Source organism: Sphingomonas palmae (assembly GCF_900109565.1).
GTDB classification, from domain to species: Bacteria; Pseudomonadota; Alphaproteobacteria; order Sphingomonadales; family Sphingomonadaceae; genus Sphingomonas; species Sphingomonas palmae.
Genome location: NZ_FNZZ01000003.1, coordinates 54,476 through 162,923 on the forward strand (window position 1 = coordinate 54,476; position 108,448 = coordinate 162,923).

Genomic DNA, 108,448 nt, shown 5'->3' on the forward strand with positions numbered 1-108,448 from the left:
ACTATGCCGACGTGGTGCTCGACGGTCGCATCGGTGCGCAGACGCTCGCCGCGCTCGATCGCTTTCTCGCCACGCGGCGCGCGAGCGGGGAGGTGGTGCTCGACGGTCGCATCGGTGCGCAGACGCTCGCCGCGCTCGATCGCTTTCTCGCCACGCGGCGCGCGAGCGGGGAGGTGGTGCTCGTCAAGGCGATCGAGGCATTACAGGGCGAACGCTACATGGCCCTCGCCGAGCAGCGTCCCGCGAACGAGGCGTTCCTTTACGGCTGGCTCGCCAATCGCCTCAACTGACCGCGCCGAAGGTCACGCCCTTCGCGCGCACATGCGTAGGGGTGTGACTTTCGTGACCTTCCAGCCTCACCGATCCTGCTCAGGAGCCGCACTATGGCCTTGCCCGTTACCGACCTCGTCGCGCCGATCGCGGGCGTGCTCGACCGCATCATCCCCGATCCCGCCGCGCGCGACGCCGCCAAGCTCGAACTGCTGCGGCTCGATCGCGCCCACGAACTCGGCACGCTCCGTACGCAGATGGCGGGGGTGCTGGCGGAGGCGAACAGCCCCGACCGCTGGACCGCGCGCGCGCGTCCGTCGTTCCTCTACGTCATGTACGCGCTGCTGCTGTGGAGCATCCCGATGGGGCTCATCGCCGCGATCCGGCCCGCGGCGGCGCAGGCGATCGCACGCGGCATGACCGCCTATCTGAACGGATTGCCCGAACCGCTCTATGCGCTCTTCGGCACCGGTTATCTCGGCTACACCGTCGCGCGCGAATGGGGAAAGCGGCCGCGCTGACGCACTACGAGGCGGCGGCGTTCTCGCCGGCCGTTTCGTCGCTCTCGTCCGAATAGGCGCGTTCCAGATACAGTTCGGCCATCTGGTAATGCGCGCGGCACGCCGCCGGGTTCTCGGTCGCGCTCGCGGCCTCGATCTCGGCCTCTGCGCGGCGGTTATAATATTCGCGATCGTCGTCGTCGGTACGCACGCACCATCTCCTTGGAGGAGGATGTCGCATGCGCGTGTTTCCCCCGCTTTGCTACAACATAGGAAATCGTACGCGCGGTTTTTATGCACCATCCGCATGGTAGCTTTGCGAGACGCAGCGCGCTTGTCCGGCGGGGTTGGCACAATCCCGCGCCGCTACCTACATGGCGGCGCATGAGCGGGAACGATCCACATTCCATGCCGGTCTGGCATGGCACCACCATTCTTTCGGTCCGGCGCGGCGGCAAGGTCGTCGTGGCGGGCGACGGCCAGGTCTCGATGGGGCCGACCGTGATGAAGCCCAACGCGCGCAAGGTCCGCACGCTCGGCAAGGACGGTAAGGTCATCGGCGGTTTCGCCGGTGCGACCGCTGACGCCTTCACGTTGTTCGAGCGGCTCGAGGCGAAGCTCGAGCGCCACAACGGGCAGCTGATGCGCGCCGCGGTCGAACTTGCCAAGGACTGGCGCACCGACAAGTATCTGCGCAACCTCGAGGCGATGATGATCGTCGCCGACCGCGACGTGACGCTGATCCTGACCGGCAACGGTGACGTGCTGGAACCGGAAGCGGGCGTCGCCGCGATCGGATCGGGCGGCAATTTCGCGCTCGCCGGCGCGCGCGCGCTGGTCGACTACGAACAGGATGCGGAAACGATCGCCAGGCGGGCGATGAAGATCGCCGCCGACCTCTGCGTCTACACCAACGATCGCCTCGTCGTCGAAACGCTCGACTCGGCCAACTGAGTTTCCCATGCAAGACAATCTGACGCCCAAGGCGATCGTCGCCGCGCTCGACGCGCACATCATCGGTCAGCGCGACGCCAAGCGCGCGGTCGCGGTCGCGCTCCGCAACCGCTGGCGGCGACAGCGGCTCGGCGCCGATCTGCGTGACGAGGTGACGCCCAAGAACATCCTGATGATCGGGCCGACCGGGTGCGGCAAGACCGAGATCAGCCGCCGTCTGGCGAAACTCGCCGACGCGCCGTTCGTGAAGGTGGAGGCGACCAAGTTCACCGAGGTGGGCTATGTCGGCCGCGACGTCGAGCAGATTGCGCGCGACCTGGTCGAGGAGGCGGTGCGGCTGGAGAAGGAACGCCGGCGTCTGGCGGTCAAGGACAAGGCCGAGGAAGCGGCGATGAACCGCCTGCTCGACGCGCTGGTCGGCAAGGACTCGAGTCAGGCGACGCGCGAGAGCTTCCGCCAGCGTTTCCGCGACGGTCACCTAGACCAGACCGAGATCGAGCTCGAACTCAGCCAGACGCCGCAGATGCCGTTCGACATTCCCGGCGGCGGGTCGGTCGGCATGATCAACTTGAGCGAGATGATGGGCAAGGCGTTCGGCAACAACGCGCCCAAGCAGCGCCGCAAGCTGCTCGTCCCCGCCGCGTGGGAGAAATTGGTCGAGGAGGAAGCCGACAAGCGGCTCGATCAGGACGAGGTCAGCCGCACCGCGCTCGCGGACGCGGAGGCGAACGGCATCGTCTTCCTCGACGAGATCGACAAGATCGCAGTCAGCGATGTGCGCGGTGGCTCGGTCAGCCGCGAGGGCGTCCAGCGCGACCTGCTGCCGCTGATCGAGGGGACCACCGTCTCGACCAAATACGGTCCGATGAAGACCGACCACATCCTCTTCATTGCCTCTGGCGCCTTCCACGTCGCCAAGCCGAGCGACCTGCTGCCCGAGCTACAGGGCCGCCTGCCGATCCGCGTCGAGTTGAAGGGCCTGACCGAGGACGATTTCGTCTCGATCCTGTCCGACACCAAGGCATCGCTGCCTGCGCAGTACAAGGCGCTGATCGCGACCGAGGGCGTCGAGGTCAGCTTCACCGACGACGGCATCCGCGCGGTCGCGCGCATCGCGGCGGAAGTGAACGGCGAGATCGAGAACATCGGTGCGCGCCGCTTGCAAACCGTGATGGAGAAGCTGCTGGAGGAAGTCAGCTTCGATGCCGAGGACCGAAAGGGCGAGAGCCTCGTCGTCGACGCCGCTTACGTCGAGCAGCAGCTCGCCAGCGTTGCACGGAACGCCGACCTCAGCCGTTTCGTCCTGTAAGGCTGCTCGCCGGGCTGGCTGATCGTCAGCCCGGCAGGCCGATGATCGCGATCTGCCGCCCGTAATCGGGCTCGCCGCGATGCGTCGCGCGGCGATAGCTGAAGAAGCGGTCCTCGTTGGCATAGGTGTCGAGCCCCATCGCCTCGATCCGCCGTACGCCGGCCTTGGCTAGCCGATGCGCAACATAGCCCTCGAGGTCGAACTGCGCGTGCTCGGCGCGACCGTCGGCGAAGAAGCGCTCGTTCGCTGGATCAGCCTCCTCGAACCGGAGCCGAAACGCGGCGTCGACCTCGTAGCTGGCGCGCGCGATGCACGGCCCGATCGCGGCGGCGATCCGATCCCGAACGGCGCCGAGCGCTTCCATCGCGTCGACCGTCGCGTCGGTGACTCCGCCCAGCGCACCCTTCCATCCGGCATGCGCCGCGCCGACCACGCCTGCCTCAACGTCGGCCAGCAGCACCGGCGCGCAATCGGCAGTGACGATGCCGAGTGCGAGCGCGGGATTGTCGGTCACCAGCGCGTCGGCGTGTGGCCGCACGCCGTTCGCGAACGGCACCCGTACCGTGACGCAATCGGGCGAGTGGATCTGGTACGGCGTCAGCAGCGTCGCCCCCGGCCTGACCGCTGCGAGCGCCGCCATGCGGTTTTCCGCGACTGCCGCCTGATCGTCGCTCGATCCCGCGCCGACATTCAGCCCCGCGAACACGCCGCCCGACGCACCGCCGCGTCGGCCGAGAAACCCGTGCGGCACACCGGCCAGCACATCGGCGCGGATGACCTCGACCGCGCTCACAGCGCCAGCCGCATGATCAGGTCGCGATCGACCTGCGTCCCGGTCTGAAACGCGTAGTCGCCGACGTGAACGAAGCCGTGCTTCTGGTAGAAGCGCCGCGCCCGCGCATTCTCCTCCCAGACGGTCAGCAGCAGGCTCGACGCACCACGCGACTGCGCGATCCGGCGCGACCAGTCGAGCAGCGCGGGCGCCACACCCTGTCCGTGATGAGCCCCATCGACGTAGAGTTGCCGCAGCTGGTGCGCGCCGGTCGCGTCGACCTCGTCGGTGAAGATCGGCGCGCTCATCTTCGCGTAGCCGATCACCTGTTGGTCGCTCATCGCTACGCGGTAGTCGAAGGCTGGATCGGGCAGGTCGCGGATCAGCGCTCCCGCAGGGCCGAACGCCTCCGCCAGATACGCCTCGATGTCGGCAGCCGGCGCGGAATGGCCGAACGTGTCGAGCCACACTCGCCGCGCCATCGCGTCGATCGCAGGGCCATCGTCGGGCATCGCGTCGCGGTAGACGATCACGCGAACCCCGCCGGCTCTGGCCAGTCGCGGTGCCTGACCGCCATCGCCCGAAACAACTCGCCCATTTCCTCGACCAGCCGGCGACGATCCTCCGCGACGCGCGGACCCAGCGCCGCGGCGCGCGCGTCGATGCCGAGCGCGGTCAGGAACGCGCCTTGACCGACCGGACCCGAACGCCGGCATCCCGATGCCTCCGCCGCGAGCGCCAGCGTCGCGAAGTCGACGTGCGCGGTCAGATCCTGCTCACCGGGCGCCTCGAACGGATTGGCGTAAGCGTGGCCCCGGATCGCCTGCAACGTGTCGCCGACTGCCGGCCCCTCGTAGCCGTAATCGATCACCAGCATCGCGCCGCCCTGCGCCTCGATCAGTGCCGAAAGTCCCGCCATGATCGCCACGCTCGCGGGCGATGTCTCGACCACTGATCCGGGTGCGGCCGTGTCGAGCGCCTCGGGCATGATCCCGGCCGGCATCGCGCCGCCCGCGATCGGCAGGAACAACGTGTCCTGACACGCGACCAGCCGCTCGCGCCAGCCATCGGCGCCGCGCACCAATTGCCGGATCGGCAGCGCGTCGAAAAACTCGTTGGCGACGACGATCAGCGGCACGTTGGCGGGCAGCGTGGACACGTCGTCGTGCCACGTCGCCTCGGGCACCGCACGTGCCTGCATCTCGCGCAGCGCCGGGCTGTTCTCGACGAAGTGAACGGGCGGTGTCAGCCCCGCCGCTCGCATCGCGCGCAGCGCGTCGGCGGTCAGCGTGCCGCGGCCCGGCCCCGGCTCGACCCACGCGATCTCGGGACGCCCCGCGCGATCCCACAGGTCTGCCGCCCACAGCCCGATCAGCTCGCCGAACATCTGGCTGATCTCAGGCGCGGTGGTAAAGTCGCCGGCGGCACCCAGCGGATCGCGCGTCGCGTAATAATGCGCGTTGGCCGCCGCCATGAACTGGCTGACCGGGATCGGCCCGCCGAGCGTGATCGCGCGCGCCAGCCGCTCGGCGAGCAGCGGCTCGCCGGTTGGGGCGCCCGGCGGCGGCACCAGCGGATGCGCGCCGCTCAGGCGACGCTCTCCAGCCCGGCGGTCGGCTCGATCCGCTGGCGACGACCCGGCGCGGTCGCGATCAGGAACGCGCCCGCCAGCACCATCGGGATGCACAAAACCTGGCCCATGTGGATCGTGTTGGCGAAGAACGTGCCAGCGAATTGCGCGTCGGGTTCACGGAAGAACTCGACGATGAACCGTGCCACGCCGTAGCCGAGCAGGAACAATCCGACGAGCTTGCCCGGCTGGTACCGCGCCTTGGTCCGCCAGAAGAAGAACCACAGCAGCAGGAACAGGCAGATGCCCTCCAGCCCCGCCTCGTAAAGCTGGCTCGGATGGCGCGCGGGCTCGACGAAGCCGGTTGGCACGGTGCGCTCGAACACGATCGCCCAGGGAACGTCGCTCGGCTTGCCCCACAATTCGCCGTTCACGAAGTTGGCGAGCCGCCCGAAGAACAGCCCGAACGGCACCACGCAGGCGACGTAGTCGTGGATGCGCAGCCAGTTGAGCTTGTGCTTGCGCGCGAACCAAATGATCCCGAGCGACGTGCCGATCACCCCGCCGTGGAACGACATGCCGCCGTCCCACAATCTGAGGATCCGCAAGGGACTCGACAGCATCTCGGGCGCGTAGAACAGCACGTAGCCGATCCGCCCGCCCAGAATGATGCCGAGCGTCGCGTAGAAAACGAGGTCGTCGGCGTGGCGCCTGGCCATCGGGGCGCCGGGCTGCGCGAGCAGCTTCAGCAGGTACCACCAGCCGACGACGATTCCCGCGATATAGGCGAGGCTGTACCAGCGCAGCGTGAAGAAGCCGAGCGTGAACACGTCGGGGTGGAGGCCGAGATCGGCGAAACGGATGTGGCCGGTGCCCGCGTAGGCGGCATCGGCGAGTATCGGCAGGATCAAGGCTTTCCCCTCAACATCGTCGTCTCCATAAGGAGCCAAGGGCACAAGACCAAGCCGTCAACGGCGGCCAAGCGGAGAGAATGATGCGAACCGAGCTCGACCAGCGGATGGATGCGGTGATGGGCGCGATGACGGGCGCGGGCGGGCAGTTGCCGCTCGGGCAAATCGAACGCTTCGGTCGCTCGCTGCCCTACATCACCGCCGCGCCGCCGACGCTGCCGGCCTATTTCGCGCATTTCTGCACCCAGCACGCCGAGGCCGAGTTCCTGATTGCCGGCGACGAGCGGCTGACCTTCGGACAGGTGCACGCCGCGGCGGCGAAGGTCGCCGACGCGCTCGTCGGGCATTACGGCATCGCCAAGGGCGACCGCGTCGGCATCGCCGCGCGCAATTCGCCATCGTGGATCGTGCTCTACATGGGCATCCTGATGGCGGGCGGCACCGCGACGCTGCTCAACGGCTGGTGGCAGGCCGAGGAGTTCGAGGCCGCGATCCGCGACGTCGGTGTCGGCCTGATCTTCGCCGACCTGCCCCGCGCCAAGCGGCTGGCGGCGATCGAGGGTATGTCGGTGCGGGTCGAGGCGATCGACGATCTGCGCCCGCTGGACGAGGCGATCGGCGCCGTCATCCATCACGCGTCCGGCGCGGCGCTGCCGACGCTGACCGATGATGATCGCGCCACGATCCTGTTCACGTCGGGGTCGACCGGGAAGTCGAAGGGCGCGCTGTCGACGCACTTCCAGGTGGTGCAGGGCATCTTCAACTATCTCGCCTCCGCGCTGATGATGCTGGGCATCGCGACGCAGGACGGCACCGCCAGCACGCTCCAACCCGCGACCCTGCTCAACGTGCCCTTGTTCCACGTCACCGCCGAAGTGCCGGTGTTCCTGCAAAGCATGGCGATCGGTCGCAAGCTGGTGCTGATGCCCAAGTGGGACGCTGAGGAAGCGATGCGGCTGATCGAGCGGGAGCAGGTCACCTATTTCGTCGGCGTGCCGCTGATGAGCTTCGAAATGCTGACGCATCCCAACCGCGGAAAGTACGACCTGTCGACGCTCGCCGACATCGCCGCGGGCGGCGCACCGCGCCCGGTCGAGCACGTCCGCCGCATCGATGCCGAGATGGAGGGCGCGCCGCTGATCGGCTACGGCCTGACCGAGACCAACGGCATCGGCACGGGCAACTGGCGCGGCAATTACGTCGCCAAGCCCAACTCGGCCGGTCGCGCCTCGCCGCCGCTGGTCGACCTCGCGATCCTCGACGATGCGGGTAAGCCGGTGCACCAGGGCGAGCGCGGCGAGGTCTGCATCCGATCGGCCGCGTGTTTCGAGGAATATTGGAACAACCCGCAGGCGACCGCCGACGCGTTCACCGCCGACGGTTATTTCCGCACCGGCGACATCGGCTACCTAGACGAGGACGATTACCTGTTCATCGTCGATCGCAAGAAGGACATCATCATTCGCGGCGGCGAGAACATCAGCTGCCAGGAGGTGGAAGCCGCGCTCTACGAGCATCCCGAGGTTGCCGAGGCCGCGGTGTTCGGGCTCGCCGACGAACGCTACGGCGAAGTGCCGGGCGCGGTCGTCCACCTCGCGCACCCCGGCGTGATCGAATCGGAGGATCTGATCGCGTTCCTCACGCCGCACATCGCCGCGTTCAAGGTGCCGCAGAAAATCTGGATCGCCGACGAGCCGTTGCCGCGGCTAGGGACGGAGAAGATCGACAAGGTGTCGCTGCGCGCCAAATACCGCGCGCTCGCGCTGAGCGAGAGCGTCTAGCCGCCGTCGCGGCTGCTTGTTCGTTTCGGCGGGGCAGCTAAGGAGCGAGTGATGCCAACGCTCTCGCGCCGCACTGTCCTCGTCGCCGGCGGCGCAGGCGTCGGGCTGGTGGTCGCCTGGGCCGCGTGGCCGAGACGCTACGCGCCCAACCTGCCGGTCGCCGCGGATGAAACACTGTTCGGCGGGTTCCTGAAGATCGCGCGCGACGGTCGCGTGATCGTCGCAGTGCCGCAGGTCGAGCACGGGCAGGGCGTCTACACCACGCTGCCGCAGATCGTTGCCGACGAACTCGGCGCCGATTGGCGCGCCGTCGCGGTCGAGCCCGCGCCGATCAACCCGCTCTACGCCAACCCGGTCGCCGCCAACGTACTGTTCGCGGGCGGGTTCGACCACGTGCCCACTGGCTTGCGCGACGAACATCTGACGCGCGGTGCGCTGATGCTGACGGCCGGGTCGACCTCGGTTCGCCGGTTCGAGCAGAGCCTGCGCGAAGCGGGCGCGGCCGCGCGCGTGCTGCTCTGCAAGGCTGCGGCGGCGCGCTTGGATGCCGACTGGCAGGCGTGCGACACCGCCGACGGCTTCGTCGTGCTCGACGGGCGCAAGTTGCGCTTCGGTGAATTGGCCGAGGCCGCGGCAAGCTATTCGGTCCCCGACGAGCTGCCCTTGCGCTTCGGCGACGAAGGGCGGCTGACCGGTCGATCGCTGCCGCGCCTCGACGCACCGGCCAAGATCGACGGATCGGCCAACTTCGCCGCCGACATCCGATTGCCCGACATGGTGTTCGCCAGCGTCCGCCAGGGTCCGATCGGCGACACGCGCCTGCGCTCGTTCGACCGTGCCGCAGCCGAAGGGGTGCGGGGCGTCGCGGGCGTGGTCGCGCGTGACACATGGGTCGCGGTGGCGGCGAACAACTGGTGGGCCGCGAACCGCGCGCTCGACGCGCTCGCGCCAAGGTTCGAGACGCGCGGTGGTGTGATCGATACGGCGTCGATTGACCGCTCGCTGGACAAGGCGCTGGAAGGGGAAGGCTACCGCGTCGCCGCCGCGGGCGATCTGTCGGCGGCGTTCGCCGGCGCGCGCCTCTTCACCGCCGATTACCACGCCGCGCTCGCGCTCCACCCGTCGCTCGAGACACCCACCGCGACCGCGCACTGGCGCGACGGCGCACTCGAACTCTGGATCGCGACACAGGCGCCGACCAGCGCGCGCGATGCCGCCGCCGCGGCGCTGGGCGTGGCCGCGACACAGGTTACCGTGCACGCGATGCTCGTCGGCGGATCGTTCGGCCAGGCACTCGAAACCGGCGTAGCCGCACAGGCCGCAATTCTCGCGCGCGAGTTGAAGCGACCGGTCCAGCTCACCTGGTCGCGCGGCGAGACGGCGCTGCGCGACCGCTTTCGCGCACCCGCGCGCGCACGAATGAGCGCGCGGCTGGGTGCCGGCGGCGCGATCCTTGGCTGGCAGGCGAAGATTGCTGCGCCGGCGACGGGTGCCGAACTGGCCGCACGCCTGCTGCCGGACAATCCCTTGCGACGTGCCGCAGCGGCGCTGCCGGGCGGTGCCGACGGCTACGCCATGTCAGGCGCGGTGCCGCCCTACGCGATGCCCGCGCTCGCGATCGATCATCACCCTGCCGCCATCGGCGTTCCGGTCGGGCATCTGCGCGGGCTCGCCGACGGCTATAACGCCTTCTTCACCGAATGCTTCATCGACGAACTCGCGCAAGGGGGCGGCAACGAGCCGATGAGCTACCGAATCGCGATGCTCGGCGGCAACGCGCGGCTGGCACGTTGTCTCACCACCGCCGCTGCGCTCGGCGGATGGCAGGGCGGCGTGGCGGGCAGCGCACAGGGGATCGCGTGCCACGCGCTCGCGGGCAGCTTCATCGCGGTGATGGCGGAGGCGCGCGTTGACGAGGCCGGGCGCGTCCGGGTCGACCGGCTGGTCGCCGCGGTCGATTGCGGCCGCGCGATTAACCCCGACGTGGTGCGCCAGCAGATCGAGGGTGGCCTGATCCTCGGCGTCGCGCTCGCGACCGGTTGCGCGACGCGGATCGAGCGCAACCTCGCCACCACGCGTTTGTTCGGTGACTTCGCGCTGCCGACGCTCGCCACCGCGCCCGAGGTTTCGGTCGAGCTGATCCCCAGCAACGCGGAGCCTGGCGGCGTATCGGACCTCGGGATACCCGCGGTCGCCCCGGCCGTTGCCAATGCGCTGCGTGCCGCAACGGGTACTCGGCTCCGCTCGCTTCCCCTGCAACCCCGCGCCTGAGACATTCGCCCATGATCCCCGCCGGCCATCCCGTCATCCCGCGCCCGCGCATCGGCGTGCTGCTGATCAACCTCGGCACCCCCGACGCGCCCGAGCCGAAGGCGGTCAAGCGCTACCTCGCGGAGTTCCTGTCCGACCGCCGCGTCGTCGAGCTTCCACGGATCGCGTGGCAGCCGATCCTGCGCGGGGTGGTGCTGACCACGCGGCCGAAGAAATCCGCGCATGCCTATAGCCAGGTCTGGCGCGAGGATGGCTCGCCGCTCGCGGCGATCACGCGCGCCCAAGCGCTGGCGCTCGAGCACGCGTTCGGCGACGACGTGCTGGTCGACTGGGCGATGCGCTACGGCCGGCCCGCAATCGCCGATCGCTTGCAGGCGATGAAGGACGCCGGGTGCGAGCGCATCCTGCTCGCCCCCCTCTACCCGCAATATTGTGCCGCGACGACTGCGACCGCCAACGACAAGGCGTTCGCGCACTTGGCGAAGATGCGCTGGCAGCCCGCGATCCGCACGCTGCCGCCTTACTACGACGATCCCGCCTATATCGATGCGCTGGCCGAGAGCGTGCGCACCGGTCTCGCCGCGCTCGATTTTACGCCCGACGCGGTGATGGCGAGCTTCCACGGCATGCCGCAGCGCACGCTGGAGCTGGGCGATCCGTATCATTGCCACTGCCGCAAGACCGGCCGGCTGCTCGGAGAGGCAATGGGCATGGACCTCACCATCACCTTCCAGTCGCGCTTCGGACGCGCCAAGTGGCTCGAACCCGCGACCGACACCGTCCTCGCTGCAATGCCGGGCCGGGGCGTCAAGAAGGTCGCGATCGTCGCGCCCGGCTTCTCCGCCGATTGCGTCGAGACGCTGGAGGAACTGACCATCCGCGGACGCGAAACCTTCGAGGAAGCGGGCGGCACGCATTTCGGTTATCTGCCGTGCCTCAACGACACGCCCGCCGGCATCGAGATGTTACGGAAGCTCATCGCACGCGAGCTTGAAGGCTGGAAGCCGCGCCCTTAGCCTTCGCGAAGGACAAGGAGAGGACTCATCGATGGCACGCGTAGCAATCGTGACGGGTGGAACACGCGGCATCGGCGAGGCGATCAGCGTCGCGCTGCGTGACATGGGGCTGACCGTCGCCGCCAATTACGCCGGCAACGACGAGCGCGCACGCGACTTCACCGACCGCACCGGGATCGCGGCGTTCAAGTGGGACGTGGCCGACTATGAGGCTTGTCAGGCGGGCGTCGCGCGCGTTGCCGACGAACTCGGTCCCGTCGACGTGCTGGTCAACAACGCCGGCATCACGCGCGACGGCACGATCATGAAGCTGAGCTACGAGATGTGGCGCGAGGTGATCGACACCAATCTGGGCGGCTGCTTCAACATGGCCAAGGCAGTGTTCCCCGGCATGCGCGATCGCAAATGGGGCCGCATCGTCAACATCGGCTCGATCAACGGACAGGCCGGGCAATATGGCCAGGTCAACTACGCCGCGGCGAAGAGCGGCATTCACGGCTTCACCAAGGCATTGTCGCAGGAAGGTGCGCGCGCCGGCATCACCGTCAACGCGATCGCACCCGGCTACATCGACACCGACATGGTCGCTGCGGTGCCGGGTGAGGTGCTGGAGAAGATCGTCGCGAAGATCCCGGTCGGGCGGCTGGGCCAGGCACAGGAGATCGCACGCGGCGTCGCCTTCCTGTGTTCGGACGATGCGGGGTTCGTGACGGGATCGACGCTGAGCATCAATGGCGGGCAGCATATGTACTGACGGGCCGAGCGCCGGCCTGCGGCGCGGTGCGCCACCGGCGCACGGCCCGGCACGGCCGGCGGGTCGCGCCAGCGATCCCGTCCGACGTCATGGCGGCGGCTTCGCCGTCGCCCGGGGCTAAGTGCGGCAACGCCACGGCAAAGCCGCGGCGATCACGTCGACCGGGTTCGGCTTGGCGCCGACCCGCCGGCCGGTTCGCGCGCCGTGCTGCGCACGACGGTTCGCAGGCGAACCTGCGCTGCGAACAACAACGGGCCGGCCGCCTTTCGGCAACCGGCCCGCGCCCCCGAATACGCTACGCGGGGGAACTCGATACGCTACGCGAGTAAGGGAGGGCGGCGCGGGGATGATCCGCCGCGCCGGCCAAGAGGGTTAGCGGCAGTAGCGCGGGTTGTTCGACTTCTCGATCGCGTTGCCCGCGACCGCGCCGCCGACGCCGCCCAGCACGGTGCCGAGCGTCCGGTCGCCGCGGGTGTCGATCGTGCGGCCGAGCAGGCCTCCCGCGATCGCACCGACGATGGTGCCGGTCGTCCCGCCCGAGCAGCGGCGATTGTAGTTGTAGCGACGGTTGTCGTAGCGACGGTCGTAGTCGCGGTACCCGTCACGATAGCTGCGCTCGTACCGGTGACCGTAGCGCTGTGCGTCGGCGGCGACCGGCGCCATCGCGGCGGTGCCCATCGCGAGGGCGGAGACGGCGAGGGTCAGATTCTTGAACATGGTACGAACTCCCGTTCTTCTTCGATTCTTCGCGGCGGGATAATCCCGTCGTTGAGATGCTTATGGGTGATTCGCATTGAGCCGAGCCTGAATGCGCTCGTTATCGTTCGTTCATGCTTGTCGTGGCGGCGGGTAGGCGGATGAACGACACGCCCCTAAGAGCGGGCGGGTGAAATGGCCGTTCTCGATCGCGCTGGTCCTCGCCCTCGTCCCCGGCTGGAGCGGAACCGACCGGTTGCCGATCATCGCCTCCGACGCGGTCGTCCACGCCGCCGCTTACGTGCCGGACGGTGGCTGGCCCCGCCGTGTCGGCGCGTTGACGCCGATCGGGGCGATGCGTTTGTGGTCGCGCGATCCAGCGTTCGGTGGCTTCTCCGCGGTGGCGGTAAGGAACGGCGCGGCTACGCTGCTGAGCGACGGCGGCAATTACGTCCGCTTCGAGATCAGCGGCAATCGCCTCCTCACGCGGGCAGCGGGTGCGTTGCCGGATGGACCCGGCACGGGTTGGGCAAAGGAGAGCCGCGACACCGAGTCGCTGGCGATCGATCCGGCGAGCGGGCGTGCGTGGATCGGCTACGAACGCGCTAACGCGATCTGGCGCTATTCCGCCGACCTGCGGCGTGCCGAGTCGCACACAGTCCCGCCACCGATGCGCAAATGGCCGATGAACGGCGGTGCCGAAGCGATGGTGCGACTGCGCGACGGGCGCTTCGTCGTCATCAGCGAACAGGCGCGCGCGAAGGGAAAGGGCCGTTTGCGGCAGGCGCTGATCTTCAGCGGCGATCCGACGGTGCAGGGTACGCGAGTCGAACGCTTCCGCTACCGCCCGCCCGCCGGCTACAATCCGAGCGACGCCGCGGTGCTGCCGAACGGTGACCTGCTGGTGCTCAATCGCCGGTTCAGCCGGCTACGCTTCGACGCGGTGCTGGTGCGTATCCCGCAAGCGGCGTTGCGCGCGGGTGCCACGGTTGAGGGCAAAGAGATTGCGCGCTGGGGGCCGCCGCTGCTCGGTGAGAACCCGGAAGGGCTGGCGGTGACACGCGAGCATGGCCGCACGATGCTGTGGGTGGTCACCGACAACGATCTTGCATGGTATCGCCCGACGTTGCTGATGAAGTTTCGTTTGGACTAGGGTCAGGACGCATAACCGGCAACGGTCGTGACGTAGCCGATTTTGGTGTCAGGTGAGGAGCGAGGAGGGAGCGATGCAGCGCATCGTGATCGACGAGCGACGACGTCCTAGCGCCAAAATCGGCCCGCCGCGGAGCGGTCGCCCGGAGGAGGTCGCCGAGCGTCGTCGCTTGCTTGCGCGTAGCTTCAGCTACGCGTCTGCGCTGCGCTTCTCGTCGGCGGCCTCCTCCGGGCGATCACGACCATTATCGGTTATAGGTCCTGACCCTAGACCAGCCCAACGCGAAGCGGCCCGCTACCTTGCGGTAGCAGGCCGTTCGACACCGTCACGCGGGTGCAATTAAGCGGCGACGGGCTCCGCGGCGCGCTTCTTGACGATCTCGCGCTTGAGGCGACGTGCCTTCAGCGACAGCTTCTCGTCGTTGGTCTTGACCAGCCAGTTGTCGAGCCCGCCGTTGTGTTCGACCGAGCGCAGGCCGTTGGTCGACACGCGCAGGCGCACCGAGCGGTCGAGCGCGTCGGAGATCAGCGTGACGTTCTGCAGGTTCGGCAGGAACGTGCGCTTGGTCTTGTTGTTGGCGTGGGAAACGTTGTTACCCACCTGCCGGCCCTTGCCGGTCAGCTCGCAGATGCGCGACATGGTTGAAATCCTGAAATACGGTTGCCCGGAAAGCCGGTGCCGATAGTGGCGATCCGCCCTGCGGTCAAGTCAGCAGCGTGTCAGGCGTTCCTCATACCGCTGCAACCCGCGCCGACAAAGCGCGTTGTTGCGGTAGCGAATCGATGGGGAGAACAAATCATGCGCGCATTTCTGGTCATGCTGGGTATCGTCGCACTGCTGGTTCTCGCCGCGCTGCTGACGGGCTTCCTGCGCTTCGATCAGACCCAGTCCGCGCAGCTGCCGCGGATCGAGGGCGGGCAGGCGCCGAGGTTCAACGCCGATGTCGGTCGCATCTCGGTCGGCACCGAGAACAAGACCGTCGCCGTACCCGACGTGAAGGTGCAGAAGCCCGGCGAGCCGGCACCGCAGCAGTAAGCCGCTTCCATCGCGCCGCCGACTGCGGCACGGGGCTGCGCATGTTCCCTCTGCCTTCCGCGATGCGGGCCGCGCTCGACGCTGCTGCGGCTGCGGCACATGCGGGCGAGGTGCCGGTCGGCGCGGTAGTGGTCCATGCCGGAACGATCATCGCCGTCGCCGCCAATGCGCCGCGCGCGCTGCTCGATCCGACCGCGCACGCCGAGATGCTGGCGATCAGGCGCGCGGCGCAAGTACTCGGACGCGACCGACTGGGCGACTGCGACCTGTGGGTGACGCTGGAGCCGTGCACGATGTGTGCGGGCGCGATCTCTCACGCCCGGATCGCGCGGCTCTACTATGGCGCAGACGACGAGAAGGGCGGCGCGGTCGCGCACGGCGCACGCTTCTTCGCGCAGCCGACCTGTCACCATCGCCCCGAGGTATTCGCAGGCATCGGCGAACGCGAAGCGAGCGCGCTGCTGCGCGACTTCTTCGCCGCGCGGCGGTGAGCAACAACCCACGAGCTTTAGATCGCACTGACGACGCGGCGACGATGGCGTCAGTCCGCAGTTAGGCTGACGTGCGCCACAGCTATTATTGCTGCTGGCGGGCCATCCAGCCACGCTTAAACGAAAGGAGCGGCGTGATCGTGACCACGCCGCTCCCATATTCTCGTCGTCAGCCCGCGGTCAGCGCGGCGGCAGATCGCTCTGCGAGATCGGCACGACCTTGATCTCGACGCGGCGGTTGGCGGCGCGGCCCTGCTCGGTCTCGTTCGACTCGATCGGCTGCGTCTCGCCGAAGCCCTTGGTCGCGATACGCGCCGACTGGACGCCGTGGCTCGACAGGTAATCGGCGACGGACACCGCGCGCCGCTCCGACAGATCCTGATTGTACGTGTCGCTACCGGTCGAATCGGTATGGCCGTAGACGTCGATATACGTCTGCGGGTAATCGGCGAGGACCGACGCGACCTTGTCGAGCGTCGAGCGGAACTGCGGCTGCACGTTCGCCGAATTGTAGGCAAAGTTGATGCCCGACGGGATGTTGAGCAGCAGGTCGTCACCCTGGCGCACCACTTCCACGTCGGTGCCCGCGGTGCGCGCGCGCATCTCGCGCTCCTGCTTGTCCATGTACGCGCCGATGCCCGCACCCGCGATGCCGCCAAGCCCTGCGCCGATGATCTTCTCGGTCCGATCGCGGCGTCCGCCGACCAGATCGCCCAGCAGATAACCGCCCAGCGCGCCGCCGATGCCGCCGATCGCGGTCTTGCTGATGCGGCGCTCGCCCGTCTCCGGGTCGGTGGTGCAGGCAGCGGTGGTGACCAGCGACAGTGTCGCCGCGGCAGCCAGGAACTTGGACGGCAGCTTCATTCTTCTCCCTTTCACGAAACCCATGCGACCGAAACGGGACGATGGCGGCGATTGTTCCGCTTATGAACCGAAGGGCCTTGCACTGAACCCAGGGTGCTGAACGCGGGCTGACACCTGCTCCGCTCGGTGTCGCACCTAAGTTGGCGATAAAGCGATTGTTCGTCGCCGCGTTTGCCGCCAAGGGTGTCGGCAGCCATGTTACCGCCGTTCCCCTGGTTCGACGTCCTGATCATTCTCGCGCTGGTCGCGCTGAATGGCATCTTCGCGATGAGCGAGCTCGCAATCGTGTCCGTGCGCAAGGCGCGGCTGGAGGCGATGGCGCGTGCGGGCCGGCGCGGCGCTGCCGCCGCGATCAAACTCGCGGCCGACCCCGGCAAGTTCCTGTCGACGGTGCAGATCGGCATCACGCTGATCGGCATCCTGGCGGGCGCCTATTCGGGTGCGAGCCTCGGCACGCCGACCGCGGCGCGGCTCGAGGCGCTCGGGCTGTCGCACCAGACCGCGGAAACGGTCGGCTTCGCGCTCGTCATCGGGCTGACTACCTACGCGTCGCTGATCATCGGCGAACTGGTGCCCAAGCAGTTCGCGCTGCGTGCGCCCGAGGCGATCGCCAGCGTCGTCGCGCTGCCGATGACCTATATCGCGACCGTGACCAAGCCGCTCGGTTGGCTGCTCGACCAGAGCAGCGCGCTGATCTTCAAATTGCTGCGCCTCAACCGCGAGAACGAGGATCAGGTCACCGCCGAGGAACTGCACCTGATCGTCGCGGAGGCGAGCAAGTCGGGGGTGATCGAGGAGCACGAGCGCTCGATCATCTCGGGCGTGGTGCGGCTCGCCGACCGACCGGTGCGCGAGGTGATGACGCCGCGCACCGATGTCGACTGGATCGACATGACGCTGGGAGAGGCGGAGCTGCGCGCGAAGCTGCTCGCATCGCCGCACAGCCGCCTGCCGGTGGGTGACGGGTCGATCGACGCGGTCGTCGGCGTGGTGCAGGCGCGCGACGTGGCGGCGGCGCTGTTCCGCGGCGACGCGCTCGATCTCGCCACGTTGGTGCGCAAGGCGCCGGTGGTGGTCGACCAGATCGACGCGATGGACGCGCTCGATGCTTTGCGCCGCGCCGACGTGCCGATGGCGCTGATCCACGACGAATACGGACATTTCGAGGGCGTGGTAACGCCCGCCAACCTGCTCGCTGCGATCGCGGGCGAGTTCGCCTCCGACGCCGACCCGGACGAGGCACCCAATGTGGTCGAGCGCGAGGACGGCTCGCTGCTGGTCGCGGGCACGATGGCGGCGGATGCGCTGGCCGAGCGGCTCGGGATCGATCTGCCCGACGACCGCGACTATGCGACGGTTGCCGGCCTCGCGCTCGCCGCCTTCCGCAAGCTGCCGGGTGAGGGTGAGCATTTCGAGGAACAGGGCTGGCGCTTCGAGGTGGTCGACCTCGACGGCCGCCGCATCGACAAATTGCTGGTCAGCGCGGCCTGAGGCCTTCGACCAAGAGTAGAGGAAGACACATGAAAACTCGCGCAGCTGTCGCGTTCGAGGCGAAGAAGCCGCTGGAGATCGTCGAGCTCGACCTCGAAGGACCGAAAGCCGGCGAGGTGCTGGTCGAGATCATGGCGACCGGCATCTGCCACACCGACGCCTATACGCTCGATGGCCTCGATTCGGAGGGGTTGTTCCCCAGCGTGCTCGGCCACGAGGGCGCCGGGATCGTGCGCGAGGTCGGCGCGGGCGTGACGAGCGTCGCGGTCGGCGACCACGTCATCCCGCTCTACACGCCCGAATGCCGCCAGTGTAAGTCGTGCCTGAGCCAGAAGACCAACCTGTGCACCGCAATCCGCGCCACGCAGGGCAAGGGGCTGATGCCCGACGGCACGACGCGCTTCAGCTACAAGGGGCAGCCGATCTTCCACTATATGGGCTGCTCGACCTTCTCGAACTTCACCGTGCTGCCCGATATCGCGGTCGCCAAGATCCGCACCGACGCGCCGTTCGACACCAGCTGCTACGTCGGTTGCGGCGTGACAACGGGCGTCGGCGCCGTGGTCAATACCGCCAAGGTCGAGCCGGGCTCGACCGTGATCGTGTTCGGGCTGGGCGGCATCGGGCTGAACGTGATCCAGGGCGCGAAGCTCGCCGGCGCGCTCCACATCATCGGGGTCGACATCAATCCCGACCGCGAGGAATGGGGCCGCCGCTTCGGCATGACCGCCTTCGTCAATCCCAGGCAAGTCGGCGACGTCGTCCAGCATCTGATCGCGATGACTGACGGTGGCGGCGATTATACGTTCGATTGCACCGGCAACACGGTGGTGATGCGTCAGGCGCTCGAATCGGCCCACCGCGGCTGGGGCGAATCGATCGTCATCGGCGTGGCGGAAGCGGGCAAGGAGATCGCGACGCGCCCGTTCCAGCTCGTCACCGGGCGCGTCTGGCGCGGCACCGCGTTCGGCGGCGCGCGCGGGCGCACCGACACGCCGAAAATTGTCGACTGGTACATGAACGGCTTGATCGAGATCGACCCGATGATCACGCACCGGTTGAGCCTCGACGAGATCAACAAGGGCTTCGACCTGATGCACGCGGGCGAGTCGATCCGCAGCGTGGTGATCTACTGACGCCGCCAAGGTAGAGCGGCCACATAAGGAGAGTGACGATGTTCAGCCACATGATGGTCGGGTCGAACGACCTCGATCGATCAAAGACATTCTACGACGCGCTGTTCGGGTCGCTCGGCGGCAAGCCGGGGTTCAAGGATCCGAAGGGCCGGCTGATCTACAGCCACAACGGCAGCCTGTTCCTGGTGACTAAGCCGATCGACGGCGAGGCGGCGACGCACGGCAACGGCAGCACGATCGGTTTTCAGGTGACCGGTCCCGAGCAGGCGCATGCCTGGCACGAGGCAGGCGTCGCGGCCGGCGGCACTGCGATCGAGGACGCGCCGGGCGTGCGCAGCGGCGGCGGGATGAGCCTGTACCTCGCCTATTTGCGCGATCCCGACGGCAACAAGCTGTGCGCGCTGCACCGCATGCCGGCAGAGGCTTCGACCCGGGCGTGAGTCAGGCGCAGGCAGCCGCAGCCGACGTCGGGGCAGGACTGGAAACGGTTTCCACCGCCCGGTCGCACGGCGGGGTGCAGGGCGTGTACCGCCACGCCTCCGCCGCTACGGGCACGACGATGACCTTCTCGGTCTTCGTGCCCGAGCATGCGCCGGGCGAGCGGCTGCCGGTCATCTGGTACTTGTCGGGGCTGACCTGCACCCACGCCAATGTGACCGATAAGGGCGAGTTTCGCGCCGCTTGTGCCCGTCGCCGCGTCATCTTCGTCGCGCCCGACACCAGCCCGCGCGGGCAAGACGTACCCGACGATGACGCGTGGGATTTCGGGCAGGGCGCGGGCTTCTACGTCGATGCGACGCAGGCGCCGTGGTCGGCAAACTACCGGATGTGGCGCTACGTGACCGAGGAACTGCCGGCACTCGTCGCGGCGTCGTTCCCAATCGACATGGCGCGGCAGGGCATCACCGGCCACTCGATGGGCGGGCACGGCGCGCTGACGATCGCGCTGACCTATCCCGACCGGTTCCGCTCGGTCTCCGCCTTCGCCCCGATCGTCGCACCGACACAGGTGCCGTGGGGCCGCGCGCTCCACCGCTATCTGGGCGATGACCCCGCGGCCAAGCGCCGCCACGACGCGGTGGCGCTGATCGAAGACGGCGCGCGTGTCGCGGAGCTGCTGGTCGATCAGGGCGACGCGGACATTTTCTTGTCCGAGCAGCTTCGCCCCGAACTGCTCCAGCGCGCCTGCGCCGATGCGGGCATCGCGCTCGATCTCAGGATGCAGCCCGGCTACGATCACAGCTACCTGTTCGTGTCGACCTTCATGGCTGATCACATCGCCTGGCACGCCGCGCGGCTGGGGTAGGCGATGGCGTGTCCGCGGGGCCACGACCCCGCGGAACCGTACCGGCATCCGCTCCCGCGACTTGACGCGGCGGCAGCGCAGGGGCCACAGGCACGCATGGACGGCGCTCCCCACCCCGACACCCACAATTTCAAGCGGCGCGGCGTGCTGTTCGTGCTGTCCTCGCCGTCGGGCGCGGGCAAGTCGACGATCGCGCGCAAACTGCTGGCGAGCGAACCCGAGCTGTCGCTGTCGGTGTCGGCGACGACGCGCGCGATCCGGCCGGGCGAACAGGACGGGCGCGACTATCACTTCGTCTCGCTCGATCGCTTTCGCGAGATGGTGTCGGCGCACGAGTTTCTCGAATGGGCGCACGTGTTCGATCAGCGCTACGGCACGCCGCGTGGGCCGGTCGAGGACATGCTGGCCGCGGGCAAGGACGTGCTGTTCGACATCGACTGGCAGGGCGCGCAGCAGTTGCACCAGATCGCAGGCGGCGACGTGGTCCGCGTCTTCATCCTGCCGCCGTCGATGGAGGAACTGCACAAGCGGCTGCTCAACCGCAATACCGATGCGATCGAGGTGATCGACCGTCGCATGGCGCGCGCCTCGAACGAGATCAGCCACTGGGACGGCTACGACTACGTGCTGGTCAACGACGACGTCGAGCAATGCTATGCCAAGGTGCGCACGATCCTGGCGGCGGAGCGGCTGAAGCGGTCGCGTCAGACCGGATTGATCGGCTTCATCCGCAAGCTGCGCACCCCCGCCTGACCGCTGGGCGCGATCGGCGCGTTAGAGCAGCGACAGGAACTGCACCGCGGCGTCGAACTCGCGCCGACGATGATCGCGCGCTTGCGTAGCCAGGCTGTCCTCACCCCATAACTCCGCCTGCCAATCCTCATCGACGTGCGCGGCGTTCCACAATGCGTCGGCGTCGATCGCGCCTTCCGCGAGCGCGAGTGTGCCGACCAAGGTACCGGTGATCGTCACCAGCGGCGACATCGGGGCGAGCGCGAAGGCATCGCGCACCGATATCGCGTCGCTCAATCGCTGCACCGTCGCGGCGGGCTGCGCGTGGTGGATGACGCCAGCAACCGGCTCGAAATGCACGTCGAAGCGATCCCGCGCCCAATCGAGCAGCGGGTTCCACGTCGCCGCCTGCCGCGCCACCAGCTCGGCGGGCTGGTCGGCCCGGTAGTAGAGCAGGTCGCTGTCGGCATAAGCGGCGAGCCCGCGCGTGAACGCGGCGGCGTCGGGCGCGACTCGGTCGATCGCGGCGTTGGCGAGCCCGGTCAACGGCATCGTTCGTGGGTCGACCGTGTCGCCCACCGCGCGCCATTCCTCCGCCACGGCGTGCGACAGTGCGGTGGTAGGCAACGCCAGCGGCGCGCGCCCGGGCGTGCGGACCGGGCGATCGTCGAGCCGGATGGCCTGGTCGTCGTCGACCGTGACCTCGCGCCAGAACCGCTTCATTTCGGACTCCGCCAGCGCGCAGCGAGCGCACGCGGGACCGTTGCCAGCATCCACATCGCGGCGAGCACGATCGCGACACCCAGCACCTTCGGCCCCGTCGTCTCCGCGCGACCGACCAAAATCACGCCCAGCACCGCACCGAAACTGCCGATGATGCGCACCGCCGACAGGGCCGCCCAGCGCGGCAGTGCGGGATCGCTCACGCGGCCACCTCACCTGTCATGGCGCGGTGAAGGTCGGCGTAGCGGCGGACGATCACGTCGGCGCCGCCCGCGCGCAGCAGAGCCTCGTCATGGTACCCCCAGGTGACGCCGATCGCGCGCACGTTCGCCGCGCGCGCCATCTCCATGTCGTAGCTCGTATCGCCGATCATGACGGTCAGATGGGGATCGGTGCCCGCCTGTTCCATCGCGGCATGGATCATCGACGGATGCGGTTTCGACGGATGGCGGTCGGCCGTCTGCAACGTGACGAAGCGGTCGGCGAGTCCGTGATGCGCCAGCACGTGCGCCAGCCCGCGATCGGACTTGCCCGTCGCCACGCCGAAGGCCCAGCCTTCATCGGCGAGCACGTCGAGCGCCTCTACCAGCCCGTCGTACAGCGGCTCGGCGTCCAGCAGCCCGTCGGCGCGCATCCGCTGGAATGCCGTCTTGTAATCCTCCGCCACTCTGGAGTGGAAATCCGCCTCCGCGTCTGGGGCCAGCGCGGCGACGGCCTCGACCAGGCTCAACCCGACGATGCCGCGGATCGCCTCACGCGACGGCGCCTCGACACGCACGCCCGCGAATGCCGCCTCCATCGCGCGGCAGATGTTGGCGTGGCTGTCGACGAGTGTGCCGTCACAGTCGAAGATGGCGAGGCGGACGGGGGCACGGAGCATGGCTCGCCCCCCTAGCAGCATCGCGTCACGCCTGTCATCGACCACGTCATCAGCGCAAAGGGCCGCTACAATGTTCGTGTTCGTCGAACGATCCTGCGCTAGCGACAAGCCGTTGTTCTGCCACGACGAACGTCCACCGCACGGCTAGGTTCGTTAATTCCGATATGATTAACGCTGTTTCGGCCGCGGGGAAGGGTGGCCGAAGCGGGTGAGATCTGATGTTCGGTGCGGTTGCCTTTACCTACGGCCTGTTGTTGACCTTTGTCATGTCGGGGGCGTCGCGCAACGCGAAGCTCAGCCGACCCAATCCCGCAATGCTGTCCGCGATCGGCTACGTACTGGTCGGGATCACCAGCGCGGCGTCGCTGCTGCTGTTCGGTTACGCCGGCTGGAGCTACCTGAGCGCCGCCGCCGTCTGATTGGTCAGTTCCGGCGATCCGCCATCGCCTTCGCCAAGTCACTGCGCCCGGCAGCCCGCAACGCCGCTTCGACGCCGTTGCGGTCGCTGGCCGGCTTGTTCTGCGACAATTTGGCGGTACCCCGCCACATCTCGACGCGGATCAGATAGCCCTGGATCGCGTCGAGCATCCGCTCGATCGATGCGGCAGGCACCTTGTCGGTCGTCCAAGCCGGTTTGGGCGCCAGCCGCGCCTCGTGCTCGGCGGCGGCCAGCGCCTCGATCTGCGCGTTCAGCGCGTCGCGCGATAGCGGTTCGATCACGCCCTCTGCCTCGACCGCGACGTAGTTCCACGTCGGCACCTGCGCGGCCGTCTCGTACCAATCTGGGCTGACATAACCGTCGACGGGGCTGAACGATGCGATTACGCGCGCGCCGGCCAGCATCGGCTCGACGCGGTTGCGGCGCGAACAGTGGAAGCGCAGGTCGCCCGCCTCGTCGAGCGTGCACGGCGCGTGGATGACGCCCGCGCCGCTAGCCCCGAGAACGAAGACGTGCGCGAACGCGGTCGCTCGCGCGATGCGGCGGCACGCGGCCGCGTCGATCCGAAACGCGGGGTCCGGATGCACGCCGGCGCTCAGTCGTCGCGGCTGCCGCGCCCGCGCCGCTCGCCGCGCCGCGCCTTGCGCACGCCCTTGGCATGCGCGCGCGCCTTCGCCTTCTTCTCCTCGCGCGTCGGGGGTACAAAGTCGTTGATCGGCATCGAATTGCCCGCCATCTCCTCGAACCCCAGGCTCGCCAGGCTCTCGGCGAAATGCTGCGGCAGCTCCGCGGTCACGTCGATCTCGCCGCCGTCGGGGTGATCGACGCGGATGCGGCGCGCGTGCAGGTGCATCTTGCGGCTGATCCCGCCGGTCAGAAACGCCGCCGGACCGCCGTACTTGCCGTCGCCGACGATCGGGTGGCCGATCGCCGCCATGTGGACGCGCAGCTGGTGCGTCCGCCCGGTCAGCGGCTGCAGCTCGACCCAGCAGGTGCGGTTGCCCGCACGCTCAATCACGCGGTAGCGGCTGCGCGCCGCCTGACCCTCGGCCTCATCGACGTGCATCTTCTCGCCGCCGGTGCCGGGCTGCTTGGCGATCGGCAGCTCGATCATGCCGTCGTCGATCGACGGCACGCCGACGACCAGCGCCCAATACACCTTCTTGGCGGTGCGGCCCGAAAATGCCTTGGCGAAGAACGCCGCCGCACGCGACGTGCGCGCGACCAGCAGCGCGCCCGACGTATCCTTATCCAAGCGATGGACCAGCTTGGGCCGACCGTCCAGATCGTCCTGCAACGCGTCGAGCAGCCCGTCGACGTGCGCGGTCGTCTTGGTACCGCCCTGCGTCGCCAGCCCCGGCGGTTTGTTGAGCACCAGCGCCTGGGGATCGCGGTGGATCACCATCTCGCGCGCGAATGCCTCTTCGTCGGCGGTCAGCGGCGTGCGCTCGCGCTGCGGCCGTGCGGTGGTGCGCACCGCCTCGACCGGCGGGATGCGCAGCATCTGCCCCGCCTGAACGCGGTCGCCGGGGCCGACCCGCGCGCCGTCGAGCCGCAACTGCCCGGTCCGTGCCCATTTCGCGACCGTGGTGAAGCTGGTCGCATCGAGGTGCCGCTTGAACCAGCGATCGACGCGAATGCCGTCGTCGTCGGGGGCGATGACGAACTGGCGGACATTCTCGACGAGCTTGTTCACGCAACACCTCGCACGATCGACAGGCCCGCGAACAGCGCTACGATCGCGCCGATTACCGACGCGGCGACATAGCCGAACGCGGGCAGGATCGCGCCGCGCTCGATCATGTTGACGGTGTCGAGCGAGAAGGACGAGAAGGTCGTGAACCCGCCCAGCACGCCGATCCCGAGGAACAGCCGCCAGCCCTCGGGCGCGGACACGCGCGCCAGCACGCCGGTCAGCACGCCCATCAGCAATCCGCCGACGAGATTGACGGTCATCGTGCCCCACGGCCAATCGGGGCCGAGCAGCGAGAGCGTGAAGCGTCCGGTCAGGTAGCGCCCGGCCGAGCCGAGCGCGCCGCCTGCCATGACGGGAAGAAGCGCATTCATCCATGCGCCCTATCCCGAAATCGTCGTGAAAGGAATGCGGGGTGGCGATCGGCGGAACGCGCCTTGATCGGCGCGCTCGCTGCCGTGTCAGTCGCCGTCCGCCATCAGGTCGATGTCGGTGCCGCCGTCCTGCCGCGCGCGCATCGTCGCCATGAAGGTGCCGCCACCGCGACGATTGCCCGCCAGCACGTGCTCGGCCCCGTCGGCGTGATGCTCGGCCGTGTAGCCTGCGTCTGAGGCTTTAGTGTAATACCAGTCGAGCAGCCGCTGCATCGGTGCCGCGGTGGAGAAGCTGACGACGCGCAGCGCGCAGCCTTGCCCATCGGCCCCGGCCGCTTCGGTCACGCGCGCGTCGGGGTAGAGCGGCAGCCCGCGCGGCAGGCGGTTGGCCCAGCCGGCGGAATAATCGACGTTCGCGGCGCACTGGCCGGCGCGCCCTCCTTGCGCCTCGGCGAGCGCGCCGAGTGTCAGCGAGCGCCGCGCGATCGCGCACTGGCGACAGGTGCCGACCGCGGCAGGCGCCGTGCGCAGCGTCTCGCCCGGTGGCGTCGTGAGCGCGGCAGGTTGGGCATGCGCGGCGGCGGCGATGTCGACCGGCGGGACGGCACCGCTCTGCGGCTGCGTCGGCGGGCGCACGGTGTCGGCATTGGCCTGCTGCACCAGCGCGGGGTCGACCATGATCTGGTCGCGCAACGCCGCGGTCAGTGCCGGGTCGGCGGCGGGTGCCGAGGCGGCAGTGCTCGTCGCAACTGCCGCGGGAACGGGCGTACTGGCTTGGTCGGGGTTCTTGCCACAACCGGCAAGGGCGAGCGCGAGAAAGCAGGGCAGGAGAAAGCGCGTCATTGGGTCCAGCGCAGTTGAAGCGATCCGTCCGCCTATGCGCGTGCGGCCGTTAAGGAACGGTGTGACAAAGTGTGTGTCACTCTTGCAAGACACCAAGAAGGCGACCACATCAGGCTCATGTTCAACATTCTATCGATCCTGATCGGCCTTGTCGCGCTGGTGCTCGGCATCGTGCCGTTCCTGCCGTTCTTCGCCTGGGGTTACTGGTTCGTGATTCCGATCGCGATCGTCGGCGCCGCGATCGGCGCGCTGTCGTCATCGAACAGCGGGCGCAACCTGAACCTCGTGCTGATCGTCATCTTTGCCGCGCGGCTGATGCTCGGCGGCGGCATCATCTGATGTGAAAAAGGGCCCGGCGCAGTGCCGAGCCCTTTTCGTTGACTGGACGCTGATCAGCGGCAGCGTACGTTGCCGCGATCGACCGACTGACCCAGCAGCGCGCCGCCGCCTGCACCGATCAACGTGCCGAGCAGGCGCGAACCACCACCGGCGATCACGTTGCCGAGTGCGCCGCCCGCCAGACCGCCGACGACCAGCCCGGTCGTGCCGTCGTTGCGGCGGCAGTAATAGCGGTTGTCGCTGCCACGATAGATGCGGTCGTTACGCCCGAGCGTGCGGGTCTGGTAATAGCGCCCGTCACGGTAATAGCGATCGGCATAATAGCCGCGCTGGCCCGGCTCGAACCGGTTGTAGTCGTAGCGGTTCGACTGGCGCCAGTCGCGCACGTCGCGGCGATAATCCTTGCGCGCGTCGCGGATGTCGTCGCGGTACTCGCGCCGCGCGTCGCGGACGTCGCGACGATTGTCGGCATCGCGAATGTTGTCGCGATACTCGCGCCGCGCATCTCGCACGTCGCGGTTGTACTCACGGTTCGCCTGATACGGGTTCTGTGCCAGCGCCGGTACGGCGGTCAGCGTGGTGGCGGCCAGCGCCGCGGCAAGAGCAATACGCATTGAACAACTCCATCCTGTTGGATAGCGAAAGAACCCGTTGGGGCCGAAACGGTTGCGTGAACGCGAAACTACGCGGCGTTCACGAAGGCTTCAGCGTCTTGTCCAGCGAGATGTCTGCGTTCAACAACTTGGAAACAGGGCAATTCGCCTTTGCTTCATCGGCAATACGATCGAACTCTTGTTCGTCGATGCCCGGCACGGTGGCGACCAGCGTCAGGGCCGACTTGCTGATCTTGAAGCCCGGGCCGTCCTTATCGAGCGTGACCTTCGCGCTCGTCTCCAGCGTTCCGTCGGCGTGACCTGCCTGAGCCAGCGCGAAGCTCAGCGCCATCGTGAAGCAGCTGGCATGCGCGGCGGCGATCAGCTCCTCGGGATTGGTGCCGGGCTCGTCCTCGAACCGCGTGTTGAAGCCGTAGGGCTGGTCGGACAGCACGCCCGACTGCGTCGAGACATGGCCCTTTCCATCCTTGCCCAGACCTTCGTAGCGAGCCGATGCGCTTCTGACCGTCATGAATGCTCCTTGGCTGATGTGAGAACGGGTGCGGTTCCGCGAAGAGAACCACACCCGTCCGTTTCGGTTGCATTGGGCAAGCGCTCAGCCGCGCGTCAGCGGCAGCGGCGATCCCCGCTGCGCTCGATCTCACGACCCGCCAACGCGCCGCCGACACCGCCCAGCACGGTGCCGAGCGTCCGGTCGCCGCGCGTGTCGATCGTCCGCCCGACCAGCGCACCGGCGACACCGCCGACGACCAGCCCGGTCGTACCGTTCGGCTTGCGGCAACGCAGCCGCCCGTCGTTGCCGCGCCACTCGCGGTACGAATAACGCTTGCGCGCATCGGCGTCGTGCGTCGTGGCGATCAGCGTCGGCAGGACCATCGTGGTCGCACCCAGGGCAAGCATCAAATTACGCATGAACATTCTCCCGGTTTGTTTCGCGTTGATGATGAAACGACTGCTTGTTGCCACCCGTTGCATGAACCTGAAACAACGTCGTGTTCATCGAAGCGCGCGCGAAGATCACGGTGGGTGCAATCGCGTTGGCAACCGGAACCCAGCTGTGTCAGGCTTCAGATATGAATAAGACCCGTAACATCGTTATCCTTACGGGCGCCGGCATCTCGGCCGAGAGCGGCATCGCCACCTTTCGCGGACCCGGCGGCTTATGGGAAGGTCACCGCGTCGAAGATGTCTGCACGCCCGAGGCGCTCGCGGCCGATGCGACGCTCGTCCATCGCTTCTACGATGCGCGCCGCGCGGCGCTGGATGATGTCGCGCCCAATGCGGCGCACGTGGCGCTGGGTGGGCTCGATGCGGCATGGTCGGGCGAGTTGCTGATCGTGACGCAGAATGTCGACGATCTGCACGAGCGGGCAGGGGCGCGGCGGATGCTTCACATGCACGGCGAGCTGCGTTCGGCATTGTGCGAGTTGTGCGGCATACGCACGGCATGGGCAGGACCGCTGCCGCCGTATACGCCGTGCCCCGACTGCGGCGAGAATGCCTTGCGCCCCGACATCGTCTTCTTCGGCGAGATGCCGTACCAGATGGATCGGATCGAGCAGGCGCTGGGACGTGCCGACCTGTTCGTCTCGATCGGCACCTCGGGCGCGGTCTACCCCGCCGCCGGGTTCGTGCAGTTGGCGGCGCGTTACGGCGCGCGCACGCTCGAGCTCAATCTCGAACGGTCGGCGGGCAGCGACTGGTTCGACGAAACGCGGCTAGGCCCCGCGAGCGTGCTGGTGCCTGCCTGGGTCGAGGAAGTGATCGGCGCGGGCGCGCGCTAACCGCTCAGTCGACCCAGTCGAGCCCCAGGTCGCGGTAGACGCTGCGGTCCTCGTCCCAGTCGGGCTTGACCTTGACGTGCAGGTAGAGGTGCACCGGGCGGTCGAGCAGCACCGCCAGCTCCGCCCGCGCGCGCGCGCCGATCTCGCGGATGCGCGCGCCGCCCTTGCCGAGCACGATCGCGCGCTGCGTCACGCGCTCCACCAGGATCTGCTGGTGGATTTCGGCCGATCCGTCCTCGCGCTCCTCGAACTTCTCGGTCTCGACCACGCTGGCGTAGGGGAGTTCGGCGTGGAGCTGGAGGTAGAGCTGCTCGCGCGTCACCTCGGCGGCGAGCGCGCGCTCGCTCGCATCCGACACTTGATCCTCAGGATAGTGCCAGGGCCCCGCGGGCATCGCGGCGGCGAACGCGTCCTTCAGCTCCTTGACGCCGTCGCCGGTCTGCGCGGAGATGAAGAAGGTTTCGGCGAACGGGAGCATGGCGTTCAACCGCTCGGCGTGGAGCAGCAGCTTGGGCTTGTCGGCGAGGTCGACCTTGTTGAGCACGAGGTAGATCGGCTCGGATCGGCCTTTCAGCGCCTCGGCGATCTCGGTCACCTTGGGGCCGAGCCCGCCCTTGGCGTCAACCACCAGCGCGATCACGTCCGCGCCCTCTGCGCCGCCCCAGGCGGCGGCGACCATCGCGCGGTCGAAGCGGCGCTTCGGCTCGAAGATGCCGGGTGTGTCGACCAGCAGCAACTGCGTTTCGTCGCGGATCGCGACGCCCATCAGCTTGGTCCGCGTCGTCTGCGCCTTGGGGCTGACGATCGCGACCTTCTGCCCGACAAGCGCGTTGACGAGCGTCGACTTGCCCGCGTTGGGCGCGCCGACGACCGCGACGAGGCCGCAGCGCTGCGCGGCCGTGCTCACTTCCGAAATTTCGCTCACTCCCCGGCGAACGCGTTCTTGAGCCGCGAGAAGAAGCCTTGGCTCTGCGGGCATTCCTCGCCCGTCTCGGTCTCGCGGAACAGCTCCAGCAACTCACGCTGCCGCGTCGACAGCTTGGTCGGTGTCTCGACGTCGATCTGGATCACGAGGTCACCGTGGCCGCGGCCCTGCAGCACCGGCATGCCCGCGCCGCGCTGGCGCAACTGCTTGCCTGACTGGATGCCTGGCGGGATGCGGATCTCGTGCGCGCGGCCATCGAGGCCGGGGATCGACATCGTGCCGCCCAATGACGCGGTCGTGAAGCTGATCGGCGCGCGCGCGAACAGCGTCGTGCCCTCGCGCTCGAACAGATTGTGCCGCTTGACGTGGAGGAAGATGTAGAGGTCACCCGGCGGCGCACCGCGCGCGCCCGCTTCGCCTTCGCCCGACAGGCGCACGCGCGTGCCCTCGTCGACGCCGGGCGGCACATTAACACTCAACGTCTTGGTCTGCTCGACCCGGCCTTCGCCGCGGCAGTCGCTGCACGGCGTGTCGATCACCTCGCCCGAGCCGTGGCAGGCTGGGCAGGCGCGCTCGACCACGAAGAAGCCCTGCTGCGCGCGGACCTTGCCGTGCCCGGCGCAGGTCTTGCAACTGTGCGCGTGGGTGCCGGGCTTCGCGCCCGAGCCGTGGCAGGTGTCGCACGCGACCGAGATGTCGACGGTGATGTCGCTCTGCTTGCCGTGATACGCTTCCTCGAGCGTGATCTCCATGTCGTAGCGCAGATCGGCGCCGCGGCGCTGATGGCGGCCGCCCTGCTGGCGCCCGCCCATGAACTCGCCGAACACGCTCTCGAAAATGTCGGAAAAGCCGCCGAAATCCTGCGGCCCGGCACCACCGCCGTTCTGGAACGCCGCATGTCCGAAGCGGTCGTACGCCGCGCGCTTCTGCGGGTCTTTCAGGCAGTCGTACGCCTCACTGACGGCCTTGAACTTGGCCTCGGAGTCCTTGCAGCCGGCATTCTTGTCGGGATGGTACTTCATCGCGAGCTTGCGGTACGACGACTTGATCGTGCCGGCGTCCGCGGTGCGCTCGCATTCGAGCAGTTCGTAATAGTCGATCGTGGTGCTCATGCCGGCCTCTCGAGGCTCTTTCCCGCAACGGCGGAAAGAAATGGGGGGAGGGCGATGGCCGTGATCGGCGCCCGCCGCTCCCCCAGCCCGCCCCGGTTAGGAGCGGGCGAACGCGCTTACTTGTCGTCGACTTCCGAGAATTCGGCATCGACCACGTCGTCGCCGTCCTTCTTGGCCGACGCGCCGTCGGTATCGCCACCCGGGCTCGCCTCCGACTGCGCCTGCTTCTCGTAGATCGCCTGACCGAGCTTCATCGCGACCTGCGCGAGCGCCTGCGCCTTCTCGTTCATCTGGTCGGGATCGTTGCCCTCGACCGCGGTCTTCGCCTCCGCGATCGCCGCCTCGATCTCGCCCTTCAGCGACGCGTCGACCTTGTCGCCATTGTCGGCCAGCTGGCGCTCGGTCGTGTGGATCAGGCTCTCGGCGTTGTTCTTCGCCTCGGCCGCCGCACGGCGCTTCTTGTCTTCCTCAGCAAAGCTTTCCGCATCGCGGACCATCTGGTCGATATCGGCGTCGGACAGGCCACCCGATGCCTGGATGCGGATCTGCTGCTCCTTGCCGGTGCCCTTGTCCTTCGCTGACACGTTGACGATGCCGTTGGCGTCGATGTCGAAGGTGACCTCGATCTGCGGCACGCCGCGCGGCGCCGACGGGATGCCGACCAGGTCGAACTGACCCAGCAGCTTGTTGTCCGCTGCCATCTCGCGCTCGCCCTGGAACACGCGGATGGTCACCGCCTGCTGGTTGTCGTCCGCGGTCGAGTAGGTCTGCGACTTCTTGGTCGGGATCGTCGTGTTGCGGTCGATCATGCGCGTGAACACGCCGCCCAGCGTCTCGATGCCGAGCGACAAGGGCGTCACGTCGAGCAGCAGCACGTCCTTCACGTCACCCTGCAGCACGCCCGCCTGGATCGCGGCGCCCATTGCGACGACCTCGTCGGGGTTGACGCCGGTGTGCGGGTCCTTGCCGAAGAAGTTCTTCACCACTTCGCGCACGCGCGGCATGCGGGTCATGCCACCGACCAGCACCACTTCGCTGATGTCGTCCGCCTTGACGCCCGCATCCGCCAGCGCCTTCTTGCACGGCTCCAGCGTGCGCTTGATCAGGTCCTCGACCAGACGCTCCAAGTCGGCGCGGGTGATCGTCTTGACCAGGTGCTTCGGGCCGTTCTGGTCCGCGGTGATGAAGGGCAGGTTGACCTCGGTCGACGCGGCCGAGCTAAGCTCGATCTTCGCCTTCTCCGCGGCTTCCTTCAGGCGCTGGAGCGCGAGCTTGTCCTTGGTGAGGTCGATGCCCTCGTCCTTCTGGAAGCCCTGCGCCAGATAATCGACGATCTTGTTGTCGAAATCCTCGCCGCCCAGGAAGGTGTCGCCGTTGGTCGCCTTCACCTCGAACACGCCGTCGCCGATCTCGAGGATCGAGACGTCGAACGTGCCGCCGCCCAGATCGTAGACCGCGATCGTCTTGCCGTCCTGCTTCTCGAGGCCGTAGGCCAGTGCCGCCGCGGTCGGCTCGTTGATGATGCGCAGCACCTCCAACCCTGCGATCTGCCCGGCGTCCTTGGTCGCCTGGCGCTGCGCGTCGTTGAAGTAGGCCGGCACGGTGATGACCGCCTGCGTCACCGTCTCACCGAGGTAGCTCTCGGCGGTTTCCTTCATCTTCTGCAGCGTGAAGGCGCTGATCTGCGAGGGGCTATAATCCTTGCCGCCTGCATTGACCCACGCGTCGCCGTTCTGGCCGCGCACGATCTTGTACGGGACCAGCTCGGTGTCCTTCTTGGTGACCGGATCGTCGAACCGGCGACCGATCAGGCGCTTCACCGCGAAGATGGTGTTGTCGCCGTTGGTGACCGCCTGACGCTTCGCCGGCTGGCCGACCAGCCGCTCGCCGTCCTTGGCGAAGGCGACGATCGACGGCGTGGTGCGCGCGCCCTCGGCGTTCTCGATCACCTTGGGCTTGCCGCCCTCCATCACCGAAACGCACGAGTTGGTCGTGCCGAGATCGATACCGATAACTTTTGCCATGAGTGCTTTGCCTAGCCCCTACAACGATGAAAAACATACGGTCACGCCCCGTTACGGCAGCGCAACCCTCCTTGTCTGGGGGGCGATATAGGTGGCGCGCTTCTTGCCGCAAGATTTTGCCGCGACTAGGCCGTCGGGGTTGTTCCATGCTGGGAGAAATATCGTGGCCAAGGGCTTGCTGGCAGTTCTGACGCTCGCGACGCTGACCGCGTCCTGCGCGAAGATCGAGGCGCCGGCGGCGAGCGACGCCTGGGTGCGGCTGGCCGCGGTGCCGGGGCGTCCGGCGGCGGGTTATTTCACGCTCCACGGCGGCAAGGCGGACACGAAGCTGATCGGCGTATCGGTCGCGGGCGTGCCGCGCGTCGAGCTCCACCTGTCGCGGATGACCGCGGGCGACATGATGACGATGGACGCGACTCCCTCGGTCGACCTGCCCGCGCGCGCGACGCTGCCGTTCGAGCCCGGCGGGCGCCACGCGATGCTGTTCGACGTGCCCGCAGGCCTCACGCCCGGCAAGACCACAACGATGACGTTCCGCTTCTCCGATGGCGAGACCGCGGTCGCCGAGGCCAAGGTGGTGAGCGCGGGGGCGAGCGGGCCGGAGTAATGGCCGTCGACGTGACCGCGCGCGGATTGACCGAGGGCGAGATCAACCTAGCGCACTCGGTCTACGGCGACGCGATCGATTACACGCAGGTGCGGGTGTCGAACCGCAAATGGGCCTTTTTCCAGCCGCGGGATACGGTGATGGCGCCCGCGGGCACGATCCACTTCCACCCAAAAGGCGAGTTGTGGCGCGACGATTTCGCGCACGCCTCGCTCGGCGAACAGGGGCTGTTCGTCCACGAAATGTGTCACATCTGGCAGCACCAGCGCGGCGTCTACCTGCCGCTCGCACGGCATCCATTCTGCCGCTATGATTACACCGTCCGGCCAGGCTGGCCTCTCGCACGCTACGGGCTGGAGCAGCAGGCGGAGATCGTGCGTCACGCCTTTCTGCTGCGCCGCGGCGCGCGGGTGGCGGGCGCGCCGCCGCTGGTACAATATGAGACGATCCTGCCGTTCGGCACCGGGGAGAAAACGCGATGATCTGGCACAACGGGCTTCCCGACCTGGCGCAGCTGAACGCGCTGGGTGAGGGCAGCATGCCGGGGTTCCTCGGTATCGAGTTCGTGGAGGTCGGCGACGACTGGATTCGCGCGCGGATGCCGGTGAACGAGCGGACCAAGCAGCCGTACGGACGCCTTCACGGCGGTGCCTCGGTCGTACTCGCCGAGACGATCGGATCGGTCGCGGGCGCGATGACGGTCGATCCGGCGCAGTTCGCCGCGGTGGGGCTGGAAATCAACGCCAACCACGTTCGGCCGGCGGGCGACGGCTTCGTCTACGCGACGGCACGTTCGGAGGCGCGCGGTCGGACGACGCAGATCTGGTCGATCAGGATCGAGGACGAGGCGGGCAAATTGGTATGCATCTCGCGCTTCACGCTGGCGGTGATCCCGCGTGAGCGCGGCGCGGTGGCGGGGTAACCGCACCGCGGTAGGCGAGCGGGCAGGGCAGGTCGTCCGCCTCCGCCCGCTCGGTCTGCATCAGGGCATCAGCACCGTGTCGATGACGTGCACGACGCCGTTCGACTGCATCACGTCGCCGGTCGTCACGGTCGACATGCCACCCTTCGCGTCCGTCAGCACCAGCTTGCTGCCCATCATCTTCGCGGTCAGCGGCTCGCCCTGCACCGTGGTCAGCGTCGCGGTGCCGCCACCCGCCTTGATCGCGGCGGCGATGTCCTTCGCGGTCATGCGGCCCGGCACGACGTGATAGGTCAGGATGTTGGTGAGCTGCGACTTGTTCTCCGGACGCGTCAGCGTGTCGAGCGTGCCCGCCGGCAGCTTGGCGAAGGCGGCGTTGGTCGGCGCGAATACCGTGAACGGACCCGGGCCGCTCAGCGTGTCGACGAGGCCCGCGGCCTTTACCGCAGTGACCAGCGTCGTCAGGTTGCTGGCAGCCGAGGCATTCTGCACGATCGTCTTGGTCGGGTACATTGCCGCGCCGCCGACGCGCGGGTTGGTCTTGGCGATCGCGGGCGCACCGACGATCAGGGTGGCGGCGGCCATCGCGCCGAGCATCTTGTTGCGTAGCATGATCCATCTCCGGCTCGACCATCGAGCCCGCGCAGATACGTTCGAACCGGCCAAATTGATGCAGATCAATGTGTCTTTTGATTGCGCATTGGGGGGAGCAGTGATCTTGCCACGCCGTCAGACGAGCGGGCTGCGCCCGTTCGCTGCCCGACGTGGCATGTCCGGCGATTGCTGGCACAATCGCCGGCTGCCCGTTACTTCATCAGCACCAATTCTTCCGCCATCGTCGGGTGAAGCGCGACGCAGGCGTCGAACTGCGCCTTGGTCAGCCCCGCCTTTACCGCAACCGCCGCCGCCTGGATGATCTCGGGGCAGTCGGGCCCGATCATGTGGATGCCGACGACGCGGTCGGTCTCGCCGTCGCACACCATCTTGTAGAGTGCGCGCTCGTCGCGGTTGGCGAGCACGTTCTTCATCGGGCGGAAATCGGACGAGTAGACGCGAACCGAGCCGAGCTTCTGCCGCGCCTCGGCTTCCGTCATCCCGACCGCGCCGATCGGCGGGTGGCTGAACACCGCGGAGGGCACGCAGTCGTAGTCGACGCGCGTCGGCTTGCCGCCGAACTGGGTGTCGGCGAACGCCTGCCCCTCGCGGATCGCGATCGGCGTCAGCTGGATACGGTTGGTTACGTCGCCGACCGCGAAGATCGACTGGCAGGTCGAGCGATTGTCCTCGTCGACCTTGATCGCGCCCAATTCGTCGACCTCGACCCCCGCGCTCTCCAGTCCCAGTCCGCGGGTCGCGGGCAGCCGCCCGGTCGCGAACATCACCGCGTCGACTGTGACGGGTTCGTGGTTCGACATGCTGACCGTCAGGCAACCGTCCTCACCCTTCTCGATGCCCTGGAACGTGGCATCGAAGCGGAACTCCAGCCCCTTCATCATGCTGATCTGCAGCAACCGGTCGCGGATCTGCAGGTCGTAGCCGCGCAGAATTTCCTTGCTGCGGTTCATCAGGATGACGTGGGCGCCGAGCTGGTGGAAGATGCCGGCGAACTCGTTGGCGATATAACCCGCACCCGCGATCAGGATGCGCTTGGGCACCGCGTCGAGGTGGAACGCCTCGTTCGAGGTGATGCCGTACTCGTGCCCGGGGCACTCGGGCACCATCGGGTAGGCGCCGACCGCGATCAGGATCTTGCCCGCGGTCTTCTTCGTTCCGTCGGCGAGCGTGACCTCGTTCGGACCCGATACGGTCGCGCGCTGGTGGATGATCTCGCCGCCGCTGCTCTCGATCGTCGTCGTGTACGCGCGGTTGATCCGGTCGACTTCGGAGAAGACGTTGGTGGTCAGGCACTGCCAGTCGAACTCGGGCGCGTCGGGCACCTTCCAGCCGAACCGCTGCGCGTCCTTCAGATCCTCGGCGAAATGCGCGCCGTAGACGAGCAGCTTCTTGGGCACGCAGCCGCGAATGACGCAGGTGCCGCCGACGCGGTATTCCTCCGCCACCGCGACGCGCGCGCCGTGCGCGGCCGACACGCGCGCCGCGCGCGTCCCGCCAGAACCCGCGCCGATGACGAACAGGTCGTAGTCATAGTCGGGCATGTCGCTGGTCCTGCTATCTCTATTCCTGATTGAGGCCGCTCGTACCGGGCACGAGCGGATCGCGCTAGCGCTGCCCCGCGCGGCGCATCGGCATCGCGTCGATCCGCCCCTGCAACGTGTCCGCCGGCACCGGCTCGGCCGAGCGCAGCGCGACATTGCCGTCCTTGCCGATCAGCACGACCGCGAAGCGTGCCGCGCGCAGGCGCAATCGCGTGCGTAAGCTTGCCGCAGTGTCGCTCGCGCCGGTCACCCCATCGCCGATCACCTCCACCACCTGCAAGTCCCGGTCTTCCGCACCGCGACGCCAGCCGCGCAGCGTCTCTCGCTGCGTGGCGAGCGCCGGGTCGCTCGCACCCGGCGCCGCGACGACGAGCACGCGGCGCTGCCACTTCATCTCGGCAACGCTCAGGCTGCTCGCGGCCGCGACGAGCGCGAGGATCACTCGCCGTCCGCGTCGTCGCCGCCGAACGCGCGCGCGATCAGGTCGTTGGTGGAAGGATCGAAGTCGCCGCCGCCCTTCGCCGCTTCCTTCGCCATCTCCTTGCCCAGTTCGACGCCGAACTGGTCGAACGAGTTGATACCCAGCAGCACACCATTCACGAACACGCGGTGCTCGTAGAAAGCGATCAGCGCGCCCAGCGTCCGGGCGTCCAACCGGTCGAGCAGCAGCGTCGAGGACGGCCGATCACCCGGATAGGCGCGCGCCGGATCGTCGGGATTCGCGCGCCCCTTCATCAGTGCGGCACCCTGCGCGAAGGCGTTCAGCAGCAGGTTCTTGTGGTGATCCTCCGACAGCGTGTCGCCGGCCTCGATCACTGCGAGGAACTCGACCGGCACCAGGTGCGTGCCCTGGTGAAGCAGCTGGAACACCGCGTGCTGCGCGTCGGTGCCGACGCCGCCCCAGGTGATCGGCGAGGTCGGCCGCCCGACCGGCTTGCCGTCGACCGTCACGCCCTTGCCGTTCGACTCCATTTCAAGCTGCTGCAGGTAGCTCGGCAGTAGCCGCAGCCGCTCGTCATAGGCGAACGGCGCGCGCGTCTCGGCGTGGCGCACCTGCGTGTAGTAGAGGTCGGCGAAGGCGGCGAGCGCGGGGGCATTCTCGTGCAGCGCCGACAGGCGGAAGTGGCGATCCATCTCGGCCGCGCCCTCCAGCAATTCCTCGAACTGGTCCCAGCCGAGCTTGATCGCGGCGGGGAAACCGATCGACGACCACAAAGAATAACGCCCGCCGACACCCTCGCTGAACGGCACCACGCGCGTTTCATCGACGCCCCACTCGATCGCCTTGTCGGGCGAGGCAGTGACCGCGACGACGCGGCCGTAGGGATCGGACACGCCCGCGCCCTGCATCCAGGCGATGACGCTCTCGGCGTTCATCATCGTCTCGGTCGTGGTAAAGGTCTTGGACGCGACCACCAGCAGCGTGGTGGCGGGGTCGAAGCGGTCGAACACGTCCTCCAGCGCCATGCCGTCGACGTTAGAGACGATCGCGACGTCGTAGTGGTCGCTGTCCCGCCCGAGCGCATCGACCAGCAGGTGAGGGCCGAGCGCCGAGCCGCCGATGCCGACGTGCAGGATGTGGTTGACCGGCCCGAACGCCTCCGCCTCGATCGCGTCGATCAGCGCGCGCATCCGCGCGTGGTAGGCGCCCGCGCGCGCGACCGAGTCGGGGTTACCCTCGCCGCGCTCGGCGGTGTGCTCGACCGGGCGATCCTCGGTCACGTTGACGTGTGCACCGGAGAACATCGCCTCGCGCTTGCCCGCCAGGTCGCATTCCTTCGCCAGCTGCTCGAACGCGGCGATCATGTCGGGGGTCAGGTGTGTCTTCGCCCAATCGAAGTGGATGCCGGCGACATCGAGCGTCAGCCGCTTCAGCCGCTCCGGATCGGCCGCGAACAGCGCCTCCAGCCGTTCGGTCGGCAGCGCCTCGATGGGTGACCAGTCAGCCATGATAATCTCGTCCTGCTAGCAAATCCGTCAGCCGCCCGAACGGGCGACGCGCATCATGGGTCCGCTTGCCCCGAGAGCCATGCTCCGAAACCAAGCTTGACGCGCATCGCCGCTTGCGCGACCGAACGGTCATGGCCACCAGCACCCCCGCGGGCAAGACCGCAGCGTCCGAGACCAAGGAAACGCTCCGCTTCCTGCTCAAGCTCGCGCTCTTCGTCTTCATCCTGCGCAGCTTCATCTTCGCGCCGTTCTCGATCCCCTCGGAGTCGATGCTGCCCCGGCTGCTGATCGGCGACTATCTGTTCGTGTCAAAGTGGAATTACGGCTATTCGCGCTGGTCGCTTCCCTTTGGCGTACCGCTGATCCCCGGCCGCATCTTCGCCTCCGATCCGACGCGCGGCGACACCGTCGTGTTCCGCAGCATGGAGCCCGACGACCACGACGTGATCAAGCGCGTGATCGGCCTGCCCGGCGACACCGTGCAGATGCGCCGCGGCCAGCTGTTCCTCAACGGCAAGGCTATTCCGAAGCAGCGCGTCGCCGACTTCATCGTGCCGATCTCGCCCAACTTCCCCGAGGACAAGTGCGGCACGCAGTTCCAGGATGTGGGCGCCAACAACCAGCCGATCTGCCGCTACCCGCAATTCCGCGAAACGCTGCCCAACGGGCGCAGCTACATGGTCATCGACCAGGAATATATCCCGATCGCCGATGACACGCCGGTCTACCGCGTGCCGGCGGGCGACGTGTTCCTGATGGGCGACAACCGCGACGACAGCGCCGACAGCCGCTTCGCCCCGCCCGAGGGGATGGGCTACATTCCGATGGAGCGGATCGAGGGCAAGGCGATCGTCAACTTCTGGTCGACCGATGGCTCGGCCGAGTGGTTGAAGCCGTGGACCTGGGTATCCGCCGCGCGGTGGCGCCGCATCGGGGAGGGCTTTTGAGCGAGCTTGCCGATTGGATCGAGGCGCGGCTCGGCTACCGGCCGCTCGAGATCGCACCCTATCAGCGTGCGCTGACCCATTCGAGCCACACCGGCGACAGCTACGAGCGGCAGGAGTTCCTCGGCGACCGCGTGCTCGGGCTGATCATGGCCGAGTGGCTGTACGAGACCTTTCCCGACGAGCCCGAGGGCAATCTGTCGAAGCGGTTCAACGCGCTGGTGACCGGTTCGGTCTGCGCCGCGGTGGTGCGTGATCTCGGCGTCGCGCCGCACCTGCGGCTCGGCAAGCAGGCGCGCGACGACGGCGCCGCCGCCAGCGACAACGTGCTCGGCGACGTGATGGAGGCGCTGCTCGGCGCGCTCTACCGTGAGCGCGGGCTCGATGCCGCGCGCGACGTCGTGCGCCGGCTGTGGGCGGATCGCCTCCACGCCGATGGCGTCGCGCCGCAGCATCCCAAGTCCGCGCTGCAGGAATGGGCCGCCGCCAACCGCCGCGCCACCCCGGCGTACGAGGTGACCGACCGCTCCGGTCCCGGCCACGCGCCGCGCTTCACCGTCCGCGTGGCGGTCGGCAAGGATGAGACCAGCGCCACCGGCACCAGCAAGCAGGAAGCCGAAACCGCCGCCGCCGCTGCCCTGCTCGACACGCTGCGCCAGCAAACCCCACCGCCGAAACGCCGCCGGCGCGGTTGAACGAGCGGCATCATCGATGACGCGACCCAGCTCGTTGACCTGTGGCCGCCTGCTACTGTTCTCGGCTACCGTCGCGCTTTCCGCATGCGGTCGCATACCGGCGGGTTGCGAGCATTACAGCTTGGCGTCGGTTGGTAAGGTTCTGAAGATCGCGGAGCAGGACACGATCGAAACCTTGCAACGCTATTATGATGTGCCTGCGGCTGCGGCGGCACGATTCTCCTGTTGGGGCAATTGCACGGTTGTCTATCAGGCGAGGAACATCCTCGACGGCTTCCTGGGTGGATCGAAGCCCAACATGTTCATCGTCAGAATACGTTGGGAGAACAAGGCGCTGTCCAAGCCTTTCCTGCGTCAAATCTATGTCAGTTCGTGCGGAAAGGTCATGGAGCAAAAGCCGATCGCAGACTGATGGCGGTCTGCCCGCGCGATTGTTTTCGTGTCGTCAAACCCCGGCGCGACCTGCATGATCGGCTTTGCAAGGAACCCGGCTGGGAGCATCAACGACCAGCTTGATCGAGGAGCGTGCCTGTGGTGACCATGACCGTCGTCTACCCTTACGACGCCGACAAGCCGTTCGATGAGGCCTATTACGCCCAACACCACATGCCACTCGTCAAGGAGGTCTGGGGCGACGCGGTGACCGGGACGACCGTCTACCACGCGCTCGCCGGGCTGTCGGGCGAGCCGGCCTTTTCCACCATCGCGCAGGTCGAGTTCGCGTCGATGGAGGCATTTCAGAAGGCGATGGCGAACCCGCGCTCCGCTGAGGTCAACGCCGACATCCCGAACTTCTGCCGCGTGACGCCGACGTTCCAGCTCAGCCGCCGGGTGTGACGTCCGCCTGGACCCCGGCGGCCGACAGCGGGATCACGCTGCGGCAGGTGGTCGCAAACGGGCTGACGTTCGAGGTGGCGCAAGCGGGTGAGGGCGATCACCTGGCGCTGTGCCTGCACGGCTTTCCCGAGCTCAACTTCTCGTGGCGCTATCAAATGCCGCTGCTGGCGGGGATGGGCTACCGCGTCTGGGCGCCCAATCAGCGCGGCTATGGTGCGTCGTCGCGGCCCGAGGGCGTGGCCGCGTACAGCGCCGACCGGATCGTCGCGGATGCCGCGGCGCTGTTCGACGCCAGCGGTGCTGCCAAGCTGACGCTGGTGGCGCATGACTGGGGCGGGGCGATCGCGTGGATGTTCGCGATCAACCGGGTACGGCCGATCGCGCGGCTGGTGGTGATGAACCTGCCGCATCCGATCTGCTTCGCCGAGGCGTTGAAGCATTGGCCGCAGCGGCGGCGCAGCTGGTACATGGCGGCGTTCCAGCTGCCGTGGTTGCCGGAGCGTGCGATGATCGTGAGGGATGCAGCAGCGGTGCGCCACGCCTTTCGCGGCATGGCGGTCGACAAGTCGCGTTTCCCCGACGAGGTGCTGGGCGTCTACGCCGCAGCAGCCCAAGCGCCGGGTGCGGCGACCGCGATGATCAACTGGTACCGTGCCGCGGCGCGCCACCGCGATGCGATGAAGCTGCGCAACGGCGGGCGGGTCGAGGTGCCGACGCTGATCGTCTGGGGCGAGGAGGACAGCGCACTCGGGCTGGAAACGCTGAACGGAACCGAGCGGTTCGTCCCCGACCTGACGATCCGGCGGCTGCCCGGCGTGTCGCACTGGGTGCAGCAGGAAGCGCCCGAGGCAGTCAACGCGATCCTCGCCGACTGGCTGCCGCGCGGCTGACCGACACGAGAAGGGGAGCAGAACCCTGCGGTCCCGCTCCCCATTAACCCCGCGCGCTACGCAACCGGCGCGAAGGTTCCTGATCGAAAGATCAGAAGTGGGTGACGATACCCAGCGTCGGGCGGAAGCTGTGGACCCAGCCGAACGACGACACTTCGCCGCGCAGGCGGAAGCCCGCGTTGCCGGTCAGGCCGCCCAGGCCGATGTCCTTCGGGCCGACTTCGAAGCCGACGCCGTAGGTGACATCGTCATAGTCGCGGTTGGTGTTCACGCGCTTGTCGAAGTTGACCCACTGGTAGCCGACCTTGCCGTAGAACAGGCCGCTCTCACCGGCGCGGAAGCCGAAGCGGCCGGCGGCGCCATATTCCCAGTCGATGTCGCCCGACACGCCCTTGGCGACGTTACCCTCGGCGCCGACGAAGAAGGCGTTAAGCGGCACGTTGAAGCCGACCAGACCCTCGACCAGCGAACCGTTCAGCTTATCGCGACGGTTGACGGGCGGGATGCCGGCCTTGTTCGGCTCGCTGTCGAACTGCTCCCAGCCGCCGCGGATCGCGAAATACGGGTCGATGCCGAACGCCTTGGTGCCGTCGGGCGCGGTCGCCGTGTCGGTGGTGGTCGTCTGACCATAAGTGGTGTCGGTGGTCGACGGATAGGACGCGTCCTGCGCGAAGGCAGGGGCAGCGGCGAGAGCGGACACGGCAACGGCCGTCGCAAGAACGAGCTTACGCATGATGAACCTCGGTATAGTTTTATCTGTTTATCGGGGGTGGCCGCCTGCGGCAGCGTACCCGAGGCCCACCTAACCGGCGGAAGTGAACAGGGTTGCGCAAATCGCGCCGCGCGGTCGCACTAAATAGCGACTGTGGCCGGAACGACACGCTTTCTTTCGCCTTCATGAACGCGCGCGCCACAAAGCGGCCGCAGCGCAACATGGCTGCCACAAAGCCGCCGCACCCCGCCATGTTCGGCCTTGGTCGGTCGTGCGGCATTGAACGACCGAATCGCTGCCGACGCTCAGCGCGCGCGTCTGGTCGGCGCGTGAAAGTCGGGCGGCTTGTCCGCGATCCAGCGCAGGAAGCGCGCCATCACCGGCAGGTCGCGGATCGCCTCCAGCGTGCCCGCGACCGCCAGCGCGCGATTGTCGGCGGCGGCGTGGATCGCGCGGTGGCAGATCGGGTGCACCGGCTCGGTGTGCGTGCCGCCCTCGCTCTTGGGCACGACATGGTGCCACTCGACCTTCACGCCCAGCGGACGCCCGCACAAAGCGCAGACCGGCGGCGGCGCGGCGCGCGCGGCGAGCGCCTCGGCCTCCGCCAGCCCCGCCTTGCGCTTCACCCGTCCGGCCACCGATCCTCCTGCGTGCGGGAGAGCAGACGCGCGGTGCCGCACCGGGGTTGCATTGCCCAGCACGCGAGGTGGGAAGGGCGCGGAAGGTCACTAAAGTCACACCCCTACGCATGTGCGCGCGTGCGTAGGGGCTTTGGGACGTTCGAGCCGATCGCGCGACAATCGCACGTGCGACCTCACGTCGCGTCCCGGCAGTCCTTCGGTTCGTCGGGGGAGTAATCCTGCACCAGCGTCGGCACCATCTCGCACGCGTGATCGCCGAGCGTGCCGAGCGAGCGCTGGAAGGTGCCGCGCGCGGCATCGGTCATCGCCTCGAATCCGTCCCAGCGGTCGCCCGGCTTTCCGGCGGGCAGCAGATGCTGGAGCAGGAAGACGAGCAGCCGGTCGCTCGGCTCGCGCGTCGTCTGGACGAGCGTGCCGTCCTTCCACACCTCGCGGACGGTTCCGCGGGTCGCGCGCTCGAACGCGAGCGTGGTGAGGCGCACCGTCGCGATCTTGAGCGCCTGATCCCAGGTGCGCGCGAAGCCCTCGGCATCGGGCCGCGCACGCAGGCGATAGGCGGAGCGCGACGACACCCCCGCTTCCTGACACGCCGCGCTGACCGAACCCGTCTCCGCCAAGACGGTCAGAAAGGTCCGCTGCCGCTCGGCGGTCCAGCCATCGGCGCGCACGCGCACCGGCACGGGCGGGGGCAGCGGCAGGTCGGTGACGTTGTCATGTGCGAGGTCATGCCCGGTTGATCGAGCGGCGGCGGTACGGCGAGCGGCCATGTGTGTGCTCCGTGTGAGAGGAGCAGGTGAGGTATGCGGGATCGGGGTGTGTAGGACAGATGTAGAAGGCTACTGAAAAAGTTTCGATACGGGCTTAACTATTTTATCCGCGTCCGTTTGCGTCATCATTCCACTCACCCAATCAGCAACCATCGCTTGCCAAACAGACTGTTCAGGTACGCGTATAGCGTTGGATACCGCCTTTACCCATTTATGATGATCATCAATCGTAACTGCTTGGCTGATCGCTGACGCTACTTCCGAATAGTCTCGTTTAAGCATTTCAGGTATCGCACCAAAATTATTCGATATTGTTGCCTCAAAAACCAGTTTCTCAGGCGGAAGGCCGTCGCCAGGAAGGATCTCACATCCTGGAGCGGCCTCTTGATCTGCATCTAGAAATACGCTTGTCGGTCGGGCAAATCTATCAGCAGCTTTCATCTGTCCCAGCATCTTTGCAACTGACGCTGGGCCGCAAGGGGTCACTAAGATCGTCGGAAAGCGGTCTTGCAAACGTGCAGCTAGTACCTCCTCGACTAGTGCCTTCGCTGCTTCGTCTTCAACAAATATTTCTGCTTCGTAGTGTGCAACATCATCCATCTTAGTCATTGCGAAGTAGGGCGTTACCCCCCTCAGCACTGTCTTTCCGCCCGACGAATTTGAAATCTGTATACGAGCTCTCTCGGGTAGTTCCTCTAGAACATAGGGGGAATGAGTAGAAAAGATGAATTGCACGCTTTTTTCTCGTGCGATCGAAGCTAAATCTCGAACCAGTCTTCGTTGCGCCCGAGGATGAAGGGCTGTCTCAATCTCATCGATTAAAACAAGTGAGTTAGCAGGAAAATCCACGCTCATCATATCGGCTATGGTCATCTCTCCAGCCCCTTGGTGGAAGCCAGAATAACTTGCCGAGTTTGAAGACAGAACGGTAACCTGTCTCACTTTGTCAACGGACGAAAGAGCCGACTTGGCGGCTGTATATGAACGTCCCAAGACCGCCGTGAGGCGCTTAACGGCATTATCAGAGTACAACGTCGCTGAAGTCTCTTTGACTCCGGCGCGCGCTATTCGAGCGTATCCTACCCTCGTGGACACCGGTTGAAGGCGTGATAAATCCATGTAGACAATAGCACGTTCGCGCCTCTCGGGGTTTCCGCGCCAGCGTCCCGACGGCTTCCGAACGCTACCTTGCCTAGACGACTCGCCCTCGCGCACGGAGTAGCGCAACTCAACCCCGGTTTGCGTGTCCCAGGCTGTGTCCGGGAAGAAATCAGATGCGAACCGATCAGTTGTTCCAGGAGATTTATAAACCGATGCAGCGGCCTGTAGAACAGTACTCTTTCCGGTTCCATTCTCTCCAACAATGGCGATTAATGGAAAGTTGAAATCGATTCTCTCGCCTTGCCAGCCTCGAACACCCTTAATTGAAAGCCATTCTAGCCTTTTAGGCCAGCCGTTGTTGGCGTCCCACTTATCGAAAAGTAGTTTGACTTCCTTGGACAGGGGCATTCAACGCCTCGTTGAAGGTTTTAACTTGTGCTATTTGTCTTTCGCGAGGCTAGGTCGGTTAGTCAAAGAGCATTCCTCACAGTTTCCGCCGCGGGCAAGGCCCGCGTCGTCGGTCGGCGCTATGGCGCCGCCGGCCGGGCGAGCCGCGGGGTCGCTCGGGGTTAGCTGACGCTAACCCCTTGCGCGGCTCGCCTTACTCCGCCGCCACACCACCAAACATATCCGCCTCAGCCACCACGTCCTCGTTCGCCGGCTTCGCGTCCTTCGCCTTCTTGCGTTTGTCGAACGCGTCCCAGACGTCGTTCCACTGGCCCTTGGTCGCGGCCTTCGAATATTCGGTCGCGCGGGTTTCGAAGAAGTTGGCGTGCTCGACGCCGTTCAACAGCGGGGTGAGCCACGGGATCGGGTGCTCGTCGATCATGTAGATCGGCTTCAGGCCCAGCTGCCCCATGCGCCAGTCGGCGATGTAGCGGATGTACTTCTTGATGTCCTTGGGCTTCATTCCCTCGACCGGGCCCATCTCGAACGCCAGGTCGATGAAATTGTCCTCCAGCCGGATCGTCGTCTGGCACACGTCGGCGATGTCGTCCTTGACCGCCTTGGTCAGGCACTGCCGCTCGGCGCAGAAGGCGTGGAACATGCGGATGATGCCTTCGCAGTGCAGGCTCTCGTCGCGCACCGACCAGCTGACGATCTGCCCCATGCCCTTCATCTTGTTGAAGCGCGGAAAGTTCATCAGCATCGCGAACGACGCGAACAGCTGCACACCCTCGGTAAAGCCGCCGAACATGGCGAGCGTGCGCGCGATATCCTCGTCCGAGTCGACGCCGAAGTTCTGCATGTAGTCATGCTTGTCCTTCATCTCGGCATATTCGAGGAAGGCGCCATACTCGCTCTCGGGCATGCCGATCGTGTCGAGCAGATGGCTGTAGGCGGCGATGTGCACCGTCTCCATGTTGCTGAACGCGGTCAGCATCATCTTGATCTCGGTCGGCTTGAACACGCGGCCGTATTTCTCGTGGTAGCAATCCTGCACCTCGACGTCGGCCTGCGTGAAGAAGCGGAAGATCTGCGTCAGCAGGTTGCGCTCGTGATCGGTCAGCTTCTGCGCCCAGTCGCGGCAATCCTCACCCAAGGGCACTTCCTCGGGCAGCCAGTGGAGCTGCTGCTGGCGCTTCCAGAACTCGAACGCCCAAGGGTATTCGAACGGCTTGTACTGCTTGGACGCGTGGAGGAGGGACATGGGGCTTACTCCGACAGGATGGTGTTGAGGTGGTGGCCGGCGACGCCGAGCGTCAGCGCGCCGAGAAAACAATCGCGCGCACCCGTAAGCGCGGCGCGGGCAGGGAGCGCGCGCGGCAGGTGGCGGCGGCGCAGCTGCACGAGCCCGAGCGCGAACAGCAGCGCGCCCGCGATCAGCAATGCCGCGGTGGCGAGAAGCGCGAGCGGGTGCCTCACAGTGCGTCGCTCTCGCTGCTTCGGGTTAACGCCGCGTCTTCGCTGCTCCACTGCTGCATCGCCGCCGCGCTCATCGCCAGCACCGCGCCGCCCGACAGCAGCATGATGCCGACCATGCGGAACACATAGACCTTGGCCGGGCCGCTCGGCCGGGTGAGCGCGAGGAGCAGGCCTGCGCCGACGAGCGCGAGCACGCCTGCGACCGCGTACATGATGATGATCTGCCAGCTCATGCCGCGCGCACCGAAGCGTGTGCGGGCGATGCGACCAACGGCCGGGTCGTGCGTTGCGCCCCCGAACCCATCAAGCAAGGAGTGACACGATGGTCGATGCCAGCCAGATCAAGGAACATGCCGAAGTCATCGGTGCCGACGGCACCCACGTCGGCACGGTCGACCACGTTCAGGGCGACCGCATCAAGCTGACCAAGAACGACTCGCCGCAGACACAGGACGGGCAGGGCGCGAAGCACCATTACATCTCGATCGGCCTCGTCGCCGATGTCGAGGACGGCAAGGTGCGGCTGTCGGCGAACGGCGCCGAGGCGGTGCAGTTCGAGGAATCGGAGTAACGCACGACGCCCATTACGGGCACGTGCAGCCCCGGTTCGCGTGTCCAGAGCGGGCAGGCGGGCCGGGGCTTTCGTTGTGCGCCGCATCGATCGACCGCAGCGTGCACACGGCAGCGCGATGCGCGCGGAGTGCGCAGCGGCGTGCATCGTGTCTCGGCTCGATTCGACCAACGTCTGCTCCCGGTGCGAGGCGGCGAGACGCTCGCCGACCTGCCCGCGGATGATACGGGAAAGCGGGCTGCATCACCACCCCGCTCCGAGGCTCGCAGCGACGTTTTTCTGTGCACAAATCGGCTATGTAGGTGTGGCTGGCGGGATCGCCCGCTAGATATAGTGAGTGCCGTTGTGACGTGCGCGGGAGCTGGGCTACTGGCAGGCGGACGGATGTACCCGCTATGTTCCGTGTGTTGTCGAGTCGGGTTTGGCGACGAGCGCGCAACCTGAGCGAGGTGCGTTCAACGCAGCGGCGATGAGCGGGGTCGCTCTCTGCGGCTCTGAAGGCTGGTCTCGACGAGGGCGAGGGTTGGAGCAGCAGGCGAAGGCATGCTGGTCGGGCTTCGACCGCCGATCCGCATCATCGCGCTTGGGCGGGCGCTTTGCTATTTCGGTGCACTAAGAACTTCGGCGCGTGCCCACGGCTGGAATTCTCGTCGCCCGCTACCCTGCCGCGATCACGCGGCAGGTGTCGCGCCTCGCTTCAACGAGCGGCGTATTTGACCGGGACCAGCGGGTCGCCGCACTTCTTGACGTTATAGTCGCTGCCCTTCCAGCACATCTTCTCGAACCGCGGCAGCGTCGCGGGCAGGGGGCGGCCTGTGCGCACGATCGCCTGGTCGCCCCACGGCGTCAGGCTGTTGCGCAGCTCGCGCATGCGGTCGAGCGACAGGCGGGTGAACTGGCCGCGCGGGCTGAACAGCGCCTCGCGTCCTATGTCGCCCGCGACGCGGCAGAAGTTGAACTGCGAATTGACCGTCGCGAAGCTGGAATAGGTACGGGTGCCGAACTGGTCGAGCGCTTGCTGGCCTTCCTTCTTGGTCTTGGCGGTGCGCAGGAAATATTTGGTCAGCGTGTCGTACGAAGACTTGAGCTCGTCCTCATGGTCGGTCAGCAGCGCGTTGTATTTGTCGACCGTCAGCAGCGTCGGCTCGAACTGGCATTGCAGCGCGGCGACGTTGAGCGCGGCGCGCATGTTCCACGCCACACCCGCGCGCTGCTCGGCGTCGGTGGCGCCGGGCAGGGCCATGCCCACGTCGGGCTCTGTGCCCGTGATCGCGGCACCGCTCAGGTCCTTGTGCTGCAGATAGAATTGCGCGGACGCCGATACGCTGGACAACGCGCACACGGTTGCGGCGCACACGCCGACGAACCGAACCAACCCCATGTTCCGAACTCCTCGCCCGCGCGACCCCGTCTCGCGCCCTGATGGGTCCGGCTTTTACCAACGTTGGTTAATGCGCCCAAGCGATTTCTGCCACGATTTGCTGGCGTTCCGTCGCAAAACGGAGACGGGATCGAAACGATTCGAGCCCGCGTGCGTGCGACCTCGTCGCTCTCGCACCTTGATCGCGATCAATATTCCCTGCTGTCGGGAAGGCGCCGACGTGGATCGATCGGACAACGAAAAAGGCCGCCCGGTCGCCCGGACGGCCTTTCGCATCGTAAGTGCCCGAAGGGCAGATTACATCGCGTTGGTCGTGGTCGTGGTCATGGTGTTCGACATCATCATGTCGTTGCCCATGCCGGCGCCCATCGTGTCGTTCGCCATCATGCCGCCGTTCATGCTGCCGTCGACGGCGGTCATGTTGTCCGACATGGTGTCCATGCCCTCGGTGGCGTTCATGTCGGTGATCATGGTGTTGTCGGTGGTGGTCTCGGTCTTCGAACCGCACGCCGAAACCGCGAGGGCGGCTGCCGCGAGTGCCGAGCCGGTCAGAACCTTGGTGATGATGGCACGCATGAATTTGCTCCCTAGACTATAAGATTTGGAGACCGTTGGGGTCGTGGAATTACCCAAATCAGGTACGATGGTAATCGGTACGCGACCACCCCTCAAGCCTCGATTTCACCGTGACAAGAAAGGCTTTGGAGAAAAGGTCTGGCGGTGAACGCCAGCGCGGCGTCGAAGGTTGCATGGCTGGTCGGTTTTTCAAGCGCTTGCGCGCTCGTGACCGGATAATCGGCGATCCCGCACGGTACGATCCCGCCGAAATGCGACAGGTCGGGGGAGAGGTTGACCGCGAAGCCGTGCAGCGTGACCCAGCGGCGCACGCGAATCCCGATCGCGCCGATCTTCGCCTCCTGTCCCGATCGGTCGTGCGTCCAAATGCCGATGCGGCCGGGCGCGCGGAAACTGTCGATCCCGACATGCGCCAGCGCCGCGATCACCCATCCCTCGACCGCGTGGACGAAGCAGCGCACGTCGCGCCCGCGCTTGTTCAGGTCGAGCACCAGATAGCCGACGCGCTGACCGGGCCCGTGATAGGTGTAGCGCCCACCGCGCCCCGCCGGCATCACCGGAAAGCGCGCGTCGACCAGCTCGGCCGGGTCGGCGCTGGTCCCCGCGGTGTAGACCGGCGGGTGTTCGAGCAGCCAGATCAGCTCGCGCGCCTCGCCCGCCGCGACCGCGGCGGCGCGCGCCTCCATCTCGGCTAGCGACTGGTCGTACGGCGTCAGCCCCGGCGTCACGCGCCATTCGATATCGTCAAGTCCGTTCACGCCGCCCCAGATGCGATGCGGTTGCCGCAATGGCAATGATGCGACCGGCGTCATCGCGGGCGAACGCGCGCCTCCTGCCCGGCTGGCATGCGCGCGGCGGATCGGCTACGCCGCGGCGGCGAACAACGGGGGTGACGATGGCAGGCACGCGCATGGGGGTCCGCATGGGGCTGGTGTGGGACCGCACGGTCGATGTGCTGCAGGGGCGCAGTGGCATCCTGGCGCGGTTGGCGATCCTGTTCCTGTTCGTGCCCGGCGTCGTGAGCGCCGCGGTGAGCAGCGCGGCGACGCCCGGCACGCCGCTGGCGTTCGTATCCTCGCTCGCCTCGATCGCGGCCAGCATCATCCTGATTGCGGGCGTGCTCGCGATCACCGCGGTGGCGAGCGACCCCGAGGTCGATGCGGCGCAGGCGACGCGGATCGCGTTCGCGCGGCTGCTGCCGGCGCTGGGCGCGATCGCGCTGGTCATGGTCGTCCTGTTCGTCGTCATGATCCCCATCACGCTGCTGATCATGCACGCGGGCGCGACGTTCAATCCCGCGACCGGTCGCTTTGATCTGGCGCGCGCGAGCGGCAGTGCGCTTCAACTGGCGGGGGTGATCGGGCTGCTCGCGCTGATCGTCGGCCTGTGGCTGACCGCCAAGATCGCGCCCTTGTTCGCGGTGATCGTGAACGAGCGTCGCGGGCTGGGGGCGTTCGCGCGCAGTTTCCGCCTGACGCGCGGCTCGACGCTGCGGCTCGTCGGCGTGATCATCCTCTACGGCATCGTCGTGATCGTCGCGGTAATGGCAGCGACGCTGATCGCGGGGATCGCCGCGCGGCTGCTGCTCGGCCCCGACGCTCCCGGCGGCGTCACGTTCGTGACCGGCGTCGCCTCGTCCGCGGTCACCGCGCTGCTGACGGTGGTGCAGACGGTGTTCTACGCGCGTTTCTACGTCGCCGCGCGCGAGCATGAAGAGCCGGTGACGGACGCGCCGCTCGAACCATGACACTCACCTTCTCGCGGCTGCTCGCCGATGCCTGGTCGCTGTTCCGGCGTCAGGCCGACCTGATCCTGCGCATCGCGCTGCCGCTCGTCGTCTTCCCCGCCTTCGCGGTGCAATTGCTGTGCGATCCCTTGCCGCCGCTGCCGCCGCCCCCGCGCGATCAGCCGATGCTGGAGGCGTGGATCGCGCAGGTCGGCGTCTGGGGACAGACGAACGCGATCTGGTACCTGCTCGCCGACGCGGTCAGCGTGTTCGGCCTCGCCGCGATCGCGATCCTGCTGCTCGACCCCGATCGCCCGGTGGTAGCGGGCGCGCTGCGCACCGCGGGAACGCGGCTGGTCGCGTTCATCCTCGCCAGCCTGCTGATCGCGGTGCCGGTCGGCATGAGCATGTGGCTGTTCGTGCTGCCCGGATTGTGGGTGCAAGGGAGGCTATCGGCGGTGATCCCGCTGCTCGCGCGTGCACCGGGACAGCGCGTGGTGCCTGCGATCCGCACCTCGTGGCGCGCGACCCGCGGGGCAGGGTTCGCACTCGCCGGCGCGGTCGTGTCGGTGTTCCTGCTGCAATGGCTCGCGATCGTGCCGCTCCTGTCCGCCGACGAGTGGCTGCGCGCACCCGGCAACGACAATCCGCTGGTGCTGAGCGTCGTCGACGGCGGAATCGCATTGCTCGGCGGCGCGTACCACCTTTCCGTGCTGATGATCGGCGTCGCGGCCTATATCCGGCTGGCGAGAAAGGGCAGCTGAGGCGCCGCGTCCTCGGGCAGCAACCCGAGCCCGCGCGGATCGGGAAAGGTCTCGATCGTGCGCCTGATCGCGACAAAGCCCTGCGCACGGTAGAAATTGAGCGCCGACGGGTGGTCGAGCGTGCAGGTGTTGAGCGCAACACGGGTCACGCCACGCACCCAGGCGCGCGCCATCGTCTCCGCCATCAACCAGCGTCCCAGCCCTTGCCCGGCGAGTTCGGGCACCAGCGCGAAATAGGCGATGTCGCACGCGCCTTCGTGCCGGAAATCCAGCTCGACCATGCCGACCTCGATCCCGGCAGCGTCGATCGCGGCGAAGACCTGCACCCGCGGATCATGGATGATCGCGGTGAGCGCGGCGTCATCCATCACCAGCCGCGAATACCACAGCCAGCGCTGCCCGACGCGGCGGAACAATTCGCGGTACTTGGGCGGCGTGGGTTCCATCCAGCGCACCAGCCGCAGCCGCGACGGCGGGGTAGGGCGCAGCGGCGGTCGGCGCGTCATCTCCAGCGTGGTGACGATCGTCGCCAGATCGCCTTCGGGCACCGGGATCAGCGCCACCGAGTCAGTCCCAGTTCGCGACCGGGGGCAGGCTCATCAGGATCGCGTCGATGTTGCCGCCGGTCTTCAACCCAAACAACGTGCCGCGATCGTAGACGAGGTTGAACTCGGCATAGCGTCCGCGCCAGCGCCGCTGCTCGGCCACGTCGTCGGCGGTGAAGGCGTCGTTCATGCGCCGACGCACGATCCGTGGGTAAGTGTCGAGAAAAGCCCGGCCGACGTCCTGTGTGAACGCCAGATCGCGCGCGAAATCGTTCTCGAGATGATCGTAGAAGATGCCGCCGACCCCGCGGTGCACCTTGCGATGCGGAATGTAGAAATACTCGTCCGCCCATTCCTTGAAGCGCGGATAATAGCCCGCGTCGTGCGCGTCGCACGCGGCCTTCAATGTTGCGTGAAAGTCGTCGGTGTCGCCCTTGACCGGCAGCGGCGGATTGAGATCGGCGCCGCCGCCGAACCACTGCTTGGTCGTGCGCAGGAAGCGCGTGTTCATGTGCACCGCGGGCACGTGCGGGTTCGCCATGTGCGCGACCAGGCTGATGCCGGTCGCGAAAAAGCGCGGATCCTCGCCCGCGCCGTGGATCGTGCGCCCGAACTCGCCCTCGAACGTGCCGCCGACCGTGGACACGTTGACGCCGACCTTCTCGAACACGCGGCCCTTCATTACGCCGCGCACACCCCCGCCGCCCGGCTCACCCGACGGGTCGGCGCGATCCCAGGCGATATAGTCGAACGTCGCATCCGACCCCGCCTCGCGCTCGATCGCCTCGAACTCGGCGCAGATCAGGTCGCGCAGATGCTCGAACCAGGTGCGGGCTTGGGTCTGTTGGTCGTCGAGTGGGAACATGGCGCAGCGCCTTAGCGGGCGAGGGCGCCTTACGTCGAGGCGGCAGAATGTCTCATGCGGGCCAGCCGTCGGTCTGCCGCATCGCCTCGCCCAGGATCATCGCGCACGACACCGCGACGTTCAGCGATCGCATACCGCTACGCATCGGCACCCGCACGCGCAGGTCGGCGCGCGCGTGAACGTCGGCGGGCACGCCCGCGCTCTCCGACCCAAACAGCAGTACATCGTCGGCGGCATAGCGCGCCTCGGTGTACGGCACCGCGCCGCTGGTGGTCGCCAGCACCAGTCGCGCGGGCGAGGCGGCGAGGAACGCGTCCCAGTCGACGTGGCGCGTCACCTGCGCAGCGGCGGCATAGTCCATGCCCGCCCGCGCCAGCGCACGGTCGCTCCACGGAAAGCCCATCGGCTCGATCAGGTCGACACCCGCATCCATGCACGCGGCGAGCCGCAGGATCGTCCCCACATTGCCCGCGATATCGGGTTGAAACAGTGCGATCCGCATGACGGGATCATTACCCCGGTCTTTCCGCATCCGCAAAATGGGATTGGCAAAGCGCGGAGGGCTTGGCTATCAGGCCATGAGAGGACCGGCCAAGGGGATGGCCGGCCGCGAAGGGGGGTACGCGGGCGTCCATTGCTCGCCACGTGCCCCGCAGGGCAATGCAAGGGCTCGTGTGAATGGCGACTGTCGACGATCGGCTTCCTCCGGGTGAGGACCCCGCGCTCCTCGCGGACGATACCTTCCACGACCCGCGCCGTCGCGACTTCATCAACATCGCCGCCGTCTCGTTCGCAGGCGTCGGCGCGCTGGCGATCGTGCTGCCGCTGATCAACCAGATGAACCCCTCGGCCGACGTGCTCGCGCTGTCGACGACCGAGATCGACATCTCCAAGATCGAGCCGGGGCAGGCGATCAAGGCGAGCTTCCGCAAGCAGCCGCTGTTCGTGCGTAACCTGACGCCGAAGGAGATCGCCGAGGCCGATGCGGTGCCAGTGTCGTCGCTTCGCGATCCGCAGACGCTGGAAGAGCGCACCAAGGCGGGCAAGAAGAACTGGCTGATCACACTGGGCGTCTGCACGCATCTGGGCTGCGTGCCGCTGGGCGCGGGCGAGGGCGAGAACCGCGGTCCGTTCGGCGGTTACTTCTGTCCGTGCCACGGCTCGGCCTACGACACCGCCGCGCGCATCCGTCAGGGGCCGGCGCCGAAGAACCTGGTCGTTCCCGAATATACGTTCAATTCTGACACCGTCGTGACGGTGGGTTGAGGTAGCAGCCATGAGCTTTCCCTGGGCCAAGCATTACGAGCCGAAGCAGCCGCTGATGCGGTGGGTGGACGAGAAGCTGCCGCTGCCACGCCTCGTCTACAACGCGATCGGCGCCGGTTATCCGGTGCCCCGCAACCTCAACTATTTCTGGAACTTCGGCGTGCTCGCGGGCGCGGCGCTGGTGTGCCAGATCGTGACGGGCGTCGTGCTCGCCATGCACTACGCCGCCAACGGCGCGGTCGCGTTCGGCTCGGTCGAGAGCATCATGCGCGACGTGAACGCGGGCTGGTTCCTGCGCTACGCGCACGCGAACGGCGCGTCGATGTTCCTGGCCGTGGTCTACATCCACATCGGCCGCGGGCTCTACTACGGGTCTTACAAGGCGCCGCGCGAGATGGTGTGGCTGCTCGGCGTCGTCATCTTCCTGCTCATGATGGCGACCGCGTTCATGGGCTACGTGCTTCCCTGGGGGCAGATGAGCTTCTGGGGCGCGCAGGTCATCACCGGCTTCTTCTCGGCCATCCCGCTGGTGGGTGAGACGATCCGCATCTGGCTGCTCGGCGGATTCGCGCCCGACAATGCCGCTTTGAATCGCTTCTTCTCGCTCCACTATCTGCTGCCGTTCGTCACCGCGGGCGTCATCATCCTGCACATCTGGGCGCTGCATATCCCGGGGTCGAACAACCCGACCGGCGTCGACGTGAAGGGCGAGCAGGACACGGTGCCGTTCCACCCGTATTACACGGCCAAGGACGGCGTCGGCGTCGCGGTGTTCTTCCTGATCTTCGCCGCCCTCATCTTCTTCTCGCCCAACCTGCTCGGCCACCCGGACAATTACATCGAGGCGAACCCACTCTCGACCCCGGCGCACATCGTGCCCGAATGGTACTTCCTGCCGTTCTACGCTATCCTCAAGAGCTTCACCGCCGACTTCATCCTGCCGGCGAAGCTGTGGGGCGTGCTCGCGATGTTCGGCTCGATCCTGCTGCTGTTCTTCCTGCCGTGGATCGACTCGTCGCCGGTACGCTCCGCCAACTATCGCCCGACCTACCGCTGGTTCCTCGTCGTGCTGCTGCTCGACATTCTGGTGCTCGGCTACGTCGGCGGTGCGGAGGCGACCGCGCGCAACGTCATCATGGGGCAAATCGCGGCGGGTTATTATTTCGCGCACTTCCTCATCATCCTGCCGCTGATCTCGGCGTCCGAGCGTCCGCGCCCGCTGCCCAACTCGATCACTGAGGCGGTGCTGGCGAAGCACGCAGGCACCTCGCCCGCCAAGACAGCGATGGCCGGCTGAGCCGAGCAGCGACGAAAAGGGGATACAGAACACAATGGCTCGTCTCATCTCGATCGTGATCGGCGCGGCGTTCGTCTTCGTGCTGGCGATCGCGCTGTTCGGCACCGCGAAGACCGCGATCACCGAACCGGCGGCGGAAAGCGCGGAACACGTCTTCCACCTGCATCCCGAGAACATCGGGCTGCCGTCGGCCGGGCTGTTCGGCAAGTTCGACCGCCAGCAGGTCCAGCGCGGTTTCGCGGTCTACAAGGAAGTGTGCGCCGCCTGCCACTCGCTCAAGTACGTGGCGTTCCGCGACCTGACCAAGATCGGCTATACCGACGCCGAGGTAAAGGCGATCGCCAACCAGTGGGTGATCGAGCAGCCGAGCGTGAACCCGGACACGGGTGAGGCGACGACGCGCAAGAACCTGCCGTCCGACCACTTCCCGTCGCCGTTCGCCAACGAAGTTGCCGCGCGTGCCGCCAACAACAACGCGCTGCCGCCCGATCTGTCGCTGATCACCAAGGCGCGCGAGGACGGCCCGAACTACGTCCACGCGCTGATCACCGGCTATCGCAACCAGCCGGCCGAGCTGTTGAAGGAATTCCCGGGCGCCAAGACCCCGCCGGGGCTGCACTACAACCCGTATTTCGCCAACCTCAACATCGCGATGCCGCCGCCGCTGACCGCGGATGGGCAGGTGACCTACTCGGACGGCACCAAGGCGACCAAGGACCAGATGGCGCGCGACGTGTCGGCGTTCCTGACCTGGACCGCCGAGCCCAACCTGGAGGCGCGCCACGCCGCTGGTCTGGCCGCGGTGATCTTCCTCGTAATCTTCGTGTTCCTGACCTGGGGCGCGTACCAGAACGTGTGGCGGGGGGTGGAGCACTAAGCGTGCGGCAAGCCGCTAGCGACAGCTACTGGTGCGCGAACAGCACGCGCCCGGCCGGCGGCGCCAAAGCGCCGACCGACGACGCGGGCTTCGCCCGCGGCGCTCCTCGACCAGAACATGCCGTTATACGGCCGGGGCAGGTGCCTCGGCCGTTTCCGTTTGCGCGTCGCCCCACAACTCACTCCTATCCTCCCGCGCTCCCGGACCGCCCACACCCTTGCACTCCCGTGCCGCACCGCCGACAAGCCCGCGCATGGCAAATGACGACCTCCGCGCGCTGATCCGCACCATCCCCGACTTCCCCAAGCCCGGCATCCAGTTCCGCGACATCACCACGCTGCTGCTGTCACCCACCGGCCTCGCCACTGCGGTGGAGCGGATGGTGGCGGCGGTCGACGGACCCGTGGACCTCGTCGCGGGGATCGAGGCGCGCGGGTTCCTGTTCGCCGCCGCGCTCGCGGTGCCGCTGAAGGCGGGCGTGCTGCTGATCCGCAAGGATGGCAAGCTGCCCGGCGCCACGATCGCGGAGGATTACGCGCTCGAGTACGGGCAGGACCGGATCGCGATCCACGCCGACGCCTGCGCGCCGGGCGCGCGCGTCCTGCTGATCGACGACCTGATCGCGACCGGCGGCACCGCGCGCGCCGCCGTCAGGCTATTGCGCAAGGCGGGCGCGACCGTCACGCAGGCGCGATTCCTCGTCGACCTGCCCGATCTGGGCGGCGCCGACGCGCTGCGCGCCGAGGACATCCGCGTCGACGCGCTGGTTTCGTTCCCCGGCCATTAAGGAACAACGACGTATCGCCTCCGTTCTACGACGAACAGCGGCGCGTATCGGCCGCGTTCCTGTGTGCGGGAGAGATATGGTGAACCTCAAGCGGATCGGCATTGTCGCGCTACTCGGCAGCCTGGGCCTCGGCCTCGGGGCATGCACCGATGGCTATGGCTATAGCGGGGTCAACGTCGGCGTCGGCAGCGGCTTCTACGGTGACGGCTATTACGGTGATGGCTATTATGGTGACGCGGGCTATTACGGCGATCCGTATCACGGCGGCGGGTTCGGCGGCTACAATCCCGGCTATTACGGCTGGTACAACAACTTCTATTATCCCGGCACCGGCGTCTACGTGTACGACCGCAACCGTCGTCCGTACCGCTGGAACGACGGGCAGCGCCGTTACTGGCAGGGCCGCCGCGGCAACGCGCAGGTGCGGCAGAACTGGGGCGACTTCGGTCGCGACGTGCGGCGCGAACGGCGCGACTATCGCGGCGACATTCGCGACAACCGTCAGGCGTATCGCAACGGCCAGATCACGCGCGACCAGTTCCAGCAGGGCCGTCGCGACGCGCGGCGCGAGTATCGCGGCGACGTCCGGCAGGACTTCCGTGACCTGCGCCGTCAGAACCGCGCCGAAGGCGTTCGCACGCCGCGTCCGCAGGGTGCGTTCCAGCCGCGTCCCGGTGGACGCGGTGACGGCTTCCGCGGGCGCGGCGGCAGTTTCCGCGGCGGACGCGGTCCCAACCCGCGCTGAGCGATGAAGCAGCGGAGTGATGGACCATCGCTCCGCTGCAACATATGACCTCGTTGAAGTCACCGGGCGGCCGACGCCCGCTCGTTTTGACCCCAACCGCATGATGGCTGGCGAGAGCGCCTTTCAGATCAATCTTGCGCGTTGTCGAACAGTCGTTGCTATTCAGGCTGTCGCGGTCGTCCCATCGCCTAGACGCACGCGATCAGGCCGTTCGAGTTCATCGACGTGACGGCGATCGCGTGATGATCGAACACCGTTACGTGGTCCTCTAAGATGTCCATGTTGGGCTGCAATGCGGAGCGGCGCTTCGTCAGCCCTCGGTCTCGCAGCGCAGCGTAACGCCGTGCTAGGACGGTTTCAGCCAGCGTAACGCGCCGATCCTGGGTAAGCCGAGACCCGCCTGCCGATTGTGTTTCAGGTTCTCGACCAGCATCGCCGATGCCTCAGCGCCGCAATACGCCGCGGAACGGTCGGTCGTCGCCGTCAAGATTGCGGCCCGCGGGCAGGCCGAGCAGGTCGCGCAGCAGCGGTGCCACGTCGACGTTGTCGAAGTCGCCGACGCGCTTGCCGCGCGCGAACGCGGGTCCATTGGCGATGAACAACGCGCGCATGTCGGGCGCCTCATTGTCGTAGCCGTGGTTGCCACCTTCGCGCGGCTTGACGGGCGTCGTCTTCTCGATCGCCCACGCGCCACCCGGGCCGTCATCGGCGAGGCACAGATACGGCGGCACGCGAACGTTGGCGCCGTAGTGGAAGCGCGCGGGGATGTTGCCCTTGGCCCAGCACGTCATGTGCGCGTGCGGCTTGAGCAGCGCGGCGCGCACCGCGGCGTCGCGGCCCGGCGCGGGGTAGAAGGTCGCGTACGGCCCGGCCTCGAACACGCGCGCATCGGCGGGAGGCAGGATGTGGTCGAGCGCGACGACGCGGGTGCTGCTGGTCGCCGCCATGCCGTGGTCGGCGACGATCACGAGGTTCGCGGGCTGGCCGAGCGCGGCGAGCCCCGCCACCAGCTCGCCGATCCGCGCGTCGACCTCCGCCACCGCCTGCGTCGTGCGCGCGTCGGCGGGACCGAACGAGTGTCCCGCACTGTCGACCGTGTCGAAATAGAGCGTGACCAGCTGCGGCCGGGTGGCGGCTGGGCGACGCAGCCAGTCGAGCACCGCGTCGACGCGCTGGTGACCGGTCACCGCCTGGTTGAACTGCTGCCAGTCGCTCGGGCGCGTGCCGCCGTCGACTGCGCCGTGATTGCCGCTGCCGCGCACGCCACCCCAGCCGACGTTCGATCCCGGCCAGAACATCGTCGCGGTGCGGATGCCCGCCTTCTCCGCGGTCACCCAGATCGGCTCGGCCGCGTTCCACCAGGACGGGTCGTCGCTCTCCATCGTGAACGTGTCGTTGGGCCGCGCAGGGTCGATGAAGGAATTGGCGACGATGCTGTGGCGATCGGGGCGCAGGCCCGTCACCAGCGTCCAGTGGTTGGGAAAGGTCTTCGAGGGGAAGCTTGGCCGCATGTCCGCCGACACGCCGCCGGCGGCGAGTCGCGACAGGTTGGGGGTCACTCCGCGCCGGAGATAATCGGGGCGAAAGCCGTCGATCGAGACCAGGATCGTGATCGGCGCCCGCGCCTCCGCTCGCGCGGACGGCGGGGTGGCGGCAGTCGTGTAGGGCGCACCGGTAGCGGGCGGCGCCGGCTGCGTCACCGGCGACAGCGCCGGGGGTGAGTAGGGATAAGCGCACGCGCCCAGGGCAGCGAGCGCGGCGAGCGGGAGGGCCGAGCGCAGCATCGTGCGCGCTCAATAATCCTCGTCGCGTGCTTTGTCTCGCACGATGCTGGAACGATTAGGGCAAGGGGTGGCCGAGCGGACGACCACGCTCCCGCTCGAGCATTCGTGCCCCGTCGCCGTGGCTAGCGGCGGCGGCTCACAACCCCACCGCCAGCTTGGCGAACAGCGTCCAGCTGACCGGCGTCCGTCCGTAAGCGGCGTCGAGCGCGTCGGGCTTGGCGTACGCCGCGACCGTCCCGCCGAGTGCTACGCCCAGCGGGCCCACGATCGGCAGGCGATAGGCATAGCCCCCCTCCGCCTTGGTCACGCGAAAACGGCGGTCGTGCAGCGGATCGTCATGGTCGGGGAAGAGCTCGTCATTGGCGACGTTCTCGACCCGTGCGAAAATCGCGTGGGTGGGCGTGATCTCCCACGTTGCCTCGGCCAGCCAGGCGTTCAGCACCTCGCCCGGCTGCCGGTCCTTGCGCGACCAGGCGAAGGTGGTCGACACGCCATTCCGCGCCCATTGCACGCTGGCGGTGGTGCGGTTCTCGTCCTCGCCGGGGTGCTGAACCTCGGGCTCCTTCAGGTGCGCGTGGCTGACCTGCATCGCCAGATAGGGCGACGGCGTCCAGGTGCCGCGCAGGCTCCACGAATCGAGCCGGATCGGGTCGATGTCCCAGCGCCGCTCGTCAGGCTCACGCCCCTTGAACCACGATCCCTCCAGCTGGACCTTGGGCGCCGACACACCCGCGGTCACGACGCCGTAGGTGATGTGGGTCGAATCGAACCAGTGATGCGTGATCGGCGACAGCGGCTGGTAGCGGGCCGAACCGCGATGCATGAACGCCGACGGGCCAAGTGCGGGCTCGCCGACCGGTCCGCCGTAGAGGAACAGGCTGGTGTTCCCGCCCAGACGATAGTCGAGCCGCGCGGCCAGCTCCATAAACAGGTCGTGCGGGTGCTGCCGGTCGACCAGCGGTACGCCGTTCGCGGTTTCTCCGGTCGCGAACAGGTTAGGATAGCCGCGCCGCCCCATCAACGGCTCCAGGCTGCCCATGCCGCGCAGCTGCAGGTGGACGCGGTCGGACAGGTCGCGGTCCGCCATCAGCATCGCCATCGACTGGACGAACGCCATGTCGCCGCCGCGCGGACCACCCTGATCGGTCAGCGTGCCCCAGGCATAGCCGTGCGCCATCACCATCCAGTCGCCGACGGAGAACATCGCGCCGCGCATCGGGCCTTCACCCGCGGGCAGTCGCGCGGTGCCGCTGCCGGGCGTGTACCAGCCGCCCGCGGTACCCATCGTCATGTCCGACATCGCCGCACCGACCGGCGCATGCGCCAGCGCAGCGTCGCTTGCATCCCGCCACGCCGGCGGCGCGGTGAAGGACATTGAATGATCCATCCTGGCGTGCGCCCCGCCCATGTGGTTCATGCTGATGTGGTTCATGGCCGCATGATCCATGCCGGCGTGATCGGTGCCCGCGGGGCTCGCGCCGCGATCGTCCGCGCCGCTGTTCGCCGCATCACTGGTCGCAGCGTGCATCGACGCGTCGTTGCCGTAGTGCATCGACGCGTGATCCGGTGCCGCGGTGCCGTCGCTCGCCGTCTCGTTTGCATGAATCGGCGCCTGCGCGGTTGCGGCAGATGCGGGCGGACGCGACACGCGCGTGCGTGCGGGAGCGGCGCGACGCTTGGCGTTAGCGCGCCTCGCAGGCGCCTTGGACGGCGTTCCAGCCCCGGCTGGCGTGGCAGCGGGTATCGGCATGTCGTGGTGGTGCTGCGCGCTCGCCGCGAACGGCAGCAGCGCGCCCGCCGCACAGGCGGCGAGCAGGAGGGGGCGATACATGAGAGAACTCCGAGAAAAGAAGCGCGTGTCGCGGGCGCACGAGCGCCCGGGCGGTCACGCCTTCTTCGGCGGAGGTGGTGTCGGGCGCAGCGCCTCGCCCGCGACGAACGCGGTGGCGATCACGGACAGCGCGCGCGTCGGGGGCAGCAGCGTGCCGCGCACCGGCGTGCCGAGCAGCATGTCGGGCGGGATGCAGCCGAGGCAATCGTGCGGCGCGGCCGGCGCCTGGTGGTGATCGCGGTGCGTGGCGCGATGATCGCTCGCCGCCGCCATCGCCGCGTGGGCAACGGGCGTCCCCGCGTCATGGCACGCCGGCCGCGCCGTGGCGGGCAGCGCGACCAACAGCGCGAGGAGGAGCAGCAGGCGACGGAGCACGAGCGCTTCCTACCGCCAAACACACCGGCTGACCATCGCGAACGATTGCCGCATCGAGCCCAACGCAAGGCTCGTCATCACGCCCCGCCGTTCCCGATCACCGGCGGCGGGAACGCGCCGCACCTTCGCGCTTTGTAGCGCGCATGCGATTGCTCCTCCTCGCGCTGCTGATCCCGCTGGCTGCCTGCGGTAAGGGCGGGGATGACAAATCATCGGACGCCGGCGGAAAAGGCAGGGGCAATGCGTCGGCCCCGGCACCGCTCGCGACCCCGACCGGCCCGCCGCCCAAGACACCGGTGATGCAGGTGACGCCCGCACCCGGCAAGCAGCCGCAGTGGCTGGAACCGCGCTCCGACCGGGGCGATCCGAAGCAGGCACCTTACGGCAATCTGCTCAACCAGCCGGTCGTCGACGCGTCGCGACGCTAAGGTGCGCCGTCGCTTGGCCCTGATCGATAGCATTCGCTAGCGTATCGACCCCCGGCATCTGCCACGACGAACCGACGCACCGCCAATCCTACTCGAGCGTCAGCGAGCCCAATGCGACCCCGCGGCCATCACCCCACCTGCGAGCGCGGCCGCGACGCGTCACACGTTGAAGCGGAACAGCACCACGTCGCCATCGTGGACGACATACTCCTTGCCCTCCTGGCGCAGCTTGCCCGCCTCGCGCGCGCCGGCCTCGCCGCCGAGCGCAACGTAATCGTCAAACGCGGTCGTCTCGGCGCGGATAAAGCCGCGCTCGAAGTCGGAGTGGATCGCGCCCGCCGCCTGCGGTGCCTTGGCACCCGCCTCTACGGTCCAGGCGCGCGCTTCCTTCGGCCCGACCGTGAAGAAGGTGAGGAGGTTGAGCAGCTTGTACCCGGCGCGGATCACGCGCGCGAGGCCGCTTTCCTCCAGCCCGAGTTCGCTCAGGAATTCGGCGCGGTCCTCGCTCGGCATGGTCGCGATCTCGGCCTCGATCGCGGCCGAGACGACCACCGCCTGCGCACCCTCGGCCGCGGCCTTGTCGAACACGCGCTGCGAATATTCATTGCCGTTCGCCGCGTCTTCCTCGTTCACGTTGCAGACGTAGAGCACCGGCTTCGCGGTCAGCAGCTGCGCCTGCTCGAGCACGCGCGCTTCCTCCGCGTCCGCCACCTGCGTCAACCGCGCCGGCTGCCCGTCGCGTAAGTGGTCGAGCGCGCGGCCGAGGACGACCGCGGCGAGCTTCGCGTCCTTGTCGCCCTGCTGGCCTTTCTTGGCGAGGTTGGGGACGCGCTTTTCCAGGCTGTCGAGGTCGGAGAGCATCAGCTCGGTCTCGACCGTCTCGGCGTCGGCGATCGGATCGACGCGGTTGTCGACGTGCTGGATGTCGTCATTCTCGAAACAGCGCAGCACGTGGACGATCGCGTCCACTTCGCGGATGTTGCCGAGGAACTGGTTGCCCAGACCCTCACCCTTCGACGCGCCGCGCACGAGGCCTGCGATATCGACGAAACCCAGCTGCGTTTCGATGATCTTCGCCGATTTGGCGATATCGGCCAGCTTGTTGAGCCTGGGATCGGGCACGCCGACGTTCCCGACATTGGGCTCGATCGTGCAGAACGGATAGTTGGCGGCCTGCGCGGCGGCCGTCTCGGTCAGCGCGTTGAAGAGGGTGGACTTGCCGACGTTGGGCAGGCCCACGATGCCGCAGCGGAAACCCATGCGTTGTTCCTCGTGGGATTGGAAAAGGGGAGATCGCCCGCGCACCTAGTCGCTCGGGCGCGTTTCCGCCAGTGGTACGGATCGGCGCCGGCTTGCCGCTAGTATCCCGACGGGCGGCGCGCCTACCAGCGATAGTTGAAGCTGACGCTGATCCGCTCGGCCTTAGCGCTGCTCGGCATCACCTCGTGGCGTAGCCAGCTTTCCCACAGGAACAGGCTGCCAGCGCTCGGCTCGGCGTAGACGAAGGTGTCAGGGCGCGTCGGCGCCGCCATCAGCATCGGCAATCGCGGATCTTCCAGCTTCAATGCGCCCGATCCTTCGGGCACCGCGACGTAGAAGGTGCCCGACACGACGCTGTGCGGGTGGAGGTGTCCCGAGTGCGTGCCGCCGGGCTTCATCACGTTGACCCACAGGCTGTCGAGCTTCAGCTTCCGCCCGGCGAGACCGAGCTGCAGATCGCGCGCGAACGCGGCGACGTGGCGGTCGAGCACGCGCTTCAGGTCGGCGAACGCCGGATCACGCTGCGGCAAATCGGCGAGCGAAGCGTAGCTGGTGTAGCCGCGGTAACCATGCGCCTTCGACCACGCGCGTCCGGCGCGGTCGTCCTGCGCCAGCGCGCGGCACGAGGTGTCAAGCTCCTCCAGCAAGTCGGCATCCTCGACCGATGCTTCGTAGAACAGGGTCGGGAAGAGCGCGCGACTGGTCATGTCACCCGCCGAAACACGCGTGATGGGCTCAAGTCAAACGCGCAGTGGAGCGGGCCGGGCGAACGCTCGATTAGACCAAAGTGTAATGCTGCCGCCTCACTCACGTTAAGCGTTGCCTACCACCTCGCGCATAAACCGGCATTCATGTTGGATGCCCGTCAGATCACGCTTGTCCAGAGCAGCTTCGCCGCGGTGTTGCCCCACACCGACGTTGTGGCGGCGGGATTCTACGCGCGCCTGTTCGCGCTGGCGCCGGAGACGCGCGCGCTGTTCCGCCACGACATGACTGACCAAGGGCGCAAGCTGTTTCTGACGCTGGCGACCGTGGTCGACGCGCTCGACGCGCTCGACCGCGTGCTGCCGGTCGCGGAGGCGCTCGCGGTCCGTCACGTTAGCTACGGCGCGCTCGATCGCCACTACGCGATCGTGGGCGAGGCTTTGGTCGGTGCGCTCGCCGAGACGCTCGGCGACCGGTTCGACGCCGACACACGCGCGGCGTGGATCCACGCCTACACGCTCCTTTCCGACCACATGCGCACCGCCGCGGCGGGTGCGTCGATCGCGGCGGCGGCGTGAACGCTGGCCTGTTTGGGGCGCAGCAAGGCGCGCTGCTGCACGAAGCGGACGGTTATGTCGCCCGCGCGCGCACCATGTTGCGGCGCACGGACGTGCTGGTGATGGCGGACCGCGTCGACAGCATTCCGCTGATGGCGCGTCACCGCGATCGGCTGACCGCGCACCTCAGGCGCTACCAACGCTTCAAGCACCAATGCATCTTCGACCCCGTGCTGCGTCATGGCCCCGCGTCCAGCCGCATCGTCGCGCGACAGATGAAGGTCGATTGCTACGAACTGGGTGAGACGATCACCGCTTATCACGCGCGCTGGCGCCACCTCGGCGTCGCCGAATGGCCGACCTACCGCGCCGACATGCTGCAAACCGCCGGCGTGATCGAGCGTGGCATGGCGGCCGAGCTGCGTGCGATCCGGCAATTGCTGATGATCGCGCACCACTACGCCGCCTGAGCCGGCGCGCGGCGCGCGGCCTCACGCGCAGGGCGGGCCGAACACCGACCAGCCGGTGCGCGCCGCCAGCATCTCCAGCGCGTGGACGCCCTGTATGGAATTGCCGTTCTGGTCGAGGTTGCGCGACCAGACCGCGATCGAGGCGACCTCGGGCGCGATCGCGAGGATACCACCGCCGACCCCGCTCTTGGCCGGCAGACCGACGCGCAGCGCGAAGTCGCCCGAGGCGTCGTAATGCCCGCACGTCATCATCAATGCGAGCAGATGGCGCATCCGCGTCGCGCGCTCCTGATCCTCACCCAGTCGCGTCCGTGTCAGGAACAGTCCGGCGCGCGCTAGGTCAGTGCAGTCGAGCGACACCGCGCATTGCGCGACATAGCGGCGCAGCACCAGATCGGGGTCGCCGTGCAGATTGCCGTGATGCTTCATGAAGCTGAGCATCGCGCGATTGAGGTCGCCGCCGCTCGTCTCGCTCTCCAGTACTTCTTCGTCGAGCGGAACGTCGTGCTGCCCAAGCTGATGCGCGATCAGGTCCACCACCGCGCCGTTGGGACCCGCGGCATCGCCATGCTCGACGACCATGTCGACGGTCACCAGCGCGCCGGCGTTGACGAACGGATTGCGCGGAATGCCGGCCTTGCGCTCCAGCTCGACGATCGAGTTGAACGGATCGCCCGACGGTTCGCGCCCCACCCGGTCGAAGACCGCGTCGCCGAGCGAGCAGAGCGCTAGTTCGAGCGCGAACACCTTTGAAATGCTCTGGATCGGAAAACGCGTCGCGGTGTCGCCGCCACGCAGCACCTGTCCGTCCTTCAGCACCACCGCGATCCCGAGCGGACCCGGCGCGGCGTCCGGCTCCTTCGCATCCGCCTCGCGCTCGATCCTGGCGGCATTGGCGGTGATCTCGTCCGCTACCTCGGCGACGATGTCGGCCAGATCGCTCATGTTATGTTCCCCTCGCTAACACGTCGGAACGGGGCAGGGGCCTCGGGTGTCCATCGTTCTGCCGTCACCACGGCGATAAAGCGTGGTCGCTGTAAGAAAGCGTGAGCAGGCGTTAACATGTTGTTCGCGAGGACGGGCGTATTGCTGTCGCCCGGCCATGATCGATCTTTCCACCCTCTACGCGCTGATCATCGGCACGCTGTTGGTCAGCGCGGCGCTGACGATCTGGGAAAGTTTCGGGCGCTGGCGCCGCGTCCCGCTGCTGATCTGGGCGGCCGGGTGGACGACGCTGGCAATCGGCTGCAGCATCGCGGTCGCGCGTACGCAGGTGCCCGGCATCTATGGCTGGGCGGCGAGCAACCTCCTCATCGTGACCGGTTATCTGCTCGTGTTGAACGGCGTCGCCGCGCTCGATCGCCGGCGCTACTGGCGCACCTCCGTGCTGCTCGTCGCGGCTCTGGCGCTCGGCTGGGGCGTCGAGGGGATGAGCGCGCATCTCGCCTTCTGGCAATATGGCGCCGGGCTGCCGATCATGGTGGCGAGCGCGCTGACCGTGTCTGAACTCGTCCGCAATCGATCGCTCAGGCGGTTGCGCACGCGACCGGTCGCGATCGCGCTACCGGCCATGCACGCCGCGATCTACGCCGTGCGCGTGTTCGTCCTGCCGCTGTTGGTGAGCGCCGATGGCGCCGGCATGGTCGCGCTCGCGTCCAAGATCACGATGTACGAAGGCGTGCTCTATTCGGTCGCGATGCCGATGACGCTGATCGGGCTGGTGCGCGAGGAAGCGCAGCGCCACCTGCTCGCCGCGTCGCGAACCGATTTCCTGACCGGGCTGACCAACCGCCAGGGATTGTTCGAGGCCGCGGCACGGCTGTTGCGTGACGACCGCCCCGCGACGCTGCTGGCGTTCGATCTCGACCATTTCAAGACCATCAACGACGCGCACGGCCACGCCGCCGGCGATGCGGTGCTGCAATCCTTCGCGGACGTGATGCGCGAGCTGGCTGATCCGCGCGCCACGCTGGCGCGGCTGGGCGGAGAGGAGTTCGCGGCGCTGCTGCCCGACACTAATGTCGCCGCCGCCCGCGCGCTGGGCGAGGCGATCGCGGCGCGCTTCGCTGCCCGGACCGATCACGGCGCGGGTGTGCTGCTCTCTGCGACCGTCAGCATCGGACTGGCGCAGAGCGGCGTCGACGGCGACGATCTCGATACCCTGCTATCGGCCGCCGACCGCGCGCTCTACGTCGCCAAGTCGCTGGGGCGTAACCGGCTGGTCAGCGCGTCGCCGCTGTTCAACGGTGCCGGGATTGCCGCCGCGCCGGTGCGGGCGGCACCGCGTCGATTGGTCGCCTGAACAGGCGTCGGGCGGTCAGTCCGCCATCCGCAGCGCAACGTCGTTCATGAAGCGCACGTCGTCGCCCTTCGCCAGCCAGTCGGCCTCGCCCGCGACCGCGCCCAGCATATCGGACAGCGCGTCGATCTCCGCCTTGGCATAATTGCTTAGCACATAGCCGCTGACGCGGTCCTTGTGCCCCGGATGCCCGATCCCCAGGCGCACGCGGCGGAACTCCGGCCCCAGATGCTGGTCGATCGAGCGCAGTCCGTTGTGCCCCGCCAGACCGCCGCCGACACGGACCTTGACCTTCATCGGTGCTAGGTCGAGCTCGTCGTGGAACACCGTCAGCGCATCCACGCCGAGCTTGTAGAAGCGCATCGCCTCGCCGACGCTGCGGCCGCTGTCGTTCATGAAGGTCGCGGGCTTGAGCAGCAGCACCTTGTCGCCGCCGACGCGGCCTTCCTGCAGCCAACCCTGAAACTTCTTCGCCGGCGCGGCGAAGCCGTGGACTTCCGCGATCGCGTCCAGCGCCATGAAGCCGACATTGTGCCGGTGCAGCGCATATTGCGCGCCTGGATTGCCGAGCCCTACCCACAATTGCACGCCCACACTCCTTTACATGGCGGGTCCAAACGGAAACGGGGCAGGGGAGCGTCGCCGCCCGCCTGCCCCGTTCGTCTCACATCGCCCCTTCGACGGAGCGAGAGAGGATTAGCCCTCGGCCTTGTCCTCGTCGGCGTCGTCCGCCGAGGTCTCGCCCGCAGCCTCGGCCACTTCGGCCTCGATCGCCTCGTCGGTCGTGTCCGCGCCTTCCGAACGCAGCGCCGACGGCGCGACGATCGTCGCAACCGTGAAGTCGCGGTCGTCGATCGCGCTGGTCGCGCCCTTGGGCAGCGTCACGTCGCTGATGTGGATCGTGTCGCCCACGTCCTTGCCCGCGACCGAGACGGTGATCTCGGTCGGGATGTCGGCCGCGTCGACCACCAGCTCCAGCTCGTGGCGCACGATGTTGAGCACCGCGCCCTTCTTGATGCCCGGCGACTGTTCCTCGTCGGTGAAGACGACCGGCACCGCCACGGTCACGCTGCTGTGCTCGCCCACGCGCAGGAAGTCGACGTGAACCGGGCGGTCGGTGACCGGGTGGAACGCCACGTCCTTCGCCAGCGTGCGCTGACCGTCGACCATGATCACCGAGTTCATGAAGTGACCCGTCATCAATGCCTTGACGAGCGCCTTCTCCTCCAGGTGGATCGAGGTCGGTTCGCGGTTCTGGCCGTAGATCACGGCGGGGACGCGGCCTTCGCGACGCAGCGAACGGGAGGCTCCCTTGCCAACCCGGTCACGCGTCTCGGCTGCGAGCGTAATGGTGTCGCTCATAGATATGCTCCGAAATTCGTGTGTGTTTCCCGCCACGCCTCCAGGGATGACCATGACCGGAAGCTGGCGCGCATAGCGGCGCAGGCGCGAAAACGCAAGGTCGTCAGTATCTCACCCGGACCGCGTCGAGTTTGTACGCCTTCAGCTGCTCCTGCACGCTGTTCGCGCCCGCCAGATGGCCCGCGCCGACCGCGATGAAGACGGTGCCCGGCGTCCGCATCCGCTCCGCGATCCACGCCGCCCATTGCTTGTTGCGGTCGAACAGCAGCGCTTTCGCGACCTCGGGCGAATCCTTCAGCCCCTTGTTCATCTCGCGCGCCAGCGCATCGGGGTCGCCGCGCGACCAGTCGGCGACCATCTTGTCCATCGTCGCATTGGCGGTCGGCAGCTCGTCGATCGTGCTTTCCAGCAGTTTGACCTGCGCGGGCTTGGTGAGCGAATCGAAGATGCCGAGCTGCCCTTCGAAGGTTTCCAGTCCCACCACCGGCTTGTCCGCCGCCTTCGCCGCCGCGGACAGAATGCCCTCCGGCCCGTTTGCCGCGCCGTAACCCGATTTCTGCACCGGCAGCAGCGACAGCGTCAGCGCGGCGAACCACGGCCGCATCTTCTCATAGGTCGCGGGCGGCACCTTGCCCGCCGCCATCGTCGTCACCAGCGTGCGGCGATACTTGTCCGACAATTGCGTGCTGAGCGCGGGCTGGTCGGGCGCGAACGCCTTGGCCAGCACGATCTTCTGCTCGGTCGCCTGATCGGGCTCGACCATCTCCAGCACCAGCGTGTTCGACTTGTCGAACGCGGTCTTCACCGCCTCATCGAACCAGCTGAGCCCCGGTTTCAGCACGTGGATCGTGCCGAACAGGTAGATTGTCGTGTCGGCATCCTTCACCACCCACAGCGCGGGATCGGCGTCCTTGGTCGCGACCGCGGGAGCGGGCGCCTGTTTCGCGCAGGCGGGCAGGGCCAGCAGCAGCGCCAGGGCGGAGGTCACGGACTTCATCACCACGTTCATGTAACAGGGCCTTTGCCGAAGATAGGGGCGTGTCAGCGGTATTTGCGCCAGATCCAGACAATACCAGCGGCACTTAGCGGCGCGATGAACATCGCGAACGGATCGACCGGCGGCGCCATCCCGCCGCGCCACAGGAACCACCATACCGGCGCGCCGATCGTCAGCACGTAGAAGCCGAGCAGCGCGCCGTCCCGGTACGCCTCGCGCTCATGCTCGTCGACGACGCGGTGCCAGCGCCACGAGATGACCGGCAGCACGACGCCCCAGGCGACCACGACCAGCAGCGCGACCCACGCGGGCAGCGGCGCGCTGAGCAGCGACGGGTGCGCCTCGCCGGGCACGTCGTCGCGCAGCACCGCGAGCGCGGTGACCAGCCCGATCACGCCGCCCAGCGCGCCCGACCAGAACAGCAGCCGGCGGTTGGCGCGCTCGCTCGGCCCCTTGGTCGGCGCCTTGTTCCTCACATCGGTCATCGTGCTCACCCCTTCACCCGCTGCCAGATCAGCACCGCCGCCCCCGCTGCGAGCGATCCCCACCACAATTGTTCGGTCATCGGCGCCAGATGAAGCGCGCGCTCGATCATCTGGAGAATGACGTGCCCGACGAAGCCGACCACGCCGACCGCGGCCCAGGCATTCACCGCCTGCCGTCGCTGTACCTCGTCGCTCTCGCGCCAGCCCCAGACCGCCGCGCCGACGATCACGGCGAGCAGCGCGCCCGCGACGATCAGTATCTCGGCCGTCGGTGTCGCTGGTCGTGACGGATTGCGCATGAAGCCGTCGATCACCCCCGACACGAACGGCGGCACCACGATCACCGCGGTCGCGAGCACACCGATGATCACCGCGCGGCGTACCCGCCGCCGCCCGCGCTCGCGCACCCGCGCCTCACCCCAACGCTCTTGCATCATCGCTCCCCCATTCATCACGGCTGCACCTCCACGATCACGCGCACCGAGACGTGCGGGGAGGGCAGCGCCGCCATCATCCGCCCGGCATCGGGCCACTCGACCGACAGCCACGCGGGCGCGTGCCACGCCGCCGCCAGCCGCTTCATCCCCGCCGCGGGCGACACGCCCAGGAGCGCCAGCCCGCATACGCATCCCAGCACCAATTGCGCCGCCCATATGGGCATGCGCCTACGCTTCGCCGTCATCGAAGATCTCCTCGATCCTGAGGTCGAACAGCCGCCCGATGCGAAAGGCGAGCGGGAGCGACGGGTCGTATTTGCCCGTCTCGATCGCGTTCACCGCCTGTCTGGACACGTCCAGCCGGCCGGCGAGCTCGGCCTGGCTCCAGTCACGCTCCGCACGCAGCACCTTGAGACGATTTTTCATCATGCACTCATGCATCATCAGGTGCCTCCTGTCAGCATCCCCTGACCTAATGTCAGGTGACCATGACTAAATGTCAGCGAGTCGTAGCTATGTCAAGCAGCCCTGACAAAAAGTCGTGCAGAGATGACGCTAAGGCATCGTGGGGCCATCCGCCCCTTGTTGATTCTGCGGGATCGCTGGGCCAAGGCTCCGGGCGTCATGACCGACGCCCACAACACCAGCACCGGCGGCGCGCGCCCGCTCTCGTTCCAGTCGATGATCCTGCGGCTCCACCAATATTGGTCGGATCGCGGCTGCCTCATCCTGCAACCCTATGACATGGAGATGGGGGCGGGGACGTTTCACCCCGCGACGACCTTGCGCGCGCTCGGGCCCGAGCCGTGGAACGCCGCCTTCGTCCAGCCCTGCCGCCGCCCCACCGACGGCCGCTACGGCGAGAACCCCAACCGGCTGCAGCATTATTACCAATATCAGGTGATCCTGAAGCCCAGTCCCCCCGATCTGCAGGAACTCTACCTCGGCAGCCTGCTCGCGATCGGCGTCGACGTGACGACGCACGACATCCGCTTCGTCGAGGACGATTGGGAGAGCCCGACGCTCGGCGCCTGGGGCCTCGGCTGGGAAGTGTGGTGCGACGGCATGGAGGTGACGCAATTCACCTATTTCCAGCAGATGGGCGGGTTCGACTGCAAGCCGGTGGCGGGTGAGCTGACCTACGGCCTCGAACGCCTCGCCATGTACATCCAGGATGTCGATAACGTGTACGATCTCGCGTTCAACGACGCCGGGGTCAGCTACGGTGAGGTGTTCCTCGAGAACGAGCGCCAGATGTCGACGTGGAACTTCGAGGTCGCCGACACCGACGCGCTATTCGACGCCTTCCGCAAGCACACCGCCGAGTGCGAGAACTCGCTCGCCGCGAAGCTGCCGATCGCCGCCTACGAACAGGCGATCAAGGCGAGCCACGTCTTCAACCTGTTGCAGGCACGCGGCGTCATCTCGGTTGCCGAGCGTCAGGCCTACATGGGCCGCGTCCGTGACCTCGCGAAGGGCGCGTGTGCCGCGCAGATCGAGAAGATGACGCCCGCCTGGCAGGCACGTTACCCGGAGTGGAGCCTGTGAACCCCGCCGACCAGAACGCGACAGACTTCCTGCTCGAACTCCGCTCGGAGGAAATCCCGGCGCGGATGCAGGCGAAGGCGCGCGAGGACCTGTCGCGCCTGTTCGCGGCCGAACTCGCCAAGGCAGGGCTCGCCGCGTCCGAAATCGTCACCTACGCCACCCCGCGCCGCTTGGCCCTCATCGCGCGCGACCTGCCGCTGGCGACGCAAGCCGTCAGCGAGGAAGTGAAGGGACCCAAGACCAGCGCCCCGCCGCAGGCGCTCGACGGCTTCCTGCGCAAGACTGGTCTCACCCGCGAGCAGCTGACCGAGCGGAACGGCGTGTTCTTCGCGGTGACCGAGAAGCCCGGCCGCGCCACCGCCGACGTGCTTGCCGAAGCGATCCCGGCGATCATCCGCGCTTTTCCCTGGCCCAAATCGATGCGCTGGGGCGACGCCTCCGCCTCGACCGAGTCCCTGCGCTGGGTCCGCCCCTTGCACGGCATCGTCGCGCTGCTGGGTGAGGATGTCGTGCCGGTCACCGTTGCGGGGATCGAAAGCGGCGCGGTCACCTACGGCCACCGCTTCCATCATCCGGGCCCCATCACGATCGGCTCGGCCGCCGACTATGCCGACAAGCTGCGGCTGTGCCACGTCATCGTCGACCAGGACGAGCGCGCCGCCATCATCCGCGACCGCGCCGGCGCACTGGCGGCCGAGGCGGGCCTAGAACTCGTTCCCGACGAGGGGCTGGTCGCCGAGAACGCGGGGCTGACCGAATGGCCGGTGCCGCTGCTCGGCCGCTTTGACGCGGCCTTCCTCGACGTGCCGCCCGAGGTCATCCAGCTCACCGCGCGCGTGAACCAGAAGTATTTCGTCTGCCGCTCGTCCGACGGAAAACTCGCGAACGCCTTCGTCTGCACCGCCAACATCGACGCGACCGATGGCGGCGCGAAGATTGTCGAAGGCAACCGCAAGGTCCTAGCCGCCCGCCTCTCCGACGCGCGCTTCTTCTACGACACTGACCTCAAGGTGCCGCTGGAGGACCAAGCCAAGAAGCTCGAGAAGATCGTCTTCCACGAGAAACTAGGCACCGTCGCCGACAAGGTAGACCGCGTCGCCAAGCTCGCCCGCTGGCTGGTCGAGGAAGGAATTATCCTCCTCGGCACGGGGAGGGGGACCAGCGAAGCTGGTGGAGGGGGAGAGCCCCAAGCGGCACCCTCCGAGCAGAACCCCCTCCACCACGCCTCCGGCGCGGTCCCCCTCCCCGCGAGCGGGGAGGATAAACAGCACCTCGCCAACCTCGCCGAACGCGCCGCGCGCCTGTGCAAGGCCGACCTCGTCACCGGCATGGTCGGCGAATTCCCCGAACTACAGGGCCTGATGGGCGGCTATTACGCCGCCGCGCAAAGCGAGGACCCCCAGGTCGCCGAAGCCATCCGCGACCATTACAAGCCGGTCGGGCAGGGCGACGACGTCCCGACTGCGCCGGTCACGGTGGCGGTGAGCCTGGCGGACAAGCTGGATACGCTCGTAGGCTTCTATCTTGAAGGGCTTACTCCAACTGGCAGCCGAGATCCTTTTGCATTGAGGCGAGCGGCAATAGCGGTCATCATCCTAATCGAAAGAAACTATCTAAGACTGTCATTGGTCCAAGCACTTAATCACCAAATCCGCACGTATGATTTACCGCGTATTCGCTCGATTAGTCCTGAACTGCCGGCGCCTTTAAGCGATCTTATCGAGCAGATGTTTGAGTCTTCCGATCCCAATTATGCTGATCGAATAATTGCGGACGCAAAAGCCGGGCGAGATGCCAAGGTGCTTTTGGTTCTTGAGCGTGCGTTGGCCGCGCGTGGCCAGCTTCTCGACTTCTTCGCCGACCGCCTCAAGGTCCAGCAGCGCGAGGCCGGCGTCCGCCACGACCTGATCGACGCGGTGTTCGCGCTGGGCGGCGAGGACGATCTCGTCCGCCTGCTCGCCCGCGTCCGCGCGCTGCAATCGTTCGTGGGCACCGACGACGGCGCCAACCTGCTCGCCGGCTACAAGCGCGCCGCCAACATCCTGAAAAAGGAAGGCGTCGACGCGTCCGCGCCGCTGCCCAAGGAACCGCTGTCCTACACGCCCGAGAAAGACGAAGCCGCGCTGATCGCCGCGCTCGACGCCGCCGAACCCGCCGCCGCCAGCGCGGTCGAGGCGGAGGATTTCGAGGCGGCGATGGCGGCGCTCGCAACGCTCCGTGCACCGATCGACGCGTTCTTTGACACCGTCACCGTCAACGACCCCGACGCGGCCAAGCGCGCCGCGCGCCTCGCCCTCCTCGCCCGCGTCCGCGCCTCCGTCCACACCGTCGCCGACTTCTCGAAGATCGAAGGCTAACCCCTCTCCCCACCGGGGAGAGGGAGGGGCCCGCCCGGCACAGCCGGGCGGGAGGGTGAGGGGCAGCGGCACCCGCTTCCACCACGCGCATGTACCCGCGCGCGAACCTCAACTTTCTCAACATCGCAATAATCTTGCGCGGGGGTCACCGGCTCCGAACACCCGGCCCGCACTGGCCATCGCACCCATCCGGGCCTATGCCGCGTTGCAACAACAAGGCGACGACAGGAGACGAGCAGGGTGGCAAGCGCAGCGGGCGAGCAGGTGCAATACGTCTACCGCTTCGGCGGCGGCACGGCGGAAGGAAAGGTCGACCAGAAGAACCTGCTCGGCGGCAAGGGCGCGAACCTCGCCGAAATGGCCTCGATCGGCCTGCCCGTACCCCCCGGCTTCACCATCTCGACCGAAATGTGCACGCGCTACTACGAGGAAGGCGAACGCTTCCCCGATAGTCTGCGCGAAGAGGTCGCCGCCGGGATCGCGCATATCGAGCAGGTAACGGGCAAGAAGTTCGGCGACGCCGCCGATCCTTTGCTCGTCTCGGTCCGCTCGGGCGCGCGCGTCTCGATGCCCGGCATGATGGACACGGTCCTCAACCTCGGGCTCAACGACCGAACCGTCGAGGGGCTCGCCGCCGCCAGCGGCGACGCGCGTTTCGCCTGGGACAGCTATCGCCGCTTCATCCAAATGTACGCCGACGTGGTGCTCGAACTCGATCACGGCGCGTTCGAGGAAGCGCTGGAGATCGCCAAGGAGGACCGCGGCTACACGCTCGACACCGAACTCAGCGCCGATGATCTCCGCGCGCTCGTCGACGAGTATAAGGGCCTCGTCGAGCAGCAATGGGGCAAGCCGTTCCCGCAGGACGAGCACGACCAGCTCTGGGGCGCAGTCGGCGCCGTCTTCGGCTCGTGGCAGTCGGATCGCGCCAAGGTCTACCGCCGGCTGAACGACATCCCCGCCGACTGGGGCACCGCGGTCAACGTGCAGGCGATGGTGTTCGGCAACATGGGCGACACCAGCGCCACCGGCGTCGCCTTCACCCGCGATCCGTCGAAGGGCGACCGCGCCTACTACGGCGAATTTCTGATCAACGCGCAGGGCGAGGACGTCGTCGCCGGCATCCGCACGCCGCAATACCTGACCCGTGCCGCGCGCGAGGAAGCCGGCGCGAAGCCCGCCTCGATGGAAGAGGCCTTGCCCGAGGTGTTCACCGAACTGGCGGGCGTGTTCGACCGGCTCGAAACGCACTACCGCGACATGCAGGACATCGAATTCACGGTGCAGCAGGGCAAGCTCTGGATGCTCCAGACCCGCTCGGGCAAGCGCACCGCGAAGGCCGCGCTCAAAATCGCGGTCGACATGGCGAACGAGGGGCTGATCACGCGTGAAGAGGCGGTCGCGCGCGTCGATCCGCAGGCGCTCGACCAGCTGCTCCATCCGACGCTCGACCCCGAGGCCAAGCGCGACGTGCTGACCAAGGGGCTGCCCGCCTCGCCGGGTGCTGCATCGGGCGAGGCGGTGTTCGACGCCGACACCGCCGAGCGTCACGCCGCCGAGGGCAAGTCGGTGATCCTGATCCGCACCGAAACCAGCCCCGAAGACATCCACGGCATGCACGCGGCGAAAGGCATCCTGACTGCGCGCGGCGGGATGACCAGCCACGCCGCCGTCGTCGCGCGCGGCATGGGGCGACCATGCGTGTCGGGCGCGGGCTCGATCTCGATCGACGCCAAGGCCAAGGTGATGCGCGTGGCGGGGCGCGAAGTGAAGGAGGGCGACACCGTCACGATCGACGGTTCGACCGGCGAGGTAATGGCGGGCGCAGTTGCGACGATCCAGCCTGAGCTCGCCGGCGACTTCGGCACGCTGATGGAATGGGCCGATGAGGTCCGCCGCCTGAAAGTCCGCGCCAATGCCGAGACGCCCGCCGACTGCCAGGTCGCGCGCGACTTCGGCGCGGAAGGCGTGGGCCTGTGCCGCACCGAGCACATGTTCTTCGAGGCCACGCGCATCACCGCTGTACGCCAGATGATCCTGGCGGAAGACGAGACAGGCCGCCGCGCCGCGCTCGACCGCCTGCTGCCCGAACAGCGCAGCGACTTCGCCGCGATCTTCGAGGTGATGGCCGGTTTGCCCGTCACCGTCCGCCTGCTCGACCCGCCGCTGCACGAGTTCCTGCCGCACGAAGAGGCCGAGTTCGCCGAGGTGGCCTCCGCGGCCGGTATCGCAGTCGACCAGCTCAAGCGCCGCGCGGCCGAGCTGCACGAGTTCAACCCGATGCTCGGCCATCGCGGTTGCCGCCTGGGCGTGACCTATCCCGAAATCTACGAGATGCAGGCGCGCGCGATCTTCGAGGCCGCGGTCGACGTGGCGGAGAAATCGGGCGAGGCGCCGATCCCCGAGGTCATGATCCCGCTGGTTGCGACCAAGCGCGAGCTCGATCTGATGAAGGCGGTGGTCGATCAGGCAGCCAAGGGCGTCTTCTCCGAGCGCGGGCGCGAGATCGACTATCTCGTCGGCACGATGATCGAGCTACCGCGCGCGGCGCTCAAGGCAGGCGAGATCGCGGAAACGGGCGAGTTCTTCTCGTTCGGCACCAATGATCTCACGCAGACGACATTGGGCGTCAGCCGCGACGATGCCGCGCGATTCCTTGGCGCGTACGTCGAGAAGGGCATCTACGCCAAGGATCCGTTCGTCAGTCTCGACGTGGACGGGGTAGGTGAACTCGTGCGGCTGGCGGCGGAGCGCGGTCGCGCGACGCGCGGCGACATCAAGCTCGGCATCTGCGGCGAGCACGGCGGTGATCCCGCGTCGATCGCCTTCTGCGAGGAAGTCGGGCTCGATTACGTTTCGGCGTCGCCGTACCGCGTGCCGATCGCGCGGCTGGCCGCGGCGCAGGCCGCGCTCAAGGCACGATAGCGCAAAAGGCCGCCGGAGTGGCATGCTCCGGCGGCCTTTCGCTTCGATCGCGTCGTGATCAGAGCGGGCGGCGGTCCTCTTCGCGAACGACAGTGCCGTCGCGCACCGCCTCATCACGATAGGCCGGCTCGGCGCGCGAGGCGGCGTGCGGTGCGACCGTCGCGGCGGTCACCGGCGCTGCCTTGGCGAGCCGGCTGTTCTCGCGCTCCAGCTCGTTGATGCGCGCTTCCTGCGCCTTGCGGGTTTCCGCGTGGCTGTTGCGCTCGTCGGCGTAGCGCTGCTTCCACTTCTTGCCGCCGGGATGGCTCGCCAACCCGAACAGCCATCCCGCGATCAGTGCGACGACCAGCGCGATATATTGTGTGGTGGTGGTGAACAGCATCTCGTGTCTCCTGTTACGCAAGCATAACGAGAGCTGGGGAGTGCTGTTCCGTCGATCAGCTCGGCGTCTGACCGTTGATGAACGAGTCGCTGATCGAGCACGCCGCCGGACCAAGGATGACGACGAACAGGACCGGCAGAATGAAGAGGATCAGCGGCACCGTCATGATCGCGGGAAGCCTGGCGGCCTTTTCCTCCGCGCGCATCATGCGCTCGTTACGGAATTCGGCGGACAGCACGCGCAGCGCGCTGGCGAGCGGGGTGCCGTATTTCTCCGTCTGGATCATGGTCGTCACCACGCCCTTGACCGCTTCGAGCGCGACGCGTTTGGACAGGTTCTCGAACGCCTGGCGCCGGTCCGTCAAAAAGCCGAGCTCGATCGCGGTCAGTGCATATTCCTCGCCCAGCTCGGGATAGGCCTTGCCGAGTTCCTTGGCGACGCGGTGAAAGGCCGCGTCGACGGTCAGCCCCGCTTCCGCGCAGATCACGAGCAGGTCGAGTGCATCGGGCAGGCCCTTGCGGATCGCGTGCGATCGCTTCGTGATCAAGTTCTTCAGATAGATGTCGGGGGCCTTGTAGCTGAGGATCAGCGTACCCGCGACCAGCGCATACCGTTTGAGCGGACCCCAGGTCGGAAACATGTCGAGACCGTAGACCCACAACGCTACCAGCCCGCCAAGGACGATCGGCAGCGCGACACGACCGAAGATCACGACAAAGGCGAGATCCTTGTTGCGGATGCCGGCCTGAAGCAGTTTCTGCTGCGCGACGCGGACCTGGCTGTCCTGCAGCATCTTGAAGCTGGACAGCAGGTCGCGGAGCTTGTCCGCCGTCTCGCTCTTCTGCACCAGCTTGGCGCGCCGCTTCGACGTGCTGGCGGTAATGCCCGCCTTCAACTGCTCGCGTCGTTCGTTGAGCGCCTTGACGCGCTTCGCCATCGGGTCGCGAACGCTGAGCGCGGCGTAGATCGCGAAGGCGACGGCGGCGGCCGCGACGCCCGACAGGATCGTCGCGACCCACAGGACGTCGACGCCGAGGAGGGTGGGGCCGGATGCAGGTGCCATCAGATTTCGAAGCTCACCATCTTGGCCATGATAAAGGCACCCATGCTCATCCACAGCAGACCACCGATGCCGATGACGATCAGGCGCGGGTCGACGAAGAACTTCGCCATATATGCTCCGTTGATCGTCCAGAGCAGGGCGAAGACGATGAACGGCAATGCGCCGATGATATAGGCGGACGCCTTCGATTCGGACGACATCGCCCTGATCTTCAGCTTCATCTGCATGCGCGATCGCAGGACGCTGGCGAGGTTCTGTAGTGTTTCAGCCAGGTTGCCGCCCGTCTCGCGCTGGATCGCGATGGTGATGACGAAGAACTGGAATTCCGGCGTGCCCAAACGGTCCGCCGTTTCCTGCAGCGCCACCTCCATCGAGCGGCCGATCTTCATCTTGTCGCTGACCGAACGAAATTCCTCGCCGACCGGCCCCTCGACCTCGCTGCCGACGACCGACATCGTTTCGCTGATCGGCAGGCCTGAGCGCAGGCCGCGCACGAGCAGCTCGATTGCGTCCGGGAACTTCGCCGTGAACCTGGCGACGCGCTTCTTGATCGCGCGGCTGACCAGCATGTGCGGCAGACCCGCACCGATCGCCAATCCGAGGAACAGCGCGAGCAGGAACGGAAGCCCGCGCAGCGCGAGGATCAGAGTAACCACGATCGCGAGCGCCAGCGTCACCATGCCGTACTGCCCGACCGTCCACGTCTTGCCGGTCATGTTCAGCCGTTTCTGCAACTCCGCGGTGTTGGGCAGCAAGCGCATCGCGGCCTTGTCGGCCTTGGTCTGGTTGCGACCGGTGATGCGCCGCATCTGCGCTTCCATCGCCCCTTCGGCCGAGGTCGAGTGGCGTTCACGTACCGCAATCAGACGCCGGTTGGTCGCTTTCTGCGCCGACGGTCCAGCGAAGGCGAACAGGATCATGCCCAGCGTGACGAGCCCGCCGACCGCGATCAACATCAATGGCAGCATGGTTCGCCCCTTTTCCGCACGCGCGTCTCGACCGCCTCAGTTCGCGGCCGACTTGGCGGGCGGCTTCTTGCCCGCATCCTTCTTGGCGACGAGGCCCTTCAGATTGGTGAACTTGCCCAGCAGCGATCCGCCCTTCGCAACCGGGCTGGCCGGATTGCCTTCTTCATCGGTGACGGCGAGCAGCGCGGCGAGTTCGATCAACGGCTGGACCGTCTTCGATGTCTTGCCCGCCTCGGCGAGCGGTTTGCCCAGCTTGGCTGCCTGCGCGGCGAGTTTCTGATCGAATGGCACGATCAGGTCGATCTTGCGCTCGATCGATCCTTCGAAATCCTTGCGCGTGATTTCCAGCGCAGTACCCGGGTGGACGCGGTTCGCAACCACCGTCACCTGCACCTGCGGCGCGTTGCTGCGCAGCCAGGAGAGGAGCCGAATCGTGTCGCGCGCCGAGGCGAGCGTCAGCTCTGTCACGATCACCGCGCTGTTCACGTCGTTGACGAGATGCGGGTGCTGCACCAGCATCATGCGTGGCAGGTCGGTGACGGTGCACTCGAATGCGCCACGCATTTCCTCCTGCAGTTGATAGAAAGCGGCGCCGTCGGTCATTACCGGCTGGCTGATCGGTGCCTCGGCGGAGAGCACGGACAGGTTCTCCGACGCTTTCACCATCGCGCGCTCGATGAACAATCCATCGATACGGCTCGGGTTCTCGATCGCGTCGGTCAGGCCGCGCCCCGGCTCCAGGTCGAGCGCCAGCGCACCGGTGCCGAAATGGACGTCCAAGTCGAGCAGCGCGGTCGAGCGGCGTTCCTTGTCGCTCAGCAGCCACGCGAGCGAGGTCGCGATCGTCGACGCGCCCGCACCGCCGCGCGTGCCGATCACCGCGATCGCGCAATGCGGTCGCGCGTTGGTCGCGTCGGTGATCTTCGGCGCATTGATGATCGCCTGTGCCTGCGCGAACGAGTCGCGCAGCATATCGGCGGAGAAGGGCTTGAGCAGATAGTCCTGGATGCCCGAGGCGAGCAGGTCGCGGTACAGGCGAACGTCGTTCACCTGTCCGGCCGCGATCACGACGGTGCCGGGTTCGCAGACCTCTGCCAGGCCGTTGATGTCGCTGAGCGGATCGCCCGAACCGGTAAGGTCGACGAACAGGACGTGCGGGCTGGTCGACACCGACAATGTCTGAACCGCGTTGCGCAGGCCGCCCTGATGGACGTTGTCCGACGACCAGCCCATCTCCGACGCGATCGGCCGGATCGCGTCTGCGGAGGCTTCGTCGCTGGCAAAGGCGAGAAAGGGGAGGCGGTTGGCGACGCCGCCGACTTTCCAGGGCGCGTTCACTTCTTTCCTCCGATGGTCTCCGCGCGAACCCAGGTGCCGCCCTCTCCGGTCGGCTTGGCGTCGCGCAGCGTGTTGATCGCGCGCGTGCCCGTTGCCGCATCATAAGCGCCGTTGCCCGGCGCGCCGCGGACGAGGTCGGCGGGGTTCGCGACCATCGCGGCCAGATTGGTGTTGGTCGCGCAGCCGTAGTTCGAGCCGGTGTGCGCGTTGAAGTTGGGATCGTTCATGCGCGACCAGTCGGCGCAGCCCGGCACCGATGCGCGCGAACGGCTGACGACGATGCGGACCGTGCCCGGTGTCACGGGCGAGCCCGTGACCGGCGCTTCGTCCGACAGAAGCAGGCCGTAACGCGCCGCAATCTGCGCCACGTCGGCACGCGTCGCGCGGGTGGCGCCATACGGATCGTCGAGCGCGATCGTGTCGCCGTACCCGATCCGCAGCGTGTCCATCCAGCCGGTGACGCGTCGCGCCTCGTCCGGGCCGATGCCGTCGGGGCCGCTTTGTACGTCGAGCGCATAGTCGGCGCGGCTGACGACCGGCTGGTGTACCGATTCGAGCCCGCGGTTGGCCGTTCCGCAACCGGCGAGCGGCGTTGCCGCGACGGCGGCGAGAAGAAAAAGGCGCTTGGTCATGAGGATGATCCCTGTGCGTTCGGTCGCGCGCGTCAGTTGATGGAGAAGCCGGGCGTCGGGGCAGGGCCCTTCTTCGCGGGCAGCCGGCCGTTCTTGCGGTCGGCCGCCTCGCGCACCGGGGCAGCAGCGGCCGGTTGCGGCAGCGACTGGCCGACGCGCGGTGTCGCGGCGGCGCCGATCGCGGGGGCAGGAGCGGGGCCGACCTGCATCGTTGGCCGTGGTCGCTCCGCCCCGCTCTGCCCGTCGGTCAGCTGCCCGAGCAGCACGCGCTGCAGGTCGGTCGGCGCCTTGTAGCCGTCGGTCGGCAGCGCGATGTCGGTGCCGTTCACCGGTTTCACCAGATACGGCGTGATGATGATGACGAGTTCGGTCTCGTTGCGCTGGAACGCGTTGGAGCGGAACAGCGCGCCCAGCACCGGCACGTCGCCGACGCCCGGCGTCTTGTCGAACGTGTTGGCATGCGTGTTTGACATCAGCCCGGCGATCATGAAGCTCTGCCCCGACCCCAGTTCCACCGTCGTTTCCGCACGGCGCGTGGTGAGCGCGGGGACGCGCGAATTGCCGACCGCGACCGCGTTGGCGTAATCGAGGTTCGACACCTCCGGGCGGACGCGCAGCGAGATGCGGCCATCGGACAGCACGGTCGGCGTATAGGCCAGGCTAACGCCGAACTCCTTGTACTCGACCGAAACGGCGCCCAGCCCCTGCGAGATCGGGATCGGGATTTCGCCGCCCGCCAGGAACGTGCCGGTCTCGCCCGACAAAGCGGTCAGGTTCGGGTTGGCGAGCGTCGTCACCTGTCCGTTCTGTTCGCCCAGATCGATCGCGGAGAGCAGGTTGAGACCGAAGACCTTGGTCAGCGCACCGATCGTCGAACGGATGTTGTTGGCGGTGCCAACGTTCGTTCCAGGGGTCGATACGACCTTGATCGAGGTCGGGTCGATCGATCCGTTGGGAAGATAGGTGATCGAGGTCGGATCGATCGCGAAACCGCTGACATTGCCCGCGTTCACACCCAGTGGCAGGCCCGGCCGCGTGTTGATCGTCGTCGCCGCGCCGCGACCCGAACCGATGCCGAAGCGGAAGCCGCCCGTGCTGTCGATGGTGGAGATGTTGCTGCCGATGTTCTTCAGGAAGGTGCGGTTCACCTCGGCGAACTTCACCTGCAAATTAACCTGCAGCGGCGTCGCGGTACGCAGGCGGCTGAGCACTTTGGTGTTCTCACCCACGAAGGCGGCGACCAGCTTCTCGGCCTCCGCGCCATCCTCGGGACCGCGCACCGTGCCGGTCAGCAGCACGAGGCCGTTCATCGGCGTCGCGGTGATCTGCGAGTCGGGCATGGCGAGGTTGAGCATCGACTGGATCGAGTCGAAGTTGTTGCCGACGCGGACGGTCGCGGCATAGACCACCGCTCCACCCTTCGCGGTCGCCGACACCGTCGTCTCGCCCGGCTTCTTGCCGAAGACGTAGAGCTGGGTGGGCGAGCGGACCTGAACATCGGCGATGTCGGACGAGGCGACGAACAGGTCGCTCATCGGACGCGACAGCGTGATCAGACGGCCGCGGCCGGTCGACAGCTGGATGGTGCCGCCGTTGACGGCTGCGACACCGGACTGCGCGGGCGCGGTGGCCGGCGTGGCGGCGACGGCCGCACTCGCCAGGGCGAGCGCCAGCGGCCAGCCGAGCGGCTTAGACGAGAAACGCATAATCACTTCCCTCCGACCGGAGCTTCGGTCACGGTGTTGCCGCGGGCGATCCGAACGACCGGTCCGCTCGGCGCTGCGGGCGATCCCGCCGCGGGTGCGCCACCCTGGTAAGCTGGTGCCGCCATCGACGGTACGGGTGCTGCACCCATGCCCGTCATCGGCTTGCCCGGGACGGTGCGGCGCTGGAACCGCGAGATGTCGGCGCCGGTCATGAAACTGCCCGCGCCGGACTGCGGCATGCTGGTAGCCTGCGCGAGCACCGCCTTCTCGTTCTTGCCGTCGCCGACGCTGATCTGGCCCGAGGCGATCGCCTCCTCCAGTTGCCCGGCATTGTCGGCGATCGAGCGCAGCGACAGCGACAGGTTGCCGAGCGTCTGGGCCAGTTCGATCTGCTCGGCGATCTTGGGCGTCGCCTCGACCGTGACCGTGGAGAAGGTCTTGACGACGGTGTTGCCCTTGTCGTCCTTCTCGTTGCTCGTGCTCTGATCGGTGGCAAGCACGCGCAGGTTGCGGATCACCGTCTCACTGGTCTTGAGCGGAGGACCATCGCCGCCGCCCTCGACCGACTGCGTCAGGATCAGGTCGATGTGATCGCCCGGGAAGACAAAGCCCGCGACCGAGGTCTGCGCCGACACCGGCACCGTCACCGCGCGCATCCCTGCGCCTAGTGCGGCAGCGAGGAAGCCGCGATCGCCGGGCTTCACCAGCGCGCCCTGCGTCACCGGCTGGCCGGCCGTGATCGGCAGGCGGACCACCGTGCCGAGCAGCTTGGTCATGTCGGTATCCGCTTTCTTGTAGTAAGCGTTCTCGACCAGCTCCTTCGGCCACGGCTGGAACTTGAGTGCGGTCGCGTCCAGGATGGTGCCGACTGGCAGCGCGCGGGTCGCGACCAGCACCTCGGGTCCGTCGACGACGACGGGCGCGGGCATCGCGACCGCGGCGGCGGTGGGTGCGGCACTACCCGCCATCAGCGTGCGCGCCATAAAGGCGGTGATCGCCGCCACGAACAGCGCGCCGACCAGCAGAACCACCTTGCGACTATCCATCTTGCTTCTTGCCCCCTGTTCCTAGCACGGTGCCGGAACGGCCGATTCGATCGGCCTGCATGATTACGTAAATTGGTTAACGAGCGGTTCGCGCAGCGCGAGCAGCCCGGCGAGCGCGATCGCGACACCGTACGGGATCTCGATCGCGCCCTCGCGGCGCAGCAATTTGTGATCGAGCAGGAACACGACCGTCAGCGCGCCGCCCGCGATCGACATGACGATCAGCATGTTCATGACGTTCATCGGCGTCAGCCACAGCGCGAGCGCGCCGATCAGCTTCACGTCGCCGCCGCCCATCTGCCCGAGCGCGAACGCACCGCAGAACAGGGCGAAGACGAACAGCGCGACGCCCAGCTGGATCGCCATCATCGGCCACGGATCGAGCCCGATCGCGAACCACCAGACGGGTGCGAGCAGCGCGATCGCCGCATTCTTCCAATTGGCGATCTCGCGGGTGCGCGCGTCCTCGATGCCAGCGGAGACCAGCAGCACGCCCAGACACGCGGGCAACGCCCAGGAAAGAATACCCAACCCCATGCAATCGGTGGCTAGACGATATGCCTTAGGAAACCGTAACCACGCCGGCAGATGAGCCGCCATGCCGCCTTTCGCCGCGCCATCCCCGCGGACGCGCGCGTGTCCACCTGGCACGCCGTCGACGGCTGGCCGATCCGCCGCTTCGACTGGCCGGCCGCGGAGAAGCGCGGTGCGATCCTGTTTCAGACCGGGCGCGGCGACGTGTTCGAGAAATATCTGGAGGCGTTCGCGCATTGGCACGACGCTGGCTGGTCGGTCAGCGCGTTCGACTGGCGCGGGCAGGGCGGGTCGGGACGGCTGAGCGCCGACCGCAACGTCGGGCACGCCGACGATTTCGCGCGGTGGATCACCGATCTCGCCGATTTCTGGCGAAGCTGGGTTGCAGAGCAGACCGGTCCGCACGTCGTCGTCGGCCACTCGATGGGCGGATTTCTGGTGCTCCGCGCGCTGGTCGACCGCGTGATCGAGGCGGGCGCAGCGGTGCTGGTCGCGCCGATGCTCGGCCTGCGCTCACCGGTCGGCGCACGCGCCGGCGGGTGGCTGGCCACGCTGATGCGGCGCGCAGGCGATCCCGCGCGCGCGGCGTGGAAGGGGCATGAGAAGCCGGGCGCACGGATCGATCGGCAATCAATCCTGACCGCGGACGCAGACCGCTATTCGGACGAGGATTGGTGGTACGCGCGATCGCCCGAGCTGCGGCTCGGCCCGCCGTCTTGGGCATGGCTGGCGGAAGCGTTCGCGGGCACGCTTGCGCTGCGGTGCGATCCGGCGCTGGTGCGCATGACGACGCCCACGCTGATGCTGCTCGCCGAGCACGACGCGCTGGTCGATGCGCAGGCCGCGGCGGCGATTGGCGCGCGGCTGCCCGATGCGAAGGTGATCCGCTTCGGGGCCGAGGCGGCGCACGAACTGCTGCGTGAGGCTGATTTGGTGCGCGATCGCGCGCTGGCGGCGATCGATGTGTTCCTGGCCGAGCGGGCGCCAACATGAACTACGACATCGCGATCGTCGGTGCCGGCATCGCGGGCGCGAGCCTCGCTGCCGCAATCGGTGGGCGCGCGCGCGTGCTGCTGTTGGAGGCGGAGGATCAGCCGGGCTATCATGCCACCGGGCGATCGGCGGCGTTCTGGTCCGAGACGTACGGCGGTCCGGCGATCCAGCCGCTGACCACCGCGTCGGGTCCGGCGCTGCGCAATGGCGGGTTTCTGGAGCCGCTCGGCTCGCTTCACATCGGACGCGACACCGACGCCGCCGCAATCGACGCGTTCCTGGCCGAGTTCGCGAACACGCCGGTCGTGCTGGAGCCGGTCGATCCCGCCGCGCTGGTGCCGGGGCTCAGGTCCGAGTGGCGGGTCGGCGTGATGGAGGCGTCGTGCGCGTACATCGACGTGGCGGCGTACCACGCCGACCGGCTGCGCGCGGCGCGTAGTGGCGGCGCCGTGATCGAGACGAACGCCGCACTGGCATCGGCGGAGCGGTCCGGCGGCTGCTGGCAGATCACGACTGGCGATGATCGAGTTTTCACCGCCGAGGTGCTGGTCGACGCGGGTGGCGCCTGGGCCGACGCGGTGGCATGCGCCGCGGGAGTGCAGCCGATTGGCGTGCAGGCCTATCGTCGCACGATGGTGCAGTTGCTGACCGATCCCGCGCCGCCGTCCGTGCTGCCGCACGTTGCCGATATCTCGGGCCGCTTCTACTTCAAGCCCGAGGCGGGCGGGCGTTTGTGGCTCAGCCCGCACGACGAGACGCCGGTCGACGCGCACGATGTGCAACCGGAAGAAATCGACGTCGCGGTCGCGATCGACCGGTTCGAGCAGGTGGTCGACTGGCAGGTCGCCAAGGTCGAGCGGACCTGGGCGGGATTGCGATCGTTCGCGCCCGACCGTGCGCCGGTCTACGGTTTCGACGCGCAGATGCCCGGGTTCTTCTGGTTCGCAGGCCAGGGCGGGTTCGGGATCCAGACCGCGCCGGCGGCGGCGCAGATCGGCGCGGCGCTGCTGGTCGGTGGAGAGATGCCCTCAGGTGTCGACGCCGACCGCTACGCCGCGACGCGTTTCGCGCGACCCTAGGCCTGCTCGCGCTCGGCGAGCAATGCCGTCTTCGGTCGTGCGCGCATCGCGACCACCAGAACACCTAGGAGTGCGAGCGCGGCGCCCGCGACCATGCGGCGATCGAGGTGATCGCCGGTCAGCGCGACGCCGAACGCGATCGTGGCGAGCGGGGTCATCAGCGTCAGCGGCGCGAGCAGGTTCGCCTCGTAGCGACGGATCAGCGCGTAATAACTGGTGTGCGCCGCGACCGAGACGACGAGTGCCGCGAACAACACCGCGGCGACGAACGGCCAGCCGACCGCCGCCGCGCTCGTCCACTGCCCATGCTCGAACAGCGCCGATCCGAGCGCCAGCGGCAGGCACGAGACGAGGCCGACCCATGCCTGAAAGCGCAAGGGCGCAACATCCTCGACCTGTTTCATCATCACCGCACCCAGCGACCCTGCGAACGCTGCCCCGACGATGAACCACAGCCCCGCCGACAATGCGACGCCTTCGGGGTTCCACACCACCAGCACCACGCCGGCGAGCGTCAGCGCGATGCCGACGCCGCGGCGCAGGTGGATGCGCTCGCCCAGAATGATGATCGACAACAGCGTCGTGAACGGCACGCCGATCTGGATCACGATCGCGGCGGAGGAGGGCGATGCGGTCTGCAAGCCGATGAACAGCAACGCGAAATTGCCCGCACCCATTAGCAGGCCGATGATGGCGACGCGCCACCGCGGGCGCGGCATCGGCCACAGCCACGGCACGGTCGCGACCATGACGACCGCGAAGCGCACCGCGGCGAAGAACAGCGGCGGCACGTGCCACGTGCCGACCACGATCTTGCTGAGCACGTTGCTGTAGCCCCAGGCGAGGCAGACCAGCAGCAGGATCAGGAAGTCGCGCGCACGCACCGGGAATGAACGGTCAGGCGGCCGCGCGGGACCGCTTGCCAGCGGCGATCGCGGCGTCGCTGGCGAGCTTGTCGACGCGTTCGTTGTCGGGGTGGCCGGCGTGGCCCTTGACCCATTTCCACTCGATCCGGTGCGGCTTGGCGGCGGCGAGCAGCGCCTGCCACAGCTCGGCATTCTTGACCGGCTTCTTGTCGGCGGTGCGCCAGCCGTTCTTCTGCCAGCCGTGGATCCATTTGGTGAGGCCGTCCATGACGTAGCGGCTGTCGGTCGACAGCTGGACACGGCACGGCCGCTTGAGCGCCTCTAGCCCGCGAATAGCCGCGGTCAGTTCCATGCGATTGTTGGTGGTCGGGTTCTCGCCGCCCGACAGTTCCTTCTCGGTCTCGCCCATGCGCAGCAGCGCGCCCCAGCCGCCGGGGCCGGGATTGCCTTTGCATGCGCCGTCGGTGGCGATCTCGACGAGCTGGAGTTCGGTTGCGTCAGTGGTCATGCGTGGTGCTTCATCGTGTCGGGGAGCAGGTCGGGCGCGTAATGCGCGAGGCGGCGCAGATAGGCGAGCGGGTCCTTGCGCGTCACCAGTGCATCGGCGGGCGTGTTGAGCCAGTCCCACGCGCGGCTGAGCGCGAAGCGCAGGCACGCACCCGCGGCAAGCGTCGGAAACGCGTCGCGCTCCGCGGTGGACAGGGGAAAGTGGCGCTCGTACCCGGCGAACAGGGCATGGCCGATCGCGGCGTCGTGGTGCGTGCCGGTGGCATCGAAGCTCCACGCGCTGTGCGTGACCGCTAGGTCGAGTACGCGGATGTCGGTGCACGCGAAGTAGAAGTCGATCAGCCCCGACACCTGATCGCCGCGCATCAGCACGTTGTCGGGAAACAGGTCGGCGTGGATCGCGCAGGTGTCCAGCGTGTCGTACGGCCAGCGTTCCACGACATGGTCGAGCGCGCGGTCGAGCGTGTCGTGCAGGCCGGGCGCGATCTGATCGAGGCTGCGACCGCAGCGGTCAAACAGCGGGCGCCACGTGTCGATCCCCATCGTGTTCGGCCGCGTCAGCGTGAAGTCGGCAAACGCGTGGTGCATCTGCCCGAGCGCGTCGCCGGCGGCGAGCGCCTGTGAGGGTGTGGGATGCGACAGCGACACGCCGGGTAGGAAGCGGATCAGGCAGGCGGGACGGCCCTCCAGCTGCTGGATCGACTGCCCTTCGCTATCGGGGATCGCGGGGGGAACCGGCAGGCCCTTGGTTGCGAGGTGGTCGAGCAACGCCATGAAGAAGGGCAGGTCGTCGGCGGCGACGCGCTTCTCGTAGAGCGTCAGGATGAAACGGCCGCGCGTCGTGTCGACGAGGTAGTTGGAATTCTCCACCCCTTCAGCGATCCCCTTGGCCGAGACGAGGTCGCCGACGTTGTAGCGCGAGAGGAAGCGGCTCAATGCCTCGGCCGAGACGTGCGTGTAGACGGCCATGCTCAATCTCCCGCGCGAAAGGTCACAAAGGTCACAGCCCGACGCAGGCGCGCGCGCCCGCCCGCCCGCGCCCGCGATCACGAAGCCGTGGTGGCACGGTTCGCGCGTGTAGGACAGCGCGGGTGCTTCGATCTAGGCGGCGGCGTCGAGCCCGCGCGGCAGCTTGAACGCGATCGACTCGCGCGTCGTCTCGACCTCGCGCTCGATCACGTCGAAGCGGGTGCCAAGCAGGTCGACGAGTTCGCGCACCAGCAGTTCGGGCGCGGACGCCCCCGCGGTGATGCCCAATGTGCCGACGCCGTCGAGGAACGACCAGTCGAGCTCGGCCGCGCGCTGGATCAGTGCCGCACGCACACCCTGCCGCTCGGCCACCTCGACCAGCCGGACCGAGTTGGACGAATTGGGCGCGCCGATCACCAGCACCGCGTCGCATGAATCCGCAATCGCCTTCACCGCCGCCTGCCGGTTGGAGGTGGCGTAGCAGATATCCTCGCCACGCGGCGCGTCGATGCTGGGGTAGCGCGCGTGGAGCGCCGCGACGATGGCGGCGGTATCGTCGACCGACAGCGTCGTCTGCGTGAGAAAGGCGACGTTGTCAGCATCGGGCAGTTCGAGCGCGGCGACATCCTCCACCGTCTCGACCAGAGTCATCGCGCCCGCGGGCACCTGTCCGAAGGTGCCGATCACCTCGGGGTGGCCCGCATGGCCGACGAAGACGATGTGGCGACCGGCCGCGACCAGCCGCTCGGCCTGACGATGCACCTTGGAGACGAGCGGGCAAGTCGCGTCGAGGTAGCTGAGACCCCGGTCCTGCGCCTCAGCCGGCACCGATTTGGGCACACCGTGCGCGGAGAAGACGACGTTGGCGTCGTCGGGCACCTCGTCCAGTTCCTCGACGAAGATCGCGCCCTTCGCCTTCAGCGCGTCGACCACGAACTTGTTGTGAACGATCTCGTGCCGGACGTAGACCGGCGCGCCGTGCTTCTCCAGCGCCAGTTCGACGATCCGGATCGCGCGGTCGACCCCGGCGCAGAAGCCACGCGGCGCGGCGATCATCAGCTCCAGCGGGCGGCGCTTGAAGGCGGAAAGGTCGGCAATGTCGGACATGCCCGCGCATGTACGCCAATGCTTGCTCCGGTGAAAGCCGGTTCCTATGGTGCGCGGCGTTCGGGGCCGGCTTCTCGTCACAGGAAGCGGTCCCGTCGCGTATTCGCTTCTTGTACCAGGAATGCCGCCCGTGTCGCACCGCTCGAACCTCCTGACGCTCGCCATGCTCCTCGCCGCAGGTGGGTCGCTGGCCGGCTGCGCCAAGTCGGGCGAGATCGACATCAGCGGCGGCGCGGCGGGGATCACCTCGGTCCGCTCGGCCTGCCCGATCGTCGGCGTGCCCGCGGGCACGGGCGACGTGACCGTGTTCAACCCCGCCACCAGCACCGACGCGAGCGCGATCGACATGGTCGCGACGATCAGCAACGTGCGCTCGACCTGCAACGACGCAGGGGACGACATCCAGACGACGGTCACCTTCGACGTGCGTGCGCGGCGAACACAGACCGCGGCCGCGCGTGACGTGACGCTGCCGTATTTCATCGCGATCACCCGCGGCGGTACCTCGGTCGTGTCTAAGCGCGTCGGCGGCGTCGCGCTCCACTGGGACGCAGGGCAAGGCGTCGCGACCGCGAACGAGCAGGCGACCACGGTCGTATCGCGCGCGCTCGCCACCGTGCCGCAGGAAATCCGCGACAAGCTGACGCGCAAGCGCAAGGCGGGCGACGAGGACGCGGCGCTCGACCCGCTCGCGCAACCCGAGGTGCGCAGTGCGGTGCTGTCGGCCACCTTCGAGGCGCTGGTCGGGTTCCAGCTGACGCAGGATCAGTTGCGCTACAACGCCACGCGCTGACCCGGCCTGCGCGAGATCGATTGACAGGTTTCGAGGGCAAGGGCAGAGCGGCGCGCGTCGACACGGGGCGTGAGTCCCGCGTGGGCGGCGCGGGAGAGCGCGGCCGGCCTTTCAGGCACCTGGCCGCCGCCGAAGGAGCAACCACCCCGGAATCTCTCAGGCAGCAGGGACCGCGCAGCCTTATCGACACTCTGGAAAGCGGTTGCGCCGTTCACCCGGCGTGATCCACCGAAGGGGTAATCCCGTTCGCGGGAGAAAGCTCTCAGGTTCCGTGACAGAGGGGGACATGATCGCCGCGCGACCTCGCGCTGCCATGCCCTTTCGTCAGGAAGCCGTGATGAGCGACAAGATTCAACCCACCAACGGCGCAAGTGACGACGACGAGGTCGTCATCGAGACGCTGACGCTTCCGCTCGACGCGTGGCACCGCGCGCGTGGCGGCCGGATGGTCGAGTTCGCCGGCTATCACATGCCCGTCCAGTACGAAGGTATCATGGCCGAGCACCTGTGGACGCGCGAGCATGCCGGGCTGTTCGACGTCAGCCACATGGGGCAATTGTCGATCACCGGCGAGGGCGTCGTTGCCGCGCTCGAGGCGCTGCTGCCGGCCGAGATCGAGAAGCTGCCGTTCAACAAGGCGCGCTACTCGCTGCTGCTCAACGACGAGGGCGGCGTGCTCGACGATCTGATGCTGACGCGCCAGGCTGAGGACCGCGTCTACATGGTCGTCAACGGCGCGACCAAATACGACGACGTGTCGCACATGATCGAGCATCTGCCCGACGACGTGACGATCAACCTGATGGAGGATCACGCGCTGCTGGCGGTGCAGGGGCCGAAGGCGGTCGACGCGGTGTCGCGGCTGATCCCGGGTGTCGAGGCGCTGACCTTCATGCAGGCGGGCGCGTTCCAGTGGCAGGGACACGACCTGTGGCTCAGCCGCTCGGGCTATACCGGCGAGGACGGCTACGAAATCTCGCTGCCCGCCGAGGCCGCCGAGGCGTTCGCCGACGCGCTGCTCGCGCAGCCCGAGGTCAAGCCGATCGGCCTGGGTGCGCGCGATTCGCTGCGGCTCGAGGCAGGGTTGCCGCTCTACGGCCACGATCTCGATCCTGAGACGACGCCGGTGATGGCCGACCTGGGCTTCGCTTTGTGGAAGCGCCGACGCGAGGCGGCGGACTTTCCGGGTGCGACACGCATCCTCGCCGAGCGCGAGCACGGTCCCGCGGTGAAGCGTGTCGGGCTGCTGGTCGAGGGTCGTCAGCCGGTGCGCGAGGGCGCGAGCGTCGTCGGCGACGACGGCGCGGTGATCGGGCGCGTGACCAGCGGCGGCTTTGCACCCAGCGTCGGCGCGCCGATCGCGATGGCCTATGTCCCGAACGATCTCGCGACCGCCGGCACGGCCGTCAGCCTCGTCCAGCGCGGCAAGGTGCACTCGGCGACCGTCGCCGCGATGCCGTTCGTTCCCCATCGTTACTACCGAGGAGCCTGATCCATGAGCCGTTATTTCACGCAGGACCATGAGTGGATCGATGTCGACGGCGAGACCGGCACCGTCGGCATCTCCGACTATGCGCAGAGCCAGCTCGGCGACATCGTGTTCGTCGAGGTGCCTGAAGAGGGCAAGTCGCTCAGCCAGGGTGACGACGCCGCGGTGGTCGAGAGCGTCAAGGCCGCGTCGGACGTCTACGCGCCCGTGTCGGGCACCGTGATCGAGGGCAATGCCGCGCTCGCCGATGATTCGTCGCTAGTGAACTCGGACCCCGAAGGCGAGGGCTGGTTCTTCAAGATCACGCTCTCCGACGCGTCCGAGCTCGATCAGTTGATGGACGAGCAGGCCTACGCGGCGTTCGTCGAGAAGCTTTAACGATTGTCCCGCCGCCCGGCGACGGGCGGCGTGCAAGGAACTGCCATGCGCTACCTGCCACTCACCGACCATGATCGCCGCGACATGCTGTCCGTCATCGGCGCCGCGTCGATTGATGACCTGTTCGTCGACGTGCCCGAGGCCGCGCGGCTGGACGGGCCCGTTCACGGCCTGCCGAACCACGCCAGCGAGCTGAGCGTCGAGCGGCACATGACCGCGCTCGCACGGCAGAACACGGTCGCGGGCGAGGTTCCGTTCTTCCTCGGCGCGGGGGCGTATCGCCACCACGTGCCCGCGAGCGTCGACCACCTGATCCAGCGCGGCGAGTTCCTGACCGCCTATACGCCGTACCAGCCTGAGATCGCGCAGGGCACGCTGCAGATGCTGTTCGAGTTCCAGACGCAGGTCGCGCGTCTGCTCGGCACCGATGTCGCGAACGCCAGCATGTACGACGGCTCGACCGCGTGCTGGGAAGCGATCGGCATGGCGCGCCGGATCACCAAGCGCGGTAAGGCGATCCTATCGGCCGGGCTCCACCCGCACTATGTCTCGGTCGCGAAGACGATGGCGAAGTACACCGGCGACGTGCTCGACACGACATCGCCGTGGCTGGTGCCCGACATGGACGTGGACCGGCTGATTGAGAAGATCGACGGCGATACGTCGTGCGTGGTGGTGCAATACCCCGATATTCTGGGGCGCATCGCCGACCTGAAGCCGCTCGCCGACGCATGCCACGCGAACAAGGCGTTGCTGATCGCGGTGGTGACCGAACCGGTCGCGCTCGGCGCGATACGCAGTCCCGGCGAGATGGACGCCGACATCGTCGTCGGCGAGGGCCAATCGCTCGGCGTCGGGCTCCAGTTCGGTGGGCCTTACGTCGGTCTGTTCGGCTGCAAGGAGAAGTACGTCCGCCAGATGCCGGGGCGCCTGTGCGGCGAGACGGTCGACGCGGATGGTCGTCGCGGCTTCGTGCTGACGCTGTCGACGCGCGAGCAGCATATCCGGCGCGAGAAGGCGACCAGCAACATCTGCACCAATTCGGGGCTGTGTGCGCTGGCGTTCTCGATCCATATGACGCTGCTGGGCGAGGCAGGCTTGCGGCAGCTTGCGGCAACCAATCACGCGAACGCGGTCGCGGCGGCGGAGCGGCTGGCGAAGGTGCCGGGCGTCAGCCTCGTCAACGACGCGTTCTTCAACGAGTTCACGCTCGATCTGGGGCAGGAGGCGCGGCCGATCGTGCGCGCGCTCGCCGACAAGGGCGTGCTCGCGGGCGTGTCGCTCGGCCGGCTCTATCCGGGTGAGGCGGAGCTCGCCAATGGGCTGGTGGTCGCGGTGACCGAGACGGTGACGCAAGAGGATGTCGAGGCGCTGGCAACCGCGATCGAGGAGGTGTTGGCATGAGCATCAACCAGAGCGGCTGGCGGCCCGAGATGACCGTCAAGGGCACCGACGAGGCCGCCCCGACCTTCACCGGCAACAAGGCATTGATGCTGGAAGAAGCGCTGATCTTCGAGATCGGGTCGACCGAGACGACCGGCGTCGAAGTGGCGGAGCCCGTCACGGCCACCTCGCGGCTCGGCAATCTCGCGCGCACCGCGCCGATCGGCCTGCCGGGCCTGTCGGAGCCCGAGACGGTGCGGCATTACACCCGGCTCAGCCGGCAGAATTACGCGATCGATTTAGGGCTGTTCCCGCTCGGCTCGTGCACGATGAAGCACAACCCGCGCCTGAACGAGAAGATGGCGCGGCTGCCCGGCTTCGCCGACGTTCACCCGCTGCAACCGGTCGACACGGTGCAGGGAGCGCTCGGCGTCATCAACGAGCTGGCGGTGTGGCTGATCGAGCTGACCGGCATGCACGGCGTCGCGATGAGCCCGAAGGCGGGCGCGCACGGCGAATTGTGCGGCATCCTGTGCATTAAGGCGGCGCTGGAGAAACGCGGCGAGGGGTATCGCAAGATCGTGCTGGTGCCCGAGAGCGCGCACGGCACCAACCCCGCGACCGCCGCCTTCGCCGGCTTTCAGGTCGAGGACATTCCCGCGACCGCCGATGGGCGCGTCGATACCGCGGCACTCAAGGCACGGCTCGGCCCCGACATCGCAGCGGTGATGATCACCAATCCAAACACCTGCGGGCTGTTCGAGCGCGATCTGAAGGAGATCTCCGACGCGGTCCATGCGGCGGGCGGCTACGTTTACTGCGACGGCGCGAACTTCAACGCGATCGTGGGACGCGTGCGTCCGGGTGACCTCGGCGTCGATGCGATGCACATCAACCTGCACAAAACCTTCTCGACTCCGCACGGCGGCGGCGGGCCGGGCTCGGGTCCGGTGGTGCTGTCGGAAGCGCTGGCGCCGTTCGGCCCGCTGCCGTTCACCGAGCGTCACGGCGACGGCCACATCACGCTGGTCGAGGAAGAGACGGTCGAGGATCGCCATCCCGACAGCTTCGGGCGCATGACCGCGTTCCACGGTCAGATGGGCATGTTCACCCGTGCGCTCACCTACATTCTCTCACACGGCGCGGACGGCCTGCGCCAGGTCGCGGAGGATGCCGTGCTGAACGCGAACTACGTGCTGCGTAGCCTGGAGGACGTGCTGGACGCGCCGTTCGGCAAGGCCGGACCATGCATGCACGAGGCGCTGTTCTCGGATGCGAACCTGGCCGACGGCTTCTCGACGCTCGACGTCGCCAAGGGGCTGATCGACGAGGGCTTCCACCCGATGACGGTCTACTTCCCGCTCGTTGTCCACGGCGCGATGCTGGTGGAGCCGACCGAGACCGAGTCGAAGGCGGCGCTGGACCAGTTCATCGGCGCGCTGCGCAGCGTGGCCGAGCGTGCCAAGGCAGGTGACGCGAGCCTGAAGAGCGCGCCGCATTTCGCCCCGCGCGCGCGGCTCGACGAGACGCTGGCGGCACGCAAGCCCAAGCTGGTGTGGAAGGAGCCGGCGCCGGTCGCGCAAGCGGCGGAGTGAGCGACGTGCGCGCGGTGGCGATACGGCTCGCCGCCGCGCTCGCGGTCACCGGCCTGAGCGTCGTCGTACAAGACGACCGCGGCAATGTTGCCATCTACGGCAGCGAAGGCGGCTTGTCGCAGGTTTAGCCTCGTATCGAAGGTGGCTGGCCGGCTCCGTTCCACGCCGACGATCCCGCGACCTCTGTGCCGCACAAACTGGGTGCGGAAGACGTGTTTCGGCCGGGCTCGTTCATCGCCGATACCGCTTTCTGGTACCTGATCGTCGGCGCGATCGTCTGGCTGATGCGTCGCCGCTAACCGATCACAGCGCGGTCGCGAACGAGATCGCGCCGAGCAGCACACCCGGCGCGTTGGCGAGTACGATCGGCCAGTCGCGTCGCGGGCGACGCAGGAACCCGTAAGCAACCCACAGGCTGCAGTTGACCATCGTCGCCAGCGGCTGGATCAGCGATCCCTTCTCACCGGCCAGGTTGAGTTTGATCTGGTCGAGATAGGACAGGTACATCGCGACCGCGGTCGCCGTCGCGATCCAGCCGAGCAGGCGCAGGTGCTTGTCTTGCATCGCCGACAAGCGCGCGAGCCGCCGCTTTCGTTTCGGCACACCTCGGGTTAGCCTCACCCCATGAACACCGCGCCGGGCAATTGGATCAGCTACGCCATGACCTTCGCGATTCTCGCGCTCGTGCTGGCATTCCGGTGGAAGCGGATGAGCCGGGCGCGGCCGTTGAAGCTCGAGCGCCTGTGGATGTTGCCCGCGCTCTATGCCGCCTTGTGCGTCGCCTTGTACGCGCAGCACCCGCCGCGGGGGGCAGGCTGGCTGTTCTGCCTCGGCGCATTGTTGCTGGGCGCGTTGCTCGGGTGGCAGCGCGGCAAGATGATGCGGATCGCGGTCGATCCGGGCAGCCACGCGCTCAACCAGACCGGGTCGCCCGCCGCGCTGCTGTTCATCGTCGCGCTGGTCGCGGCGCGCAGCGGTGCGCGCGTCGCGGTGGAGCGGAGCGGGTGGGGGATCGATCCGCTCGTGCTCACCGACGTGCTGATGGCATTGGCACTCGGCCTGTTCACCGCGATGCGGGTGGAGATGTTCCTGCGCGGGCGGCGTCTGCTCGCCGCCGCCTAGGCGATGCCCTGCGCGATCGCCTGGCGAGTTTCCTCGCGCCGGCGGACATGCTCGCGCCACACGATGTAGAGCCCCGAGGCGACGATCACCGGCGCCCCCACCCAGGTCGCGGCGGCAGGCAGGCGATCGAATACCAGCCAGCCGAGCAACGTCGCCCACAGCAAGGCGGTATAATCCATCGGCACCACGGTGGAGACCGGGCCGAGCGTCAGCGAGCGCGTCATCGCGATCTGCGCCGCGCCACCGATCACGCCGATGCCGAGCAGGATTGCCCATACCAACGGCGCGTGCGCCTTCACCGCGAAGGGATAGGCGCAACCGAGCGGCAGCAGCGACAGGCACGAGAACCAGAACACGGTGGTGAGCGGTGCTTCGGTCCGCCCGATCGTGCGCAGCAGGATCGACACGGTGGCGGTGCCCGCCGCGGCGGCGAGCCCGGTGAGCGCGCCGGCGAGCGGGAATGCCTCGCCACCCGGCTGCGCGACGATCAGCACGCCGATGAAGCCGGCGAGCACCGCGGCCCAGCGCCGCATCCCCGTCGGTTCGTGCAGCACCAGCGCGCCGAGCACGGTGGCGAAGATCGGCATCGAGAAGCCGATCGTCGTCGCTTCCGCCAGCGGCAGCATCGTCAGCGTCGTGAACGTCAGCGCCATCGCGGCGAGCCCGAGCACGGTGCGCAGCACGTGCGCGCCGAAGCGCTCGGTCTTGAGGCTGGCGATGCCAGGCCCCGCGGCGACGAGGCCGCCGACGAGCAGGGTCGCGCCGAACTGCCGCCAGAACATGATTTCCGCCAGCGACGCGCCGCGCGCCTCGGCAAGCTTGATGCCGACGTTCATGAAGGCGAACAGCGCGACTGACAGCAGCCTGAGCGCGATCGCGAGCAGGACGCGGTCGGTCGCGTGTCGGTTGGGATCAGGTGGCGCCACGCGCCGCGCTTCCCCGATCGGGACACGCGGCGCAACCGGCGATCGACCGCTCAGCGCGCGCAGGTGCTCGCCGCGCTCGAATCGAGATCGAGGCAGCGGCCGTCGAGCCCCGACACCGGCAGGTTGATCGTCGCCGCGAGCGTCGGGACAATGTCGACCGTCTCGACCGAGAGCGGCTGCTCGAACCCCGCAATCCCCTTGCGCCAGAACAGGATCGGTACGCGGCGATCGTAATCCCACGGCGAGCCGTGCGTCTCGACATAACCGGGACCGGGCTTGCTGATCGTCGTCACGCGCGGGCGCAGCAGGACGAGGAAGTCGCCCGACCGTGCGGGATCGAACGAGGCACGCGCGCGCTCAAGCAGTGTCCAGGTTTCGGGCGGGGTGGTCGGCATCGGCGTCGCCATGATCTGCTGACGCGTCAGCGCGGCAGCGACCTGCGGCTGCGCGGAGAAGCGCTTCACCGCTTCCGCGATCACCGCAGGCCGGCGCGCGGGTGGTACGTCGTCGGCGACGTAGACGTCGCCTTCGCTGGCGAGCAGCACTGGCCCGGCGATCCCCATGTCGCGCCCGATCACGGCGCCGAGCGCCTTCGCGGTCACGTCGGCGTTGACGCGCGCCTCCATCGGCATCGCGCGCTGCTGCTGGCGCTCGGTCATGTCGTGCGCGCCGTGATCGGCGGTCAGCACGACCTCGTAATCGAGCCCCCATTGGTCGAGCTGCGCGAGAAAGCCGCCGAGCGAATGGTCGAGCTCGTTCATCTGGATGCACATCTCCGACCCCTGCGTGCCGAAGGTGTGGCCGATGTAATCGGTCGCCGAGGCGCCGACCGAGATGATGTCGGTCTGCGGTCCGCGGCCGAGCTTCATGTCGCCGATCAGCGCGGCGGCGAGCGCGAATACCGCGCCGTCGCTCGCTGGCGAGGCGCGGAACGCCTTGGCGTCGCCCGCCTGACGCTCGAAGCGTCCGGTGCCGAGCGTCTGGTCACCGACCTGCACCGGCCGCGCGATCGGTTGGCAATAGGCGGGCAGTTCAAGCCCGGCCTGCGGTCGCGCGATCAGCGCCGTCACTGCGGCATTCGCGCGCTCGACCGCCGCGGGGGCCTTGCGCCCGTCGTAGGAGATGAAGTCCTTGCCGCCCCAGAACCACAGCTCGTCGACCTTGTGCCCGCCCATCATGATCGCGGCGCGGTCCTTGCCCGCGACCGAGACGACGCGGGTGCGCGGATCGCGCGCCTTCATCATCTCGCCCAGCGTCGGCACCTTAAGGTGGACGTCGCTCGGCACGTATTTCTCGTGATCGCTGCCCGCCGCGCGCTCATCCTCGGCGCAATAGACCTGCTTGTCCTCGCGGCCCGCCTTTTGGTCGATCCAGGTGTTGGCGACGATCCCGGTATGTGCCGGGCGCATGCCGGTCAGGATCGTCGAGTGACCCGGGCACGTCTCGGTCGCGGCATGGCTCTGGTAGCCGGAGGGGAACACCGCGCCGGTCAAAAGGCGCGCAAAGCCGTCGGTGAAATGGTTGCGATACTGCGCGAACAGGTCGGCGGAGAATTGATCGACCGAGATCGCGACGATCAGTTTCGGTGCCGTGCGCGGTGCGGCGGGTGCGGCGGCCTCGCTCTTCGGCGCCACCGGCGGCGCGGCGGGGGTGGCTTCACGCGCCTCGCGTGAATTTTGCGCGGTGGCCGGCAGGGTCAGCGCGGAGGAGAGGAGCAGCGCGGCGGCGAGGGCTTTCATGCGGGTACCTTGATGGAGGCGGGGGTGCAAAGCGGGGGTCGCCCGGCTATGAGCCGGGGTCGATGGTCAGGCAAGCTGTGCGCGCGGCGCTTTTCATTCTGATGACGCTGGCGGCGGCGCTGTCACCGACGGCGTCGGCGCAGGCGCCGGGCGCCAAACACATCCGCTTGAACCTGGTCGCCGAGAGCGAGCGGCCGCGCGCGGGCTCGACCGTGCGAATGGCGTTCGAGGCAGCGCCCGAGGCAGGCTGGCACGGTTACTGGAAGAATCCGGGCGATGCGGGGGTCGAGACGCAGGTGGCGTGGACGCTGCCCGCGGGAGCGAGCGCGGGGCCGCTGCGGTATCCGGTACCGGGGCGGCTGCTGATCGCGGGGCTGATGAACTACGTCTACGAGCGACCGTTCGCGCTCCTCGCCGACGTGACGCTGCCCGCCGGGCTCGCCGCGGGCACGCGCCTGCCGATCGCGGCGAAGCTCACCTATCTCGTCTGTACCGAGCAGATCTGCGTGCCCGAGCAGCAGGACGTCGCGACGAGCGTGACGATCGGCGACGGCACGATCACGCCCGAACGGCGTGCGAGCTTCGATGCCCACGCGCGCGCGATCCCGCGTCCGCTCGGCTCGCCTGCCACCTATGAGGTCGAGCAGGGCCGGTTGCGATTGTCGGTTCCCTATCCCGCCGACGCGTCGCTGGGGCAGGCGTGGTTCTACCCCGCGGCGGGCGGCGTGATCGACATGGCCGCGCCGCAGCAGGTGACGCGCGACGGCGACCGCGTGGTGATCGAGACCAAACCCGCGGCGACCGCGCCGACGGGTCGAATCGAGGGCGTGCTGGGAACCGCCGACGGGCAGGGTTTCGCGCTGTCGGCGACGCCCGGCACCGTTGCCGCGGGCAAGGCGGGCGGCGGCGTATGGGCGGCGGCGCTGATCGCGTTCGGCGGCGCGTTGCTCGGCGGGTTGCTGCTTAACGTCATGCCGTGCGTCTTCCCGATCCTGAGCCTAAAGGCGCTGAGCCTCGCCAAGTCGGGCGAGAGCGAGACGCACGCGCGCGCCGAGGCGCTGGCGTATACCGCGGGCGTGGTGCTCGTCTGCCTCGCGCTCGGCGGGATACTCCTCGCACTGCGCGCCGGAGGGGCGAGTGCCGGCTGGGCGTTCCAGTTGCAGGACCCGCGCGTCGTCGGCGTGCTCTTGATTTTGGTCGCCGCGATCGCGCTAAACCTGGCGGGGCTGTTCGAGCTGCCGACGCCGCGCTTCGCGAGCGCTGGCGGTATTGGGGGCGCGTTCATGACCGGGGCGCTCGCCGCGTTCGTCGCGACGCCGTGCACGGGGCCGTTCATGGGCGCGGCGCTGGGCGCGGCGCTGGTGCTGCCCGCGGTGGCGGCGATGGCAGTGTTCGCCGGACTGGGCCTCGGCATCGCGCTGCCGTTCCTGCTGATCGGCTTCGTGCCCGCGCTCAGGCGGCGACTGCCGCGCCCGGGAGTGTGGATGCAGCGGCTGCGCCATATCCTGTCGGTGCCGATGTTCCTGACTGCGCTCGCCCTCGCCTGGGTGCTCGGGCGGCAGGCGGGGGTCAACGGCATGACGCTGGGGCTGGCGGCGGTGCTGATCGCGAGCCTGGGGCTGTGGTGGACCGGGCGGCGGCAGCATGCCGGGCACGAGCGCGCAGGGCTGCCCGCAGGTGTCGCGCTCGCACTCGCGCTCGCGGGCGTGCTGCTGGTCCGCGCGGCGCCTGGCGGGGCCGCCAGCGTCGCCGCGCTGCCGGGCGCGGAGCCGTTCAGCGAAGCCCGGCTCGCCGCGTTGCAGGCGCAAGGGCGACCGGTGTTCGCTTATTTTACCGCAGACTGGTGCCTGACGTGCAAGGTGAACGAGAAAGCGGCGATCGAGACGCAGGCGGTGGCCGACGCGTTCAAGCGCGGCAACGTCGCGGTGCTGGTCGGCGACTGGACCGACGGCGACCCGACGCTCGGCCGCTTTATCGAACGCCACAACCGTGCGGGCGTGCCGCTGTACCTGTGGTACGCCAAAGGCGCGCAGAGTCCGCGCGTGCTGCCGCAGATTCTCACCAAAGCGACGCTGACCGACCTGGCGACCTGACGCTATCATGCTGCCCTGCTCTTGTGCAGTGCAGCTTTGTTCCCCAGCATGCGGCCAAATCGCTGCGGGAGCGTTACGACCTCATGGGGACACCGGCATTCGACGAGATCATGGGACCACCCGAGCGCGAGGGGGCCCGAGGCGAACTGGTCGACCTGTGCCACTGGCTCCAAGCCACCCCCGCCGAAGAGTTGCGTCGGCGTCAGGAAGCGGCCGAGACGACGTTCCGGCAGCTCGGCATCACCTTCGCGGTCTACGGCGATAGCGACGCGTCCGAACGCATCATCCCGTTTGACATCGTGCCGCGCATCTTTCTCGCGCGCGAATGGGCGCGGTTGTCCGAAGGGCTGATCCAGCGCGTCGAGGCAATCAACGCGTTCCTGCACGACATTTACGGTGAGCGCCGCATCCTCAAGGAAGCCGTGCTGCCCGAGGACCTGATCCTCGGTAACGCGCAGTTCCGTCCCGAGATCGCCGGCATCCGCCCGCCCCACGACGTGTGGGCGCACATCTGCGGCATCGATCTGGTCAGGACCGGGCCCGACGACTTCTTCGTGCTGGAGGATAACGCCCGCACGCCCTCGGGGGTCAGCTACATGCTGGAGAACCGCGAGGCGATGGTGCGGCTGTGCCCCGAGCTGTTCTCGCAATTCCGCGTCGCCGCTGTCGACAGCTATCCCGACATGCTGCTCGAGACGATGCGGTCGGTCTCCCCGCGCGGCTGCGGGCAGAACCCGACCTGCGTCGTGCTGACGCCGGGCCACTATAATTCGGCCTATTACGAGCACAGCTTTCTCGCCGATTCGATGGGAGTCGAACTGGTCGAGGCGGCCGATCTCGTCGTCGACGACGACGTCGTCTACATGCGGACGATCGCGGGGCGGGTGAAGGTCGACGTCATCTACCGCCGCGTCGACGACGATTTCCTCGATCCTCTCGTCTTCCGCCCCGACTCGATGCTGGGCGTACCCGGGCTAATCGCCGCCTATGCTGCGGGCAACGTCGCGATCATCAACGCGCCAGGCAATGGCATCGCGGACGACAAGGCGATCTACAGCTACATGCCCGAGATCGTGCGCTTTTACTCCGGTGGCGAGGCGAAGCTGCCCAATGTCGAGACGTGGCGCTGCCGCGAGCCTCAGGCGCTGAAATACGTGCTCGACCATCTGGACGAACTCGTCGTGAAGCTGGTTGACGGCTCGGGCGGCTACGGCATGCTGGTCGGGCCGACCGCGAGCGCCGCCGAGATCGAGCGCTTTCGCGCCGCGCTCGTCGCCGAGCCGCACCGCTACATCGCGCAGCCGACGCTGGCGCTCTCCACGGTCCCGACGCTCGCCGACGCGGGCCTCGCGCCGCGCCACGTCGATTTCCGCCCGTTCGTGCTGACGGGATCGAAGGGCGTGAAGGTCGTCCCCGGCGGGCTGACGCGCGTCGCGCTCAAGGAAGGATCGCTGGTCGTCAATTCGAGCCAGGGCGGCGGCACCAAGGACTCGTTCGTGCTGATGGACGATGCCAAGGCGATGACGCAGACGATGGGCGGCATGACGCAGTCGATCGGACCGGACGGGATGGTCCAGACGCTCGGCGGCGCCGACCTGACGCGGGAGGTGCGCTGATGCTCAGCCGGACCGCCGCGTCGCTCTACTGGCTCGGGCGCTATCTGGAGCGTGCCGATTTCATCGCGCGGCTGGTCGAGGCGACGGTGCGGCTCGACGTGCTGTCGTCGCGGCCCGCGGGCGAGGCGGCGTGGCGTTCCGCGCTGGCGGTGACCGACACCGAGGCCGCGTTCGAGGCGAGCGGCGCGCCGCTGACGCGCGAGGCGGTGGTCGGCTTCCTCATCACCGACGCGACGCATCCCGGATCGATCGTCCGCTGTCTCGCCGCGGCGCGCGACAATGCGCGCGCGGTGCGCACCGCGCTCAGCCGCGAGGCGTGGAGCGCGATCAACAGCGCGTGGCTGATCTTCGACCGCCGCGTGTCGCCGCTCGACTCGGTCGCGACGCTCGGGCTGGTCGACAAGGTCAAGGCGGAGACGCGCGGGTTCGAAGGCGCGGTGCACCGCATGCTGCGCAACCAGACGACGTTGTTCATCCGCCTGGGTCAGGTGATCGAGCGTGCCGACGACACCGCGCGGCTGCTCGACGTCAAATACCACCTGCTGCTGCCCGCGGGCGAGCCGGTCGGCGGTACGGTCGACCGCGACCAGTGGACCACCATCCTGCAGACGGTGTCGGCGGTGACCGCCTATCGCTGGCTCTACAATGACGGATTGCAGCCCGCAAATGTCATCGACCTGCTGCTCAGCCGTACCGAGTTGCCGCGCAGCCTGGCGGGATCGATCGACGAGACGGTGTCGATCCTGAACGCACTCGCCAAGTCGCTCGGCGGGCAGGGCGAGGCCGACCGGATGGCGCGCGGGCGGCACCAGCGCACGCTCCACACGCGCACCGGCGACGTGATCGCCTCGGGGCTGCACCAGCATGTGGAGGCGCTCATCACCGAGAACGACCACTTGCACGCGGCGATCGGTCGCCAGTTCAAGTTCAACTGAGATGCGGCTGTCGATCGATCATCGCACGACCTATCGCTTCAGCGAGCCGCAGGCGCGCGTGGTGCAGTTGCTGCGCATGACGCCGCGCAACACGCACGACCAGATCGTCGCCGACTGGCACATCGCGCTCGACTGCGACGCGCGCATCACCGAGGGGCAGGACGGGTTCGGCAACGCGACCACGATGCTCTACATCGACGGGCCGGTCGAGCGAATCGACCTGTCGGTGACGGGCGAGGTGGTGACGAGCCACTCCGACGGCGTGCTGCACGGCACGCTGGAGCCGCTGCCCGCGCGGCTGTTCCTGCGCGACACGCCGATGACGCGCGCGGACGCCGCGATCACCGAGTTCGCGCGGGACGTGCTGGGTGAAGAGCCGGGCACGGTGGCGGCGCTTCACCGCCTCAATCGTGCGGTCGGCGAGCGATTCACGCCGGCGCGGGGACGACCCGAGGCGGGGCTGGCGGTCGCGGACGCGTTCGCGCGCGAGACCGCGACGGCGCGTGACCTGGCACACGTCTTCATCGCCGCAGCGCGCGCGTGCGGCGTGCCGGCGCGATACGTTTCAGGCTATTGCGACCGCCACGATGGCGACCGACCTGCCCCGCACGGCTGGGCCGACGCGTGGATCGACGGCCTCGGCTGGGTCGGGTTCGACCCGATGCTGCGTCTGTCACCCGAGGAGCATCACGTTCGCGTCGCGGTCGGCTTCGATTCGGTCGGCGCCTCGCCGGTTGCGGGCACGCGGATGGGCGAGGGGGACGAGTGCCTCGACGTGGCCGTCAACGTCACCCGCGAGGGCTGAAACTCACGCGGGCTGGGTGACCCGCGCCGAGGCCGGTTCGATCGCATCTTCTTCCAGCAGCGACCAGCCGCGCGGGCCGAGGACCTCGATCGGGCGATAGCGCGTCTTGTACGCCATTCGCGCCGATCCCTTCACCCAGTAACCCAGATAAACATAATCGAGCCCGGCCTCGCGCGCGCGCTGGATATGATCGAGGATGATCATGTTGCCCAGACCCGGCCACGCCTTGTCGTCGGGATCGAAGAAGCTGTAGATCATCGACAAGCCGTCGGCCTGCCGGTCGGTCAGGCAAGCACCGATCAGCTGCCCCGGCGCATCGCCGACAGCGGGCGTGCGATATTCGACGATGACCGAGTTGACCGGCGACTGCTCGACCATGTCGGCATAGTCCATCTCGTCCATGCCCACCATGCCGCCGGTCGGGTGACGCGCGGCGAGGTAGCGGCGCAGCAGCTGATATTGCTCGTCGGTCGCCCATGGACGGCAGGCGCTGATCTCGACCTGACCGTGGCGGCGCATCAGCTTGCGCTGCGTCGCATTGGCGCGAAACTCGCGTGCCAGGACGCGTACCGACACGCAGGCCGCGCATCCCGCACACGACGGACGATAGGCGACCGACTGGCTGCGACGAAAACCGATCCGCCCGAGCGCATCGTTCAGCTCGGCCGCGTGCGGACCCGACAGCTCGGTAAACACCTTCCGCTCCTGCCGCCCGGGCAGGTACGGGCACGGCTGCGGGCTCGTCACGAAGAAGCGCGGAAAACGAAAGGGCGCGGTCACCGCCAACGATTCTCCAATGGGGCGTGGTCCTGAACGCCCATGTCACGCATATGAATCGCGGACGCCACGGTGAAAAGCGGCTTTACCACGATTGTGGGTTAACGCGGCCTCGGCGCTACAGCGCGAAAGGTTCAGGCGAGCTCGACCGCGCTCACCTCATAGCCCGCACCGCGCAGTGCGGCCACCAGCGTGTCGAGATGCGCGCGGTCGCGCGCCTCGCACTCGATGTCGGTGATCAACCCCTTCGCCGGCAGCGTGGTGAACACGCGCTGGTGGTAGACTTCGATGATGTTGATGCGTTCCTGATCGAAGATGCGCGCGACGTTGAACAACGCGCCGGGCTGATCCTGCAACCGGATGCGCAGCCGCGCGAGCCGGCCCGACCGCGCGAGGTCGCGCAGCAGCACGTTGGCGAGCAGCCGCGTGTCGATGTTGCCGCCGCACAGCACCACGCCGACGGTCCGACCCTTGAAGCGGTCGGGATGCTGAAGCAGCGCGGCGAGCCCGGCCGCACCCGCGCCCTCCACCACCGTCTTCTCGATCTGGAGCAGCAGGCTGACCGCTTCCTCCAGACTACGCTCGGACACGAGCACGATGTCGTCGACCAGCTCGCGCACCATCATCGAGGTGATGCCGCCCGGCTCCTTGACCGCGATACCCTCCGCCAGCGTATCGCCCGCGCAGGGCATCGTCGTGCCGTTCACGCGGTTGTACATCGAGGGGTAGAGTTCGGCCTCGACGCCGACGACCTCGATCGCGCGATCGGCGCCGCGCGCGACGGTCGCCATGCCCGAGATCAGCCCGCCGCCGCCGATCGGCACCACCAGCGTGTCGATCTCGGGTACGTCGGCCAGCATTTCGACCGCGACCGTGCCGGTGCCCGCGATGATGCGCGGATCGTCGAACGGGTGGACGAAGGTGTAGCCATGCTCCGCCTCGAGCACGCGCGCGTGCGCGTAGGCGGCGTCGAACGTCTCGCCCTCCAAGATCACGGTCGCTCCGTGCCCCTTGGTCTGCGTCACCTTCACGATCGGCGTGTTGCGCGGCATCACGATCGTCGCGGGCACGCCCAGGCGATTGGCGTGATAGGCGAGGCCCTGCGCGTGGTTGCCCGCCGACGCCGCGATTACGCCCTTCGCGCGCGCTTCGTCGGAGAGTTGCAGCAGCGTATTGAGCGCGCCGCGCTCCTTGTAGGCGGCGGTGAACTGGAGGTTCTCGAATTTCAGGTACACGGTCGCGCCGGTCAGCTGGCTGAGCGTGCGGCTGATCAGCGTCGGCGTGCGCACCACCTGATCCTCGATCCGCCGGTGCGCCGCCGCGACATCGGCGCAGGTGACGGGGAGCGTAGTGCCCGAAGACGGGGCGTCGGATGCGAGCTGGGTGGCCATCCACGCGCCGTAGCGGAATGCGCGGGCGAGAGGAACACCCGCGATATTTGGCTGCACATGGTAGGGGAACGCGACCCGTCACCTCGGCATTGAAGAACGAGTGCAGCGCTACTTCTTCTCGCTTCGGATCGCAGCTTTGGTGATCG

Annotated in this window: 124 protein-coding genes and 1 riboswitch (2 of these 125 cut by a window edge); of the genes, 56 read left to right on the top strand and 68 right to left on the bottom strand. The window is 67.7% G+C overall.

The features are described from left to right. Positions 1–290 carry the 3' portion of a glycoside hydrolase family 108 protein gene (locus tag BMW51_RS08045; protein WP_093005941.1) on the top strand. The gene continues 337 nt to the left of window position 1, outside the view, so the window shows 290 of its 627 coding nt (coding positions 338–627); its start codon lies off the left edge, out of view; its stop codon occupies positions 288–290. Positions 291–383: 93 nt separating this feature from the next. Continuing rightward, complete coding sequence (locus tag BMW51_RS08050; RefSeq protein WP_093005289.1) at positions 384–791, top strand: 3TM-type holin; 408 nt, start codon at positions 384–386, stop codon at positions 789–791. Between the two features lie 4 nt (positions 792–795). On the opposite strand, the gene BMW51_RS08055 is transcribed toward BMW51_RS08050, so the two are convergent. Next, positions 796–981 carry a hypothetical protein gene (locus BMW51_RS08055; RefSeq protein ID WP_093005291.1) on the bottom strand — a complete coding sequence of 62 codons (186 nt, stop codon included), beginning with the start codon at positions 979–981 and terminating at the stop codon, positions 796–798. Positions 982–1,178: 197 nt separating this feature from the next. Between BMW51_RS08055 and hslV the strand changes: the two genes are divergently transcribed. Both hslV and hslU read left to right on the top strand, forming a co-directional pair. Beyond that, positions 1,179–1,724: an ATP-dependent protease subunit HslV gene (gene hslV / locus BMW51_RS08060; RefSeq protein ID WP_026325759.1), complete on the top strand. Its 546-nt coding sequence runs from the start codon at positions 1,179–1,181 to the stop codon at positions 1,722–1,724. A 7-nt stretch (positions 1,725–1,731) separates the two neighbouring features. After that, the gene (gene hslU, locus BMW51_RS08065) at positions 1,732–3,033 is read left to right on the top strand and encodes an ATP-dependent protease ATPase subunit HslU (protein WP_093005293.1); all 1,302 of its coding nucleotides are present in this window, start codon (positions 1,732–1,734) and stop codon (positions 3,031–3,033) included. A gap of 25 nt (positions 3,034–3,058) precedes the next feature. On the opposite strand, the gene pgeF is transcribed toward hslU, so the two are convergent. The 4 genes from pgeF to lgt are packed head-to-tail and all read right to left on the bottom strand — an operon-like array spanning position 3,059 to position 6,286. Further along, complete coding sequence (pgeF, locus tag BMW51_RS08070) at positions 3,059–3,826, bottom strand: peptidoglycan editing factor PgeF (RefSeq protein WP_093005295.1); 768 nt, start codon at positions 3,824–3,826, stop codon at positions 3,059–3,061. After that, positions 3,823–4,338: a GNAT family N-acetyltransferase gene (locus BMW51_RS08075; RefSeq protein ID WP_093005297.1), complete on the bottom strand. Its 516-nt coding sequence runs from the start codon at positions 4,336–4,338 to the stop codon at positions 3,823–3,825. The genes pgeF and BMW51_RS08075 overlap by 4 nt, the downstream gene beginning before the upstream one ends. Continuing rightward, the gene (locus BMW51_RS08080; protein WP_093005299.1) at positions 4,335–5,375 is read right to left on the bottom strand and encodes a class I SAM-dependent methyltransferase; all 1,041 of its coding nucleotides are present in this window, start codon (positions 5,373–5,375) and stop codon (positions 4,335–4,337) included. Before BMW51_RS08080 ends, BMW51_RS08075 begins: the two co-directional genes overlap by 4 nt. Positions 5,376–5,392: 17 nt before the next feature. Then, a complete protein-coding gene (gene lgt, locus BMW51_RS08085) occupies positions 5,393–6,286 on the bottom strand; it encodes a prolipoprotein diacylglyceryl transferase (protein WP_093005301.1) in 894 nt (297 codons plus the stop codon). Between the two features lie 83 nt (positions 6,287–6,369). Between lgt and BMW51_RS08090 the strand changes: the two genes are divergently transcribed. From BMW51_RS08090 to phbB, 4 genes are read left to right on the top strand one after another with little or no spacing between them, the layout of a single operon-like run. Beyond that, positions 6,370–8,067, top strand: coding sequence for a class I adenylate-forming enzyme family protein (locus tag BMW51_RS08090; RefSeq protein WP_177171598.1), 1,698 nt, complete (start codon positions 6,370–6,372; stop codon positions 8,065–8,067). 51 nt (positions 8,068–8,118) lie between these two features. Then, a complete protein-coding gene (locus BMW51_RS08095) occupies positions 8,119–10,338 on the top strand; it encodes a molybdopterin cofactor-binding domain-containing protein (RefSeq protein ID WP_093005303.1) in 2,220 nt (739 codons plus the stop codon). 11 nt (positions 10,339–10,349) lie between these two features. Further along, positions 10,350–11,354 (top strand): ferrochelatase, encoded by a 1,005-nt coding sequence (gene hemH / locus BMW51_RS08100; RefSeq protein WP_093005305.1) that lies wholly within the window; start codon positions 10,350–10,352, stop codon positions 11,352–11,354. 31 nt (positions 11,355–11,385) lie between these two features. Next, positions 11,386–12,108 carry an acetoacetyl-CoA reductase gene (gene phbB, locus BMW51_RS08105; RefSeq protein WP_093005307.1) on the top strand — a complete coding sequence of 241 codons (723 nt, stop codon included), beginning with the start codon at positions 11,386–11,388 and terminating at the stop codon, positions 12,106–12,108. A 372-nt stretch (positions 12,109–12,480) separates the two neighbouring features. Here phbB and BMW51_RS08110 read toward each other — a convergent pair whose 3' ends face one another. Continuing rightward, the gene (locus tag BMW51_RS08110) at positions 12,481–12,825 is read right to left on the bottom strand and encodes a glycine zipper 2TM domain-containing protein (protein ID WP_019515768.1); all 345 of its coding nucleotides are present in this window, start codon (positions 12,823–12,825) and stop codon (positions 12,481–12,483) included. A gap of 169 nt (positions 12,826–12,994) precedes the next feature. On the opposite strand from BMW51_RS08110, the gene BMW51_RS08115 reads away from it, so the two are divergent. Next, positions 12,995–13,957, top strand: a complete 963-nt coding sequence (locus tag BMW51_RS08115) for an esterase-like activity of phytase family protein (RefSeq protein ID WP_093005309.1) — start codon at positions 12,995–12,997, stop codon at positions 13,955–13,957. 339 nt (positions 13,958–14,296) lie between these two features. Here the strand turns inward: BMW51_RS08115 and rpmB are convergent, their stop codons facing one another. After that, a complete protein-coding gene (gene rpmB / locus BMW51_RS08120; protein WP_093005311.1) occupies positions 14,297–14,596 on the bottom strand; it encodes a 50S ribosomal protein L28 in 300 nt (99 codons plus the stop codon). Positions 14,597–14,755: 159 nt separating this feature from the next. On the opposite strand from rpmB, the gene BMW51_RS08125 reads away from it, so the two are divergent. Next, positions 14,756–14,992: a hypothetical protein gene (locus tag BMW51_RS08125; protein ID WP_093005313.1), complete on the top strand. Its 237-nt coding sequence runs from the start codon at positions 14,756–14,758 to the stop codon at positions 14,990–14,992. A 62-nt stretch (positions 14,993–15,054) separates the two neighbouring features. Continuing rightward, entirely contained in the window at positions 15,055–15,483 is a 429-nt protein-coding gene (locus tag BMW51_RS08130) for a nucleoside deaminase (protein ID WP_093005945.1), read from the top strand. Positions 15,484–15,663: 180 nt separating this feature from the next. Here BMW51_RS08130 and BMW51_RS08135 read toward each other — a convergent pair whose 3' ends face one another. After that, positions 15,664–16,347 (bottom strand): YiaD family glycine zipper/OmpA-like lipoprotein, encoded by a 684-nt coding sequence (locus tag BMW51_RS08135; protein WP_093005315.1) that lies wholly within the window; start codon positions 16,345–16,347, stop codon positions 15,664–15,666. A 195-nt stretch (positions 16,348–16,542) separates the two neighbouring features. Here BMW51_RS08135 and BMW51_RS08140 point away from each other — a divergent pair, with 195 nt between their 5' ends. From BMW51_RS08140 to gmk, 5 genes are all read left to right on the top strand, one after another. Further along, complete coding sequence (locus BMW51_RS08140) at positions 16,543–17,838, top strand: hemolysin family protein (RefSeq protein ID WP_093005317.1); 1,296 nt, start codon at positions 16,543–16,545, stop codon at positions 17,836–17,838. Between the two features lie 29 nt (positions 17,839–17,867). Further along, a complete protein-coding gene (locus tag BMW51_RS08145) occupies positions 17,868–18,974 on the top strand; it encodes an S-(hydroxymethyl)glutathione dehydrogenase/class III alcohol dehydrogenase (protein ID WP_093005319.1) in 1,107 nt (368 codons plus the stop codon). A 38-nt stretch (positions 18,975–19,012) separates the two neighbouring features. Further along, on the top strand, positions 19,013–19,414 hold the full coding sequence (locus BMW51_RS08150) for a VOC family protein (RefSeq protein WP_093005321.1): 402 nt from the start codon (positions 19,013–19,015) through the stop codon (positions 19,412–19,414). A gap of 38 nt (positions 19,415–19,452) precedes the next feature. After that, a complete protein-coding gene (gene fghA, locus BMW51_RS08155) occupies positions 19,453–20,280 on the top strand; it encodes an S-formylglutathione hydrolase (protein ID WP_093005948.1) in 828 nt (275 codons plus the stop codon). 96 nt (positions 20,281–20,376) lie between these two features. After that, complete coding sequence (gene gmk, locus BMW51_RS08160; protein ID WP_093005323.1) at positions 20,377–21,033, top strand: guanylate kinase; 657 nt, start codon at positions 20,377–20,379, stop codon at positions 21,031–21,033. A 21-nt stretch (positions 21,034–21,054) separates the two neighbouring features. Here the strand turns inward: gmk and BMW51_RS08165 are convergent, their stop codons facing one another. The 3 genes from BMW51_RS08165 to BMW51_RS08175 are packed head-to-tail and all read right to left on the bottom strand — an operon-like array spanning position 21,055 to position 22,615. Further along, the gene (locus tag BMW51_RS08165) at positions 21,055–21,735 is read right to left on the bottom strand and encodes an ATP12 family chaperone protein (RefSeq protein ID WP_093005325.1); all 681 of its coding nucleotides are present in this window, start codon (positions 21,733–21,735) and stop codon (positions 21,055–21,057) included. Beyond that, positions 21,732–21,938, bottom strand: coding sequence for a hypothetical protein (locus tag BMW51_RS08170; protein ID WP_093005327.1), 207 nt, complete (start codon positions 21,936–21,938; stop codon positions 21,732–21,734). Before BMW51_RS08170 ends, BMW51_RS08165 begins: the two co-directional genes overlap by 4 nt. Continuing rightward, positions 21,935–22,615 (bottom strand): HAD-IA family hydrolase, encoded by a 681-nt coding sequence (locus BMW51_RS08175; protein WP_093005329.1) that lies wholly within the window; start codon positions 22,613–22,615, stop codon positions 21,935–21,937. The genes BMW51_RS08170 and BMW51_RS08175 overlap by 4 nt, the downstream gene beginning before the upstream one ends. Before the next feature lie 218 nt (positions 22,616–22,833). On the opposite strand from BMW51_RS08175, the gene BMW51_RS08180 reads away from it, so the two are divergent. Then, positions 22,834–23,034 carry a hypothetical protein gene (locus BMW51_RS08180; protein ID WP_093005331.1) on the top strand — a complete coding sequence of 67 codons (201 nt, stop codon included), beginning with the start codon at positions 22,834–22,836 and terminating at the stop codon, positions 23,032–23,034. Between the two features lie 4 nt (positions 23,035–23,038). On the opposite strand, the gene BMW51_RS08185 is transcribed toward BMW51_RS08180, so the two are convergent. The 4 genes from BMW51_RS08185 to BMW51_RS08200 all read right to left on the bottom strand — a co-directional run bounded on the left by BMW51_RS08185 (position 23,039) and on the right by BMW51_RS08200 (position 25,964). Beyond that, positions 23,039–23,641, bottom strand: a complete 603-nt coding sequence (locus BMW51_RS08185; protein WP_177171599.1) for an FMN-binding negative transcriptional regulator — start codon at positions 23,639–23,641, stop codon at positions 23,039–23,041. A gap of 8 nt (positions 23,642–23,649) precedes the next feature. Continuing rightward, complete coding sequence (locus BMW51_RS08190; RefSeq protein WP_093005335.1) at positions 23,650–24,750, bottom strand: RluA family pseudouridine synthase; 1,101 nt, start codon at positions 24,748–24,750, stop codon at positions 23,650–23,652. After that, entirely contained in the window at positions 24,747–25,121 is a 375-nt protein-coding gene (crcB, locus tag BMW51_RS08195; protein ID WP_093005337.1) for a fluoride efflux transporter CrcB, read from the bottom strand. The genes BMW51_RS08190 and crcB overlap by 4 nt, the downstream gene beginning before the upstream one ends. 87 nt (positions 25,122–25,208) lie before the next feature. Continuing rightward, positions 25,209–25,964 (bottom strand): hypothetical protein, encoded by a 756-nt coding sequence (locus tag BMW51_RS08200; protein ID WP_093005339.1) that lies wholly within the window; start codon positions 25,962–25,964, stop codon positions 25,209–25,211. Positions 25,965–26,081: 117 nt separating this feature from the next. Between BMW51_RS08200 and BMW51_RS08205 the strand changes: the two genes are divergently transcribed. Then, positions 26,082–26,303, top strand: coding sequence for a hypothetical protein (locus BMW51_RS08205; protein ID WP_093005341.1), 222 nt, complete (start codon positions 26,082–26,084; stop codon positions 26,301–26,303). Between the two features lie 53 nt (positions 26,304–26,356). Here BMW51_RS08205 and BMW51_RS08210 read toward each other — a convergent pair whose 3' ends face one another. The 3 genes from BMW51_RS08210 to BMW51_RS08220 all read right to left on the bottom strand — a co-directional run bounded on the left by BMW51_RS08210 (position 26,357) and on the right by BMW51_RS08220 (position 27,829). Continuing rightward, entirely contained in the window at positions 26,357–26,917 is a 561-nt protein-coding gene (locus BMW51_RS08210; protein WP_093005343.1) for a glycine zipper 2TM domain-containing protein, read from the bottom strand. Positions 26,918–26,996: 79 nt separating this feature from the next. Continuing rightward, on the bottom strand, positions 26,997–27,428 hold the full coding sequence (locus BMW51_RS08215) for an OsmC family protein (protein ID WP_093005345.1): 432 nt from the start codon (positions 27,426–27,428) through the stop codon (positions 26,997–26,999). Between the two features lie 95 nt (positions 27,429–27,523). Continuing rightward, positions 27,524–27,829, bottom strand: coding sequence for a glycine zipper 2TM domain-containing protein (locus BMW51_RS08220; protein ID WP_093005951.1), 306 nt, complete (start codon positions 27,827–27,829; stop codon positions 27,524–27,526). A 161-nt stretch (positions 27,830–27,990) separates the two neighbouring features. Between BMW51_RS08220 and BMW51_RS08225 the strand changes: the two genes are divergently transcribed. Next, complete coding sequence (locus BMW51_RS08225) at positions 27,991–28,701, top strand: NAD-dependent deacylase (protein WP_093005953.1); 711 nt, start codon at positions 27,991–27,993, stop codon at positions 28,699–28,701. Between the two features lie 4 nt (positions 28,702–28,705). Here the strand turns inward: BMW51_RS08225 and era are convergent, their stop codons facing one another. The 3 genes from era to dnaK form a co-directional block, all read right to left on the bottom strand. Next, positions 28,706–29,626 carry a GTPase Era gene (gene era / locus BMW51_RS08230; protein ID WP_177171600.1) on the bottom strand — a complete coding sequence of 307 codons (921 nt, stop codon included), beginning with the start codon at positions 29,624–29,626 and terminating at the stop codon, positions 28,706–28,708. After that, a complete protein-coding gene (dnaJ, locus tag BMW51_RS08235) occupies positions 29,623–30,738 on the bottom strand; it encodes a molecular chaperone DnaJ (RefSeq protein WP_093005347.1) in 1,116 nt (371 codons plus the stop codon). The genes era and dnaJ overlap by 4 nt, the downstream gene beginning before the upstream one ends. A gap of 116 nt (positions 30,739–30,854) precedes the next feature. Next, positions 30,855–32,762 carry a molecular chaperone DnaK gene (gene dnaK, locus BMW51_RS08240; RefSeq protein WP_093005349.1) on the bottom strand — a complete coding sequence of 636 codons (1,908 nt, stop codon included), beginning with the start codon at positions 32,760–32,762 and terminating at the stop codon, positions 30,855–30,857. Between the two features lie 163 nt (positions 32,763–32,925). Between dnaK and BMW51_RS08245 the strand changes: the two genes are divergently transcribed. The 3 genes from BMW51_RS08245 to BMW51_RS08255 are packed head-to-tail and all read left to right on the top strand — an operon-like array spanning position 32,926 to position 34,291. Then, on the top strand, positions 32,926–33,369 hold the full coding sequence (locus BMW51_RS08245) for a copper chaperone PCu(A)C (protein ID WP_177171601.1): 444 nt from the start codon (positions 32,926–32,928) through the stop codon (positions 33,367–33,369). Beyond that, positions 33,369–33,851: a vgr related protein gene (locus tag BMW51_RS08250; protein ID WP_093005353.1), complete on the top strand. Its 483-nt coding sequence runs from the start codon at positions 33,369–33,371 to the stop codon at positions 33,849–33,851. The genes BMW51_RS08245 and BMW51_RS08250 overlap by 1 nt, the downstream gene beginning before the upstream one ends. Further along, the gene (locus BMW51_RS08255; protein ID WP_093005355.1) at positions 33,848–34,291 is read left to right on the top strand and encodes a hotdog fold thioesterase; all 444 of its coding nucleotides are present in this window, start codon (positions 33,848–33,850) and stop codon (positions 34,289–34,291) included. Before BMW51_RS08250 ends, BMW51_RS08255 begins: the two co-directional genes overlap by 4 nt. Positions 34,292–34,351: 60 nt before the next feature. Here BMW51_RS08255 and BMW51_RS08260 read toward each other — a convergent pair whose 3' ends face one another. The 4 genes from BMW51_RS08260 to pgi form a co-directional block, all read right to left on the bottom strand. Continuing rightward, a complete protein-coding gene (locus tag BMW51_RS08260) occupies positions 34,352–34,903 on the bottom strand; it encodes a fasciclin domain-containing protein (RefSeq protein ID WP_093005357.1) in 552 nt (183 codons plus the stop codon). Between the two features lie 194 nt (positions 34,904–35,097). After that, a complete protein-coding gene (gene gorA / locus BMW51_RS08265; RefSeq protein ID WP_093005359.1) occupies positions 35,098–36,447 on the bottom strand; it encodes a glutathione-disulfide reductase in 1,350 nt (449 codons plus the stop codon). Positions 36,448–36,511: 64 nt separating this feature from the next. Continuing rightward, positions 36,512–36,889, bottom strand: a complete 378-nt coding sequence (locus BMW51_RS08270) for a DUF4174 domain-containing protein (RefSeq protein WP_218139379.1) — start codon at positions 36,887–36,889, stop codon at positions 36,512–36,514. Beyond that, positions 36,886–38,397, bottom strand: coding sequence for a glucose-6-phosphate isomerase (pgi, locus tag BMW51_RS08275; protein ID WP_177171602.1), 1,512 nt, complete (start codon positions 38,395–38,397; stop codon positions 36,886–36,888). Before pgi ends, BMW51_RS08270 begins: the two co-directional genes overlap by 4 nt. Before the next feature lie 131 nt (positions 38,398–38,528). On the opposite strand from pgi, the gene lepB reads away from it, so the two are divergent. The 5 genes from lepB (at position 38,529) to BMW51_RS08300 (ending at position 41,763) form a co-directional block, all read left to right on the top strand. Continuing rightward, positions 38,529–39,344, top strand: a complete 816-nt coding sequence (lepB, locus tag BMW51_RS08280) for a signal peptidase I (protein WP_093005363.1) — start codon at positions 38,529–38,531, stop codon at positions 39,342–39,344. Then, on the top strand, positions 39,341–40,036 hold the full coding sequence (rnc, locus tag BMW51_RS08285; protein WP_093005365.1) for a ribonuclease III: 696 nt from the start codon (positions 39,341–39,343) through the stop codon (positions 40,034–40,036). Before lepB ends, rnc begins: the two co-directional genes overlap by 4 nt. 16 nt (positions 40,037–40,052) lie before the next feature. After that, the gene (locus BMW51_RS08290) at positions 40,053–40,448 is read left to right on the top strand and encodes a hypothetical protein (protein ID WP_143051836.1); all 396 of its coding nucleotides are present in this window, start codon (positions 40,053–40,055) and stop codon (positions 40,446–40,448) included. Between the two features lie 128 nt (positions 40,449–40,576). Beyond that, a complete protein-coding gene (locus tag BMW51_RS08295) occupies positions 40,577–40,873 on the top strand; it encodes an EthD family reductase (RefSeq protein WP_245708401.1) in 297 nt (98 codons plus the stop codon). Further along, positions 40,870–41,763: an alpha/beta fold hydrolase gene (locus BMW51_RS08300; protein ID WP_093005371.1), complete on the top strand. Its 894-nt coding sequence runs from the start codon at positions 40,870–40,872 to the stop codon at positions 41,761–41,763. Before BMW51_RS08295 ends, BMW51_RS08300 begins: the two co-directional genes overlap by 4 nt. A 91-nt stretch (positions 41,764–41,854) precedes the next feature. Here the strand turns inward: BMW51_RS08300 and BMW51_RS08305 are convergent, their stop codons facing one another. The 7 genes from BMW51_RS08305 to BMW51_RS08335 form a co-directional block, all read right to left on the bottom strand. Continuing rightward, the gene (locus BMW51_RS08305) at positions 41,855–42,496 is read right to left on the bottom strand and encodes an opacity protein (RefSeq protein ID WP_093005373.1); all 642 of its coding nucleotides are present in this window, start codon (positions 42,494–42,496) and stop codon (positions 41,855–41,857) included. A gap of 284 nt (positions 42,497–42,780) precedes the next feature. Then, entirely contained in the window at positions 42,781–43,101 is a 321-nt protein-coding gene (locus tag BMW51_RS08310; RefSeq protein ID WP_425440984.1) for an HNH endonuclease signature motif containing protein, read from the bottom strand. A gap of 188 nt (positions 43,102–43,289) precedes the next feature. Beyond that, positions 43,290–43,883: a hypothetical protein gene (locus tag BMW51_RS08315; protein ID WP_093005375.1), complete on the bottom strand. Its 594-nt coding sequence runs from the start codon at positions 43,881–43,883 to the stop codon at positions 43,290–43,292. 69 nt (positions 43,884–43,952) lie between these two features. Beyond that, positions 43,953–45,392, bottom strand: coding sequence for an AAA family ATPase (locus BMW51_RS08320; RefSeq protein ID WP_093005377.1), 1,440 nt, complete (start codon positions 45,390–45,392; stop codon positions 43,953–43,955). Positions 45,393–45,585: 193 nt separating this feature from the next. Further along, positions 45,586–46,635 (bottom strand): ribonucleotide-diphosphate reductase subunit beta, encoded by a 1,050-nt coding sequence (locus BMW51_RS08325; protein ID WP_093005379.1) that lies wholly within the window; start codon positions 46,633–46,635, stop codon positions 45,586–45,588. Positions 46,636–46,640: 5 nt separating this feature from the next. Continuing rightward, entirely contained in the window at positions 46,641–46,850 is a 210-nt protein-coding gene (locus BMW51_RS08330; protein ID WP_093005380.1) for a hypothetical protein, read from the bottom strand. Then, positions 46,847–47,083 carry a hypothetical protein gene (locus BMW51_RS08335; RefSeq protein WP_093005961.1) on the bottom strand — a complete coding sequence of 79 codons (237 nt, stop codon included), beginning with the start codon at positions 47,081–47,083 and terminating at the stop codon, positions 46,847–46,849. Before BMW51_RS08335 ends, BMW51_RS08330 begins: the two co-directional genes overlap by 4 nt. Before the next feature lie 89 nt (positions 47,084–47,172). Here BMW51_RS08335 and BMW51_RS08340 point away from each other — a divergent pair, with 89 nt between their 5' ends. Continuing rightward, positions 47,173–47,421 carry a DUF2171 domain-containing protein gene (locus BMW51_RS08340; protein ID WP_093005382.1) on the top strand — a complete coding sequence of 83 codons (249 nt, stop codon included), beginning with the start codon at positions 47,173–47,175 and terminating at the stop codon, positions 47,419–47,421. Between the two features lie 697 nt (positions 47,422–48,118). Here the strand turns inward: BMW51_RS08340 and BMW51_RS08345 are convergent. The 3 genes from BMW51_RS08345 to lipB form a co-directional block, all read right to left on the bottom strand. Further along, positions 48,119–48,802 carry a hypothetical protein gene (locus BMW51_RS08345; RefSeq protein WP_093005384.1) on the bottom strand — a complete coding sequence of 228 codons (684 nt, stop codon included), beginning with the start codon at positions 48,800–48,802 and terminating at the stop codon, positions 48,119–48,121. A gap of 297 nt (positions 48,803–49,099) precedes the next feature. Then, on the bottom strand, positions 49,100–49,378 hold the full coding sequence (locus BMW51_RS08350; RefSeq protein WP_093005386.1) for a hypothetical protein: 279 nt from the start codon (positions 49,376–49,378) through the stop codon (positions 49,100–49,102). Between the two features lie 92 nt (positions 49,379–49,470). Then, positions 49,471–50,136, bottom strand: a complete 666-nt coding sequence (gene lipB, locus BMW51_RS08355) for a lipoyl(octanoyl) transferase LipB (protein WP_093005963.1) — start codon at positions 50,134–50,136, stop codon at positions 49,471–49,473. 137 nt (positions 50,137–50,273) lie between these two features. Here lipB and BMW51_RS08360 point away from each other — a divergent pair, with 137 nt between their 5' ends. Both BMW51_RS08360 and BMW51_RS08365 read left to right on the top strand, forming a co-directional pair. Continuing rightward, entirely contained in the window at positions 50,274–51,125 is an 852-nt protein-coding gene (locus BMW51_RS08360; RefSeq protein ID WP_143051837.1) for a DUF7847 domain-containing protein, read from the top strand. Continuing rightward, on the top strand, positions 51,122–51,868 hold the full coding sequence (locus BMW51_RS08365; protein WP_093005390.1) for a hypothetical protein: 747 nt from the start codon (positions 51,122–51,124) through the stop codon (positions 51,866–51,868). Before BMW51_RS08360 ends, BMW51_RS08365 begins: the two co-directional genes overlap by 4 nt. On the opposite strand, the gene BMW51_RS08370 is transcribed toward BMW51_RS08365, so the two are convergent. The 3 genes from BMW51_RS08370 to BMW51_RS08380 are packed head-to-tail and all read right to left on the bottom strand — an operon-like array spanning position 51,838 to position 53,780. Continuing rightward, positions 51,838–52,431 (bottom strand): GNAT family N-acetyltransferase, encoded by a 594-nt coding sequence (locus tag BMW51_RS08370; protein ID WP_093005392.1) that lies wholly within the window; start codon positions 52,429–52,431, stop codon positions 51,838–51,840. The genes BMW51_RS08365 and BMW51_RS08370 overlap by 31 nt on opposite strands. 4 nt (positions 52,432–52,435) lie before the next feature. After that, positions 52,436–53,278, bottom strand: coding sequence for an oxygen-dependent coproporphyrinogen oxidase (gene hemF, locus BMW51_RS08375; RefSeq protein WP_093005394.1), 843 nt, complete (start codon positions 53,276–53,278; stop codon positions 52,436–52,438). Positions 53,279–53,330: 52 nt separating this feature from the next. Further along, positions 53,331–53,780, bottom strand: a complete 450-nt coding sequence (locus BMW51_RS08380; protein WP_093005396.1) for a tRNA (cytidine(34)-2'-O)-methyltransferase — start codon at positions 53,778–53,780, stop codon at positions 53,331–53,333. A gap of 176 nt (positions 53,781–53,956) precedes the next feature. On the opposite strand from BMW51_RS08380, the gene petA reads away from it, so the two are divergent. From petA to BMW51_RS16075, 5 genes are all read left to right on the top strand, one after another. Continuing rightward, the gene (petA, locus tag BMW51_RS08385) at positions 53,957–54,544 is read left to right on the top strand and encodes a ubiquinol-cytochrome c reductase iron-sulfur subunit (RefSeq protein WP_093005398.1); all 588 of its coding nucleotides are present in this window, start codon (positions 53,957–53,959) and stop codon (positions 54,542–54,544) included. Positions 54,545–54,554: 10 nt separating this feature from the next. After that, positions 54,555–55,841: a cytochrome b gene (locus BMW51_RS08390; protein ID WP_093005400.1), complete on the top strand. Its 1,287-nt coding sequence runs from the start codon at positions 54,555–54,557 to the stop codon at positions 55,839–55,841. Positions 55,842–55,875: 34 nt separating this feature from the next. After that, positions 55,876–56,718: a cytochrome c1 gene (locus BMW51_RS08395; RefSeq protein ID WP_093005402.1), complete on the top strand. Its 843-nt coding sequence runs from the start codon at positions 55,876–55,878 to the stop codon at positions 56,716–56,718. Between the two features lie 253 nt (positions 56,719–56,971). Then, positions 56,972–57,505 carry an adenine phosphoribosyltransferase gene (locus tag BMW51_RS08400; protein ID WP_093005404.1) on the top strand — a complete coding sequence of 178 codons (534 nt, stop codon included), beginning with the start codon at positions 56,972–56,974 and terminating at the stop codon, positions 57,503–57,505. A 79-nt stretch (positions 57,506–57,584) separates the two neighbouring features. After that, positions 57,585–58,250, top strand: coding sequence for a hypothetical protein (locus tag BMW51_RS16075; protein WP_177171603.1), 666 nt, complete (start codon positions 57,585–57,587; stop codon positions 58,248–58,250). A 443-nt stretch (positions 58,251–58,693) separates the two neighbouring features. On the opposite strand, the gene BMW51_RS08410 is transcribed toward BMW51_RS16075, so the two are convergent. From BMW51_RS08410 to BMW51_RS08420, 3 genes are all read right to left on the bottom strand, one after another. Continuing rightward, positions 58,694–60,034, bottom strand: coding sequence for an alkaline phosphatase family protein (locus BMW51_RS08410; RefSeq protein WP_093005406.1), 1,341 nt, complete (start codon positions 60,032–60,034; stop codon positions 58,694–58,696). A 136-nt stretch (positions 60,035–60,170) separates the two neighbouring features. After that, positions 60,171–61,865: a hypothetical protein gene (locus tag BMW51_RS08415; RefSeq protein WP_093005408.1), complete on the bottom strand. Its 1,695-nt coding sequence runs from the start codon at positions 61,863–61,865 to the stop codon at positions 60,171–60,173. 54 nt (positions 61,866–61,919) lie between these two features. Then, entirely contained in the window at positions 61,920–62,240 is a 321-nt protein-coding gene (locus tag BMW51_RS08420; RefSeq protein ID WP_093005410.1) for a hypothetical protein, read from the bottom strand. Between the two features lie 143 nt (positions 62,241–62,383). Here BMW51_RS08420 and BMW51_RS08425 point away from each other — a divergent pair, with 143 nt between their 5' ends. Then, positions 62,384–62,668 carry a hypothetical protein gene (locus BMW51_RS08425; RefSeq protein ID WP_093005412.1) on the top strand — a complete coding sequence of 95 codons (285 nt, stop codon included), beginning with the start codon at positions 62,384–62,386 and terminating at the stop codon, positions 62,666–62,668. Between the two features lie 159 nt (positions 62,669–62,827). On the opposite strand, the gene ychF is transcribed toward BMW51_RS08425, so the two are convergent. Beyond that, the gene (ychF, locus tag BMW51_RS08430) at positions 62,828–63,928 is read right to left on the bottom strand and encodes a redox-regulated ATPase YchF (protein WP_093005414.1); all 1,101 of its coding nucleotides are present in this window, start codon (positions 63,926–63,928) and stop codon (positions 62,828–62,830) included. A gap of 122 nt (positions 63,929–64,050) precedes the next feature. After that, entirely contained in the window at positions 64,051–64,635 is a 585-nt protein-coding gene (locus BMW51_RS08435; protein ID WP_093005416.1) for a TIGR02466 family protein, read from the bottom strand. 144 nt (positions 64,636–64,779) lie between these two features. Between BMW51_RS08435 and BMW51_RS08440 the strand changes: the two genes are divergently transcribed. Next, complete coding sequence (locus BMW51_RS08440; protein ID WP_218139380.1) at positions 64,780–65,211, top strand: globin domain-containing protein; 432 nt, start codon at positions 64,780–64,782, stop codon at positions 65,209–65,211. Then, complete coding sequence (locus BMW51_RS08445; RefSeq protein WP_093005418.1) at positions 65,208–65,660, top strand: hypothetical protein; 453 nt, start codon at positions 65,208–65,210, stop codon at positions 65,658–65,660. Before BMW51_RS08440 ends, BMW51_RS08445 begins: the two co-directional genes overlap by 4 nt. Before the next feature lie 21 nt (positions 65,661–65,681). On the opposite strand, the gene glsA is transcribed toward BMW51_RS08445, so the two are convergent. Then, positions 65,682–66,605, bottom strand: a complete 924-nt coding sequence (gene glsA / locus BMW51_RS08450) for a glutaminase A (protein ID WP_093005420.1) — start codon at positions 66,603–66,605, stop codon at positions 65,682–65,684. Between the two features lie 157 nt (positions 66,606–66,762). On the opposite strand from glsA, the gene BMW51_RS08455 reads away from it, so the two are divergent. Next, a complete protein-coding gene (locus BMW51_RS08455) occupies positions 66,763–67,962 on the top strand; it encodes a GGDEF domain-containing protein (protein ID WP_093005422.1) in 1,200 nt (399 codons plus the stop codon). 15 nt (positions 67,963–67,977) lie between these two features. Here the strand turns inward: BMW51_RS08455 and pth are convergent, their stop codons facing one another. The 7 genes from pth to BMW51_RS08490 all read right to left on the bottom strand — a co-directional run bounded on the left by pth (position 67,978) and on the right by BMW51_RS08490 (position 71,666). Then, positions 67,978–68,547 (bottom strand): aminoacyl-tRNA hydrolase, encoded by a 570-nt coding sequence (gene pth / locus BMW51_RS08460; protein WP_093005967.1) that lies wholly within the window; start codon positions 68,545–68,547, stop codon positions 67,978–67,980. A 108-nt stretch (positions 68,548–68,655) separates the two neighbouring features. After that, complete coding sequence (locus BMW51_RS08465; RefSeq protein WP_093005424.1) at positions 68,656–69,321, bottom strand: 50S ribosomal protein L25/general stress protein Ctc; 666 nt, start codon at positions 69,319–69,321, stop codon at positions 68,656–68,658. Between the two features lie 103 nt (positions 69,322–69,424). Beyond that, the gene (locus tag BMW51_RS08470) at positions 69,425–70,318 is read right to left on the bottom strand and encodes a TraB/GumN family protein (protein ID WP_245708356.1); all 894 of its coding nucleotides are present in this window, start codon (positions 70,316–70,318) and stop codon (positions 69,425–69,427) included. Between the two features lie 44 nt (positions 70,319–70,362). Then, positions 70,363–70,803, bottom strand: coding sequence for a hypothetical protein (locus BMW51_RS08475; protein ID WP_143051838.1), 441 nt, complete (start codon positions 70,801–70,803; stop codon positions 70,363–70,365). Between the two features lie 5 nt (positions 70,804–70,808). Next, entirely contained in the window at positions 70,809–71,237 is a 429-nt protein-coding gene (locus BMW51_RS08480; RefSeq protein WP_143051839.1) for a hypothetical protein, read from the bottom strand. A 17-nt stretch (positions 71,238–71,254) separates the two neighbouring features. Beyond that, positions 71,255–71,464, bottom strand: a complete 210-nt coding sequence (locus BMW51_RS08485) for a hypothetical protein (RefSeq protein ID WP_093005432.1) — start codon at positions 71,462–71,464, stop codon at positions 71,255–71,257. 4 nt (positions 71,465–71,468) lie between these two features. Continuing rightward, on the bottom strand, positions 71,469–71,666 hold the full coding sequence (locus tag BMW51_RS08490) for a helix-turn-helix transcriptional regulator (protein WP_026325773.1): 198 nt from the start codon (positions 71,664–71,666) through the stop codon (positions 71,469–71,471). 198 nt (positions 71,667–71,864) lie between these two features. Between BMW51_RS08490 and BMW51_RS08495 the strand changes: the two genes are divergently transcribed. The 3 genes from BMW51_RS08495 to ppdK all read left to right on the top strand — a co-directional run bounded on the left by BMW51_RS08495 (position 71,865) and on the right by ppdK (position 78,070). Next, entirely contained in the window at positions 71,865–72,788 is a 924-nt protein-coding gene (locus tag BMW51_RS08495; RefSeq protein ID WP_245708360.1) for a glycine--tRNA ligase subunit alpha, read from the top strand. Between the two features lie 65 nt (positions 72,789–72,853). Then, positions 72,854–75,145, top strand: a complete 2,292-nt coding sequence (gene glyS, locus BMW51_RS08500; RefSeq protein WP_177171623.1) for a glycine--tRNA ligase subunit beta — start codon at positions 72,854–72,856, stop codon at positions 75,143–75,145. Between the two features lie 240 nt (positions 75,146–75,385). Beyond that, entirely contained in the window at positions 75,386–78,070 is a 2,685-nt protein-coding gene (gene ppdK / locus BMW51_RS08505) for a pyruvate, phosphate dikinase (protein ID WP_245708362.1), read from the top strand. Between the two features lie 58 nt (positions 78,071–78,128). Here ppdK and BMW51_RS08510 read toward each other — a convergent pair whose 3' ends face one another. The 8 genes from BMW51_RS08510 to BMW51_RS08545 form a co-directional block, all read right to left on the bottom strand. After that, entirely contained in the window at positions 78,129–78,452 is a 324-nt protein-coding gene (locus BMW51_RS08510; protein ID WP_093005436.1) for a hypothetical protein, read from the bottom strand. 55 nt (positions 78,453–78,507) lie between these two features. Next, positions 78,508–79,515 carry a type II secretion system F family protein gene (locus tag BMW51_RS08515; protein ID WP_093005438.1) on the bottom strand — a complete coding sequence of 336 codons (1,008 nt, stop codon included), beginning with the start codon at positions 79,513–79,515 and terminating at the stop codon, positions 78,508–78,510. Further along, complete coding sequence (locus tag BMW51_RS08520; protein ID WP_093005440.1) at positions 79,515–80,483, bottom strand: type II secretion system F family protein; 969 nt, start codon at positions 80,481–80,483, stop codon at positions 79,515–79,517. Before BMW51_RS08520 ends, BMW51_RS08515 begins: the two co-directional genes overlap by 1 nt. Positions 80,484–80,519: 36 nt before the next feature. Next, positions 80,520–81,821, bottom strand: coding sequence for a pilus assembly protein CpaE (locus BMW51_RS08525; RefSeq protein WP_093005442.1), 1,302 nt, complete (start codon positions 81,819–81,821; stop codon positions 80,520–80,522). Next, entirely contained in the window at positions 81,818–82,453 is a 636-nt protein-coding gene (locus BMW51_RS08530) for a CpaD family pilus assembly protein (RefSeq protein WP_245708364.1), read from the bottom strand. Before BMW51_RS08530 ends, BMW51_RS08525 begins: the two co-directional genes overlap by 4 nt. Before the next feature lie 32 nt (positions 82,454–82,485). Then, positions 82,486–84,159: a type II and III secretion system protein family protein gene (locus tag BMW51_RS08535; RefSeq protein WP_093005447.1), complete on the bottom strand. Its 1,674-nt coding sequence runs from the start codon at positions 84,157–84,159 to the stop codon at positions 82,486–82,488. Positions 84,160–84,161: 2 nt separating this feature from the next. Beyond that, a complete protein-coding gene (gene cpaB / locus BMW51_RS08540) occupies positions 84,162–85,205 on the bottom strand; it encodes a Flp pilus assembly protein CpaB (protein ID WP_093005449.1) in 1,044 nt (347 codons plus the stop codon). Between the two features lie 63 nt (positions 85,206–85,268). Beyond that, a complete protein-coding gene (locus BMW51_RS08545) occupies positions 85,269–85,742 on the bottom strand; it encodes an A24 family peptidase (RefSeq protein ID WP_093005451.1) in 474 nt (157 codons plus the stop codon). A 51-nt stretch (positions 85,743–85,793) separates the two neighbouring features. Here BMW51_RS08545 and BMW51_RS08550 point away from each other — a divergent pair, with 51 nt between their 5' ends. After that, entirely contained in the window at positions 85,794–86,732 is a 939-nt protein-coding gene (locus tag BMW51_RS08550; protein WP_093005453.1) for an alpha/beta fold hydrolase, read from the top strand. Next, positions 86,729–87,811: an NAD(P)/FAD-dependent oxidoreductase gene (locus tag BMW51_RS08555; RefSeq protein ID WP_093005455.1), complete on the top strand. Its 1,083-nt coding sequence runs from the start codon at positions 86,729–86,731 to the stop codon at positions 87,809–87,811. Before BMW51_RS08550 ends, BMW51_RS08555 begins: the two co-directional genes overlap by 4 nt. On the opposite strand, the gene BMW51_RS08560 is transcribed toward BMW51_RS08555, so the two are convergent. The 4 genes from BMW51_RS08560 to ispH all read right to left on the bottom strand — a co-directional run bounded on the left by BMW51_RS08560 (position 87,808) and on the right by ispH (position 91,260). Beyond that, on the bottom strand, positions 87,808–88,695 hold the full coding sequence (locus BMW51_RS08560) for a DMT family transporter (protein WP_093005457.1): 888 nt from the start codon (positions 88,693–88,695) through the stop codon (positions 87,808–87,810). The genes BMW51_RS08555 and BMW51_RS08560 overlap by 4 nt on opposite strands. A gap of 13 nt (positions 88,696–88,708) precedes the next feature. Then, complete coding sequence (rnhA, locus tag BMW51_RS08565) at positions 88,709–89,185, bottom strand: ribonuclease HI (RefSeq protein ID WP_093005459.1); 477 nt, start codon at positions 89,183–89,185, stop codon at positions 88,709–88,711. Next, positions 89,182–90,153 carry a homoserine kinase gene (thrB, locus tag BMW51_RS08570; RefSeq protein WP_093005461.1) on the bottom strand — a complete coding sequence of 324 codons (972 nt, stop codon included), beginning with the start codon at positions 90,151–90,153 and terminating at the stop codon, positions 89,182–89,184. The genes rnhA and thrB overlap by 4 nt, the downstream gene beginning before the upstream one ends. 132 nt (positions 90,154–90,285) lie before the next feature. Further along, positions 90,286–91,260 (bottom strand): 4-hydroxy-3-methylbut-2-enyl diphosphate reductase, encoded by a 975-nt coding sequence (gene ispH / locus BMW51_RS08575; RefSeq protein WP_093005463.1) that lies wholly within the window; start codon positions 91,258–91,260, stop codon positions 90,286–90,288. A 121-nt stretch (positions 91,261–91,381) separates the two neighbouring features. On the opposite strand from ispH, the gene BMW51_RS08580 reads away from it, so the two are divergent. The 6 genes from BMW51_RS08580 (at position 91,382) to BMW51_RS16335 (ending at position 97,026) form a co-directional block, all read left to right on the top strand. After that, the gene (locus BMW51_RS08580) at positions 91,382–92,053 is read left to right on the top strand and encodes a hypothetical protein (RefSeq protein WP_245708366.1); all 672 of its coding nucleotides are present in this window, start codon (positions 91,382–91,384) and stop codon (positions 92,051–92,053) included. Between the two features lie 80 nt (positions 92,054–92,133). Then, a riboswitch (glycine riboswitch) is annotated at positions 92,134–92,236 on the top strand. Positions 92,237–92,390: 154 nt separating this feature from the next. Next, positions 92,391–93,545 carry a glycine cleavage system aminomethyltransferase GcvT gene (gene gcvT / locus BMW51_RS08585; protein WP_093005975.1) on the top strand — a complete coding sequence of 385 codons (1,155 nt, stop codon included), beginning with the start codon at positions 92,391–92,393 and terminating at the stop codon, positions 93,543–93,545. Positions 93,546–93,548: 3 nt separating this feature from the next. Beyond that, positions 93,549–93,920, top strand: coding sequence for a glycine cleavage system protein GcvH (gene gcvH, locus BMW51_RS08590; RefSeq protein ID WP_093005465.1), 372 nt, complete (start codon positions 93,549–93,551; stop codon positions 93,918–93,920). A gap of 45 nt (positions 93,921–93,965) precedes the next feature. Beyond that, on the top strand, positions 93,966–95,324 hold the full coding sequence (gene gcvPA, locus BMW51_RS08595; protein ID WP_093005467.1) for an aminomethyl-transferring glycine dehydrogenase subunit GcvPA: 1,359 nt from the start codon (positions 93,966–93,968) through the stop codon (positions 95,322–95,324). Further along, positions 95,321–96,898, top strand: a complete 1,578-nt coding sequence (gcvPB, locus tag BMW51_RS08600; RefSeq protein ID WP_093005469.1) for an aminomethyl-transferring glycine dehydrogenase subunit GcvPB — start codon at positions 95,321–95,323, stop codon at positions 96,896–96,898. The genes gcvPA and gcvPB overlap by 4 nt, the downstream gene beginning before the upstream one ends. Next, positions 96,895–97,026, top strand: coding sequence for a hypothetical protein (locus BMW51_RS16335; protein WP_281243245.1), 132 nt, complete (start codon positions 96,895–96,897; stop codon positions 97,024–97,026). Before gcvPB ends, BMW51_RS16335 begins: the two co-directional genes overlap by 4 nt. A 175-nt stretch (positions 97,027–97,201) precedes the next feature. On the opposite strand, the gene BMW51_RS08605 is transcribed toward BMW51_RS16335, so the two are convergent. After that, positions 97,202–97,462, bottom strand: coding sequence for a SemiSWEET family transporter (locus tag BMW51_RS08605; protein ID WP_019515868.1), 261 nt, complete (start codon positions 97,460–97,462; stop codon positions 97,202–97,204). Positions 97,463–97,522: 60 nt separating this feature from the next. Between BMW51_RS08605 and BMW51_RS08610 the strand changes: the two genes are divergently transcribed. Then, positions 97,523–98,020 carry a CcdC protein domain-containing protein gene (locus BMW51_RS08610; protein WP_093005471.1) on the top strand — a complete coding sequence of 166 codons (498 nt, stop codon included), beginning with the start codon at positions 97,523–97,525 and terminating at the stop codon, positions 98,018–98,020. Here the strand turns inward: BMW51_RS08610 and BMW51_RS08615 are convergent. Continuing rightward, positions 98,017–98,946: a DMT family transporter gene (locus tag BMW51_RS08615; protein ID WP_093005473.1), complete on the bottom strand. Its 930-nt coding sequence runs from the start codon at positions 98,944–98,946 to the stop codon at positions 98,017–98,019. The two genes, BMW51_RS08610 and BMW51_RS08615, sit on opposite strands and share 4 nt — an antisense overlap. Positions 98,947–98,996: 50 nt before the next feature. Further along, positions 98,997–100,685 carry an alkaline phosphatase family protein gene (locus BMW51_RS08620; RefSeq protein ID WP_093005475.1) on the bottom strand — a complete coding sequence of 563 codons (1,689 nt, stop codon included), beginning with the start codon at positions 100,683–100,685 and terminating at the stop codon, positions 98,997–98,999. A 62-nt stretch (positions 100,686–100,747) separates the two neighbouring features. Here BMW51_RS08620 and BMW51_RS08625 point away from each other — a divergent pair, with 62 nt between their 5' ends. The 4 genes from BMW51_RS08625 (at position 100,748) to BMW51_RS08640 (ending at position 106,134) form a co-directional block, all read left to right on the top strand. Then, on the top strand, positions 100,748–102,778 hold the full coding sequence (locus BMW51_RS08625) for a protein-disulfide reductase DsbD family protein (protein WP_093005476.1): 2,031 nt from the start codon (positions 100,748–100,750) through the stop codon (positions 102,776–102,778). Positions 102,779–102,861: 83 nt separating this feature from the next. Continuing rightward, positions 102,862–104,394 carry a circularly permuted type 2 ATP-grasp protein gene (locus BMW51_RS08630; protein WP_093005477.1) on the top strand — a complete coding sequence of 511 codons (1,533 nt, stop codon included), beginning with the start codon at positions 102,862–102,864 and terminating at the stop codon, positions 104,392–104,394. Beyond that, entirely contained in the window at positions 104,394–105,329 is a 936-nt protein-coding gene (locus BMW51_RS08635; protein ID WP_093005478.1) for an alpha-E domain-containing protein, read from the top strand. Before BMW51_RS08630 ends, BMW51_RS08635 begins: the two co-directional genes overlap by 1 nt. 1 nt (position 105,330) lies before the next feature. Continuing rightward, entirely contained in the window at positions 105,331–106,134 is an 804-nt protein-coding gene (locus BMW51_RS08640) for a transglutaminase family protein (RefSeq protein WP_093005479.1), read from the top strand. A 3-nt stretch (positions 106,135–106,137) separates the two neighbouring features. On the opposite strand, the gene BMW51_RS08645 is transcribed toward BMW51_RS08640, so the two are convergent. Further along, the gene (locus tag BMW51_RS08645; protein WP_093005480.1) at positions 106,138–106,914 is read right to left on the bottom strand and encodes an arginyltransferase; all 777 of its coding nucleotides are present in this window, start codon (positions 106,912–106,914) and stop codon (positions 106,138–106,140) included. Positions 106,915–107,045: 131 nt separating this feature from the next. Further along, a complete protein-coding gene (locus BMW51_RS08650) occupies positions 107,046–108,302 on the bottom strand; it encodes a threonine ammonia-lyase (RefSeq protein ID WP_093005481.1) in 1,257 nt (418 codons plus the stop codon). Positions 108,303–108,402: 100 nt separating this feature from the next. Here BMW51_RS08650 and BMW51_RS08655 point away from each other — a divergent pair, with 100 nt between their 5' ends. Beyond that, positions 108,403–108,448: the start of a hypothetical protein gene (locus BMW51_RS08655; protein ID WP_093005482.1), read on the top strand. Its footprint extends 278 nt past the window's final position; only the first 46 of its 324 coding nucleotides appear in the window; the start codon lies at positions 108,403–108,405; the stop codon falls past the right edge of the window.

Bases quoted from the DNA above. Each gene is read 5' to 3' on its own strand.
- BMW51_RS08050 (WP_093005289.1), top strand. From the start codon at position 384: ATGGCCTTGCCCGTTACCGACCTCGTCGCGCCGATCGCGGGCGTGCTC.
- hslV (WP_026325759.1), top strand. From the start codon at position 1,179: ATGCCGGTCTGGCATGGCACCACCATTCTTTCGGTCCGGCGCGGCGGC.
- hslU (WP_093005293.1), top strand. From the start codon at position 1,732: ATGCAAGACAATCTGACGCCCAAGGCGATCGTCGCCGCGCTCGACGCG.
- BMW51_RS08090 (WP_177171598.1), top strand. From the start codon at position 6,370: ATGCGAACCGAGCTCGACCAGCGGATGGATGCGGTGATGGGCGCGATG.
- BMW51_RS08095 (WP_093005303.1), top strand. From the start codon at position 8,119: ATGCCAACGCTCTCGCGCCGCACTGTCCTCGTCGCCGGCGGCGCAGGC.
- hemH (WP_093005305.1), top strand. From the start codon at position 10,350: ATGATCCCCGCCGGCCATCCCGTCATCCCGCGCCCGCGCATCGGCGTG.
- phbB (WP_093005307.1), top strand. From the start codon at position 11,386: ATGGCACGCGTAGCAATCGTGACGGGTGGAACACGCGGCATCGGCGAG.
- BMW51_RS08110 (WP_019515768.1), bottom strand. From the start codon at position 12,825: ATGTTCAAGAATCTGACCCTCGCCGTCTCCGCCCTCGCGATGGGCACC.
- rpmB (WP_093005311.1), bottom strand. From the start codon at position 14,596: ATGTCGCGCATCTGCGAGCTGACCGGCAAGGGCCGGCAGGTGGGTAAC.
- BMW51_RS08125 (WP_093005313.1), top strand. From the start codon at position 14,756: ATGCGCGCATTTCTGGTCATGCTGGGTATCGTCGCACTGCTGGTTCTC.
- BMW51_RS08130 (WP_093005945.1), top strand. From the start codon at position 15,055: ATGCGGGCCGCGCTCGACGCTGCTGCGGCTGCGGCACATGCGGGCGAG.
- BMW51_RS08135 (WP_093005315.1), bottom strand. From the start codon at position 16,347: ATGAAGCTGCCGTCCAAGTTCCTGGCTGCCGCGGCGACACTGTCGCTG.
- BMW51_RS08140 (WP_093005317.1), top strand. From the start codon at position 16,543: ATGTTACCGCCGTTCCCCTGGTTCGACGTCCTGATCATTCTCGCGCTG.
- BMW51_RS08145 (WP_093005319.1), top strand. From the start codon at position 17,868: ATGAAAACTCGCGCAGCTGTCGCGTTCGAGGCGAAGAAGCCGCTGGAG.
- BMW51_RS08150 (WP_093005321.1), top strand. From the start codon at position 19,013: ATGTTCAGCCACATGATGGTCGGGTCGAACGACCTCGATCGATCAAAG.
- gmk (WP_093005323.1), top strand. From the start codon at position 20,377: ATGGACGGCGCTCCCCACCCCGACACCCACAATTTCAAGCGGCGCGGC.
- BMW51_RS08165 (WP_093005325.1), bottom strand. From the start codon at position 21,735: ATGAAGCGGTTCTGGCGCGAGGTCACGGTCGACGACGACCAGGCCATC.
- BMW51_RS08175 (WP_093005329.1), bottom strand. From the start codon at position 22,615: ATGCTCCGTGCCCCCGTCCGCCTCGCCATCTTCGACTGTGACGGCACA.
- BMW51_RS08180 (WP_093005331.1), top strand. From the start codon at position 22,834: ATGTTCGGTGCGGTTGCCTTTACCTACGGCCTGTTGTTGACCTTTGTC.
- crcB (WP_093005337.1), bottom strand. From the start codon at position 25,121: ATGAATGCGCTTCTTCCCGTCATGGCAGGCGGCGCGCTCGGCTCGGCC.
- BMW51_RS08200 (WP_093005339.1), bottom strand. From the start codon at position 25,964: ATGACGCGCTTTCTCCTGCCCTGCTTTCTCGCGCTCGCCCTTGCCGGT.
- BMW51_RS08205 (WP_093005341.1), top strand. From the start codon at position 26,082: ATGTTCAACATTCTATCGATCCTGATCGGCCTTGTCGCGCTGGTGCTC.
- BMW51_RS08210 (WP_093005343.1), bottom strand. From the start codon at position 26,917: ATGCGTATTGCTCTTGCCGCGGCGCTGGCCGCCACCACGCTGACCGCC.
- BMW51_RS08215 (WP_093005345.1), bottom strand. From the start codon at position 27,428: ATGACGGTCAGAAGCGCATCGGCTCGCTACGAAGGTCTGGGCAAGGAT.
- BMW51_RS08220 (WP_093005951.1), bottom strand. From the start codon at position 27,829: ATGCGTAATTTGATGCTTGCCCTGGGTGCGACCACGATGGTCCTGCCG.
- BMW51_RS08225 (WP_093005953.1), top strand. From the start codon at position 27,991: ATGAATAAGACCCGTAACATCGTTATCCTTACGGGCGCCGGCATCTCG.
- dnaJ (WP_093005347.1), bottom strand. From the start codon at position 30,738: ATGAGCACCACGATCGACTATTACGAACTGCTCGAATGCGAGCGCACC.
- dnaK (WP_093005349.1), bottom strand. From the start codon at position 32,762: ATGGCAAAAGTTATCGGTATCGATCTCGGCACGACCAACTCGTGCGTT.
- BMW51_RS08250 (WP_093005353.1), top strand. From the start codon at position 33,369: ATGGCCGTCGACGTGACCGCGCGCGGATTGACCGAGGGCGAGATCAAC.
- BMW51_RS08255 (WP_093005355.1), top strand. From the start codon at position 33,848: ATGATCTGGCACAACGGGCTTCCCGACCTGGCGCAGCTGAACGCGCTG.
- BMW51_RS08260 (WP_093005357.1), bottom strand. From the start codon at position 34,903: ATGCTACGCAACAAGATGCTCGGCGCGATGGCCGCCGCCACCCTGATC.
- gorA (WP_093005359.1), bottom strand. From the start codon at position 36,447: ATGCCCGACTATGACTACGACCTGTTCGTCATCGGCGCGGGTTCTGGC.
- pgi (WP_177171602.1), bottom strand. From the start codon at position 38,397: ATGGCTGACTGGTCACCCATCGAGGCGCTGCCGACCGAACGGCTGGAG.
- lepB (WP_093005363.1), top strand. From the start codon at position 38,529: ATGGCCACCAGCACCCCCGCGGGCAAGACCGCAGCGTCCGAGACCAAG.
- BMW51_RS08290 (WP_143051836.1), top strand. From the start codon at position 40,053: ATGACGCGACCCAGCTCGTTGACCTGTGGCCGCCTGCTACTGTTCTCG.
- BMW51_RS08295 (WP_245708401.1), top strand. From the start codon at position 40,577: ATGACCGTCGTCTACCCTTACGACGCCGACAAGCCGTTCGATGAGGCC.
- BMW51_RS08305 (WP_093005373.1), bottom strand. From the start codon at position 42,496: ATGCGTAAGCTCGTTCTTGCGACGGCCGTTGCCGTGTCCGCTCTCGCC.
- BMW51_RS08315 (WP_093005375.1), bottom strand. From the start codon at position 43,883: ATGGCCGCTCGCCGTACCGCCGCCGCTCGATCAACCGGGCATGACCTC.
- BMW51_RS08320 (WP_093005377.1), bottom strand. From the start codon at position 45,392: ATGCCCCTGTCCAAGGAAGTCAAACTACTTTTCGATAAGTGGGACGCC.
- BMW51_RS08325 (WP_093005379.1), bottom strand. From the start codon at position 46,635: ATGTCCCTCCTCCACGCGTCCAAGCAGTACAAGCCGTTCGAATACCCT.
- BMW51_RS08335 (WP_093005961.1), bottom strand. From the start codon at position 47,083: ATGAGCTGGCAGATCATCATCATGTACGCGGTCGCAGGCGTGCTCGCG.
- BMW51_RS08340 (WP_093005382.1), top strand. From the start codon at position 47,173: ATGGTCGATGCCAGCCAGATCAAGGAACATGCCGAAGTCATCGGTGCC.
- BMW51_RS08345 (WP_093005384.1), bottom strand. From the start codon at position 48,802: ATGGGGTTGGTTCGGTTCGTCGGCGTGTGCGCCGCAACCGTGTGCGCG.
- BMW51_RS08350 (WP_093005386.1), bottom strand. From the start codon at position 49,378: ATGCGTGCCATCATCACCAAGGTTCTGACCGGCTCGGCACTCGCGGCA.
- BMW51_RS08360 (WP_143051837.1), top strand. From the start codon at position 50,274: ATGGCAGGCACGCGCATGGGGGTCCGCATGGGGCTGGTGTGGGACCGC.
- BMW51_RS08365 (WP_093005390.1), top strand. From the start codon at position 51,122: ATGACACTCACCTTCTCGCGGCTGCTCGCCGATGCCTGGTCGCTGTTC.
- hemF (WP_093005394.1), bottom strand. From the start codon at position 53,278: ATGTTCCCACTCGACGACCAACAGACCCAAGCCCGCACCTGGTTCGAG.
- BMW51_RS08380 (WP_093005396.1), bottom strand. From the start codon at position 53,780: ATGCGGATCGCACTGTTTCAACCCGATATCGCGGGCAATGTGGGGACG.
- petA (WP_093005398.1), top strand. From the start codon at position 53,957: ATGGCGACTGTCGACGATCGGCTTCCTCCGGGTGAGGACCCCGCGCTC.
- BMW51_RS08390 (WP_093005400.1), top strand. From the start codon at position 54,555: ATGAGCTTTCCCTGGGCCAAGCATTACGAGCCGAAGCAGCCGCTGATG.
- BMW51_RS08395 (WP_093005402.1), top strand. From the start codon at position 55,876: ATGGCTCGTCTCATCTCGATCGTGATCGGCGCGGCGTTCGTCTTCGTG.
- BMW51_RS08400 (WP_093005404.1), top strand. From the start codon at position 56,972: ATGGCAAATGACGACCTCCGCGCGCTGATCCGCACCATCCCCGACTTC.
- BMW51_RS08410 (WP_093005406.1), bottom strand. From the start codon at position 60,034: ATGCTGCGCTCGGCCCTCCCGCTCGCCGCGCTCGCTGCCCTGGGCGCG.
- BMW51_RS08415 (WP_093005408.1), bottom strand. From the start codon at position 61,865: ATGTATCGCCCCCTCCTGCTCGCCGCCTGTGCGGCGGGCGCGCTGCTG.
- BMW51_RS08425 (WP_093005412.1), top strand. From the start codon at position 62,384: ATGCGATTGCTCCTCCTCGCGCTGCTGATCCCGCTGGCTGCCTGCGGT.
- ychF (WP_093005414.1), bottom strand. From the start codon at position 63,928: ATGGGTTTCCGCTGCGGCATCGTGGGCCTGCCCAACGTCGGCAAGTCC.
- BMW51_RS08435 (WP_093005416.1), bottom strand. From the start codon at position 64,635: ATGACCAGTCGCGCGCTCTTCCCGACCCTGTTCTACGAAGCATCGGTC.
- BMW51_RS08440 (WP_218139380.1), top strand. From the start codon at position 64,780: ATGTTGGATGCCCGTCAGATCACGCTTGTCCAGAGCAGCTTCGCCGCG.
- glsA (WP_093005420.1), bottom strand. From the start codon at position 66,605: ATGAGCGATCTGGCCGACATCGTCGCCGAGGTAGCGGACGAGATCACC.
- BMW51_RS08455 (WP_093005422.1), top strand. From the start codon at position 66,763: ATGATCGATCTTTCCACCCTCTACGCGCTGATCATCGGCACGCTGTTG.
- BMW51_RS08465 (WP_093005424.1), bottom strand. From the start codon at position 69,321: ATGAGCGACACCATTACGCTCGCAGCCGAGACGCGTGACCGGGTTGGC.
- BMW51_RS08470 (WP_245708356.1), bottom strand. From the start codon at position 70,318: ATGAAGTCCGTGACCTCCGCCCTGGCGCTGCTGCTGGCCCTGCCCGCC.
- BMW51_RS08475 (WP_143051838.1), bottom strand. From the start codon at position 70,803: ATGACCGATGTGAGGAACAAGGCGCCGACCAAGGGGCCGAGCGAGCGC.
- BMW51_RS08480 (WP_143051839.1), bottom strand. From the start codon at position 71,237: ATGCAAGAGCGTTGGGGTGAGGCGCGGGTGCGCGAGCGCGGGCGGCGG.
- BMW51_RS08485 (WP_093005432.1), bottom strand. From the start codon at position 71,464: ATGCCCATATGGGCGGCGCAATTGGTGCTGGGATGCGTATGCGGGCTG.
- BMW51_RS08490 (WP_026325773.1), bottom strand. From the start codon at position 71,666: ATGAAAAATCGTCTCAAGGTGCTGCGTGCGGAGCGTGACTGGAGCCAG.
- BMW51_RS08495 (WP_245708360.1), top strand. From the start codon at position 71,865: ATGACCGACGCCCACAACACCAGCACCGGCGGCGCGCGCCCGCTCTCG.
- glyS (WP_177171623.1), top strand. From the start codon at position 72,854: ATGCAGGCGAAGGCGCGCGAGGACCTGTCGCGCCTGTTCGCGGCCGAA.
- BMW51_RS08510 (WP_093005436.1), bottom strand. From the start codon at position 78,452: ATGCTGTTCACCACCACCACACAATATATCGCGCTGGTCGTCGCACTG.
- BMW51_RS08515 (WP_093005438.1), bottom strand. From the start codon at position 79,515: ATGGCACCTGCATCCGGCCCCACCCTCCTCGGCGTCGACGTCCTGTGG.
- BMW51_RS08520 (WP_093005440.1), bottom strand. From the start codon at position 80,483: ATGCTGCCATTGATGTTGATCGCGGTCGGCGGGCTCGTCACGCTGGGC.
- BMW51_RS08530 (WP_245708364.1), bottom strand. From the start codon at position 82,453: ATGACCAAGCGCCTTTTTCTTCTCGCCGCCGTCGCGGCAACGCCGCTC.
- BMW51_RS08535 (WP_093005447.1), bottom strand. From the start codon at position 84,159: ATGCGTTTCTCGTCTAAGCCGCTCGGCTGGCCGCTGGCGCTCGCCCTG.
- cpaB (WP_093005449.1), bottom strand. From the start codon at position 85,205: ATGGATAGTCGCAAGGTGGTTCTGCTGGTCGGCGCGCTGTTCGTGGCG.
- BMW51_RS08545 (WP_093005451.1), bottom strand. From the start codon at position 85,742: ATGGGGTTGGGTATTCTTTCCTGGGCGTTGCCCGCGTGTCTGGGCGTG.
- BMW51_RS08550 (WP_093005453.1), top strand. From the start codon at position 85,794: ATGAGCCGCCATGCCGCCTTTCGCCGCGCCATCCCCGCGGACGCGCGC.
- BMW51_RS08555 (WP_093005455.1), top strand. From the start codon at position 86,729: ATGAACTACGACATCGCGATCGTCGGTGCCGGCATCGCGGGCGCGAGC.
- rnhA (WP_093005459.1), bottom strand. From the start codon at position 89,185: ATGACCACTGACGCAACCGAACTCCAGCTCGTCGAGATCGCCACCGAC.
- thrB (WP_093005461.1), bottom strand. From the start codon at position 90,153: ATGGCCGTCTACACGCACGTCTCGGCCGAGGCATTGAGCCGCTTCCTC.
- ispH (WP_093005463.1), bottom strand. From the start codon at position 91,260: ATGTCCGACATTGCCGACCTTTCCGCCTTCAAGCGCCGCCCGCTGGAG.
- BMW51_RS08580 (WP_245708366.1), top strand. From the start codon at position 91,382: ATGCCGCCCGTGTCGCACCGCTCGAACCTCCTGACGCTCGCCATGCTC.
- gcvT (WP_093005975.1), top strand. From the start codon at position 92,391: ATGAGCGACAAGATTCAACCCACCAACGGCGCAAGTGACGACGACGAG.
- gcvH (WP_093005465.1), top strand. From the start codon at position 93,549: ATGAGCCGTTATTTCACGCAGGACCATGAGTGGATCGATGTCGACGGC.
- gcvPA (WP_093005467.1), top strand. From the start codon at position 93,966: ATGCGCTACCTGCCACTCACCGACCATGATCGCCGCGACATGCTGTCC.
- gcvPB (WP_093005469.1), top strand. From the start codon at position 95,321: ATGAGCATCAACCAGAGCGGCTGGCGGCCCGAGATGACCGTCAAGGGC.
- BMW51_RS08605 (WP_019515868.1), bottom strand. From the start codon at position 97,462: ATGCAAGACAAGCACCTGCGCCTGCTCGGCTGGATCGCGACGGCGACC.
- BMW51_RS08610 (WP_093005471.1), top strand. From the start codon at position 97,523: ATGAACACCGCGCCGGGCAATTGGATCAGCTACGCCATGACCTTCGCG.
- BMW51_RS08620 (WP_093005475.1), bottom strand. From the start codon at position 100,685: ATGAAAGCCCTCGCCGCCGCGCTGCTCCTCTCCTCCGCGCTGACCCTG.
- BMW51_RS08625 (WP_093005476.1), top strand. From the start codon at position 100,748: ATGGTCAGGCAAGCTGTGCGCGCGGCGCTTTTCATTCTGATGACGCTG.
- BMW51_RS08630 (WP_093005477.1), top strand. From the start codon at position 102,862: ATGGGGACACCGGCATTCGACGAGATCATGGGACCACCCGAGCGCGAG.
- BMW51_RS08635 (WP_093005478.1), top strand. From the start codon at position 104,394: ATGCTCAGCCGGACCGCCGCGTCGCTCTACTGGCTCGGGCGCTATCTG.
- BMW51_RS08640 (WP_093005479.1), top strand. From the start codon at position 105,331: ATGCGGCTGTCGATCGATCATCGCACGACCTATCGCTTCAGCGAGCCG.
- BMW51_RS08650 (WP_093005481.1), bottom strand. From the start codon at position 108,302: ATGGCCACCCAGCTCGCATCCGACGCCCCGTCTTCGGGCACTACGCTC.